Here is a 113848-nt window from a genome sequence, read left to right as displayed (position 1 = left end):
GGAGGAGGCGCCGCAATGTCCCCCGGGCCGTACACCGGCGCAAGTGGAATGCCGGATGGTGTCTGGGCAGCGTTATCCATCGATGAATAACGTACTTGCAAAAAAAGAGAATGCCAATACCGTATGCCTGACCTGGTCAAATACGTCCGGGCGGCTACGCCCGGCAGAGGATTTCGCCGTGCGGGAGGGCGATCCAGCCGTCGGGGGCGCCGGCCCAGGCGCGCCACGCCGCGGCGATCTCGTCGAGTTGCGCCGGCGTGGCCAAACCGAGGCTCAGCAGGTCGCTCGAGATCCGCGAGTGCAGTATCCGGTCCGCCCACATCCCGCCCCACCACTCACGGGTGCTGGGGGTCGCGTAGCACCACACACTGCCCGACGGCGTGACGTCGTCGAAGCCCGCCTGTTGGGCCCAGGACAGCAGCCGCCGTCCCGCATCGGGCTCGCCGCCGTTCGCACGGGCGGCCCGTTCGTAGAGATCGCGCCACAGATCGAGCGCCGGCAGTTGCGGAAACCAGATGAATCCCGCGTAGTCGGCGTCCCGCGCGGCCACCACGCCCCCGGGTGCGCATACCCGCCTCATCTCGCGCAGGGCCGTCACCGGATCGGCAACGTGTTGCAGCACCTGATGCGCGTGCACGACGTCGAATGTGCCGTCGGCAAAGTCGAGCCGGTGCACGTCGGCGGTCGCGAACGAAACGTTCGACAGGCCTCGTCGCTCGATCTCGCCGCGGGCCACGCCCAGGACGTCGGCCACCTGGTCGACGGCCGTGACGGGCCCGGGTGCGACGAGGGCGGCGAGGTCGGCGGTGATCGTCCCGGGACCGCACCCGATGTCCAGCACGGACAGGCCGGGCTTCAGGTGGGGCAGCAGGTAGGCGGCCGAGTCCTGCGCGGTGCGCCGCTGGTGGCTGCGGAGCACCGACTCGTGGTGGCCGTGGGTGTAGGTGGCTCCGCGCTCGTCGGTCATTCCTGAAAGCGTACCGGCTCATCCATAATATGAATCAGTTGTCTCGATATGTGAGATCAGTCCACGGGCACGTTGAGGATGGGCAAGTCGACCCCGGCGCCCGGGCCGTCAAAGTGCCACCACTCCCCCGAGTACGGCGCCAACCCGCCGTATTTCATTGCGTTCCGCAGCGCGGCCCGGTTCGCCTGGGCGTCGACGCTGACCCCCTGGGTGGCGAAAGCGTTTGCGCGGGAGGAAAAGTCGTCGAAGTCGGTGCCCATGTCGGCCAGGCATAGTCCGTCCGCGTGTTGCCCGGACGCGCACGGCTGCTGCGTCGTGGTGAACGTGACGTCCACCGAGCGCCCCGACTCATGACTGCGCGCGTACGGGCCGGGGCGCGCGACCCACGCGGGGTTGGGCACGGCGTTGAACATCTTGACCTGGACGTCATGCGGCCGGTAGCAGTCCCAGAACACCAGGACGTGCCCCTGCGGGCGCAGCGCCGACGCGGCCGCCGCCAGCCCCGGCGCCAAGGATTGATGCACCAGGCATCGCGCGTCGGAGGGGTACAGCTGCGTGTGGGTGAAGTTGTTGGTCGTCGCGTAGCGCAGGTCGATGATGGCGTCGGGAACGACGCCGCGGACGTCGACGAATCCGGCCGCGCGCGCCGCATCGCTCACGGGCGGAACGTCGGGACCCGCCTGGGCCGTAACCCCGGGGATCGCGGCCGTGGCGACCGCAAGCGCGAGAACCGCGGGTAAAACACGCATCCGGCCATTGTCCCCGGTCGGCCGGCCCGAATTGCGTTAGCTGCTACCCAATGTCGCCGTCGACGTAGCGCTGCAGGTTGGGCCCCACGGCGGCGACCACTTGGTCCTCGGGCATCGACGCGATCGGCTCGATCTTCCAGACGTAGCGCAGCAACGCGAAGCCGATAAGCTGGGTGGCGATCAGGCCGCTGCGCCGCAGCCGTTCGTCCTCGTCGGCGCCCAGGGTGGAACCGCCGACCAGGCCGCGCTCCACGATCAGCCGTAGCTTCTCGCGCGTTTTGTCTTCGTGCGCGGCGGTCAGCACCACCGCGCGCAGAATCGGACCCACCTCCTCATCGGTCCAGGTGTCCAGCACGGTGCGGATCAATTGCCGACCGAGCTCGGCTTTGGCCGTCGCCCACGTCGCGGCCACCGCGTCGAGCCACTGCTGCGGCGGCGTGGTGGCCGCGTCGAGCAGCCCCTCCTTGGAGCCGTAGTAGTGGTAGATCAGGGCCGGGTCGACGTCGGCGGTGCGGGCGACGGCGCGAATGGCCGTGCCGGCCCAGCCGTGTTCGGCGAATTCATCACGAGCCGCGGCCAGGATGCGCGCCGCCAAGACGCCGCGCTCGTCACGCGGGCCCGGGGTGATCGATCGCCGCGCCACCGTCCCACCATAGCCGAAATTTCATCTTGCGTTGAGACTAGTTTCAACGTAGCGTGAAAATATGGCTCCGCTCAACGGCCCACAGACCACCGGACGGGAATACCGCAACCTCAGCGAGCCGCAGTACGCGACGCGCACAGACATCAATGAAGCGATCGCGATGCGGGACGGCACAACGCTTTTGGCCGATGTCCACCGGCCGGACGCCGACGGCCGGTTCCCGGCGTTGCTGGCCGCCTCGCCGTACCCGCGGCAGATGCAAGACCTCGGCGCCCCGGCGGGATTCATCGAGGCCGGCAGGACCGACTTCTGGGTGCCCCGCGGCTACGTGCACGTCATCGCCAACCTCCGCGGCACCTGCGGCTCCGAGGGCACCTTCAACTTCTTCGACGCCCAGGAGCGCCGCGACGTGCACGACCTGGTGGAGTGGGTCGCGGCCCAGCCGTGGTGCGACGGCAACGTCGGCATGATCGGCATCAGCTATTTCGCGATGACCCAACTCGAGGCCGCCGTCGAGCGGCCGCCGCACCTCAAGGCGATCTTCCCCCTTGCCGTGACGGCCGACCTGTACGAGGGCGCCAACCACCACGGGCTGCTGAGTTCGTCGTTCGTCACCCCGTTCCTCGCCATGATGGGCCTGACCTCCGACCGCAGCGACAAGCTGTGGCGCAGCAAGCCAATCGGGTTGGCGCGCCGCGTGCTGAACAGCCCGGGCGTGCACAAGAAGTTCGAGACCAAGAACGGCGAGGCGGCGGTCACCATGCTGCGTCAGTTGCTTCGGCTGCCCCACAACCCGCACCCGTGGGACGAACTGTGGCAGGAGGCGGCGGTCAAGCACCCGACGCGCGACGCGTGGTGGGAAGAACGAAACGTGTTGCCACTGCTCAAGGAGATCGACATCCCGGTATACCTCGGCTGTGACTGGCAGAACGTGCCCTTACACCTGCCCTCGACGTTCGCCACGTGGAAAGGCCTGTCGGACAATGCATGTGTGCGGATGGGCATGCTCGGCGAGTTCGGACTGACCTGGCCGTGGGAAAGCATGCACACCGAAGCCCTGGCCTGGTACGACCATTGGCTGAAGGGGCGCGACACCGGGATCATCGACGGCCCGCCGATCCGCTACTTCTTGCCCGGCGCCGACGAGTGGCGAACCGCCGACGTGTGGCCGCCGTCGCAAGCTGCCCACCGCGAACTGGCCCTGCGCGCCGACGGCGGTCTGGATGACGACGAGGGCGAGCCGGGCGGACGCGAATTCATGACTGTCGGCACGGGTCTGGGCCGCGTCAAGCCCAGCGTTATCGATCCGCCACCGATGCTGGCCTGGACCGGCGCCCCGCTGGTTTCGGACCTGGACGTGGTGGGCGAAATCGAGCTGCGGCTGGTCGCTTCGGCAACCGCTCTCGACACGGCATGGATCGCGACGCTGCAGGACGTGGGGCCAAACGGGGAGTCGACCGACGTAACCGCGGGCTGGCTGCGCGCCAGCCTGCGCGAGGTCGACGAAGCGGCCAGTCGCCCCGGCGCGCCGGCGCTGCCCTGTCGCAACCCGCAGGCGGTCCCGCTGGGCGAGGACGTCGAGTACCGAATCCCGTTGGTTCCCAACGCCCGCCGGTTCAAGGCGGGCCACCGCATCCGCGTGACGCTCACCAGCGACGACCAGGACCCTTCGATGCCGGCGATCATGAACTTCCGGCATGCCAGCGTCGGCACCTCCAGCCTGAACACGGTGCGCTCCGCGTCCCGGCTGTTGCTTCCCGTGCTCGGGGGCCATTCGTGAAGCGTCACCGAACCGCCGAGGCCGCCTCGTCGAGAACGCGTTGCTTTTGCTCGGCGATGACCTGATTGAGGTAGGACGCCTTCGGCCATCCGTAGTACGCGGCGAAATGCAGGGCCAGCTCTTCCATCTCGTCAAACGAGACGTCACCGCTTTTCAGTGCGGCGTAGACGTGGGACATGATCGGATATTGGGCGTCCTGAAACCCCACGCACGCCAACGTGATCAGGCGCCGTTCCTTCATCCCCAGCCCCGGCCGCAACCACATCTCACCGAACACGAAGTTGAGGATGCCCGCACCGGAGTACGGGTTGTCTCGCGAAGGCGCGAACGGCAGGCAGTTGATGTCGCGGAACGCGGCCTCGCCGCCCGCTAGGCGCGCTTCGGGATCGCTGGGGGTGGGCAGCGGCAGCAACGCCGGAGCCGGCGGACCGCCGTCACCGCGCTGGCGCGCAATGCGCTCCCACTGCGCGTCGACGACCATGTTGAACTGCGAGGCTTTGGGCCACCCGGCGTAAACCGCGAAATGCAGGACGGCTTCCCGCATTTCGGAGATCGTGACGTCCCCGCTGTTCAGCGCGGCGTACACGTGTTGTTCGAGCGCGGGGGTGGCGTCGGCGCCGGCGACACACGCCAGCGTGACGAACCGCCGGTCGCGCCGGCTCAGGCCGGGGCGCGTCCACACCTCCGCGAACACGAAGTCGATGAGCCCATCGGCGATCGCCGGGCTGGTGTCCGTCGGCGCATCGACGGTCATCACCTCTGCGAACACCCGCAGGCCGCGCTCGCGTCGCTGATTCGGGCTGCTCGTCATCTGATGGTCACCCCCGCGTCGACGGTGAACTGCAAGCCCGTCACGTGCCGGGCCTCGTCGGAAACCAGGAACAGCACGGCGTTGCTCACGTCGATCGCCTCCGTCATCAGAACCGGCAGCGCGTTCATGAAGATGGGCCCCAGGTCGGGTCGCTTCTCCACGATCAGCTGGTGCATCGACGGCGGGGCCATGCCGGTGGCCACGCCCGTGGGATGCACGGTGTTCACCCGGATATTCTGTGCGGCAAGCTCATTGGCGAGCGCGAGACTCATGCCGACGATGCCGTGCTTGGCGGCCGTGTACGGCGTGTGCAGCGGGGTCCCCTTGATACCGGCCGACGAGCTGATGTTGACCAGGCTGCCGCCGCCCGCGGCCAGCAGGTGCGGTAATGCCGCGGCGCACGTGTTCCAGGCGCCGATCAGGTTGACGTCCACCACGAGCCGCCACTGCTCCGGAGTGGTGGTGTCCCAGGTGCCGACTGTCAGCACGCCCGCGTTGGCCACCGCGGCGTCCAGGCCCCCGAGTTCGTCGGCGCCCTCGTCGACGGCGGCCTTCAGCGCGGTCGCGTCCCGCACGTCGACCACCTTGCACACGGCCGACCGCCCAAGCTCACCAACGAGTTTGGCGGTCTGGCGCAGATCGTCCTCGGTCGCCAGCGCGTACTCCAAACCGTCGGGAGTGTCGCAGATGTCGACCAGCAGGCAGTCCGCGCCCTCTTCGGCCAACCGGACCGCGTGGCTGCGTCCCATCCCGCGAGCGGCGCCGGTGATGAGGACCCGTTTGCCGGCCACCCGGCCCGTCGCTCGAGGTTGCATCGCGGGGCTCACAGCTTGTTGCAGAAGCCGGCGTCCACGGGGAACGTCACCCCGGTGACGTACTTGGCCTCGTCGGAGACCAGATAGGCGATCGCCGCGCTGATGTCCTCGGGCTCCAGCATCTCCACCGGCATCGGATTCTGCAGGTGCGCCCCGCCTTCGGGAAAGCTCTCCAGAAACTCCGTCATCGCCGGATTGACGGCCATCATCGTGCGGACCGCGGTGGGATGCACGGTGTTGACCCGAATGTTGAACGGCGCCAACGAGTTCGCCAGGACCCGCATCAACCCGACCACCCCGTGCTTGGAGGCGGCATACCCCAGGCCGCCGCCTTGCAGACCACCAAACCCCCGCAGCCCGGCCGTCGAGCTGGTGAACACGATCGCACCGCCGCGCTGTCCGGAAAGCAGATGCGGCACGGCCGCCCACGCGGTGTGGTAGGCGCCGTCGAGATTGACCCCGATCGCGGCCCGCCACTGCGCCAGCTCCTCTTCGATGCTGAGCTGCCGGAAGGCCACGGGCGCGATTCCCGCGTTGGCACAGACGATGTCGAGCCGGCCGAAGTGTGCCACCCCGGCGTCCAGCGCGGCCTTCACCTGATCGAACTCGCGCACGTCGGCCACCGTTGCGAGCATCTTGCCGCCCTCGGCCTCCACCATGCCGATCGTTTCGTCGAGCTCGTCGCGTCGCGCCATCGCGTATCCGTTCGCCGGGATGTCGGCGCAGATATCGATGCCGATGATGTCGGCGCCCTCGCGGGCCAGCCGGATCGCGTGGCTGCGGCCCTGCCCACGCGCCACCCCGGTTATGAACGCCACCTTGCCGTCTAGACCACCCACCGCGCCCTCGCTCGCCTCGCCGCCTGCACTTTTTCTTGAGTAACTGCGTTACTCTGGCTGGGACAGTAACATCGTTATCGTGGTCGGTAAAGGCTCACCGCAGCGGCGGGACGTATCGGCGGCGCCCACACAGGCCGCCCCCGATCCCCTGATCGACATCGTCGTGGACCTCATCGACACCGAGGGCTACGACGCCGTCCAGCTGCGCGAGGTCGCCCGCCGGGCCCGCATGTCGCTCACCACGATCTACAAGCGCTACCCCACTCGGGACGACCTCATCGTCGCGGCCCTGCGGTGGTGGATGGACACCCACCGCTACGCCGCCGTCGCCTCGCACTCCGGGGCCAACGAGTCGCTCTACGACGGGCTCATGTGGATCTTTCGGGCGATCTTCGAACCGTGGGAGAAGCACCCGCGCATGCTGCAGGCGTACGTGCGGGCCAAGGACGGGCCGGGCGGCGACGGCCTCACCCAGCGCGGCTTCGACGTCGTCGCGCCCGCGGCGCGGTCGGTCATGCAGGACTGCGACGAGCGCTTCGCCGATGACCTGGGTGTCATCCTGGCCGGCGTGGTCTACGGGGCGTTGGGGCAGTTCGCGGCGGGCTCCATCGAGATCACCGACATCGTGCCGACGATCGAGCGTGCCGTGTACTGGCTGGCGAAGGCGCACGATGGCGTGTGCCGCCACGCGTAGGGCGAAACTTGTTGGGGCGCCGCAGCGTCAAGCGGCATGACTTTTCACCGAGCAGCGGACGACGCCAACCGTTTCGCCAAGTACGGCGCCGTCCGGCTGTGTTTCGCGCGCGCAACCTCATTCGGCGTGCCCGCCGCGACGACGCGACCACCGTCGTTGCCGGCCCCCGGCCCCAGGTCGATCACCCAGTCCGCGCCCGCGACCATCCGCATGTCATGCTCGGCCACCACCACGGTGTTGCCGGCGTCGACCAGGCGGTGCAGCTGACGATCGAGCAGATCCACATCGGCGGGGTGGAGCCCCGTGGTCGGCTCGTCGAGGACGTAGAGGGTATGCCCTCGGCGGGGCCTCTGGAGCTCGGAGGCGAGCTTGATCCGCTGCGCCTCGCCGCCTGACAGCTCGGTCGCGGGCTGTCCGAGGCGGAGGTATCCCAGTCCGACCTCTTGCAGCGTGGTCAGGCTCCGCGCTGCCTTCGTCACGTCGGCAAGAAAGTCCGAGGCCTCATCGACGGTCATCGCGAGCACGTCGGCGATCGTACGGTCGCGGTAACGCACCTCGAGTGTCTCGTCGGAGTAGCGCGCTCCGTGGCATGCCGGGCAGGTGGCGTATGTGCCTGGCAGAAACAACAATTCGACCGAGACGAACCCCTCGCCCTGACAGGTGGGGCAGCGACCTTCGGAGACGTTGAACGAAAACCTGCCCGCTGTCCAACCGCGGCGGCGGGCCTTTGGCGTCGCGGCGAATTCGTGGCGCACGGCGTCGAACAAGCCGGTGTAGGTCGCCAGTGTCGAGCGCGGAGTGCGCCCGATCGGACGCTGGTCGACTAATACCAGCCGATTGATCTCCTCGACGCCCTCCGCCGTCACGCCGGCGCTGGCGTCGCGATCCAGATCGACGACTTCGGTGTCCGTTTCGTCGTCGTCGGATGCGGCCGGCTCGGCGGCGCGCCCGGTGCCCAGATGGCTGTTCACGACGTCGCCGAGGACCTTCACGACCAGTGTCGACTTGCCCGAACCGGACACCCCGGTGACCGCGGTGTACACACCGAGTGGCAGGTCCACGTCGAGGTCTCGCAGGTTGTGAAAGCAGATCCCGCGCAACCGCAGCTGCCCGGACGGTGTGCGCGGTTGGCGAGGCGTCGGACCGGCCCCGTCGAAAAGGTAACTGCGAGTGACCGATTCCTCGATGTCTGCCAGGCCCGGCACCGGGCCGCTGTAGAGCACGTTCCCACCAAGCTCGCCCGCCCCGGGTCCGACGTCGACGACCCAATCGGCACGGCGTACCACGTCCATGTCGTGCTCGACCACGAATAACGAATTGCCCGCGCGCCGCAGGCGATCGAGCACGTCGAGTAGCGGTTCGGCGTCCGCGGGGTGCAGTCCGGCCGACGGCTCGTCGAGCACGTAAAGCACGCCGAACAAGCCGGCGCGCAATTGGGTGGCAAGTCGCAAGCGCTGCAATTCGCCGGGTGACACCGTCGGTGTTCGGCGACTAAGCGTGAGATAGCCGAGGCCGAGGTCGAGGAGCACCTGCAGGCGTGCGACGAGGTCGGCGGCGATCATCGTCGCCACCTCCGTCAACTCACCGGATTCCGTTGACTCGTACGCGGCGGCGGCGTCGGTCCGAGAAGCCGTGGGGCGCAACGCGTCAGCAAGGTCGGCCAACGGCATCCCCGCGTATTCGGCGATGGTGCGCCCGGCGAACGTCACCTTCAGCGCTTCCGGTCGCAACCCGGAACCCTCGCAGACCGGGCAGTCGACGGTGTCGACGAATTGCAGCACGCGGCGGCGCATCATCGCGCTATGCGAGTTGGCCAGCGTGTGGCGGACGTGGCGTTCGGCGCTGGAGAACGTGCCGTTGTAGTAGTAATCGGCCTGCACGGGGTGCTGGCGGGGGTCTATTTCGACCGTTGGCTGCTCGTCGGTGAACAGAATCCAATTGCGTTGACGCTTAGGGAGTTTCCGCCATGGCTTGTCGATGTCGTACCCCAGCGTGACCAAGATGTCGCGCAGGTTTTGGCCCTGCCACGCGCCCGGCCACGCGGCGACGGCGCCTTCGCGGATGCTCAGCGACGGGTCAGGCACCAGTGTCTCTTCGGTGACCCGATGGATTCGTCCCAACCCGTGGCATTCGGGGCACGCCCCGACGGCGGTGTTCGGGGAGAACGCGTCGGAGTCGAGTCTTTCAGTGGCCCCACGCGGGTAGGTTCCGGCGCGCGAGAACAGCATCCGCAGCAGGTTCGACAGGGTGGTGACGGTGCCGACCGTCGACCGCGACGTCGCCGAACCGCGGCGCTGCTGCAATGCGACGGCGGGCGGTAGACCCGTGATGTCATCCACCTTCGGCGCGCCGGCCGGCAGCAGCAGCCGACGGGCGTACGGGGCTACCGACTCGAAGTAGCGGCGCTGGGCCTCGGCATAGATGGTCCCGAAGGCCAACGACGATTTGCCGGATCCGGAGATCCCGGTGAATGCCACCAGCGCGTCGCGGGGCGCTGCGACGTCGACCCCCCGGAGGTTGTGGACCCGCGTCCCGTAAACGCGCACACAAGAGTCGAGTTCGTCCGTGGGCCGGTCAGACATTGCTGGCATCGTGGGAAGACGAATACCCCGGCTGCGGCCGCGCAAGCACGATGTTTTCTAGACCACGGACTGCGCTACTGCTGGTGGCCAGGGGCGGGATCGAACCGCCGACCTTCCGCTTTTCAGGCGGACGCTCGTACCGACTGAGCTACCTGGCCGGAAGGCATGAAGTGCCTCGCCGATTTGGCGACCCTGACGGGACTCGAACCCGCGACCTCCGCCGTGACAGGGCGGCGCGCTAACCAACTGCGCCACAGGGCCTTGCTGCTGCTTCGCGTCACCGCGTCGCGTACCCCCAACGGGATTCGAACCCGTGCTACCGCCGTGAAAGGGCGGCGTCCTAGGCCACTAGACGATGGGGGCCAGAACCGAATCACTCCGGGGTACTCACAACGAGGTTTCGTTAGGAGCCACGTCAGCTTAGGTCACCGCAGGCCCAATCCTCAAACGAGCCGCGTTTGGGGCCCAAGTATCCTGAATCTCCGCGGCCCCTATAGCTCAGTTGGTAGAGCTACGGACTTTTAATCCGCAGGTCCCAGGTTCGAGCCCTGGTGGGGGCACCAACGTGTTCGGCCCAGGCAGATCGATGATGCCCTCAAAGCGTGGCGCCGAACTGGCCGAATCGTCGTTCGAGATCATGGAGCGATGAGCACCGCATTCCGCATGCTGCTGTCTCCGCAGCGCCTCACGGACGTCGTGGACGTCGGTGCAAACCCTATCGACGGCGAACCGCCCTATGCAGCCATGCTCGCCGCGGGACTCTGCCGCGTGACGGGATTCGAACCCCAGCAGGAGGCGCTGCTTCAGCTGGAAACTCACAAAGGGCCCGACGAGACATATTTGCCGTATGCGATCGGTGATGGCGAGACACACACGCTCAAAATCTGTCGCTCCTCGGGTATGACAAGCCTTTACGAGCCGGACGCCACGGCGTTGCGTGTGTTTGGGGCCTTCGAGTATTTCGGCGAGGTAATCGAGCGCGTCGAGGTGCACACCCGCAGGCTCGATGAAGTGCCCGAGGTTGAGCACGTCGACTTCCTCAAGGTTGACGCCCAGGGAAGCGAGCTTGCGGTTTTGCGTGGGGCCAAAGCGAAGCTCGCCGAGGCGGTTGCGATCCAAACAGAGATTTCGTTCGTGACGCTGTACCAGGACCAACCAGGCCTCGGGGACGTCGATCTGGAGCTCCGCGGACAAGGTTTCATACCGCACTGCTTCACGGCGATCAAGCAATGGCCGATCGCTCCATGCGTGGTAAATAACGATCCGAGCCAGGCCCTCAATCAACTCCTCGAGGCAGACATCGTTTACGTTCGCGAATTCACTCGGGCCGAGGCGATGGACGACGAGCAACTCAAGCACCTGGCGCTCATCGCGCATCACTGCTACCGATCGGTGGATCTTGCCTTGCGCTGCGTGATGGTGCTGGAACAGCGCAACGCGGTAGAGGCCGGAGCCCAACAGCGCTACATGGAGATCTGCGCCGCCAGCGAATGAGCCTTGCTACCCGAGCACCGCGCTGCTGTAGGTCACATCGGCGAAGGCCTGGGCGACGTCGTCGTCGGCGTAGACAAAGCCGTTGGCCGCGTGCAGTTCCGCGACGGTCCGCGACGACGTCTCCCAGCCGCGCTGGCTCAGGTGGTCGACGATGTGGCTGCGCTCGCCGTGGTACACGAGGTCATTGAAGTCGACCGAGAACCCGAGTTCGCTCATCCGTTCGTAGTGCGTGCGCCAACGCGAGTCGGCGAAAACGGCGGTGTCGGGCACGAAGTCGAAGGCCAGCCGGCTGCCCGGCGCGCTCAAGGCGGTGATGTTGTCGAACAGCGCGTCCTGGGCCTCCTCCGGCAGGTACACCAGCAGGCCTTCGGCGCTCCATGCCGACGGGGCCTGCGCGTCGAATCCGGCTTCGCGCAGCGCGGAGGCCCAGTCGTCGCGCAGGTCGATGGCCACCGTGCGCCGCTCCGCCGTCGGCTCGGCTCCCAAATCCTCGAGGGTCAGGGTTTTGAACTCGATCACCTCGGGCATGTCGACCTCGTAAACGACGGTGCCCGCCGGCCACGGCAGGCGGTAGGCGCGCGCGTCGAGGCCCGACGCCAGGATCACCGCCTGGCCGATGCCACCCCGCGTCGCCTCCAGGAAGAAGTCGTCGTAAAACCTTGTGCGACAAGCCATACTCCGCGCCAGCCGGTGCGGGTTGAACTCGGCGGTCCCGCCGGCCGGGATCTCGCCGTTCACCATCCGGACGTAGACGTCGATCCCAACGGCGCGCACCAGCGGCGCCGCGTAGGGGTCGTCGATCAATTTCTCGTCGGTGGACAGGGCCCGTTGCGCGGCGACCATCGTCGCCGTCGCGCCCACGCTCGTCGCCAGATCCCAACGATCACGATCGGTGCGCGCCATGGTGCTCCCTCATCCCGACCCAAATTAAATAGGCAATCTATCAGTATCACCGGCCCGATTCCCAGCCCCGGCGCGACTACCCTGCGACGTGTGACCGACTTTGCGCAGCGGACGATCGACCTGGCTCGCCAAAACGTCGCCGAGGGTGGTCGCCCATTCGCGACGGTGATCGTCAAGGACGGCGAGGTCCTGGCCCAGAGCGCCAACAAGGTGGCCCAGACGAACGACCCGACCGCGCACGCGGAAATCCTGGCCATCCGCGAGGCGTGCACGAAGCTGGGCACCGAGCACCTCGTCGACGCCACGATCTACGTGATGGCGCATCCCTGCCCGATGTGCCTGGGCTCGCTGTACTACTGCTCACCCAAGGAAGTCATCTTCCTGATCGCGCGCGAGGACTACGAGCAGTACTACCTCGACGACCGCAAGTACTTCGAGGTGTCCACCTTCTACGACGAATTCGCCAAGAGCTGGGACCAGCGGCGGCTGCCCATGCGCTACCGGCCGCAGGACGGGGCGGTGGAGGTGTACCGGTTCTGGAACGAACGAAACGGCGGCCAGCGCCGGTCGACGGTCGTCCCAACCTGAGGAAGATCACCGCTGGCAAGCACCGGCCATCTTGACTACTATTTGCGTATGCATGCAGATAGTAGCGCAGGGCGGTTGCCGGACGACCAGGCCAGCCTGGTCGTCGAGGTCTTCCGGATGCTGGCCGACGCCACCCGCGTGCAGGTGCTGTGGTCGCTGACCGACCGGGAAATGTCGGTCAACGAGCTGGCCGAGCACGTCGGCAAGCCCGCGCCCTCGGTCTCCCAGCACCTGGCGAAGCTGCGAATGGCGCGCCTGGTCAGCACGCGCCGCGAGGGAACCACGATCTTCTACAGCCTGGAGAACGATCACGTCCGCCAGCTCGTCATCGACGCCGTCTTCAACGCCGAACACGCCGGACCGGGCGTGCCCGGTCATCACCGCGGGGATGCCGGGCTCAAGGCCGTCAGCGAATCGGCCCGCCCGGCCAACCGGCGGCGCACCGGCGCCAAGTGAATCCCGAAGCAGCACAGCACAGTTGACCCGAGGAGACTCAGCGGTGACCGAGCAACACACCCATGACACGCCCCATGAGCACGAACACGACCATGGCGACTTCATGCACGCGCACGCGCACACCACGCATGAGCACGAGCACGTGCAGCACGAGCACTCACACACCCACGGCGACGGGACCGAGCACACTCATCAGCACGTGCACCAGGCCGGCCTGGAAGACGTTCACGGTCACTCCCATCCCTAGCGCATGCGGCGCGGCTCAGGAGACCACGGGGCAGTAATGCTTCGGGTCGCCACGCTCGTCCACGGGCGGCAGGTTGCGCGCCGGCGTCTGGGGTAGGGGCGCGTCGGCCGGGATGCGCCCGGCCGCGCGGTCGAGGCCGGCGCGGGCCCTCGGGTGCTTGCGGTACCGGGGCGGCACGAACGCGAAGACCAGCCGCACCAGGTTGCCGAAGCGGCGGTGCAGCCACTCGTCGCGGTCGGACCACTGGAAGCCCAACCGTTCGCGCACTGCCGGGTGATACAGGCCGACCGTGAGCCAGACGAAGAACGGCCGCGACAGCCTGGTCAGGCCGCCCCACAACCAATCCGGGAGCCAGGGAGCGATGGGCAGCTTGTCATATAGGGTCAGGTCCAGCACGGCCCGCGTCGCGTAGTTGTCCTCTAATACGTTGCGGCACATGTGATCCCAGTAGGCCTGGAACTCTTCCCAGCTCTGGGGAACCGGCCGCATGCTCATGCCGTACATCCGGTACCACTGGATGTGTTCGTCGAAGAGCTGGCGTTTGTCGGCCTCGGTCAGACCTCCGCCGAACCGCTCGGCCACCAGGATCGTGCCCATGAAGAACGTCGAGTGCGCCCAATAAAAGACGTCGGGATTGAGTGCGTGATACCGGCGCCCTTGGTCATCCACGCCCTTGATGTCGGTGTGGTAGTCGCGGACCTCGGCACCCGTGATCGGAGCCCGGTCGCCGTCGAAGACCACGCCACCGATCGGGTACAGCGACCGCATCACCCGCGGCAAGGGTTCGCGGAAGAACGTCGAGTGTTGCTCCACCGCGGCGCCCAACTGCGGATGCATGTTCTGCATGGAGCCCGCGAACGGGCCCTGCAGCATCCCGCGCCAGTCGCCGAAGTACTTCCAGGTCAGCGAGTCGGGGCCCAGGGGTGTCGGGGGTGTCTCGTAGCCCATCGCCGACGCCGGGCAGCCTTGGGCTACGGCACCGGACGCGTCGGGCGCGTCGTGACCGCTGGTCGGTGGCACCGGTGCGGACGTATGTTGAGTCACTAGTGAATTCCTACAGGTGTCGGCAAACTGACTACATGCGTTGTCAGTTTCGAGCTTAGGAGCGATGTGCAGTCCGGTCAACGCCGGGGCCGCTGGACCGGCGTCCCCTTGGGGGATCGCCTCGCCCTGCGTCGCGACAACCTCATCGACGCCGGCGTGCAGTTGCTCGGCAGCGACGCTCGGCCGGCGCTGACCGTGCGCGCGGTGTGCCGCAAGGCCGCGCTGACCGAACGCTATTTCTACGAAAGCTTCTCGGACCGTGACGAATTCGTGCGCGCGGTGTACGACGACGTGTGCACGCGCGCGATGAGCGCGCTCACGTCGGCGAATACCCCGCGCGAAGCCGTCGAAAAGTTCGTCGAGCTGATGGTCGACGACCCGGTCCGCGGGCGGGTGCTGTTGCTGGCGCCGGCGTCCGAACCGATATTGACCCGCTCGGGCGCGGAGTGGATGCCCAATTTCATCGAACTGCTGCAGCGCAAGCTGTCGCGGATCGGCGATCCGGTACTGGAAAAGATGATCGCCACCAGCCTGATCGGCGGCCTGTCCAGCCTGTTCACCGCGTACCTGAACGGGCGGCTGGGCGCGACGCGCCAGCAGTTCATCGACTACTGCGTCAACATGCTGTACATCACGGCGGCCCCGTACGTGCCGGCACCCGAGCTCGGGTAGCGCGCGACCAGGTGTTTATCCGCCGCTGCCCGGCGGCAATCCTGAAGGCCTGCGGGGCCGATCGGGCGTTTCGCAAAGTGGAATTCAACCGTGACGCGACGCGCGGCCAGGCAGCTTGATGCTACTGAAGTACACAGATATATTGACTGCTACCCGCCGACACAGATAACTGGAGGCCCAATGTCAGCCGAGCTGACACACCTACAGCTGCTGCACGAGCTCGAGCCGTTCGTTGAGCAATACCTGAACCGCCACGAGAGCATGCACAAGGACTGGAACCCGCACGACTACATCCCGTGGTCGGACGGCAAGAACTTCTACGCGCTCGGTGGCCAGGACTGGGATCCCGAGCAGAGCAAGCTCTCCGACCTCGCCCAGGTGGCGATGGTGCAGAACCTGATGACCGAGGACAACCTGCCGTCATACCACCGCGAGATCGCGATGAACTTCGGCTTGGACGGCCCGTGGGGCCAGTGGGTCAACCGCTGGACCGCCGAGGAGAACCGGCACGGAATCGCGCTGCGCGACTACCTGGTGGTGACCCGCGCCGTCGACCCCGTCGAGCTGGAGAAGCTGCGCATCGAGGTGGTGAACCGCGGCTTCAGCCCGGGGCAGAACCAGCAGATTCGCGCCGACCTGTTCGCCGAGAGCCTGTTCGACTCGGTCATCTACGTGACGTTCCAGGAGCTGGCGACCCGGATTTCCCACCGCAACACGGGCAAGGCCTGCAATGAGACCATCGCCGACCAGTTGCTGGCCAAGATCTCGGCCGACGAGAACCTGCACATGATCTTCTACCGCGACGTCAGCGACGCCGGGTTCAGCGCGGCGCCCAACCAGGCGATGAAGTCGCTGCACAAGGTGCTGCGCAATTTCCAGATGCCGGGCTATCAGGTACCTGAGTTCCGCCGGAAGGCCGTCGCCATCGCCGTGGGTGGCGTGTACGACCCGCGCATTCACCTCGACGACGTGGTCATGCCGGTGCTGAAGAAATGGCGCATCTTCGAGCGCGAGGACTTCACCGGCGAGGCGGCCGCCATGCGCGACGACCTTGCGCTGCTGATCAAGGAACTCGAGCAAACCTGCGAGAAGTTCGAGATCTCGAAGCAACGCCAGCTCGAGCGGGAAGCCCGCACCGGCAAGAGGACGACCGCGTTCGAGCTGCACCAGACCGCGGGCACGCTGACCATGAGCCGGCGGTAACCAAGCGGTGCGGATCGGTCCCATCGCGCTCCCCAGCCCGGTGGTGCTGGCCCCGATGGCGGGCGTGACCAACGTCGCGTTCCGGACGCTGTGCCGGGAACTGGAACAGGCGAAGGTTGGCACCGTCAGCGGGCTGTACGTCTGCGAGATGGTGACGGCGCGCGCGCTCGTCGAGCGGCACCCGGCCACCATGCACATGACGACCTTCGCGCCCGACGAGTCGCCCCGCTCGTTGCAGCTCTACACGGTGGACCCGGCGACCACGTACGCGGCCGCCAAAATGATCGCGGACGAGGGACTGGCCGACCACATCGACATGAATTTCGGCTGTCCGGTGCCCAAGGTCACCAAGCGCGGCGGCGGCGCGGCGCTGCCCTACAAGCGCCGGCTGTTCGGGAAGATCGTCGCGGCGGCGGTGCGCGCCACGGAAGGCACCCGGATCCCGGTGACGGTCAAGTTCCGCGTCGGCATCGACGACGAGCATCGCACGCACCTCGACGCCGGCCGCATCGCCGAGGCCGAGGGCGCCGCCGCCGTCGCGCTGCACGCCCGCACCGCGGCGCAGCGCTACTCCGGCACCGCCGACTGGGAGCAGATCGCCCTGCTCAAGCAGCACGTGCGGACGATTCCGGTGCTGGGCAACGGCGACATCTACGACGCCAGCGACGCCCTGACCATGATGGCCACCACCGGGTGCGACGGCGTCGTGATCGGCCGCGGCTGCCTGGGCCGGCCCTGGCTGTTCGCCGAGCTCTCGGCCGCGTTCACCGATAGCCCGGCCCCCACCCCGCCCACGTTGGGCGAGGTCGCCGACATCGTCCGCCGACACGGGCGGCTGCTGGCCGCGCACTTCGGCGAGGACAAGGGCATGCGCGACATCCGCAAGCACATCGGCTGGTACCTGCACGGCTTTCCGGCCGGCTCGGAGCTGCGCCGGGCGCTGGCGATGGTCAAGACCCTCGACGAACTCGACTCGCTGCTAAGCCAATTGGACCCCACCGTGCCGTTCCCGGACGCGGCGAGCGGCCCGCGGGGCCGGCAGGGCTCACCGGCCCGGGTGGCGCTGCCCGAGGGCTGGCTGGCCGATCCCGACGATTGCACCGTCCCGGCCGGCGCCGACGTGATGCACTCCGGCGGCTGATCCACCGCTGGAAAATCGCGTCTCGACCGATTACTCAGTAGCATGTGGACCTTGCCGCATTGCGCGTTCCCGCGGACGGGTAACGCGCCGACGCCCGACCGCGACAAAGGAGTGCGGCCCACGGGTGGCACGACCCGCCGCGCTGACAACACCAAGCGCTGGCGGAATTGCACGGACACGCTGACATCTGCATCGGAGCTTCGGAGGCCGGTAGGACATGAGTGACGCCGAGGACGACGCCACTCCCGGCGCTCGGCGGGCAGCGCTGGGCGCCGCCCCATGGGAGCGGTTCTCGGAGCCCCCGTCCGACTACAGCCGCCATCTCTGGCAGGCCGAGACCGCGGTGGATGCCCTCCCCCCGGACCCCGCCGATGAGGACGTTGACGATTCCGGGTCCCACACCGGGGGCGGGCTCAGCGTCGCCGATCTGATCGCCAAACTCGGTGCGCCGCAGACGGGCCGGTCCACGCACCGCCGGGCCGAGCCCGAGGAAGAGCCCGCCGAGCCCGAACCGGGTGTGCCGGTAGAGCTGCAGCAGACGCAGGTGATCGAGGACCTCGCCTACTCGCTGGATGCGGTCTCCGAACTCCCCGACCTGTCCGACCATCGCAGCGACGACGAGCCCGCCTCGGATGTGGCGCCTGCCGCCGGCGAGGGGAAAGCGGGCCGACGCCACCGTCCGATGCTGCTGGCGGGGCGTTCGGTGGCCGCGCTGCTCGCCGTGCTCGCCGTGGCCATGACCGGCGGGGCGTGGCAATGGAGCACGTCGAAGAACGCGCGGCTCAACACCATCAGCGCCCTCGACCAGGGTTCGGATGACATTCGCGACCGCAACGGGCAATACGGTGACGAAGACTTCCTGATCGTCGGCATGGATTCGCGCGCCGGCGACAACGCCAACATGGGCGCCGGCGACACCGAGGACGCCGGCGGCGCGCGGTCGGACACGGTGATGCTGGTCAACATCCCGGCCAACCGCAAACGCGTGGTGGCGGTGTCGTTCCCCCGCGACCTGGCGATCACCCCGATGCAATGCGAGGCGTGGAACCCGGACACGGGCAAATACGGGCCCCTCTACGACGCGAAAACCAAGACCTGGGGCCCGAAGATGGTCTACACCGAGACCAAGCTGAACTCCGCATTCGCCTTCGGCGGGCCGAAATGTCTGGTGAAAGAAATCCAGAAACTGTCCGGGTTGAGCATCAACCGCTTCATCGCCGTCGACTTCTCCGGGTTCGCCAAGATGGTCGACGCCCTGGGCGGCGTCGAGGTGTGCTCGAAAACCGCGCTGCACGACTACGAGCTGGGCACCGTGCTCGAGCACGGCGGCCGCCAGGTCCTGGACGGCCCGACCGCCCTCAACTACGTGCGGGCCCGGCAGGTCACCACCGAAACCAACGGGGACTACGGCCGCATCAAACGCCAGCAGCTGTTCCTGTCGTCGCTGCTGCGTTCGCTGATCTCCGAGGACACGCTGCTGGACCTCAACAAGCTGAACAGCGTGGTCAACATGTTCATCAGCGACACCATCGTCGACAACGTGCAGTCGAAGGACCTGATCCAGCTCGGCCAGTCGTTGCAAGGCATGGCGGCCGGACACGTCACGTTCGTCACCGTGCCGACCGGCGTCACCGATCAGAACGGCGATGAGCCGCCGCGCATGGCGGACATGCGCGCGCTGTTCGACGCCATCATCAACGATGATCCGCTGCCCGAGGAAAACGACCAGAACGCAAAGAATCTCGGGACCTCCGACGAGAAATCGGGGCAGACGAAGGCGCCCGCCACCAAGAGGGCGCCGGCACCGACCGCGCCGCCCGAGCCGCGACAGGAACAGGTCACCACGACGACCCCGGGCGACGTCACCGTGCGGGTCTCCAACGCCACGACGCAGAGCGGGCTGGCGGCCACCGCGACCAGCCAGCTCAAGCGCAGCGGCTTCAACGTGATGACGCCGGACGACTACCCGAGCTCCGTCAACACCACGACCGTGTTGTTCTCGCCCGGCAACGAGCAGGCCGCGGCGACGGTTGCGTCCTCGTTCACCAACGCGAAGGTGCAGCGCGTTTCCGGCTACGGGCAGGTGGTGCAGGTGGTGCTCGGACCCGACTTCAAGTCGGTTGCCACTCCGCAACCGAGCGGCTCGTCGATCAGCCTGCAGATCGAACGCGGCTCCGGCAGCGCCCCGGCCAAACTCCCCGAGGACCTGACTGTCACCAACGCCGCCGACACCACCTGCGAATAAGCGCATTTGGCGGCGCTCCACCGCCCCTTTTCCGCGCCGAGAACGTAGGCTTGGCGACATGCGGACCGCCTACCACGAGCAGCTCGCGGAGTTATCCGAGCGACTGGGCGAGATGTGCGGGCTGGCGGGCATCGCGATGGAGCGGGCCACCCAAGCCCTGCTGCAGGCCGACCTGGTGCTGGCCGAACAGGTCATCAGCGACCACGAAAAGATCGCGGCGCTGAGCGCCCAAGCCGAGGAAAGCGCCTTCGTGCTGCTGGCCTTGCAGGCGCCGGTCGCCGGTGATCTGAGGTCGATCGTGAGCGCGATTCAGATGGTGGCCGACATCGACCGGATGGGTGCGCTGGCCCTGCACGTCGCGAAGATCGCTCGCCGCCGGCATCCGCAGCACGCGCTGCCCGAAGAGGTCAACGGGTACTTCGCCGAAATGGGCAGGGTGGCAGTCGAATTGGGCAACAGCGCGCAAGAGGTGGTGATGTCCCGCGATCCGGAGAAGGCCGCCCGGATCCGCGAAGAGGACGACGCCATGGACGATCTGCACCGCCATCTGTTCTCGGTGTTGATGGACCGCGAATGGAAGTACGGTGTGGCTGCCGCCGTCGACGTGACCCTGCTGGGCCGGTTCTACGAGCGCTTCGCCGACCACGCCGTCGAGGTGGCGCGGCGGGTCATCTTCCAGGCGACCGGCAGGCTGCCCGAAGAAGAAGCGAAACCCGCCTCGCAGTAAGCGAAAACGCGCCCGTCTCAGCCGAAGCGGCCGGAGATGTAATCCTCGGTGGCCTTCTGGCTGGGGTTGGAGAAGATCTTCTCGGTGTCGTCGACCTCGATCAACCGCCCCGGCTTGCCGACGGCTTCCAGGTTGAAGAACGCGGTGTAGTCACTGACTCGGGCCGCCTGCTGCATGTTGTGGGTGACGATGACGATGGTGTAGTCCTGCTTGAGCTCGCTGATCAATTCCTCGATGGCCATCGTCGAGATCGGATCCAGCGCGGAGCACGGCTCGTCCATCAGCAGCACGTCGGGCTGCACGGCGATCGCCCGCGCGATGCACAACCGCTGTTGCTGGCCTCCGGACAATCCGCCGCCCGGCCGGTCCAGCCGGTCCTTGACCTCATCCCACAGGTTCGCGCCGCGCAACGAGTATTCGGCGGTCTCGTCGAGCACCTTGCGGTTGCGCACCCCCTGCAGCTTCAGGCCGGCCACTACGTTGTCACGAATCGACATGGCGGGGAACGGATTCGGCCGCTGGAACACCATCCCGATTGCCCGGCGCACACCGACGGGGTCGACGCCGGCGCCGTAGATGTCCTCGTCGTCGAGGAGCACGTTGCCGTCCACCCGTCCGCCGGGGACCACCTCGTGCATCCGGTTGAGCGTGCGCAGCACCGTCGTCTTGCCGCAACCCGACGGGCCGATGAATGCCGTGACGCTGCGCGGCAGGATGGACAGCGTCACATCCGCGACCGCGTGGAACGCACCGTAGTAGATGTTGACGGCCTTGAGGTCCAACCGTTTGGCCACTCTTACTGCTCCTGCCTATGCCTTCTTCGTGCCACGGAATCCACTCCGACCCGGGCCCCGCTGTTGATGGTGGCGAACACCAGGATGAGGGTTGGGGCCGCACCCCACAACCGCTCCGCGGGGAGCGGGTTCACACCGGCGTTGGCGCCGGTCCCGGATGTACATCATGCCCGGTAACGCCCCCTCGCGCCGCAAGGCCTGGTCCACGCCGTCATTGCAGGGCGTTGATCGTGGCAACCAGTCGCTCTTTGACCTTGTCGGGCAGCGGCACATAACCGGCCGATGGCAGATCGGCCTGGCCGCTGCCGGCGGCCACCGTGAGGAACGACTTGATGGCCCCGGTGGTGTCGGGGTCGGAGCCCTTCGAGCACACAATCTCGTACGTCGCCATGAGCAACGGGTAGACGCCCGGCTCCTGAGAGGCGTACATCGGATTGAGATCGAGCACCAGGTCGTTGCCGTCGGCCACGAAATTGGCCGCGCGGACGGCATTACCGGCCGTCTCGGTGGTGAGCGGGATGACGGCACCCTTGTTGGTGCCGATCTGGGCATAGGGCATGCCGGCCTGGTCGGCGAAGCCCTTCTCGACGTACCCGATGGCGCCCGGCATGCCCCGCACGGCCTGAACGACACCGGCAGACTTCGTGGCCCCCTCGCCCACGCCGCCCTGAAACTCGTTGCCGACGCCCTTGGTCCAGCTCTGCGGCGCGGCGGCCGTCAGATATTTCTGCAGGTTGTCCGTGGTTCCCGACGAATCCATCCGGTAGATCGGGGTGATCTTGGTGTTGGGCAGCGGGACGCCGGGGTTGAGAGCCACCAGGATCGGGTCGTTCCAGGCGGTGATCCGCCCACTGAAGATCTTGGCCAGCGCGTCACTGCTGACCACCAGCGGCGGGATCCCGGCGAGGTTGTAGACCAACGCGATCGGTCCAAACACCAGCGGAAGGTCCCACGCCGGGTTCCCGTCGCAGCGGGCGGCGGCCGGGCCGATCTGGCCGGCGGCCAGCGGGGAGTCGGCGCCCGCCAAGTCCACATGGCCGGCGATGAACTGCTCGCGCCCGGCCCCGGAACCGGTGGGGTTGTATGACACGCTCTTGCCCGGGCAGTACTGGCCCCAGACCTGGTTGAACAGCGCCATCGCGTTCTGCTGTGCCGTCGAGCCCTCCGCCGTCAGGTTGTTCTTGCCGCTACAGCCGGCCGTGCCGGTCGGCCCGGAGGCCGCCGCGGGCGACGCGGCGTGGCGGTTCTGGTCACCCCCACAGCCGGTCAATGCGCCACCACCGATCGCCGCCACCGCGGCGAGCGCGGTCAGCGCTTTGCCTCCCCTGTCGAGCCTCACCGAACCCGCTTCCTGACGCACCCGCCGACCCAACCCCCCAACAGGTTGCCAGGTCGCGACGAAATATGCTTCGCCGCCGGTCTCACTACCAAAAGCAGGTGAACAACCGGGGTGCGGGACCGCGCTCGGTCAGTCGGCGGCGACCGCGTAGGCGGTGTCCACGCTGTAGGTGCTGAAGCCCAGGCGCTGATAGGTGCGCACCGCGGCGACGTTGTCCGACTCCACGTACAGCAGGACGGTCGGCTCGGCCGCGTCGGCCAGCCGGTCCGCCAACGACGCGATACCGACGGCCGTCAGCATCTGCCCCAGGCCCCGGCCCTGCGCCGAGGGATCGACGCCGACGACGTAGACCTCCCCCAGGCCGCCTTCATCGGTGTGCACCTTGGTCCAGTGGAAGCCCAGCAATTTGCCCGCCTCGTCGCCGCCGATGTCGTCGAACGCGAGGAACAACCCGGCCGGGTCGAACCACGGCTCGTTGCGCCGCTCGGCCAGCTGGACTTCGGTCCAGCCGCCCTGCTCGGGGTGGTCGGCGAAGGCGGCGTTGTTGACGCGCAACAGTTCGGCGTCATCGCCGCTGCCGGCGTACGTGCGGACCCGCACGCCGGGCACGGGGCGAATCAGGTCGTGCGTGTCCCGCAGCGTGCGCCGCATCTGCAGCAGTTCGCGCACCGGCACCAGCCCGAGCGCGGAGGCGGTGGCCCGCGCCGGTTCGAGGGTGCCGTGCGCCCAGAACCGGTTGCGCCCGGCGGTCTTGGCCAACGCCGACCGCGCCAGTGCCGTCCCGAAGCCACGCCGGCGCAGCCGCGGCTGCACCACGAGTTCGGCCATGGCGGCATCGGGCGAAAGATTGAGGTAGCCGACGATCTCGTCGGTCTCGGTGATGAGCAGATGCCCGCTGCGGTCGTGCGCGAGCTCGCGCAGCACCTGTTCGCCGACCGGCGCCACCCCATCGAATCCCGTTGCGGCCGTGACGAGTTCGCGCACTTGCCGCTGCTCGTCCGCGGTCAGCGTCGAGCGCCAGACGGGTGCGGTCACTGACTGCGCAACGGGTCGCCCAGCGGCTCTGGCAGTTCTTCCGGTTCGGACTCGACGTCGTCGACGCCTTCATCCTCAGCGGGGCCCGCGATCGGCGCGCGACCGCGGGCGGGCCGGACGGCCTTGTACCCGACGTTGCGGACGGTGCCGATCAACGCCTCGTATTCGGGGCCGAGTTTGGCGCGGAGTCGGCGCACGTGCACGTCGACGGTGCGGGTGCCGCCGAAGAAGTCGTATCCCCACACCTCATGCAGCAGCTGCGCGCGGGTGAACACCCGCCCCGCATGCTGGGCCAGGTACTTGAGCAGCTCGAACTCTTTGTAGGTCAGGTCGAGCGGGCGCCCCCGCAGCCTCGCGGTGTAGGTGCCCTCGTCGATCACCAGCTCACCCAGGCTCACCTTGCCGGCGCTCTCGTGGTCGGCCAGACCGCCGCGGCGCCCGATCACCAGCCGCAACCGGGCGTCGATCTCGGCGGGGCCCGTGCTCGGCAGCAAGATCTCGTCCAGGCCCCAGTCCGCGCTGACCGCGACCAGGCCACCCTCGCTGACGACCGCCAGGACGGGCACGGATCGGCCCGCCGTGCTCAGCAGCCGGCAAAGCCCTCGCGCGGATGACAGGTCGGTGCGCGCGTCCACGAGCACGGCGTCCGCCGTCCCGGCCTCGAGCAACGAGGACGGTTCCGCCGGCGCCGTACGGACGGTGTGGGGCAGCAGCGACAACGACGGCAGGACCGGGTCGGGATGCAGCTCCGAGGTCAGCAGTAATAGCTCCAACTAGCCCCTCCAACTCGGGGGAACGGCATCTTCCACAATTCGGAACGCAACGACGCGTTAGTTGCCAGGTCACCTAACGATAACTTGCCACCTGCCATTTCTGCGTGGCGACGACCGCAGTGTGAGCCCCGCCACCCGGGCGGCCCGTCATCGTCCCGGGAACAGGGTTACGCCACAATATGCGGGTGCGCAAGGTCCTGATCGGGCTGGCGGCGGTGGCGATCGCCGTGGCCGTGGTCGTCCTCGGCGCCTTCGGCGTCGACTACGGGAGCAGCATCTACGCCGAATACCGGCTGTCGTGCAGCGTGCGCAAAGCGGCCGGCCTGAGGTCCGACCCGTTCGTGGCCATCGTGGCGTTCCCCTTCATCCCGCAGGCGATGCGCCACCACTACAACCAGCTGGAGATCAAGGCCAACGCCGTCGACCACGCCACGGTCGGTAAGGCCACCCTCGAGGCCACGATGTACTCGGTCGACCTGACCCACACCTCCTGGCTGATCGGGCCCGAAGCGAGGCTGCCCGTCGGCAAACTCGAGAGCCGCATCATCATCGACTCGACACACCTGGGCCGGTACATGGGCATCAGCGACCTGATGGTCGAAGCGCCGCCAAAGGAAACCAACACCGCAACCGGCGGGGTCACCGCGTCGGGCATCTCCGACAGCCACGGCCTGGTGTTCAGCGGCACGCCGCACTCGGTCGGCTTCGAGCACCGGGTGAGCGTCTCGGTGGACCTCTCCATCGCCCCCGACGATCCGACGACGCTGGTGATCACGCCGACCGGCGTCCTGACCGGGGCCGATACAGCGGACCAAGCCGTTCCGGACGAGAAGCGGGATGCGGTGCTACGGGCCTTCAGCACCCGGGTGCCCAACCAGCGGCTTCCGTTCGGGGTGGCGCCGAAGACCGAGGGGGCGCGTGGCTCCGACGTCATCATCGAGGGCATCAGCTCCGGGGTGACCGTCAATCTGGACGGCTTCAAGCAGTCGTGACCCCGTACCTGCGTCTGCGGCCGCCGCCGCGGATTTGATCGCCGTCGGTCATTCGGTAAGCTTGCCGACGTGCAAGCCCGCATTGAGCCCATGCTCACCCAACGCCGCGCAGTCGATCTGTGCCGCACCGCGGGCTGTTGCTGTCGCTGTAGCTGCTGAGTCGCCGCGCGCTTTCGCGTAAGCACTCAGGGCAGCCCCGGAACGTCACCGAGGCCCCTCTCCCGTCGTTCGTTCCCATAAGCAACAGGCGTATCCAGGAGTAGTACCGTGCCGAGCAACACCGCCACCCAGCAAGACGTCGTCGACGTGCGCGGCCCAAGGTTCGCCGCCTGGGTCACCACCGTGGTCTTGGTGATCACCCTCGCCGTATCCGCCGTCAGCCCGCTGGCGGCGGCGGTCATTCTGGGGGTGCAGGCCGTCATCTTCGCCGTCGGGGCCGTCGGTGGCCCCCGCAAGCACCCGTACGGGCGCGTCTTCGCGGGCTTCGTCGCGCCCCGCATCGGGCCCGTCCGGGAGCGCGAACCGGTCGCCCCGCTGAAGTTCGCGCAGCTCGTCGGCCTGCTCTTCGCCGTCACGGGCGTCGCCGCTTTCGCCGCGGGGGCTTTCCTGGTCGGCGTGATCGCCACCGCCGCCGCGCTCATCGCGGCATTCCTCAATGCCGCCTTCGGCATCTGCCTCGGCTGCCAGCTCTACCCCCTGGTCGCGCGTTTGCGAGGCGCCGCGCGCACCGCCTGAACTGTTCATTTCAAAGCGATCGAAAGGATCCCCCGCATGGCACGCTCCGACGTCCTGGTCTCCGCGGACTGGGCCGAGAGCAATCTCGACGCCGCCGGTGTCGTCTTCGTCGAGGTCGACGAGGACACCAGCGCATACGACACCGGCCACATCCCCGGCGCGATCAGGCTGGACTGGCGCTCCGATCTGCAGGACCCGGTCAAGCGTGACTTCGTCGACGCGCAGCAATTCTCGAAGCTGCTCAGCGAACGCGGCGTCGCCAACGACGACACCGTGATCCTCTACGGCGGCAACAACAACTGGTTCGCCGCCTACGCCTACTGGTATTTCAAGCTGTACGGCCACGTCGACGTCAAGCTGCTCGACGGCGGACGCAAGAAGTGGGAACTCGACGGACGCGCGCTGTCCCGCGACGCCGTGAGCAGGCCGGCCACCTCGTACACCGCCGCGGCCCCGGACAACAGCATCCGGGCGTTCCGCGACGAAGTGATCGCGGCGATCAACGAAAAGAACCTGGTCGACGTGCGTTCGCCGGACGAGTTCTCGGGCAAGATCCTGGCGCCGGCGCACCTCCCGCAGGAGCAGAGCCAGCGGCCCGGCCACATTCCCGGGGCGATCAACGTGCCGTGGAGCAAGGCCGCCAACGAGGACGGCACCTTCAAGTCCGACGAGGAGTTGGCCAAGCTCTACGCCGACGCCGGGCTGGACGGAACCAAGGAAACGATCGCGTATTGCCGGATCGGCGAGCGGTCGTCGCACACCTGGTTCGTGCTCCGGGAATTACTCGGCCACAAAAACGTCAAGAACTACGACGGAAGTTGGACGGAATACGGCTCCCTGGTGGGTGCCCCGATCGAGTTGGGAAGCTGATATGTGCTCTGCCCCGAAACAAGGAGTGACGCTGCCCGCCAGCGTCGACTTGGAAAAGGAAACCGTGATCACCGGCCGCGTCGTGGACAGCGACGGCCAGGCGGTGGGCGGCGCGTTCGTCCGCTTGCTCGACTCGTCGGACGAGTTCACGGCCGAGGTCGTCGCGTCCGCCACGGGTGACTTCCGGTTCTTCGCCGCGCCGGGATCCTGGACGCTGCGCGCGCTGTCGGCGGCCGGCAACGGCAACGCCGTGGTCAGCCCGTCGGGTGCCGGCATCCACGAGGTCGACGTCAAGATCGCCTGAGACCCCGGCTACCCTGACCGGGATCTCCCGGGGCGAATAGACTTGTCCCCGTGGTGCTTTTCTTCGAGATCATGCTGGTCGTGGCGGTCGTGGTGATCTCATGGTTCGCGCTGTACGTGCTGTACCGGCTGATCACCGACGAATCGTGACCACCCCCGGCGACGAGCCACTGAGTTCCGCGGGTTCCGGCGATCGTGCTGTGGCCGCCGCCGCTGAGCGCGCCAAGCTGACCGCCGGCCGCAACATCCCCGCCTTCGACGATCTGCCCGTTCCCGCCGACACCGCCAACCTGCGCGAAGGCGCCAATCTGAACGACGCCTTGCTAGCCCTGCTGCCGCTGGTCGGTGTGTGGCGCGGGGAGGGCGAGGGCCGCGGACACGACGGGGACTACCGGTTCGGTCAGCAGATCGTGGTCTCGCACGACGGCGGCGACTACCTCAACTGGGAAGCCCGCTCCTGGCGGCTCAGCGAAACGGGCGACTACCAGGAACACGGCTTGCGCGAGACGGGCTTCTGGCGCTTTGTCAGCGACCCCGACGACCCCAGCGAATCTCAGGCGATCGAGTTGCTGTTGGCGCATTCGGCCGGCTACGTCGAGCTGTTCTACGGGCGGCCGCGCACCCAGTCGTCGTGGGAACTGGTGACCGATGCGCTGGCCCGCAGCCGATCGGGCGTGCTCGTCGGCGGTGCCAAGCGGCTCTACGGCATCGTCGAGGGCGGCGACCTGGCCTACGTCGAGGAGCGGGTGGACGCCGACGGCGGCCTGGTACCCCATCTTTCGGCGCGGCTCTCCCGGTACGCCGGATAGCCGACCAGCCGTTGCCCGCCGGGGCAACCGGGCGCCGCGCACCGGCCCGAAATCGTTGCCTTCGGTCGATCTTTTGCGTGTACTGTTCGACGTCCGGGCAGCCCCGCGAAGGGAGATCGGCGGATGCGTCCCAGGAGGGCACCCTCGCCCATTTTGCGCTGGGGCGTCACCGCGGTCGGCCTGCTGCTCATCGGCTATCTCGCTGTGCTGGACCTGCAGCCCTCCCTGATCGACAGGCTGCCGCCGGGCCTCTCGTGGTTCGGGCGGCCCGGGTCGATGCCCACCCTCGCGATCGTCGTGACCGTGCTGATCTGGGCGTCGGTTCTGACCGTCCGCTCGGGCAGCAGCCATCGGGTGGTGGGCGTGTCGTTCACCCTGATCGCCGCCCTCGTCCCGCTGACGGCGCTGCTGGGCCTCACCTCGTACTGGGGGTGTCACGATGCGAACCATCCGGCCCTGTTCACTCCGCTGATGGCCACGGCCAGCCTGGTCAAGGGCGGCACCGGCGACTTCTCGGTGAGCGGGCGGACCTGCCCGAACCCCACGCCGGTCGGCCTGGAGCTGGCCCGTATCGCCGCCCTGTCGGCGATCTTCACCGGGTTGGGCGGCGTCGTGGTCGGCGTCTTCCGGTCCCAGGTGGACCGGCTGCGGGCCAACCTGGCCGACTCCGTCACGGCCATCGTCGGGGTCGACGCCGACAGCCAATCGATGATCAGCGCCGTCGCGCGGACACTGGACCGGCGCAGCACGCTGGTCGTCATCACGGGCGCCAGCGACGACCGGGTGCAGCGGGCCCGCAGGCAGGGCGCCCGGGTGGTCCTGGTCGACTTCAACAACCCGTCCACCCTGGTCTCGCTGCGGTTGTGGCGCCACCTGTCCCGGCTTTACCTGATGGCGCCCGACCCGGCGATCAACCTGTTGTGGCTGGACCTGATCAGCCGCCGGCTCGACGAGGTCGCTCGCAAGCGGCGGTTGCCGCTCATCGTGCGGATGGACGACCCGTGGCTGGCCCAGGCCTGGCGCGCCCAGCAGTTCGGCGGATCGGACACCCGGTGGGCGGCCGACGTGGTCGGCAAGTACGAGGTGACCGCGGACAGGCTGCTCGACAGCATCATCGCGACGGGCCGAACCAAGCGCGTATTCGTCTGTGGCACTTCACAATTGACCCTGGCCCTGTGCGCCGACCTGACGCAGCGCGCCCTGGAACGCGAGTTCTACACGCCTTCCGGCGCGGTCCCGTTGCCCGCCCTCACGCTGGTCGAAAGGGATGCCGCGGAATACCTGGCCGATCACGAGTTCTACCGGCGGCAGGCGGGATTCGCCTCGGAGGGGCCGGCGATCGATGCGACGGCGGAGGCGCCGACGGTTCCGACCATGCTGAAGCTGATCGGCGACGCCGACCCGGCGGCCAGCGCGGTGATCTTCGTGGACTCCCATGCGGCGACCACCGCGGCGAGGCTGGCGGCCCGCTTCCCCGACATGCCCATCTACGCCTCCGACCTCAACACCAGCATCAGTGACGACTCGATCCAGGTTGTCGGGCGGTTGCAGTCCTACTCGCTGGTGCTGGACACCCAAGAGGGCCAGGTGCAGGACGCCTGGGAGCGCGCGGCCAGGCTGATCCACGAGCGATATGTCTCGACGATCGACCCGGACGCGCCGCGGTCCCCGGCCGCGATGCCGTGGTCCGAACTCAACGAGTTCTACCGCGGGTCCAACCGGCGGCAGGTGCGCAACGCGCTGTGGATGGTGGAGCAGATCGCCGGGCACACCTGGAACACGTGGGGCAGCCCGCCGGCGCAGCTGTCGGGCAACGAAATGGTGGGGCTGCCGCCGTTGGAGCAGCTCGCGCTGATGGGCTTCGACCAGGACGCGGCGTTGAGCATGGCCAGGGCGGAGCACGAGGACTGGTGCCGCTACTACCGCCGCAACGGGTGGAAATACGGTTCGCCGCGCGACGATTCGCGCAAGATTCACGACAAGCTGGTCGACTGGTCGGCGGTCGAGAGCGACCCTGGCCTGCTCAACGCCGCGGTGCGCAGCCTGGCGGGCACGCTGTGGAGCCTGCGCCAGCTGGGCTTCCGGTCGCGCCCGCTCTGGCAGTCGTTCACGCGGGTGGGGACGGTGACCGCCGAACAGCGCAGCGCCCCATGGACGTGGACGTCGGATTCGGGGCAGACCATGAGCGCCGACGCCGGCGACTGGGCGATCCAGGAAGACGGCAAGGTGTGGTCGGTCCGCGACGACATCTTCCGGGACACCTACGAGCCCGCCGGCGACGGCCGCTGGCAGCGCAAAGGGCGGGTCCAAGCCCGCCCCGCCCATGCGGGCGAGACCGTGAACACCCTGGAGGGGCCCACGACCGCGGCGGAAGGTGACTGGGTGGTGCGCGGAACCACGGGTGAACAGTGGCCGGTTCCCGGTGCCGAATTCGCGCGTCGCTACGCCGAATTTCACCCGCCCGAGGAAGCTTCCGCGGTCGACGGGGGCCGTGAATGACTTTTAGCCGTCGCCGCCCCGAATAGCAGTAGATTTGCGCCGTCCGAGGGGGCCCGACACTGATACGGTATCGGCGCATGCCCAATAGCCGCGTGCGCCGATTCCGCCCGTTCGTTTGCTACGCCTCCCCGTAGGAGACCGCGATGCCGCTGTTCATCAGCTATTCGAGCCAGGACAGGGCGACCGTCGACGCCCTGACTTCCGCGCTTCGGCGCGCACAGCAACAGGTTTGGTTCGACCAGGAGCTCGGCGGTGGCGATTCGTGGTGGAACAAGCTCCTCGAGCAGATCCGCTCGTGTGACGTGTTCATCGTCGCGCTGTCCAACAACTGGCTGCAGTCCAAGCCGAGTCAGGCCGAATTGCGTTATGCGCGGGCGCTGAACCGGCCGATCCTTCCCGTACGGATCGGCGACATCGACAGCATGCGCGTGAATCCCCTTGCCACGCTGCAGATCATCGATTACCGCGAACCGACGGTCGACGCCGGCATCCAGCTGGTGACGGCCGTGCACGCCCTGCAGGGCAAGCCGGTGCCGTTGCCGGACCCGCTGCCCGAAGAGCCGCCGGTGCCGTTCGGCTACATCACCCGGCTGGGCAACACCCTCGCCGAAAAGGAGCTCAGCCCGCAGCAGCAGACCCAACTCCTCATCGAACTGCGCCAGGGATTCGACGAGGACGGCGACGACCCCAGCGCGCGGGGCGACATCGCCCAGCTGCTGCGCATGCTGCGCCTGCGCCACGACGTCACCTACCGCACCCGGACCGAAATCGACAATGTGCTGGCCGAGATCGAGGCCAAGGGCGGTTCGTCGGCGGGCAAACCGGCCGGTGACGCGGAGGGGGAAGCACCCACCGCCGTCGCACCCCGGCCCGACGCGACCCCCGAGCCCGGCGGCCCGACGGCCAAGGCCGCGCCCACCGCGGTCGGTGGTGCCGCGGCGGGCGGATCCAACAAGCGGCTGCTCATCATCGGGGGCGTTGCCGTCGCGGTGATCGCGGCAATCGCGGTCGTCGTCGTCCTCACCATGCAGGGCGGCAAGACCAAGCCCGCCAGCAGGGCGGGCAACGGCCCGAATCAGGTTCAGACGGGCTCGAACCCAGCCCCGAATGTCGGGAACGTTCCGACTCCCGGGGACGGCTCCAAGCTCGACTCGTATCTCCTCGGCCCCGCCGATGTCGGCGCCGTGGTGGGCGACCCGAACCTGGTGGTCTCCGAGAAAGCCGCGCAACTGCGCAACTTGAGGGCAACGGTGTCCAACCCCGACTGCAAGGGCCCGTTCGAACCCATCGAGGAAGCGGCCTACAAGGGCGCGGACGGTTACACCGCGGTGAGCGGGCAGGCCGTGCACACCGCCGGCGAAAACCCGCCGCACCGGCTCTACGAAGCGGTCGTGGAGTTCGCGTCGCCGGAGAAGGCCGCCGCGTTCGTGCAGCTGTCGGCGGACAAGTGGAGGGCGTGCGCCGGGCAATCGGTCACGGTGAGCTTCAACGGCAAGAGCAGCGGGTGGACGTTCGGCGACGTCACCGGGGCGCCGCCGAAGATTTTCCAGCAGCGGACCCAAGCGGACGGAACCCGGATCTGCCACCACGCGCTGCACGCGGCGTCCAGTGTGGTCGTCGACCTGCTGCTGTGCGGGCCCGACGCCGAAACGGGCCAGGCGGGCAAACTCGCCGGGCAGATCGCGGCGAAGGTGAACCAGTAACGGCCGCAGACATGGCGCGGCCCCCGAGCAAGGTTCCAGGTTGGACAGACCGGAAGCTCGGGGGCCGGGTGACTGCGTGGAATTCGCTAGCGCGCGTAAATCGCCAGCTATTCGAGAGCCACTGCTGCTAGCGCGCAGCCACCTCACATGTCCATGAAGCTATCAATTTCCCGGACCACCTCCCTTCTTGTGTACGGCCGACCGTACCCGCGATTCCGCGAGCCGACAACACAATTCAGCGCTCAGCGATCGCTGACGATCGCCGAGTCGACCAGCGCGGCGAATTCGGCGGCCAACGGCGAGCGGGGCAGCGGACGGCCGTCGAGGGTGTGCACCCGGGCGGCCAGCGTCATACTTGAGACCAGCCAGATCCCTTGCGCGGCAACCAGATCGGCGGGCCGCAACGCGCGATAGTCGCAGTCGTAGCCCTTGGCCCTGGCCACCTCGAACAGCGCCTGCTGCGTGGTGCCCCGCAGAATCGGATACCACGGCGGCGGCGTCAGCAGGCACGGGTTGCCGTCGGAGCCGTCGGTCGCGATCACCACCGTCGAGCGCGGGCCTTCCAGGATGTAGCCGTCCGAGCTGACGAAGATCACGTCTCCCGCTCCTTGCCGGGCCGCGTGCCGCAGGGCGGCCATGTTGACCGCGTAGGACAGCGTCTTGGCGCCGGCCAGCAGCCACGGCATCGCGTCTGTGCCCACCGCGGGTAGCCCGCGTGCCAACGTCACCGCGGCGAGCCCCTCGCGCCGAACCGCCGTCACGCGTTCGGGTACGGCGTTGACCATCACATAGGCGGTGGGGGTCGATCCGCCCTCCCGGCCGCGGCTGTAGATCAGCCGCATCGCGCCTTCGTCGTCGGTGCCCGCGACCCATTGCCGGGTGGCCATCTCGATCGCGCCGCGCCAGGCGGGCAAGTCCGGCTCCGCCAGGTCGGTCAGCCGTGCCGAGTGGGTCAGCCGCTGCAAGTGGGACTCGATAAGGCAGGGTCGGCCGTCGCGGACCAGCAGCGTCTCGAAGACGCCGTCGCCGCGCACCGCCGCCAGGTCGTCGGCGTGCAGCAGCGGGGCATCCGACGGGTGGATCTCGCCGTCCAGCGTGACGATCACACCCTTCTGGCCTGCCATGGGGGTAAAGCCTAGCCGCGAGCGTGCGGCTGGCCGCACCCTCGGCGGCGGCTGTGCGGCTGGCCGCACGTTGGGCGACGAAGCGCCCGAGGGTCCGTAGAGTTGACGTGTGTCTTCTGCAGTGCCCTCGCCCGAGGCCGGCCCCGACGCGGGGGCCGTCTGGCATTACGGCGATCCCCTCGGTGAGCAGCGCGCGGCCGAAACCGACGCGGTAGTGATCGACCGATCACACCGCGCGGTGCTCACGCTGACCGGTGGCGATCGGCGGAAGTGGTTGCACAACATCTCCACCCAGCACGTCAGCGATCTCCCCGACGGGGCCAGCACGCAAAACCTCAGCCTCGACGGCCAGGGCCGCGTCGAAGACCATTGGATCCAAACGGAACTCGGCGGCACGACCTACCTCGACACCGAGCCGTGGCGCGGCGAACCGCTGCTGGACTACCTGCGCAAGATGGTCTTCTGGTCCGATGCCGCGCCCGCGGCCGCCGACCTGGCGGTGCTCTCGCTGTTGGGGCCGCGGCTGGCCGACGGGGCGGTGCTCGACGCGCTCGGCCTGGACGACCTGCCCGCCGAGCTGACCGCGGCCCCGCTCGCCGGCGGTGGCTTCGTGCGGCGGATGCCCGGCGCCCCCGCCGACCAGATCGAACTGGATCTGCTGGTCCCGCGCGCCGACTCCGCCGCCTGGCAGGACCGATTGGTGCAGGCCGGGCTGCGGCGCGCCGGGGTCTGGGCGTACGAGGCGCACCGGGTGGCGGCGCTGCGCCCGCGACTGGGCGTCGACACCGACGAGCGCACGATTCCGCACGAGGTCGGCTGGATCGGTGCCGCCGTCCACCTGGACAAGGGGTGCTATCGCGGGCAGGAGACCGTGGCGCGGGTCCACAACCTCGGCAGACCGCCCCGGATGCTGGTGTTGTTGCACCTGGACGGCTCGGTGGAGCGGCCCGCGACGGGCGACCCCGTCCTCGCCGGCGGGCGCGCCGTCGGGCGACTCGGCACGGTGGTGGATCACGTGGATTTCGGGCCGGTGGCCCTGGCGCTGCTCAAGCGTGGGGTGCCGGGCGACACCGAACTGGCGACCGGCCCGCAGGCGTCGGTCGCTGCGGTGATCGACGCCGATTCGCTGCCGCCGGCGGAACAGATCGGCGCGGGCAGACTGGCCGTTGAACGGTTGCGGGGCGGTGCGAGATAATCCTCGATGACGTCCGCCACAGCGGCGGGGGGCACCGACGCCCAACCGCAAGGCACGGTAAACTGTCAACAGGACAATAACGACACCAAGAGATCGGAGCCGCCTGATTCGGGCCGCTCCGTTATTGCGCGAGGGGGTTCCCCCATGGGCCGCGGCCGGGCTAAGGCAAAGCAGACCAAGGTTGCTCGTGAACTCAAATACAGTTCCCCGCAAACCGACTTCACGCGGCTTCAGCGCGAGTTGTCAGGAACGGGCGACGACTCCACCGAACTCGAGGACGACGGCGCCGGCGACTCTTGGGAAGACAGCGACGACTGGCGTCGCTGAACCCCGGCGCTAGCTTCGCTCCAGCTTTCTAAAATCTGGGGTGCTGCCCCACGAGCTTTGCCCGCGGGCCCGCTTTGCCGCCTTTGCCGACGGTCCCCAGCACCCAGCAGTCCAAATGCCGGGCCGTCAGGATGGCCAGGGCACGGTCGGTGTCCTCGGGCGCGACGATGGCGACCATACCCACGCCCATGTTGAAGGTCTTCTCCATCTCCTCGCGCGTCACCCGGCCGCGCTGGGCGATCATCGGGAACACCGGGGCGGGCGTCCAGGTCCCGCGGTCGATTTCGGCGACCAGGCCGTGCGGGATGACCCGTTGCAGGTTGCCCGCCAGGCCGCCGCCGGTGACATGGCAGAACGTGCGGACATGGGTTTCGGCGGTCAACGCCAGGCAGTCCTTGGCGTAGATCCGGGTGGGTTCGAGCAGCTCCTCACCGAGCGTGCGGCCGAACTCCTCGACATAGCCGGCGAGGTTCATCCGGTCGATTTCGAGCAGCACCGTGCGGGCCAACGAGTAGCCGTTGGAGTGCAGGCCCGAGGATCCCATCGCGATGATGGTGTCGCCGGGCTTGACGCGGTCGGGGCCCAGCACGTCGTCGGCCTCGACGACGCCGACGCCGGTGGCCGAGATGTCGTAGTGGTCCGGTTCCATCAGCCCCGGGTGTTCGGCGGTTTCGCCGCCGAGCAACGCGCAGCCGGCCCGCACGCACCCCTCGGCGATGCCCGCGACGATCGCGCTGAGGCGCTCGGGCACCGTCCGGCCCACCGCGATGTAGTCCTGCAGGAACAGCGGCTCCGCACCGCAGACCACGAGGTCGTCGACGACCATCGCCACCAGGTCCAGGCCGACGGTGTCGTGCTTGTCCATCGCTTGGGCGACAGCAAGTTTGGTCCCCACACCGTCGGTGGACGCCGCGAGCAGCGGTTCGCGGTAGTCGTTGCGCAAGGCGAACAGCCCTGCGAACCCGCCGAGGCCGCCCCGCACCTCGGGCCTGGTGGCCTTCGTCGCCAGCGGCTTGAACATTTCAACGGCGCGGTCGCCGGCCTCAATGTCCACCCCGGCCGACGCGTAGGTGATGCCGTGGCTGCCCGGGTTTCGTCCGGGGCTTTTTCCGGGATCCGTCATCGCGATAAAGGCTACCGGGCGCCGCCGACCGCCGTTATCAAACGTCTTGGAAGGGGCGGATCCGGCGTCCGTCAGTGGACGATCGGCACTTCGTCGGGCGCCAAATCGTCCAGCCCGGCTCCCCGCGCGGCGTTGGCGAGCATGTGCTCGATGACGTTCTTGCCCAAGGCCGTCTCCTCGGGCAGTTCGATCGGATACTTGCCGTCGAAGCACGCGGTGCAGAGTCGCGAGGCCGGTTGCTCGGACGCCGCGACCAGCCCGCGCAGCGAGATGTAGCCGAGGGTGTCCGCCCCGATGGCGTGCCGCACCGCTTCGAGCATTTCCTCTTTGTCTTGCACGGCATTGGCGATCAACTCCGCCGGCGACGGGAAGTCGATGCCGTAGAAGCAGGGCCACTTCACGGGCGGCGACGCGATGCGCACGTGGACTTCGAGGGCGCCGGCCTCGCGCAGCATGCGCAGCAGCGCGCGCTGGGTGTTGCCGCGCACGATCGAGTCGTCGACGACGATCAGCCGCTTGCCGCGGATGACCTCGCGAAGTGGGTTGAGCTTCAGCCGGATACCGAGCTGGCGGATGGTCTGGGACGGCTGGATGAAGGTTCGCCCGACGTACGCGTTCTTCATCAGGCCTTGCCCGTACGGAATGCCGGATTCCTGCGCGTACCCGACCGCGGCGGGCGTGCCCGACTCGGGCACCCCGATCACCAAGTCGGCTTCGACGGGGCATTCACGGGCCAGCCGGCGGCCGATCTCCACCCGGGTCGCGTGCACGGACCGTCCGGCGATCGTGCTGTCCGGGCGGGCCAGGTAGACGTACTCGAAGACGCAGCCCTTGGGCGTGGGGTTGGCGAAACGCGTGGAGCGCACCCCGTCCGCGTCGATCGCCAGCAGCTCGCCCGGCTCGATATCGCGCACGAACGATGCGCCGACGATGTCGAGCGCGGCCGTTTCGGAGGCCACCACCCAGCCGCGGTCCAGGCGTCCGAGCGAAAGTGGCCGCACCCCATGCGGATCGCGGCACGCATACAGCGTGTTCTCGTCCATGAACGTCAGGCAGAACGCGCCGCGCACGGTCGGCAGCAGGTCCAGCGCCGCCTGCTCCAGGGTGGAATCCGCGGCGCCATGGGCCAGCAGCGCGCCCAAGATGTCGGAGTCCGTCGTCGCGGGGGCGGGGCAGCGACGGGCGATCAGCCCCGCGTCGCGGGCGCGGGCGGCGAGCTCGGCGGTGTTGACCAGATTTCCGTTGTGGCCCAGCGCGACGCCGGTGCCGGCGGCGGTGTTTCGGAACACCGGCTGCGCGTTCTCCCACGTGGTGTCGCCCGTGGTGGAGTAGCGGCAATGCCCGATGGCAACGTGTCCCTGCATGGCCGCGAGCGTCTGCTCGTCGAACACCTGGCTGACCAAGCCCAAGTCTTTGAAGACGAGAACCTGGGATCCGTCGGCGACGGCGATACCCGCGGCTTCCTGCCCGCGATGCTGCAGCGCGTACAAGCCGTAATAGGTGAGCTTTGCGACATCCTCGCCTGGGGCCCAGACCCCGAATACACCACACTCTTCACGGGGCGAGTTCAGGTCCTGCTCGGGTTCCTGGACGGTCACGATTGGGCGGCTCCCCGGGGAACGGTTGGTGACGTAACGGAGTCTACGGGTCCGACACCCGCGACCGCGAATTTGCAGCGCGTGTTGAGCGCCAAAAATTCCCTCGCCCGACCCTAAACCTGCAGTTCAGGGTTATCTTCAGCCGACATCGAACAGCGGCAGGCAGTGTTCGATCTCACCCGCTCGAGACCCGGAAAGGCGCAGCGCGCCGGCGGCCTTCGCCGCCGAAAACGACAGCTTTCCGGCCACCAGCAGCAGCCAGGTGCGCGCATCGGTCTCCACCACGTTGGGCGGGGTGCCGCGGGTATGCCGGGGCCCGGCGATGCACTGCACCGCGGCGAACGGCGGGATCCGCACCTCGACGCTGGCGCCGGGCGCCACGGCGGCCAGGGTGCGGGCGGTGAGCCGGACGGCGGCGGCGAGGCTCTCGCGGTCGGGGGCGGGCCGGGATTCGTCGCGCAGCCAGTCCGCGACGGCCAACACGGCCTGCCGGGTCTTTGCCGGATCGGCCTTTTGACGAGCGGCCATACCCTAGGGTCTCAAACTCATGGAGCGTCGTCGCTTGCGGCGCGGGCCACCGTACAAGTCCGTCGGCCTCGTGACGCTCGTAATCATGGGCGTGGTCGGGTCGCTCCTGTACCTGCAGTTCCGGGGGGACCTCACGCGGACCACGAGGCTGACGATGGTGGCCGCCCGGGCGGGCCTGGTGATGGATCCCGGCTCCAAGGTCACCTACAACGGGGTCCAGATCGGCCGGGTGGCCGGCATTTCCGAGATCACCCGCGACGGCAAGCCGGCCGCCAAGGTGGCGCTGGACATCACCCCCCGATACGTCGAGATGATCCCGGCCAATGTCGCGGCCACCATCAAGGCGACCACGGTGTTCGGCAACAAATACGTCGCGCTGAGTTCGCCTCCGCACCCAGCGGCGCGGTCGATCACGCCGTCGACCGTGATCGAGGCGACCTCGGTGACCACGGAATTCAACACCGTGTTCCAGACGCTCCTGTCGATCGCGGAAAAGGTGGATCCGGTCAAGGTGAACCTCACGCTCGCCGGCGCCGCACAAGCCCTGACCGGACTGGGCGAAAAGTTCGGCGCCTCTTTGATCAACGGCAACACGATCCTCGACGACGTGAATCCCCGGATGCCCGAGATCCGCGCCGACCTCGCGCGGCTGGCCGCCCTCGGCGACACCTACGCCGACGCCTCGCCGGACCTGTGGGAGGCGCTCGACCACGCGGTGACCACTGCGCGCACGCTCGACCGCCAGCAATCCGATCTGGACGCGGCGCTGCTGGCGGCGGCCGGGCTGGGCGGTGCGGGCGCCGACGTCTTCGAACGCGGCGGACCGTACCTGACGCGCGGGGCCGCGGATCTGGTTGGCTCCAGCCAGCTGCTCGACGAGTACAGTCCCGAAATCTTTTGCACCATCCGCAATTTCAACGACGTCGCGCCCAAGATCCACAACGCCCTTGGCGACAACGGTTATTCGCTGGGCGCCCACGCGGCCGGCGCGATCACCGGCGCGCCCAGTCCGTATATCTGGCCGGAGAATCTGCCGCGGACCAATGCGAGGGGCGGCCCCGGCGGGCGGCCGGGCTGTTGGCAGACGATCACCCGGCAGTTGTGGCCGGCGCCCTTCCTGGTGATGGACACCGGCGCGAGCATGGCTCCCTACAACCACTTCGAACTGGGCTCACCGCTTTTCACCGAGCACGTGTGGGGCCGCCAGTTGGGCGACTACACCATCAACCCGTGACGCCCGACGCTCAGCGCCGCGATCGCGCCGGCCTCGTTGATGGCCAAGTGCACCAACATCGGCGCGGCGAGGCTGCCGGAACGGTCCGCCAGCCAACCGAACAGCCAGCCCGCGATGCCCGTCACCAGCACGGTGCCCACCACCGGGTCGCCCGCTGCGCGCGCGTCGGCGATGTGGGAGAGCCCAAAGCTGGCCGCCTGCAACAACCTTCCGCGGGTCCGGCCGAACGCCCCGGAGGCAACGGCGGTGAGCGCCGCACGGAACGCCGCCTCCTCGGCCCAAACCGTGCCGACGGGAATCCGCAGCAGCAGCCAGCCGGGCACCGACCCGGCCGGATCCCGGCCGGCCATGGACGCCCGCACCGAGGGCACGGCCGTCGTCGCGGCGACCGCGCTCGCCACGGCCGCACCGGCCGCGGATCCCAAACGCAGCCCGGCCCATAGCCGCGGCGGCTCCAGGCCCAGCGGCGCGCGCGTCGCCAGCACCAGCAGGCCGGCCGCACCGGCCTGCAGGGTGACCCGCCATGGGGTGGGCAGTCGCGGGCCGATGAAGCTCCAGCCGACCAGGGCGGCGGCCAGGGAGAACGCGCGGGCCCGACGGAAACGGCTCTCGCCCATCAGGATTCGTCGCTAAGGCTCATCCGAAGAGGCGGGGCAGCACCGCCTCCGACGTCTCGCGCAGTTCGGCCAGCGACACGGTGAACAGCCCCTGCACCTCCACCGCGTCCGAGGCCTGGTCGACGACGCCGATGCGCTCCGCGGGCAACACCCGCGCCTCGCACATCGCCCGGAACCGGCTCTCCTCGGTGCGCGGCACCGCCACCAAAACCCGGCCCGCCGACTCGGAGAACAACGTCACGAACGGATCGGCGCCCTCGGGAAGCACGATGCGGCAACCGGTTTCGCCCGCCAGAGCCGCTTCCACGATCGCCTGCGCGAGGCCGCCTTCGGACAGGTCGTGCGCCGCCGACACCAGCCCGTCGCGGGACGCCGCGGTCAGCACCTCGGCCAGCAGCTTCTCGCGCGCCAGGTCGACCGCGGGCGGCAAGCCACCCAGATGGTCGGCGGTCACCTGCGCCCAGACGGAACCGTCGAATTCGTCGCGCGTGTCGCCCAGCAGCATCAGGGTCTCGCCCGGTTCGCGACCGAGGCCGGTGGGGATGCGCCGGCCGACATCGTCGATGACGCCGAGCACACCGACGACCGGCGTGGGCAGAATCGCCGCCGACCCGGTTTGGTTGTAGAAGCTGACGTTGCCGCCGGTCACCGGGATGCCAAGGGCCGCACAGCCGTCGGCCAGCCCCCGGACCGCCTGCGAGAACTGCCACATCACCCCGGGGTCTTCCGGAGAACCGAAATTGAGGCAGTTGGTGACCGCGACCGGGGTCGCGCCGGTGACGGCTACATTGCGGTAGGCCTCGGCCAGCGCGAGTTGCGCTCCCGCGTAGGGGTCGAGCAGCGTGTAACGCCCCGACGCGTCGGTGGAGAGGGCGATGCCGCGGCCGGTGGTTTCGTCGACGCGCAGCACGCCGCCGTCGGCGTGCTCGGCCAGCACGGTGTTGCCGCGCACGTAGCGGTCGTACTGTTCGGTGATGAAGGCGCGGCTGCACAGGTGCGGGCTGCCCAGCAGCGCAAGCAAAGTCGCGCGCAGCTCGTCCCCCGTCGTCGGCCGCGGCAGGCGGGTGGACCGGTCGGCGTTCAGGGCGTCCTGCGATTCGGGCCGCGCGACCGGTCGCTGATACACCGGCCCCTCGTGCGCGACGGTGCGCGGCGGCACGTCGACGACCGTCTCGCCGCGCCAGGTGATCCGCAACCGGTCCCCGTCGGTGACCTCGCCGATCACCGTGGCCAGCACCTCCCATTTGCGGCACACCGCCAGGAAGGCGTCCACGTTCTCCGGCGCGACCACCGCGCACATCCGCTCCTGCGACTCGCTGCAGAGCACCTCCGCGGGCGTCATGTCCTTGGCCCGCAACGGGACGGTGTCGAGTTCGATCGCCATCCCGCCGTCCCCGGCCGACGCCAGTTCGGATGTGGCGCAAGACAATCCAGCTCCCCCGAGGTCCTGGATGCCGATCACCAGGCCGCCCGCGTAGAGCTCGAGACAGCACTCGATGAGGACCTTCTCCATGAAGGGGTCGCCGACTTGCACCGAGGGCAGCTTCTTGCGGGAGTTCTCGGCCCCCCCATCAGCGCTGAAGGTGTCCGACGCCAGCACCGACACCCCGCCGATGCCGTCGAGCCCGGTGCGCGCGCCGAACAGGATGATCTTGTTTCCGCGGCCCGACGCGAAGGCCAAATGCAGGTCCTCCTGGCGCAGCACGCCCACGCACATCGCGTTGACCAACGGATTGCCGGCGTAGCACGCGTCGAAGACGGTCTCGCCGCCGATGTTGGGCAGTCCCAGCGAGTTGCCGTAGCCGCCGATGCCGCGGACCACCCCATCGACCACGCGGCGCGTGTCGGGCGCGTCGGCGGCTCCGAACCGAAGCTGGTCCATCACGGCGACCGGTCGGGCGCCCATGGCCATGATGTCGCGGACGATGCCACCGACGCCCGTCGCCGCGCCCTGGTACGGCTCGACGTAGGACGGGTGGTTGTGGGATTCCACTTTGAAGGTGACGGCCCAGCCGTCGCCGATGTCGACCACGCCGGCGTTCTCGCCGATGCCGGCGAGCATGCCGGCGCGCATCTCGTCGGTGGTGGTCTCGCCGAAGTAGCGCAAGTGAACCTTGGAGGACTTGTACGAGCAGTGCTCGCTCCACATCACCGAGTACATGGCCAGCTCGGTGTCGGTGGGCCTGCGGCCCAGGATCTCGCGAATGCGCTGGTACTCGTCGTCTTTGAGCCCCAGCTCGGCGAACGGCTGCGGCTGGTCGGGGCTGGCAGCGGCATGCTCGACGGTGTCGATCGCCTGGGTGCGGGCGCTCGTCCCGGAGACAGTCACGCCAGACAGTCTAGGGTGACGCCGCTATCGCCGTCGGCTCGCCGCGGCGGCTATTGACCGACCACGCAGAAGACGTTGCCCTCGGGGTCGGCCAGCACCACCCAGCGGAAATTGGCGCCGAATGAGTGCCGGCCTACCTCGGTGGCCCCGGCGGCCGTCAGTCGAGACACCTCGCCGTCGACGTCGGCGGCGCTGAAGTCGAGGTGCAACCGGTTCTTCCCCGGCGTGGGGTCGGGCACCTTCTGGAATCCGAGCCGGGGACCGTCGGCCAGACTCACCACGGTGAACTCGTCGGCGAGCAGCTCCTGCGTCGTCCCGCCGAACTGCTCGGCCCACCAGCCACTCAGTTGCGCGGGATTGCTGCAGTCGAAGGTGATCATCTCCACGGTGAGCGCCATACCGCCGACCCTAGGCCTCGGAATGGCGCAGTTGAAGGGATCGGCGCCGGTTCAGCGGTGCAGGGTCAGTCGACGGTGCGGAAGTCGGCCATCATGGCCATGTCCTCGTGCTCGAGGTTGTGGCAGTGCAGCAGGTACGAGCCGGTGTAGTCGGTGAACCGGGTGAGGACTTCGACCGCTTCGGCAGGGCGGACATCGACGGTGTCCTTCCAGCCCCCGTCGAACCGTCCGGGCGCGCGGTCGTTGCGGGAGATCACCCGGAACGGGTTCAGGTGCACGTGGACGGGATGGTGGAACTCGGTGATGAACCGCCAGACTTCGGTGGTGCCGAGCTTGGGGCGAGCCAGCGGCCGGCCCGGTTGATACGACAGGTCGTTGATGGTCCACACGCCGCCTCTGTTCGGGCGGAAGAGGAACGTTCGGGTGGCGACGGCGGCGTGTCGGTCGAGACCCCCAAGCCCGCTGCTGAGCCGTTCGGGGATGGTGGCGTCGTCGGACAGGTCGGTGCCGACGACGTCGAATCGCATGACCTCGCTTGTGCTTTCGGCACCCAACCGATTGAGCAGCCGTACCCGGGTGCCGCGCCGGTAGCGGCTGAAATCAACCACAACATCAAAGCGTTCGGCCGGAGCGATGTCGATGTAGTCGTGGCCTACCGGCCGCGCCAGCAGCCCACCGTCACTGCCGATCTGCACCAGCCCCGAACCGCCGGGGGGCTGCGGGTCCAGCTGCAGCCGGTAGCGGCGGGCGTTGGATGCGTTCAGTAGCCGCAGGCGGTAATGGGCGGGATCGGTCTGCAGCACCGGCCACGGCGCACCGTTGACCAGGATGACGTCACCGAGCACGCCGTTCATGTAGTCGGCGATGACCCCGCCGCCACCGGCGGCCGGGTATCGGAAGGAGCCATCGGCGGCGAAGGCACGATCGGTGATCATCAGCGGGATATCCCGCCCGCCGCGAGGCAACGGCAACGCGTCTTCCTCGTCGTCACGGACCAGGTGGAATCCGGCCAGGCCGCGCCACACAGCGGCGCCGGTATAGCCCATGCGGTGGTCGTGATACCACAACGTCGCGGCGCGCTGGTTCATCGGATAGACGTATTCACGCTGTCCGACGACGCTGTTGCGGGCCATGTCCTCGGCGGCGGTTTGACCGGACTGCGGAAGGATGAAATCGGTCGGGTACCCGTCGTGGTCTTCGGGGGTGTGCCCGCCGTGCAGGTGCACCACGACCGGTGTCGGCAGGGCGTTGCGGTGCCGCACGACGGTGCGCCGCCCGGATCGTGAAGTGATGGTGGGGCCGGGAAAGCTCGCGTTGTAAGTCCATGCGGCAGTGGTTAACTCGGGCAGGATACGCAATTGCGTGACCTGCTGGGTGATCTCGTAGTAGTCGGTGAGGGCATCGGTGCTCACCGGCAACAACTCCTCCGGGATCGGCAAGGGGACTTGATAGCGGTCGGGCACTCTGGCCTGACTGCGCAGGAGCCGCCCCGGCTCCGCGGAGCCCAGCAGCGCGCCGGCCAACGGCCAACTGGTCGCGACGAATCCGATCCCCGTCGCGGCGGCGCCCAGCCGCAACGCGCTACGACGATTCACGAATCACATCCGGGCGTGGTGACGCCGAGGGTGCGGTCAGCGGCAAGCGCCACACCGCTGCGGTCAGCCGAAGGATTCCCACGATCAACAGCACCCCGAGCGGAACGTGTAGGCCCGTAAGCCGCAATTCCCCCGAGGCGAACTCGGCGACGAAGAGGATGGTCACCAGCGCCCCTACCGCTATCGGCCATCGCGGCCCGCCCGTCCTGTTCAGGATCACCAGCACCGCCACCTGAACGACGGAAAGCACTGTGGTCACTTTCGCGCCGGCCGAGTGCAGCAGCAACGCGTTGTACTGACCGCCGAGGAAACTGCCGGCGAACACGGCTTGGGCCAACGCGAGGATTGCCAGCGTCGCGCTGGTGACACGGGCGATCACGCGGGGCCAGCGTCGGCCGCGCCCTTTTGCGTCTGTCATGGTCTTCCTCCGGAGGTCGGCGTCGGACTACTCAGGAATTGACGACGAGACAGGGCGGCAAAAAGTTACGCCCGCGTGTGTAACTTCCGGCGCCGTTGACCCGTCCTTGTATGCGGGTTGCTGGTGATCGGTTCAACCCATTCCGGTCCCACCGCAACGGGATACGCAGAAGGAGAAGTGATGTCGAACCCGACGCCCCCGCGCTGGCTGAAGCCGATGAACAAGTTCATGATCGCGATGCAAAAACTCGGCATACCTACCGGGCCACCCATGGTTTTGACCGTGCCGGGACGCAAAACGGGCCGACCGCGCAGCACCCCGATGACACCGTTCACGCTCGACGGCCAGCTCTATGCCGTGGCGGGATTCCCCGGCGCCGATTGGGCGCGCAACGCCCGCGCCGCCGGGACGGGAACGCTCGGCAAGGGCCGAAAGACGCGGCGCGTCGCCATAACCGAGCTGACCGCCGAGCAAGCCCGCCCGGTGTTACGCCAATATCCGATCGAGGTGCCGATCGGCGTCGGGTTCCTGAAACGTTCCGGCCTGGTGCATCAAGGCAATCCGGAAGAGGTCGAAGCGCTGGCCGGCCGCATCGCGGTGTTCCGGCTAGACCCGATCCCCGCGAACTGACGCCGGGCGATGCCCCGGTTGATCGACCACAAAAGGAAGCAACATGCACACCGCATACCTCGTCGTGACGATCTTCGCCATCGGTCTCAACGGATTCTCCGGCGTGAGCGCGCTGGTCCACTTCGCACCGATCATCCCGCCCATGCAGCGCGCCGGGGTGCCGGTGTCGTGGCTGACGTTTCCCATCGGCACCATGAAAACCCTGGGCGCCCTTGGGCTTATCGCCGGACTATGGATTCCGCCCATCGGCATCGCCGCGGCGGCCGGACTGATCATCTTCTTCGTCTGCGCGATGTACACCCACGTGCTCGCCAACGACATGTCCGGCCAGTTCGCATTCGCCGGATTCCTGCTCGCCCTCAACGCCGCGACCTTCGCGCTCACCGCGATCGCCCACCCGGTGGTCATCTAGAACCGCTGGGCTCTATCGGCTCACGAAGGCTCAGGCGAAAGAAACGCCCGCATCGCCGCCGCGTACGCGGCCACGTCCTCGGCGCCCATCAACTCCCGCGCCGAGTGCATCGCCAGCTGCGCGGCACCCACGTCGACGGTGGGGATGCCGGTCCGCGCCGAGGCGAGCGGCCCGATCGTCGACCCGCACGGCAGGTCGGCGCGATGCTCGTAACGCTGCAGCGCGACCCCCGCCTGCTGGCAGGCCAGCGCGAACGCCGCGGCGGTCCGTCCGTCGGTGGCGTAACGCAGGTTCGGGTGAACCTTGAGCACCGGTCCGGCGTTGGCCTCGATCAGGTGGCCGGGCTCGTGCCGCTCGGGGTAGTTGGGGTGCGTGGCGTGCGCCATGTCCGCCGACGCCAGCAACGAGTCGGGCAGCCGGCGCAGGAAGTCCTCGCGAGTGCCGCCGGCCGCGAGCACGATCCGCTCCAGAACCGTGCCGAGCAGGTCTGACTGGGCGCCATGGTCGGAGGAGGACCCGACCTCCTCGTGGTCGAAAAGCACCAACACGGGCAGGAAACCCCGCGGCCCGGCGGCCAACAGCGCCTCCATCCCCGCATAACAACTGGCCTGGTTGTCCAGCCGGGGCGCGCTGAGCAGGTCGGCGCCGGCGCCGACAACGGTCGACGGGGTCAGGTCGTGGGTCATCAAATCGGCGGCCAGCACGCCGGTCGGGTCCACCCCGGCGCGTTCGGCGACGTAGTCGACGAACGACTTGGCGTCCGCACCGACGCCCCAGACCGCGTTGACGTGCCGCTGCGGATCCAGCGTCAGCGATTTGCGGTCCTCCGCCAGATGAATGGCCAGCTGCGGCACCCGCAGGATCGGCTCGTCGATCCGGACCAGCCGGTGCTCGATTCCGGCGCCGGCGCGCAGCGACAACCGTCCGCTGATGCCCAGGTCGCGATCGAGCCAGGAGTTCAGCCACGCCCCGCCGTAGGGCTCGAGCGCCACCACGCGCCAACCGGCGACCACCCGGTCCGGGTGCTGCTTGACCCGCAGATTCGGGCTGTCGGTGTGCGCGCCGACGATGCGGAACGGACCGTCGGCCCCCTCGGAATTCCAGGCGACCAGCGAGCCGGCCCGCACCGTGAAGTAGCGGCCCGGTTCCTCCGGCCAGCGTTTAGCCTCGCTCAGTTCGGTGTACCCGGCAGCGGTCAGCCGCGCGGCCACCGTGGCGCAGACGTGAAACGGCGACGGAGAAGCGTCGATGAAATCGCAGAGGCCTGCGGCGCTGGCCGACATGATGATCATCATGGCTTCCGGCGCTCACCGTCGCCACGCTAGGTCCCATTGCGCGGCTCCTTACTCGCGCCCTTCCGGCGCTCGCCGTCGCCACGCTAGGGTCGCCCATGTGCCTCCCGTCCAGCCGCAGCCGATCCTCGAGCCGTTGACGCCTGCGGCGGTCTTCCTCGTGGTGACCATCGACGACGGCGGAGAAGCCACGGTGCATGACGCGCTGCCCGACATTTCCGGGCTGGTGCGCGCAATCGGGTTTCGCGAGCCGCCGAAACGGTTGTCGGCCATCGCCTCCATCGGCTCGCACGCCTGGGATCGTTTGTTCTCGGGGCCGCGTCCCGCCGAGTTGCACCCGTTCGTCGAACTGACGGGCCCGCAACACACCGCCCCGGCCACGCCGGGGGACCTACTGTTTCACATTCGGGCCGAGAGCCTGGACGTCTGCTTCGAGTTGGCCGACCGCATCCTGCGGTCGATGGCGGGCGCCGTCACCGTCGTCGACGAGGTGCACGGATTCCGCTATTTCGACAACCGCGACCTGTTGGGCTTCGTCGACGGCACCGAAAACCCGGACGGACCGCTGGCCGTCAGCGCCACCGCCATCGGCGCCGAGGATCCCGAATTCGAAGGCTCGTGCTACGTGCACGTGCAGAAGTATCTGCACGAGATGTCTTCGTGGAACTCGTTATCCGTCAACGAGCAGGAATTGGTGATCGGCCGCACCAAGCTGGAAAACCTCGAACTCGACGACGACGAGAAGCCGGCCAACTCCCACATCGCCCTCAACGTCATCACCGACGAGGACGGCACCGAGTTGAAGATCGTGCGGCACAACATGCCGTTCGGTGAACTCGGCAAGGGCGAGTACGGCACCTACTTCATCGGGTATTCCCGTACGCCTCAGGTCACCGAACGGCTGCTGCGCAACATGTTTCTGGGCGACCCGCCCGGCAACACCGACCGCATCCTGGAATTTTCCACCGCGGTCACCGGCGGCCTGTTCTTCTCCCCCACCGTCGACTTCCTCGACGATCCACCGCCACTTCCGGCAGCGCCGGTGGCGGAAACACCTGCGGCACAAAACGGCTCACTTGCGATCGGCAGCCTGAAAGGAACAGCTTCATGAACAACCTCTACCGTGACCTGGCACCGGTCACCGACGCGGCTTGGGAGGAAATCGAGACCGAGGCGGCCCGGACCTTCAAACGCCATGTCGCCGGGCGGCGGGTGGTCGACGTCAGCGAGCCGGGCGGGCCGGTCACCGCCGGCGTCAGCACCGGCCGATTGATCGACATCGCTTCGCCCTCCGAAGGAGTCGAGGCTCACGTGCGAGCGAGTAAACCCCTTGTCCGGCTTCGCGTTCCGTTCACCCTATCGCGTTACGAGATCGACAATGTCGAACGGGGCGCCCAGGACTCCGACTGGGACCCGGTCAAGGAGGCCGCCAAGAAGCTGGCGTTCGCCGAAGACCGCGCCATCTTCGAGGGATACGCCGCCGCCTCGATCGAGGGCATCCGCTCCGCCAGCTCGAACAAGCCGCTGACCCTGCCGGCCGATCCACGCGAGATTCCCGACGTCATCACCCAGGCCATTTCCGAGTTGCGGCTGGCCGGCGTCGACGGCCCGTATTCGGTGCTGCTGTCCGCCGACGTCTACACGAAGGTCAGCGAGACCACCGAACACGGCTATCCGATCCTCGAGCACATCGACCGGCTGGTTCCCGGGGACATCATCTGGGCGCCGGCCATCGACGGCGCCTTCGTGCTGACCACCCGCGGTGGCGACTTCGATCTGCAACTCGGGACGGACGTCTCGATCGGATACACCAGCCATGATGCGGACACCGTTGCGCTGTATCTGCAGGAGACGCTGACGTTCCTGTGCTACACCGCGGAGGCGTCGGTCCCGCTGACGTCGTAAGGAATAAATGCCGCCGAGCCGCTGCTGACGGAAAAGCAAGTGAACTTCTTCCGAAGGCAGGGTTCGATGGCAGCAACAATGGCCGGGTCCACCGCATTGGTGACTGGAGCGACCTCCGGGATCGGCCGCGAAATCGCCATACAACTGGCCGAACGCGGGGTCGAGGTGATTGTGCACGGGCGCAGCGCCGAACGCGGCGCAAAGACGGTGCGCGATATCGAAAACATGGGCGGCAAAGCACGTTTCGTCGCAGCCGATCTCAACGACGGCGACGATGTGCGCCGGCTGGCCGCCGAGGCGGGAGCAGTCGACATTCTGATCAACAACGCCGGCATCTACCGGCTCGGCGCCACCGCGGACACCGACGACGCGGCGTTCGACGAACACGTGAACGTGAACCTGCGCGCCCCTTACATTTTGGTCCAGCAACTGGTCCCGGGCATGGTCGAGCGCGGCGGGGGCGCGGTGGTCAACGTGAGCACCGTCGCGGCCTCGGTGCCGGCCAGCGGCGCGGGCATCTATGGCGCCACCAAGGCCGGCTTGGAGCAGTTGACGCGGGTCTGGGCGGACGAGTTCGGCCGGTCAGGAGTCCGGGTGAACGCGGTGGCCGCGGGGCCGACTGATACCCCCGGAGTCGCCGGCCTACCGGGCCTACTGGAAACCATTGGCGCCACCACCGCGCTGAACCGGCCCGCCGAGGCTAGCGAAATCGCAAGTGCAGTACTGTTTCTCGCCTCCACTGCCGCCAGTTACGTCAACGGTGCGGTGCTGCAGGCAAGCGGCGGTCAGCGAGCCATTGCCGCCTGACGCAACCGCTTTTCGTTACAGGTCGAGCACCAAGTCGCTGTCCGGCGCGGCCGAGCAGACGAGCACCGAACCCTGCTCGGGCGGCTCCAGCGGCTGCTGGCAGTAGATGGTGCTGCCGGCGACCACTCCGGTTACACACACGTGACAGACCCCGCTCCGGCAGGAGAACCGGGTGGGCACGTCGCAGGCTTCGGCCAACTCGAGGATGCTTCCGTACTGCGATGACCAGGGGACCGTCAAACCGCTGCGGGCGAACGTGATCGACGGTCCCGGTCCCGGCGGTCCCGGCGGGGAATGTGGCGGCTGGCGGGCGGCGTCGTCGATGATGCCCGGGTTGATCGGTGGCAGGGCGCCGAAGAGTTCGCTGTGGATGCGCCCGGGGTCAAGACCGCCGGCCGCCAAAGCCTCGCGCATGTCGGTCATGAATTGGGTTGGGCCGCAGAGGTATGCCGTGGCATCGGCCGGAATGCCGAGCGTCGCAATGGCCGATCGGTCCAGCCGCCCCTGTGATTGCGTGTAGAAGACCGTCTGTCGCGAACCCGGCAGCGATTCGATCAGGCCGGCGACTTCGGCCGCGAATGCTTGCGTTTCCTGATTGCGGGTGGTGTGCAACCACCAGATGTCGCGGTCACTGCTTGTCGCCGCGAGCGCATGCAGCATCGCCAAGACCGGAGTGATCCCGATTCCCGCCGACATCAGCAACACCGGACCGGCGGCATCGGTGAGGTAGAAGTCGCCGCGCGGGGCGGCGGCCTCGATGACGAAACCAGGCTCGATGTGCTCGTGCAGCCATCGGCTCACCAGACCGTGCTCTTCGCGTTTGACGCTGATGCGGTACTGCCCCGCGCCGGGATCTCCGGAGAGGGAGTAACTCCGCAATGGCGCCGGTGCGCCGGCGGGAACCCGCACGGTGAGGTATTGCCCGGGCAGCGGCGGTGGCAATGCGACATGGTCGTCGCTCTCCAGTTGGATGGACACCACCTGCGGGCTTTCCCGGTTTATCGCGCTGACGCGCAGGGCGCGAAAACCATCCCACGCCGGTGGGGTTGCCGGGATCTGAGCCGGCGATTCCTGGTCCAGCATGTCCCGGAACGATTGCTGCCAGCCGGGGCTGAGCGCGGGGACGTCGACAGCCTTGGGCAGCAGGGCGAGGTCCCGGTTCGGCAGGTACAACAATGCGTCGACGTCGGCGACGCTGAGCTCGTGGCGACCACGTCGGGTCCGCACGATGTCATCACCCGCGCGGACCCGTCCCTCGGTGATCACCCGGAAGTAGAATCCTGGGCGGTGTTGGGAGACAAGCAGGTTCGGCATTCTGGGTTCGTTCATCCGCAGACCGACGCGGAAGCAGGTGACGCGGGGCTGGGTGACCTCGAACTCGGCTTCGCCGATCTGGTAGCGGTCGCCGATGCACACGTCGGTGTCGGCCAGTCCGGTGATGGTGAAGTTCTCCCCGAAGTGGCCTGGCACGAGGTCGTCTCGACCCAGGTATTTCTTCCAGAAGTCGTAGGACTCGGTCTGATACACCATGACGGCGCGCTGCTCGCCGCCGTGGCCGCCGAGGTCGCCCTGCCCGTCGCCGTCGATGTTCAGGCGGCGCACCATGACCGGCCCTTCGACAGGGCGTTTCCAGATCCCGGTGTAGACGGTCTTGTCGTGCCACCGCACGTCCTTGGGCATGCCGACGTTTACCGAAACCAGCTTGCCCACGATGTCACCTCACAGCCCTGAATTGAGAGGGCTGGCTGAGAATATGCCCGCCCGCCACGTGGGGCAACACGTAGCCCCTGTTGCGCCGGGACTACGCTGATGCATACTGGGTTAGCTAACCCACAATGGTTCGGCACCGTGAATTCCGTGATGTACGCCGAATGTCGCAGGGCTTTCGGCGGCGAAATCTCAGGAGAAAGTCATGCCGGCTGTCCATCACCGCTACGCCACCGTCGAGGGCCACCGGCTCTTTTTCCGCGAAGCGGGTGACCCGGACGCCCCCGCGCTGGTGCTGCTGCACGGGTTTCCGACCAGCTCCTATATGTTTCGCCACCTGATCCCGGCCCTCGCCGAGCGCTACCGCGTCATCGCGCCGGACCACCTGGGTTTCGGCCTCTCCGATGCGCCGTCAGTGGACGAGTTCGATTACACCTTCGACGCGTTGACCGACCTCACCGCCGGGTTGCTACGCAAGCTTCACATCGCCAGATACGCCATGTACGTCCAGGACTACGGCGCGCCGATCGGCTGGCGGCTGGCGCTGCGCGACCCGTCGACGATCAGCGCGATCATCACCCAAAACGGCAATGGGTACGAGGCGGGATTCGTGGAAAGCTTCTGGAAGGTCGTCCGCGCGTACCAACGCGACCAAACACCCGACACCGAAGCGGCTGTGCGCCAGTTCCTCACGCTTGACGCCACCCGGTGGCAGTACGTCACGGGGGTTGCCGACGAGACCCTGATCGACCCCGAATCCTGGTGCCACGACTATGCGCTTATATCGCGGCCGGGCAACGACCTTGTGCAGCTCAAACTGTTCCGGGACTATGCCACAAATGCGCCGCTCTACCCGTACCTGCACGAATACTTGCGCGCCACGCAGGTTCCGCTGCTGGCGGTGTGGGGTCGTGGTGACGAGATCTTCGGTCCAGCGGGAGCCGAGGCGTTCGCGGACGACCTCCCCAACGCCACAATCCGCTTGCTCGATGGCGGGCACTTCCTGCTGGAGTCCGCATTGGAGGAGGTGGCAATGCTGATCCACGGCTTCCTCGCCGAGGTTCACGTGGCTGCCTGACCGCCCCCGGCGCGGCCTCAATGGGTTGGATATCCCATAGTTCAGGGCGACCGCGGGTTAACCTGACGCGATGGCTCATCCCGATGTTCAAGACGGACAACGGTTGACCCCCAAGGGGCGTGCCACCCGGGATCGCATCGTCGAAGCGGCGGCCCGTTTGATCGTCACCGAGGGCCTATCTGCCTCGAACATGGAGAACGTCCGCAAGGCGGCATCGGTCAGCGGTTCCCAACTCGGTCATTATTTCGCCGACAAAGCCGCACTGCTTCGCGCGGTCATCGCACGTCAGATCGCTGTGGTCCTCGCCTTCCACCGGCAGCCAAAACTTGGAGGTTTGGCTTCGTTCGACGACTTCGAGCGCTGGATCGACCTGAACATGAAATATCTCAGGAGCATCGGCTATTTCGGCACCCCCACCTACCACGCGCTGGCCGCGCAATTAGCGAAGTCAGACGCCGCAACGCGTCAGGCGCTGGCGACCGGCTACTGGCAGTGGATCGACCTGCTCCAGGCGGGGCTCCAGCAGATGAAACATGACGGGACCCTCACCGCGGACGCCAACCCCCGACGACTGGCCATGATCATGGTCTCCGCTCACCAGGGCGGAGGCACCTTGTCCTTCACCTACCGGGCGGCGTGGCCGCACGCCGACGCGATCCGTTTCGCGATCAACTACCTACGCGGCTTCGCTACCGATCCCGCCGAGCGGGTTGCCCACCCCGCTCGGCGCATCCGCGGCCGCAGCAGGGTCCGCCACGTGAGTGACGACAGTTCAGCGAGATTCACCCGCAAGGGACTAGCGACTCGCGCGCGCATCGTCGACGTAGCCGCCCGATTGATGTTTGAGCGCGGCGTCGCCAACACGAGCATCGAGCAGGTACGGCGCGCGGCGGGGGTAGGCGGCTCACAGATTTCGCACTACTTCCGGGACAAACGCGAACTGACCCGCCAGGTCGTTGCCGCCCGCCGGGAGGATGTGCAAGCTTTCCACACACAACCGCTGTTGGGCGCCCTGGACGATCTTGATGCCCTGCAGGCGTGGGCCGACGCCTGTATCGCAGCCACAAAGGCCGTTTACCGCGTGGGCGGTTGTGTTTACGGGTCATTGGCGGGTGAGCTGATCGACGCCGACGATCAAATTCACGACGACCTCTCGGCCGGTTATGACCAGTGGATCGAGTTGTTCGAGGCGGGCCTTTCGGCGATGCGCAGGCGTGGCGAGCTGCGCCCCGACACCGATCCGCGGCACCTGGCGGTATCGCTGGTGGTCGCGCACCAGGGTGGCGCGATGTTGACGCACGCGACCAATGATCCGGAACCGCTGCGCGCCGCCGTCAACGCCGCCGTCGAATACGTCCGATCCTTTGCGCCCCAAACGCGCAAGGGACCCCCCGTTACGACGCGGCGAGGCTCCTCCCGGCGAGGCAGATGAAGGCAGTCTGGACAGATTGGGACAGCTAGCCCATAATAAGTGGGTCAACTGGCCCATTCAGTTGCGGGGTGCAGCGGCTGGCTCGCGGCCAAGCCGTCTGGCGTCCACGAGGCGCACCAAGCGGTGGAAGCCGGAGTTCCGGAGGCCAGGCGATCGTCGTGATCCGGCGCGATCAGTTGTTGCACAAGGGATCGACATAAGGGGGATGGTCATGGGGCTGGCATGGCAGCAGGGCCCGCTGGCCACGGGATCGGTGGGACACTTTCTGACTGCACAGCCGTTGCCAGGGCGACTGTTGTACGCCGAGCCGCTGAGGAGGCGCATGCGAGTTCGCCTCGCTGAGACATGGGTTGCCGACAGCCAAGACGTGATCCTGTTACACGAGCCAGGGCGTTATCCCGTCGCCTACTTCCCGCGCTGCGATATCGAGGCCGGAGTCCTTTCGGCGGAGGACAGGCTCACACAGCATCAGGAACTGGGCGACACGCAGTGGTTCACCATCAAAGCCACCGAGCGGGAGGCCAGGCATGCCGCCTGGCAGCACACGGCCCTGCCACCGTATGCATCGATCCTCGACGGGCGCCTCGCGTTCGCCTGGCGCGCCATGGACGCTTTCTACGAAGAGGACGAACGGATCGCCGGGCATGCTGCCGATGCCTATCATCGGATCGATACCCGTTCCACTTCAAGACATCTCATCGCTCGTGACGGCGATCGGGTGATTGCCGACACCAAGCACCCGCTGGCTTTGTACGAATCCGGATTCGCGCCGCGGTGGTACGTGCCACGCGAGGACATTGACGAATCTGCCCTCGAACTGGTTGACACGCAGACCTTTTGCCCATACAAGGGGATCTGCTCCTACTACGACATCGGCGACCGCAAGCGCGCGGCGTGGTCGTATCGGAACGCATGGCGCGAAGTGATAAGAGTCAGCGACTTGGTGTCCTTCGAACCGGACAAGATTGACGTCTACCTCGACGGCAAGCAGCTGCGGCTGGAGCCTGGCCAGACCGTCATTCCCCACGGCGTCGACCGGGGGCTCGATCCCGATGAGGTCTCGGAATTTCGCGACTCCGGGGGCAATGCCGGAGTGCTGCGAGAACGGAACCACCGATCGCACGGAGAGGCGTAATGGTCGGGCGGAAAACCAGTCCCGACCGGATAGGAGCGTTCTCCGACGGCGTCTTCGCGGTGCTGATCACGATCTTGGTGCTCGAACTCAAGCCTCCGACCGCCCCCAGCCTCAGCGCGCTCGTCCCGCTTTGGCCCACCGGACTGAGCTATGTGGTCAGCTACCTGTTCATCGCGATCGTGTGGGTCAACCATCACCACCTGTTCAGCTACGCAGAGTTGGCGACGCCGCGGTTGGTGTGGTCGAACTTCGCGCACTTGTTCTCGGTCTCGCTCATCCCGATAACCACCGAGTGGATCGCAGACAGTAGGCTTGCCGCCGCGCCCGTGGCCTTATATGCGTTCGTGTTTGTGCTGGTGAATATCACCTATCTCGCGCTGTGCTGGGAAGTGGTCGACCGACCCGCCCCAGCAGACCTCACAGATCGAATGCGCAGGTTGTTGCGGATGAGGTCGTTCATCACGATCGGCGTCTTCACAGCCGCCGGCGTGGCCGCGCTTTGGTGGCCGTTCGTCGGCATGGCTTTGATCTGTTTGTGCTTGATCGGGTACCTCCGGCCGGACGTTCCCACCCTGAAGAAGACTGAGGCTTAGGCATGCTCGTACCGTCCGTCCTGGTTTTCGATGTCAACGAGACATTGGTCGACATCGAGTCGCTCTCACCGCTTTTCGGCGAAGTGTTCGGCGATCAGCGGGTGCTTCGCGAGTGGTTCGCCCAGCTGGTCATGTACTCGATGTCTGTGACATTGGCGAACAGTTATGTGGACTTCTCCACGCTGGCCCAAGGGGTGTTCCGCATGGTTGGCGATGTCCACCGCGTGGACGTCTCCGACGATGACGTGCACCGCCTGAGGACAGGCTTGCTCACCATGCCGGCTCACCCGGATGCGGCGGATGGGCTTGCCAGGCTGAGAGACAACGGTTTTCGGCTGGTCACGTTGACCAATTCCCCGCCGAACCCGGACGGACCGACGGCGCTGCAGAGCTCGGGTCTGGCCGAATTCTTCGAACACCAATTAAGCGTCGACGCTTGCCTCGCCTTCAAGCCGTCGCCCGCCGTGTACCGGTACACCTGCGAGACGCTCGAAGTGGCCCCGGCCGACTGCATGATGGTGGCGGCCCACGTGTGGGACATCCTCGGCGCCCAGAATGTCGGCTTCAGCGGGGCGCTCATCGCACGGCCCGGCAATCCACCGCTGCCCGTCCACGGGCTGCCCCAACCGAATCTCGTGGCGAGTGACCTGCGCCAACTGGCCGTCAAGCTCATCGACAACTGAAGACAACCGGGGAGGACCAGGGAACGATGGCAGCAGACGAAGAACTCGGTTACGACGTCATTGTGCTCGGGGCCGGGCCGATCGGGCAGAACGCCGCAGAGCGCGCCCGGGCCGCGGGCCTAAGTGTCGCCATGGTCGAACGCGAACTCGTCGGGGGCGAGTGTTCCTACTGGGCCTGCGTGCCCAGTAAAGCCTTGCTGCGTCCGGTCATTGCCATCTCGGAGGCCCGCCAAGTCGACGGCGCACGGGAGGCGGTCACCGGCCCCATCAACGTTGCGGGGGTTTTCGGCCGCCGCAACCGATACGTCACCAACTGGGACGACACCGGCCAGGCCGACTGGGTGGGTGGAATCGGTGCCACCTTGGTACGTGGGCATGGCCGCTTGGACGGCGCCCGGCGAGTCACGGTCACCGCCTGCGATGGAGCCACGTCCGTACTGACCGCGCGGCACGCAGTCGTGATCTGCACGGGAAGCCGGCCAATCCTGCCCGACGTTCCCGGCATCGACGAAGCCAGGCCGTGGACCAATCGCCAAGCCACAGACAGCAGCTACGTTCCCGAGCGGCTCGCCGTGGTGGGCGCGGGCGGCGTAGGAGTCGAAATGGCAACTGCATGGCGGGGATTGGGTGCCCAGGTGACCCTGCTCGCGCGGGGATCGGGCCTGCTACCTCGGATGGAGCCCTTCGTCGGTGAGTTCATCGGCCAGGGCCTCGCCGACGCGGGCGTGGACGTGCGCGTCGGTGTATCGGTCCGCGCGCTGCGCCGGCCCGACGGCGGAGAGGTGAACGTCGAATTGGACGACGGCTCCGAATTGCAGACGAGTGAAGTGCTTTTCGCGACGGGCCGCGCACCACTCACCGATGACATCGGCCTGCACACCGTCGGGTTGACACCCGGCGACTGGCTCGACGTCGACGACACCTGCCAGGTGCGTGCCATCGAGGACGGGTGGCTCTACGCGGCGGGCGACGTCAATCACCGGGCCCTGCTGACACATCAGGGCAAGTACCAGGGCCGCATTGCCGGCGCGGTGATCGGAGCGCGCGCGGCGGGAACCGAGTTGGACACCGCACCGTGGGGAAGGCATGCCACCACCGCCGACCATTACGCCGTACCGCAGGCGTTCTTTACCGATCCCGAAGCTGCCGCGGTCGGCCTGACCGCCCAGCAGGCCGAGCGGGCCGGACACCGGGTGCGCACTGTGGACGTCGAAGTCGGCGAGACGGTGACGGGTGCGAAGCTCTATGCGGACGGGTACGCCGGGCGGGCACGGATGGTGGTGGACCTCGACCGCGGGTGCTTGCTCGGGGTCACGTTGGTCGGGCCGGGAGTCACCGAAATGCTCCATTCCGCCACCATCGCCGTCGCGGGCGAGGTGCCCATTGACCGGTTGTGGCACGCCGTGCCGTGCTTCCCCACGGTCAGCGAGCTGTGGCTGCGGCTCCTCGAAGCGTATCGGGATGCGTCGGACCATAATTGACCCCATGGCCACCGCGGACGGATTCCATCCAGATTTCGACGAGACGACGACTGCGGCCGTCAACAACCGGGTGCACCACGTCAGGGCGTCGGACATCAGCTCCGACACCGCGCAGTCGGAGGGACTCCGCCGCTTCGCCGCCCTGAGCGGTGCGTCGGTGGGCGCCGAGAAGCTCTGGATGGGCGAGACCCACGCGATGCCGTCGACCGTTTCGTCCAACCATCACCACGGCGACTCGGAAACCGCGATCTTCGTCCGCAGCGGTCACCCGGAATTCGTCTTCCACGACGGCACCCGTGAGGTGCGCATCGCGACGTCGCCCGGCGACTACGTCTTCATCCCGCCGTACCTGCCGCACCGCGAGGAGAACCCGGACCCGAACACACCGGCGGAGGTGGTCATCGCGCGCAGCACCCAGGAGGCCGTCGTGGTGAATCTGCCGGCGCTGTATCCCCTGTAGAACCGTTCAATAGACGGCGATCTCGACCAGATTCCCGTCGACGTCGCGGCAGTAGTGCGAGGTCATCGGGCCGAGGGCGCCCGTTCTGGTCACGGGCCCAGCGACGATGCGGACGCCGCACTCGAGCAGGTGGGCGCGCACCTCGTCGGGGTTGCTTGCGGTGATGAAGCACAAGTCCTCGGAACCGGCCGCTTCGACGGATCCGGTGGCCCAGTCGGGGTCGTCGGTCAGGGCACCGACCGGGCGCAGATTGAGTTTTTGGTCCCCGAACCGCAGAGCGACACGGCCGGACGAGCCGAAGGTTTCTCGCCGCATGCCGAGCACCCGTTCGTACCAGGCAGCGGTCTGCTCGACGTCGTTGCAGTTCAGCACGACGTGATCGATGCGGTCCACCGCGAATCCCATCCTCGGCTCCCCTGTGGCTGCGCGAAAATCGTTCGCCACCAGGGTAATCCGACCAACCCCCCCGGCGACCTTCACCGCGGGGCGAGCCGACGGCTGAACCGCGCGGCATCCGTCCGCTCAGCAAATTCTCAACTGATTCTTCGGTGGCTCATGGCCTGTCTCCCAGCATCCGCAAAGCCACTGGCCGCAGCATGTTTTCATGGCGAAAGAGCTCACCTGCGCGGACCTGGTCGAGCGTTACCTGCGCAGCCGCGGGCGACGCTACTTCCGTGGCCACCACGACGGTGAATACTTCTTCGTCGCCAACGCCCACTCGTCCGCCTCGAGGCGCCTGCACGTGCATCTCGAGATCTCACCCGAGCACGGCGACGTGCTGATCATTCGGGTGATGCCGGCCTGCTTTTTCCCTGCCGCCGAGCGCCCCTGGCTGACGCATTTCTCGGATACGTGGAACCGCCAGGAGCGCGAGGTGACCGCGATCGTGCACGGCTCCTCCGACCCGCAGCGGATCGGCGTGGTGGCGCGCAGGTCGCACTGGATCCGCGACACCGTTTCCTACGAAGATTTCAGCGCCTTCGTCGACCACACCATCGCGGACGCGACCGACCTCTTCGGCGACTTGAGCCCCGCCGCCGAGCTGCCGACGGCGCACCCCCTGGTGCGCGACGCCGGTTGACCCAGCGTCCCAGCAAACGGATATGACATTCTCCTTTTTGGAGAGTAACCTATGTCGTGCAGGCGCCGGGTTTGAGATCCGCGTCACATCGGCAATCCATGGCAAATGGCAGGAACACGACAGCGGGGAGCCATGAAGGGCAACGGGGCTGAGACGGCCGATAACCACGAGACCACCAAGTGGGATCCGGCCTTCACCGAGCAGGTCGTCAGGGCCATCGGGCCGGTCATCAAACGGTGGTACCGGGCCGAGGTGCGCAACATCGACAACGTCCCCTCCTCCGGTGGAGCGCTGGTCGTGTCCAACCACTCCGGCGGCATGCTGACCCCGGACGTGTTGATCTTCTCCCCGGCGTTCTACGAGAGATTCGGTTACGACCGCCCCGTCTACACGCTGGGCCACTACGGCTTGTTCCTGGGTCCCCTGGACGGCTGGCTGCGCCGCGTCGGGGTCATCGAGGCCAGTCGCGAAAACGCCGCCGCCGCCCTGCATTCCGGCGCGGTGGTGCTGGTCTTTCCGGGCGGTGACTACGACTCCTACCGACCCACCTTCAGCGCCAACGCCATCGACTTCAACGGCCGCACCGGCTACGTGCGGACGGCCATCGAGGCCGGGGTGCCGATCGTGCCCACGGTTTCGATCGGTGCCCAGGAAACCCAGCTCTTCTTGACCCGCGGCAACTGGGTGGCGCGCAAGTTGGGCCTGACCAAGGCGCGCATCGACATCCTGCCGGTCAGCTTCGGTTTGCCCTTCGGCCTCAGCGTGATCTTCCCGCCCAACCTGCCGCTGCCCGCCAAGATCGTCACCGAGGTGCTCGAACCGATCGACGTCGCCGCCCAGTTCGGCGACAACCCCGACGTCGACGAGGTGGACGCGCACGTGCGCGCCGTCATGGAGGCGGCGCTGAAGCGACTCGCCGCTGCGCGCCGGCTCCCCATCCTCGGCTGACCGACACCACCGATGGCCCGGGCCTGCACGCCATGCGAAAGCCTCTACACCACAAGCTGATTCCAGCGCCGGCGCGGAGAGGTGGCGCGTGAAAAGACTCAATGGCATGGACGCCATGCTGCTCTACAGCGAGACGCCCAACCTGCACACGCACACATTGAAAGTGGCCGTCATCGACCCCGGTGATTCGCAGTTCGGTTTCGAGGAGTTTCGCCGTCACGTGCGCCGCCGGCTGCACCTGCTGGAGCCGTTGCGCTACAAGCTCGTTGACATTCCCTGGCAGCTGCATCACCCGATGTGGCAGGAGGACTGCGAGGTCGACCTCGACTACCACCTGCGCCGGGTGCAGGTGCCCGCGCCGGGCGGCCGTCGAGAACTCGACGAGGTGATCGGCCGGATCGCCTCGACGCCGCTCAACCGCGGCCGCCCGCTCTGGGAGTTTCACTTCGCCGAGGGACTGGCCGGCGGGCGGTTCGCCTTGGTGGGCAAGGTTCATCACGCGCTGGCCGACGGGGTGGCATCGGTCAACCTGCTGGCGCGCGCGATGGATCTCGAGGACGCCCCGACCGACGAACGCGAGAACGACGAAGCGGGTGTCACCGCCTCGCGGGCCGACCTGCTGCGGGCCGCCGCGCGGGACCATGTTCGGCAGATCACCGAGCTGCCGGGTCTTATTCGGGACGCAACGGTCGGAATGGCGCGGGTGCGCCGGCGCTCCAAAGAACGCGGGACCCACCCGGACCTGGCCGACGCGTTCGACGCCCCACCGACGTTCCTGAACCACGTGGTGTCGCCCCAGCGGCGATTCGCCAGCGCCACACTGCCGCTCGCCGACGTGAAAGCCACGGCCAAGGCGCTGGCAATCACCGTCAACGACGCAATTCTGACGATGGCGGCCGGCGGCCTGCGGACGTTGTTGCTGGCCTACGACGGCGCCGCGGACCGGCCGCTCATCGCCTCGGTGCCGACGGCCACGGACAAGTCGGACCGGATCACCGGCAACGAGATCAGCGGTCTGATGATCTCGTTGCCGGTGCACGTCGATGATCCCGCCGAGCGGGCCCGGCTGGTGGCGCTGGCGACCCGAATTGCCAAGGAAGACCACGAGATCATGGGCCCGCAGCTCTACGGCCGGATGATGGGTTACCTGCCGACCGCGGTCGCCCCGGCGGCCTTCCGCTGGCTGGGCCGTCGCGACGCCCCGAACAAGTTGATGAACGTCGCGGTCTCCAGCGTGGTCGGGCCGCGAGAGCGGGGTCATTTCGGCGGCGCGGCGGTCAGCGAGATCTACTCGACCGGCGTGCTCTCACCGGGCGCCCCGGTCAATATCACCGTATGGAGCTACGTCGACCAGTTGGGCGTCGCCGTGCTCACCGACGACCAGACGTTCAACGACGCGCACGAGGCGACGGACGCCATCAGCGCGGCGTTCGCCGAGTTGCGGGCCGCCGCGGGAATCCGCGCCTAGACCGAAAGGGCGGCGTCCAGCACCGAATAGAACAGCCCCAGGCCGTCGTCGGAGGGCCCTGTCAACGCCTCGATGGCGTGCTCGGGATGGGGCATCAGCCCGACGACGCGGCCGTTGGCGGAACTGACGCCCGCGATGTCGTGTAGCGAGCCGTTGATGTTCTCGTGGTAGCGGAACACCACCCGGCCTTCGCCCTGAAGTTCCTCGACCACGTCGGCGGGGGCGACGTAGCGGCCCTCGCCGGACTTCAGCGGCACCAGCAGGTCCGCGTCGGGTTCGAAGCGCGACGTCCATGCCGTCGAGGTGGACGCCACCCGCAGCCACACGTCACGGCAGACGAAGTGCAAACCCACGTTGCGGGTCAGGGCGCCGGGCAGCAATCCCGCCTCGCAGAGCACCTGAAATCCGTTGCAAATGCCCAACACTGGCATGCCCCGATGCGCGGCGGCCACCACCTCGCCCATCACGGGCGCGAACCGGGCGATCGCGCCGGCCCGCAGGTAATCGCCATAGGAGAAGCCGCCGGGCACCACCACGGCGTCGACGCCCTTGAGATCGGCGTCGGCGTGCCAGAGGCTCACCGCCTCGGCGCCGACGCGCCGCGCCGCGCGGGCGGCGTCGACGTCGTCCAGGGTCCCGGGGAAGGTGATGATGCCGATCCGTGCCGTCACTGCTTCTCCCGGCTGATCGTCCAGTCTTCGATCACGGTGTTCGCCAACAGCGATTCCGCTATCTCGGCCAGCGCCGTGTCGTCAACCGTGTCGTCCACCTCTAGTTCGAATCTCTTGCCCTGCCTGACATCTGAGATCCCGGGATGACCGAGTCGGCCCAGGGCGCCGACAATCGCCTGACCCTGCGGGTCGAGAATCTCCGCTTTGGGCATCACGTGAACGACTACCCGGCCCACCGGCGCTCCTCCTCAGGTTTGTTTCCGGGCCAACTCTACCGGCGAAACCGCAGCTCGGCCGTTACGGGCACGAGGCAATGTAGGCGTCGCACAGCGGTGCGATCATGGCGTTCAGCACCGAGTCGTCCGCCATCGCCGGCCACGGGACCTGCGGCGGACCCGACGACCAGAGGGTCAGTTCGCTGATCGTGCTGCTCGCCGGGTGGGCGACCAGGTAGGTGTGCATGACCACGGGACCGCTGATCACGGCCGCCATCCGATTCGCGTCGTCCCCCGTGATCGACGGTGACTGCAGCGGCGCCCGTTGCTGGCAGGTGCGCAACCCGGCGACGGCATTGCCGAATACCGACGCCGCGATGGCGCCGCCGTTGGCCGTGTCGCCGCGCCAGTGCAGGATTTGAGCCTGCAGTTGCCACTGACCGTCCGGGTGGGCGACCGTGGCGCGGGCGACCACCGCCGAGTCGCGGGGGTCGCGCGGCACCGGGGGTGCGGAACAGAGCTCCTCAAACCGGAATCGCGGGCCGGGCGTCGCCCCGGTCACCTGCACCGCGACGTTCGCCAGCGCGGGCCAGCCGTAGGCCGCGTCCAGCGGAATGGCGCGTCGCGGGATCCACGCGGAGTCGGGGATCTGGTCGCACACGGGTGGGCAGGCCTGGGGCTCGGCATGCGCGGGCACTACGACGATGAAAGCGAACGCGAGGCCGCCGACCACCACCATGGTCGCCAGGATCACCCGCATCGGCATCACTCTCCCGTCAGGGCACAATCGTAGACATGCAACTGACGCATTTCGGCCACTCCTGTCTACTTGCAGAATTTGACCACACGCGGGTGCTCTTCGATCCCGGAACCTTCGCGCACGGCTTCGAGGGCATAACGGGGTTGTCGGCCATCCTGATCACCCATCAGCACCCCGACCACGTCGATGTCGCCCGCCTGCCGGCCCTGCTCGAGGGCAATCCGGGCGCCGCCCTGTACGCCGATCCGCAAACCACGTCCCAGCTGGGCGCGCCGTGCCAGGCGGTGCACGTGGGTGACGAGCTGCAAATCGGCGAGCTGACCGTGCGCGCCGTCGGCGGCAAACACGCCGTCATCCACCCGGAAATCCCTGTGATAGAGAACATTTCGTTTCTCGTGGGCGACGGCGGCCACCGCGCCCGGCTGATGCATCCCGGCGACGCGCTGTTCGTGCCCGACGAGCCGGTGGACGTTTTGGCTACGCCGGCGGCCGCCCCGTGGATGAAGATCTCCGAGGCCGTCGACTACCTGCGAGCGGTGGCACCCGAGCGCGCCGTGCCGATTCACCAAGGGATCATCGCCCCGGACGCGCGCGGCATCTACTACGGCCGGCTGACCGAGATGACCACCACCGACTTTCAGGTACTGCCCGAAGAGGACGCGATCACCTTCTAGCGCGCCACGCACGCCGAGGGCCGCGCTAGGCGATGTCGTCGGCAACACCGCGACCGGCGGCCCGCCCGGAGAAGATGCACCCGCCCAGAAAGGTGCCCTCCAGGGCGCGGTAGCCATGCACGCCGCCGCCGCCGAACCCGGCCACCTCGCCGGCGGCGTACAGCCCGGCCAGCGGCGTGCCGTCGGCCTTCAGCACGCGGGCGGCCAGGTCGGTTTCTATGCCGCCCAAGGTCTTTCGGGTCAGGATGTGCAACTTGACCGCGATCATCGGCCCCGCCTTCGGATCGGTCAGCCGGTGCGGTGCCACGACCCGGCCCAGCCGGTCCCCCAGATACCCGCGCGCGGCGCGGATCGCGGTGATCTGGCCGTCCTTGCTGTACCTGTTGGCCACCTCGCGGTCGCGGGCCGTCACCTCCCCCTCGACGGTGGCGTAGTCCAGCGGCGACACGCCCGGCAGCTTGTTCATCGCGGTCACCAACTCCCGCAACGATTTTGCGCTGACGAAGTCCGCCCCACGGTCGACGAACGCCTGCACCGGCCCCGGGGGCCCGGAGCGGGCACGGTTGCGCAGCAACTCGAGCACGCTGCGCCCGGTCAGATCGGGGTTCTGCTCCTGCCCGGAGAGCGCGAACTCCTTCTCGATGATCTTGGCGTTCAGCACAAACCACGTGTAGTCGAACCCGGATTTGGTGATGTGTTCCAGTGTGCCGAGGGTGTCGAAACCGGGGTACAACGGCACCGGCAACCGCTTGCCGGTCGCGTCGAGCCACAGCGACGACGGCCCGGGAATGATGCGAATTCCATGCAGCGGCCAGATCGGGTCGTAGTTCGTGATGCCCTCGGTGTAATGCCACATCCGGTCGGGATTGATCACCCGCGCGCCGGCCTGCTGGGAGATGCCGATCATCCTGCCGTCGACGTGCGCGGGCACGCCACTGAGCAACTGCTCGGGAATGCGGCCCATCCGCTTGGGCCAATTCTTGCGCACCAGCTCGTGGTTGCCGCCGATGCCGCCGCTGGTGACGATCACCGCGGGCGCACGAAACTCGAACTGCCCCATGACCGTTCGTGAGGACGGCACCCCCCGGGGGGCGGCCGAGGGCTCCAACACGGTGCCCCGAACGCCGGTCACCGCGCCGCCCTCGACGATCAGCTCGTCGACCTGGTGGCGGTGCGCGAAGCGCACCGTCGAGCGGTCCCGCAACTGACGGGCGAAGATCTCGACCAGCGCGGGGCCGGTCCCCCAGGTGATGTGGAAGCGTGGCACCGAATTGCCATGCCCCTGCGCGTCGTAACCGCCGCGCTCGGCCCAGCCCACCAGCGGAAAAATCTTGAGCCCCCGGTCGCTCAGCCAACGGCGCTTCTCGCCCGCCGCGAAATCGACGTAGGCGTGCGCCCATTGGCGCGGCCAATAGTCCTCCGGCCGATCGAACGCCGCGGTGCCCAGCCAGTCCTGCAGGGCGAGTTCGTGGCTGTCCCGGATGCCCAGCCGGCGCTGCTCGGGGCTGTCGACGAAGAACAGGCCGCCGAACGACCAAAAGGCCTGCCCGCCCAAGTTCGCGCTGTTCTCCTGGTCGAGAATCAGCACCCGGAGCCCGCGGTCCACCAGTTCACACGCGGCCACCAACCCCGCGAGTCCGGCTCCGACGATGATGGCGTCGGCGCCGAACACCGCGGCCGAAGAATCGCTCATGTCGGACCAGGGTAGTGCCCGAGCTGCGGGGGTCGAGGGGACGCTTGGTCAGGCCGCGTCGAGGATCGCCTTGTCGCGTACCCAGCGGTACACCGTCGGTGCGCAGCCGTGCATCAACGACAGATCGACGGCGTCCACCATCGCCTGCAGCGGGCCCGGTTTGCGCAGGTGGCGGGCGGCGACGGCGACCCGCACCACGCCGCCGCGGCGGGCGATCCGCTCGGCGGACAGCACCACCATGCGGCACCACCACGGTTCGGTGAGAAAGCCCTCCCCGATGCCGAGCACGCGGGAGCGCACGGTGCTGTGCCGAACCAGGTCGGTGATCCCGTGCAGGTCGGCGAGAAGCCGAAAGCCGTTGTCCGGCAACGCCTTGACGACGCCGGGGGACACCACCCAACCGGGCGCCGCGAACAGCCGCGTGCGCAGCCCGAGGTGCTCGAGCACCCGGTCGGCGGCCATCAGCCGCAGGTTGGCCTCGTGGGCCCGGAGGATGGCGAATTCACCGCGGCGCTTCTTGGTGGCCGCGTCGTCGTAGCCGTGCAGCACGATGGCGTCGCCCGCGGACCGCCGGTTGGTCAGCCATTCGACGGTGCTCGGGTCGCGATCGAGGCGGTAGTCACCGCTGAGCCGGGGAGCCACCAGCAGCGACACCGGGACGTTGCGGGCATCCATTTGTGCGCAGAACGCCTCGACGTCGCCGAGGGTGCGTTCGCCTATCCCCGAGACCGAGACGATCAATTTTCCAGCCACACCCGCAGTTTGACGATCTCAGGTGTCGGAATGGTGAAGGACACGCAGACGGCAGGCGTATATCGGTACCCGCCCGAAGGCGCAGCAAACGGTTCCCAGAGGTCGGGGAATGCGATCGGTTCGATATGCTAAGCAACGCCATGGATCAGGCCCCGTACGCAGCGGCCGACACCCCGCTGCCCTACGTCCCCGCCCCGCAGCTGGGCGCGGGCGAGCGGGACTATCCCGACAAGCTCGACGCCGGCCTGTTGCGGATATCCGGCGTGTGCATCCTGGCCACCGTCATGGCGATCATCGACGTCACCGTCGTCAGCGTCGCGCAGCGCACCTTCATCGACCAGTTCGCCTCCTCGCAGGCCGTCGTCGCCTGGACCATGACCGGCTACACCCTGGCGTTGGCCACGGTCATCCCGGTCACCGGGTGGGCGGCCGACCGCTTCGGCACCAAACGGCTCTTCATGGGCTCCGTGCTGGCCTTCGCCCTGGGCTCCCTGTTGTGCGCGCTGGCCTCGAACATCCTGCAACTCATCGTCTTTCGGGCAGTGCAGGGCATCGGTGGCGGCATGCTGCTGCCGCTGGGTTTCATGATCATGACCCGCGAAGCGGGTCCCCGGCGCCTCGGCCGCCTCATGTCGATCCTGAGCATCCCGATGCTGCTGGCACCGATAGGTGGCCCCATCCTGGGCGGCTGGCTCATCGGCACATCGAGCTGGCGGTGGATCTTTCTGATCAACCTGCCGATCGGGTTACTCACCATCGTCCTCGCGGCGGTCATCTTTCCCCGGGATCATCCGGCACGGTCGGAGACGTTCGATCTGGTCGGTGTCCTGCTGCTGTCCCCGGGCCTGGCCACCTTCCTGTTCGCGGTGTCGTCCGTCCCCTACCGCGGCACCGTCGCCGACCGCCACGTGTTGGTACCAGCGGCCGTCGGCCTGGCGCTGATCGCCGCCTTCGTCGCGCACGCGTGGCGTCGCGCCGATCACCCCCTCATCGACCTGCGGCTGTTCCGCAACCCGGTGCTCACCCACGCCAACATCACGATGGTGGTGTTCGCGACCGCTTTCTTCGGTGCCGCCCTGCTGCTGCCCAGCTACTTCCAACAGGCGCTGCACCAGACGCCGATGCAGGCGGGCTTGCACATGATTCCCCAGGGGCTCGGCGCCATGCTGACCATGCGGCTGACCGGACCGTTGGTCGATCGGCAGGGGCCCGGCAAGATCCTGCTGGTCGGCATCGTGCTGATCACCGCCGGCTTGGGCACCTTCGCCGTCGGCGTCGCCAAGCAGGCCAACTACGCGCCCACGCTGCTCGTCGCGCTGACGATCATGGGCCTCGGCATGGGCTGCACCATGATGCCACTGTCCGTCGCGGCGGTTCAGGCGCTCGCCCCGCACCAGATCGCCCGGGGGACGACGCTGATGAGCGTCAGCCATCAGGTGGGTGGATCGATGGGCACCGCGCTGATGTCGATGATCCTGACCAACCAGTTCAACCGGAGTGACAACATCGTCGCCGCGAACAAACTCGCGGCGCTGCAGCAGAGTGCGGCCCGCCTCAACCTCCCGCTGGATACCGCGGCCGTTCCGCGGCAGACGCTGGCCCCCGACTTCTCGGCCCACCTGCTGCACGACCTCGCCCACGCGTACACGGCGGTATTCGTGGTGGCGGTCGTTTTGGTGTTGACCACATTTATCCCGGCGTCGTTTCTTCCGAAGCAGCCGGCAACCCAGACAGTGGCGGGATAGGTCGCCAACTTCCGATCGCGCCGGCGAACTCACCGGCGCGGGCACTCGAATCGAGTATGGTGAAGCACGCGCAAACATCAAGCGGGTAGCGCGGGCCGTTGCTTCGGGGGGCGCCGCCGCCGATCGCTACGACGATCGGTGCAAGGGTCTCGGGTCGTTTTCCAAAGAGCTCATCGGGTATGGATTCGTCGGTCGAGCTGAGAACCTGAGCCGGCGCTGTTGGCGAAAGTGTAAAAGGAGCCGAAAAGCGAATAAGCATAAAAGCCGGTGGCGGCGGGAACAATCTCGATATGGTACCGACATGTTGAGCGACGCCACGGAGAAGCCACTTAGCGCGGCTTCCCGTGTGCCTTTGCCCGGTGTCCCGGTGCAACCGGGCTCGGACGCACGCGAATACCCCGACAAGCTCGACGCGAAGTTGCTCAAGATCGCCGGCGTGTGCGGCCTGGCCTGCGTGATGGCGATCATGGACAACACCGCCGTGGCCGTCGCGCAACGCACGTTCATCGCGCAGTTCAACTCCACCCAGGCCATCGTGTCCTGGACGATCGCCGGGTACATGCTGGCTTTCGCCACGGTGATCCCCTTGATGGGGTGGGCGGCCGACCGGTTCGGCACCAAACGGCTCTTCATGGGGTCGGTTCTGGCGTTCACCGCCGGCTCACTGCTCTGCGCGCTGGCGCCAAACATCTTGCTGCTCATCATCTTCAGGGTGCTGCAGGGCATCGGGGGCGGCATGGTGGTGCCCCTGAGCTTCGTCATCTTGACCCACGAGGCGGGCCCGAAACGCGTCGGCCGGCTGATGGCGGTAGGGGGAATTCCCATCCTGCTCGGCCCCATCGGCGGGCCGGTCTTGGGCGGCTGGCTGGTGGGCGCTTACGGCTGGAAGTCGATCTTTTTGATCAACATTCCGGTCGGGCTGGTAGCGGTGGCCCTCGCTGCGGTGATGTTCCCGAAGGATCGCCCCGCTCGGTCGGAAACCCTCGACGTCGTCGGGCTCTTGCTGCTGTCGCCCGGCGCGGCAATCTTCCTGGCCGGGGTGTCGTCGATCCCCGGGCGGCGCACGATCGCCGACAGCTATGTCCTAGGGCCGATGATCCTCGGCTTGGCGCTGATGGTCGCGTTCGCCTTCCACGCCTGGTATCGCGCCGACCATCCGCTCATCGACTTGAGGTTGTTCAAGAACCGCGTGGTCACCCACGCCAACATCACCTTGCTGGTGTTCTCCGTCGCCTTCGTCGGCACCGGGGTGCTTCTTCCCAGCTATTTCCAGCTCGTCCTGCACGAGACGCCGATGCAGTCGGGAATGCGCATGGTCCCGGTGGGGATCGGCGCCGTATTGACGCTGCCCTTTGCCGGCGCGTTCACGGACAAACACGGGTCCGGCAAGGTGGTGCTGCTTGGGCTGCCGCTGATGGCGCTGGGCCTGGGGATCTTCACCTTCGGCGTCTCACGACAGGCCGACTACACCCCGATGCTGTTCGCCGGGCTGTTGATCATGGGCATGGGTATCGGTTGCACCACGACGCCGATCTCCTCGACGGTCCTGCAGGCGCTGAAGCCCAGCCAGGTCGCCCGCGGTACGACGCTGATCACCGTCAATCAGCAGGTCGGCGGCTCGATCGGAGCCTCGCTGATGGCGGTGATCCTCACCAACGAGTTCAACCGCAACGACCACATCCTCGCGGCCAACAAGCTGGCGGCGATGCAGCAGGACGCCAGCCACCGCGGGGTGCCGGTCGACCCGTCGGCGATTCCGCGGCAAAGCCTCAACCCCGATTTCGCGAGCGTCGTCAGCCACGGTCTTTCGCACGCCTACACGGTGGTGTTCGTGCTGGCCGTCGTGTTGATCGTGTCGACCATCATCCCGGCGGCGTTCCTGCCCAAGAAGGCCACGATCCAGGCCCTCGACGCGTAACGCGCATCTATGCCTTGAACACCATCGCGGTGATCCGCCGCACCGCGTCCGCCGGGTCGGCCGCACGTACCTGATCGCTGACGGCACCGTTGATCCAGAGCGTCGCGAAGCCGTGCACCAGCGACCATGCCGCCAACTGGGCGCCCGTGGGATCGGCTCGGGCGTTGGGATCCTCCAGCGTCGCCACCCCGCGGGCTAGTTCGGCCCCGGCGCCGGCCTCGGCGGCGATCAGTTCGGCATTCGACGCGTCGAGCAGCGACTTGTCGAACATGACCTCGTAATGCCCGGGGTGATCGATGGCGAAGCGCACGTAGGCGAGGGCCGCATCGGCGAAGTCGCCTCGCGCCTCGATCAGGGCGGCCGCCAGCAGTTGGAAACCCTCGATCGCCAGCGCGGTGAACAGGCCCCGCCGGTCGGTGAAGTGGTGCGCGGGCGCGGCGTGGGACACCCCCGCGCCCCGGGCCAGTTCGCGCAGCGACAGGCCGTCCGCGCCCCGCTCGGCAACCAGCCGGGCGGCCTCCGCCAGGATCACGGCGCGCAGGTCCCCGTGATGGTAGGTCGAACGTGGCATGTCGCCAGCATAGCGGTCGATCTTGACAGTGGCTAGATAGGGGCGGTACCTTGGCGCCACCAGAACTTGTCACTGCCTAGATTAGGAGGGTGTGATGGCACCCTTGATCGTGCTGTTAGCAGCCAGCCTCGTCGCTCGACTTGTCGGCTGGGCCGGCCTTACCTATGTCAACAGCTGGACCGCTGCGATAGCCGTCGGCCTGGCCGTGATGTTCGTGTTGACCGGGATCGCGCACTTCGCCCCACCGATGCGGGCGGACCTGGTGGCCATCGTGCCGCCCCGCTTGCCGGCGCCGGGCCTGTTGGTCACCGTCACCGGCGTGCTGGAGCTGCTCGGGGCGGTGGGCCTGTTGCTGCCGGCCACCCGCGTCGTCGCGGCGCTTTGCCTGCTGGCGTTGATGCTGGCCATGTTTCCGGCCAACCTCTACGCGGCCGGAATGCCCGACCCACCCAAGTCGATGACGACGCGGCTACCCTTGCGGATCGCCGCCGAGATCGTCTTCCTGGCCGCCGCCACCGTGGTGGCCGTCGGCGGCAGCTAGTAACCAGGCGTATTGGAACGCGGTCTCCTGCCACGCCTTATAGCGTCCGCTGACTCCGCCGTGCCCGGCGTTCATCTGGGTCTTCAGCAGGATCGGACTGCCGTCTGCGTTGGCATGCCGCAGGGCCGCCACCCACTTCGCGGGTTCCACGTAGTAGACCCTGGTGTCGTTCAGGGAGGTCATCGCCAGGATGGCCGGATACCGCTTGGCCTCGACGTTCTCGTAGGGCGAATATGACTTCATGTAGGCGTAGACGTCCTTGTCCTGCAATGGGTTTCCCCATTCGTCCCATTCGGTGACGGTCAGCGGCAAAGAAGGGTCCAGGATGGTGGTCAGCGGGTCGACGAACGGGACCTGGGCGAGGATTCCCGCGAAGAGGTCCGGCGCCAGGTTGGCGACCGCCCCCATCAGTAAGCCCCCCGCGCTACCACCCAGCGCGACCAGCTGATGCGGCCGGGTGACTCCGGTGTCCACCAAATGCCTTGCCACCGCGACGAAGTCGGTGAAGGTGTTCTTCTTCTCCAACAGCTTGCCGTGCTCGTACCACGGCCGCCCCATCTCACCGCCGCCGCGGACGTGGGCGATGGCGAACACCATGCCGCGGTCCAGCAGCGACAGCCGCGCAATGGAGAAGCTCGGATCGGTGCAGATTTCGTAGGCTCCGTACCCGTAAAGCAGTGCAGGAGACGGGAATTCGATGCCGGCACGGTACACGATGGACACTGGGACTAGGGTGCCGTCGTCCGCGGTCGCCCAATCGCGCCGCTCCACGTAATCGGCGGTGCTGTAACCGCCGAGCACGGGTTGCTCGCGCAGCAACGTCCGTTCGCCGGTGGCAAAGTCGATGTCGTATACCCGGGCCGGGACGACTAGCGACCCCGCCCTGATCCGCAGCTTGGGCGCATCCCAGTTCGGGTTGCCGGCGAGGCCGGCCGACATCAGCTCGGAGTCGAACGTAATCTCCTCGGGCTCCGAGTATTCGCCGTCGGAGTCGATGTCCCACACCTGGAGCCGCGGCAACGCCTCGCGCCGGTAGCTGACCACCAGATGGCCGGCGAAGGCGTCCACGCCGTCGAGCCGGACGTCGTCGCGGTGACCGATGAGCGTGCGCTGCCGGGTGGGGTCGCTGACGGGCGCCTCGGTCAACGTGAAGTTCACCGCGTCCTCGTTGTGCAGGATCAAGAACCGGTCCTGGCCGCCGACCACGGCGTGCTCGACCGCGTACTCGATGCCTTCCCGCCGGGGTAGCACGACGGTGAACGCCGCATGCGGATCCGCGGCTTCGGCGTACCGGAATTCCGAGGTGATGGAGGAACCCGACGCGATGAACACGTAGGCCTCACTCCGGGTCAGCCCCACGCCGAGCCAAAACCGTTCGTCCGCCTCGTGATACACCAGTTCTGACGGTTCACCCGAACCCACGCGGTAGCGCCAGACCTTGTCCGGTCGGTGGGCCGCATCCAGGGTCAGGTAGTAGACGGTCCGATTGTCGGCCGCCCAAGTCGCACCCGCCCCGATGTCGGCGATCTCGTCCGGATACACGTCGCCGGTGCGCAAGTCCTTGAAGCGCAGCGTATAGCGTTCGTCGCCGAGGGTGTCGACGGAATACGCCAACAGATTCCCGTCCAGGCTCACGGTGGCGGCACCGAGCGCGAAGAATTCGTGGCCGTGCGCCTCGGCGTTGGAATCCAGCAGGATCTGCTCGCCGGGAATTTCGGTGTCCTCTTCCAAAGCCGGCGGATCCCAGTCATCGGGATCGCTTACCGGGCAACGGCACTGAACCCGGTACTGCTTCCCCTCGAACGTGCGGGCGTAGTACCACCAGTCGCCCTGCCGCGTCGGAACCGAAAGATCGGTCTCCTTGGTACGCGCCTTGATCTCATCAAAGATCTTCTGCCGCAGCGGTTCCAGATCCGCCGTCATCTGGTCGACGTAGTCGTTCTCCGCCTCGAGGTAGGCGATGACGTCGGGGCTGGACTTGTCGCGCAACCATTCATAGGGATCGATGAAGACGTCCCCATGGTGCTGGCGGCGGGTCTCCTGCCGCTTGGCGACCGGCGGCACGGGTGTTTGCGTCATGCGCCGATCCAGTCGCCGAAGCGCAGACCCGAAATGCGTTCGTAGGCATCGATATAACGGTCCCGTGTGGCGTCGATGATGTCTTCGGGCAACGGCGGTGGTGGTTGCGAGCCGTGGCGGTCCCAGCCGGACTCGGGGCTGGTGAGCCAGTTGCGGACGAACTGCTTGTCGAAACTCGTCTGCACCACCCCGACCCGGTAGTCCTCGGCGGGCCAGTATCGCGAGGAATCCGGGGTGAAGATCTCGTCGGCCAGCAACAGGTTGCCGCGTGCGTCGGTGCCGAATTCAAACTTGGTGTCGGCGATGATGATTCCCTTCGTCAGCGCGTGATCGGCGGCCTGAACGTAAGTCTGCAGCGTGCGGTCGCGCAGCTGGTTGGCGCGCACGCCACCCACCAACTCGATCACCCTGTCGAACGAGATGTTCTCGTCGTGGTCGCCCAGCGCGGCTTTGGTTGCCGGCGTGAACAGCGGTTCGGAAAACTTGCTGGCCTCTACCAGGCCGGGCGGCAGGGTGATGCCGCAGACCTTGCCCGTCGCCTGATAGTCGAGCAAACCCGACCCGGTCAGGTAACCGCGCGCCACGCACTCCACGGGCAGCATGTCCAGCCGCCGCACCACCAGGCCGCGCCCCAGCGCCTCCTCCGGGATGCGCGGGTCGTCCGGCGGCCCGGCCAAGTGATTGGGGGCGTCGACCAGACCGAAGAAGAAGACGCTCATCGCGGTCAGGATGCGGCCCTTGTCCGGGATCGTGCTGTCCAGGACGTAGTCGTACGCCGAGATCCGGTCGGTCGCGACCAGCAGCAGGTGATCGTCGTCGACGCGATAAATCTCGCGGACCTTGCCGCTGGCCAGGTGCTGGTAGTCGGACAGTGCAGGGCGCATCGGGCCAGCCTATCGGTCACCTGGACACGGGACTTGTGGCGGGAGCTGTGCTGGGATCGAAAACATGACACCGCGGTTCTTGCCCTACTCCACCCGGCCGGGCCGGCTGATGGCCCAGCTGCTCAGCGACTTCGCCATCACCTTGTGGACGGCGCTCTGGTTGCTCGTCGGCCTGGCCGTCTACGACGCCGTCTCGACGATCGCCGAGGCGGGCCGGCAGGTGGAGAGCGGCGCGCACGGCATCGCCGGCAATCTGGCCTCCGCCGGGCACGGCGCCCAGCACATTCCCGTGGTGGGCGACGCCGTCAGCAAGCCACTGAACTCCGCCAGCCAGGCCGCTCTCGACCTGGCGGGCGCGGGCCACGACCTTGACTCGACCGCCAGCTGGTTGGCGATCCTGCTGGCGATGGCCATCGCCGCCGTCCCGATCCTCGTGGCGGATGTGCCGTGGCTTCTGCTGCGGCTGCGGTTCTTTCGGCGCAAGTTGACGGTTACCGCGCTGGCCGCCACCCCGGCCGGCGAGCAGCTGCTTGCCCTGCGGGCGTTGACGAACCGGCCGCCGGGACAACTCGCCGCCGTCGGCGCGGACCCGGTCGGTGGGTGGCGGCGCGAAGATCCGGTCACCATCCGGGCGCTGGCCGCGCTCGAGCTACGGGCGGCCGGCATCTCGATCGGCGGACGGTAAGACCGCGCGCCCGAGCAGCAGCAGCCCGGCGACGGCGACAACCAGCCACGCCGCCAACGCATCCCAGAAGAAAACCAGCGAGACCGTGAGCAACGACCGCTGGCAGATTTCGACGGCCATGGCGTAACTGGCGGCGGAATACATGCCCAACGGGAACACGAACGCCCACCAGACGCCGGCGAAGTGCAACATGCTGGGGCGCCGGCTGATCCGGTGCAGGCCGAAGTAGATCAGCGGCGGTATCCACAGGGTGGCCACCACCCACGTCACGATCGTGGCCGCCCGCACCGGCCCGGCAAGCCACGCGGGGGCCAGCGACCCGACGTTGTCACCGGCCAGGGTCGCAATCGCCATGCCGCCCATCAGGATCCAGCTGTCGGGCTCGAACCCGTCGCGGTCCTGCCGCTCGTTGACGACCCGCCAGAGCATCAGCCAGGTAATCAATGCGTAGATGCCGATCGCCGCCACCCAGAGCAGCACGGCAACGGCCAGCCACCAGCGATGGCCGGTGTGAGCTGCCGCCCGCGCTATCACGATGGCCAACCCGGACGTTCCCACGCTGGCCAGTTCCCACGCCCCATGTGCTTGGTCACGCAGCGCCGTGAACCGACACGCCAGCATGTTTCGCGCGCTGAGCCCGATTAACACCAGCCATGAGCACAGGCCCACCGCGCCGAGCACCCGCACCACCCACACGTTCGACGACAAACGGGTGTCGATCACCGCGCACGCGGCGACGAAGGTGAACAACCGAAGGGTGACGTCGGGGTCCTTCAGATCCCAGCGCACCCCGCGGCGCCCAACGAAAACGGCCACCACGGCCGCCAGCAAGACCAGGCCGACGGTGGCGAGCACGCCCAGCGCGTCGCTGATCCAGCTGTAGCGGTGGTTGCGCGCGGCGATCGACAAGATCCCGGTCGCCATCACCGCGGCGAAGATGTCCGGTGTCGGCGCGACATCGGCGCGTCGGATCGTCACCGCCCCTCGACGAGCTCCACCACCAGGTGCCGAATTCCGGTATGCCGATTGCTGCGGGCCCATTCGACGGGCCGGACAACCCGCACCGCACCAAAGCGGGAGAACAACTCCTCGTAGAGCACACGCAGTTCCAGTCGCGCCAGGTTGGCACCCAGGCAATAGTGCACGCCCTGCCCAAAACCCAGATGCGGGTTGGGCTTTCGGGTGATGTCGAACTCGTCGGCGCGCTCGAACACGCCGGCGTCGCGATTCGCGGAGCCCTCCCAGACCTGAACCTTCTGTCCCGCCTCGATGGTCTGCCCGCCCAGAGCGGAGTCACGCGTGGCGGTGCGTCGCTTGGACGGCGACGGCGACGTCCACCGCACGATCTCCTCGACGGCCGTCGGCAGCGAGTCGAGATCGGCACGCAGCGCCCGAAGTTGCTCCGGATGGCCGGCCAGCGCCAGCAGCCCCCCGGCGACCGCGTTGCGCGTCGTCTCCGCGCCCGCGCTGAACAGCAGGCTGAAGAACAGGTAGAGCTCGAGATCCGAAAGCGATGGCGCATCCGGATCGTCGACCATCGCGTTGGCCACGACCGACAGCATGTCGTCGGTCGGCTCCGCCCGCTTCGCCGCGATCAACTGCTGGCCGTAAGCGTACATCCGCGATCCGGCCTCTTCGACCGATAGCTGAGAAAGGGACGCCTTGCGTGAACCACCGAAATCAAACTGGGGCTCGATGGCCTCGAACAGCCAATGGCGTTCGGACTCAGGCACTCCCAGCAGGATGCAGATCATCTGCATCGGCAGCTCGGCGGCGATGTCGACCAGGAAGTCGAACGGCTCGCCGGGCACCACCGCATCCAGCAGTCGACGCGCCCGCGCCCGCAGATCGTCTTCCACCAGCCGGATCATTCGCGGCGTCAGGCCGGAGCTGACCAGCCGGCGGATCTGCGAGTGACGCGGGTCGTCCATCATGTTGAGCACCTGGCCCGCGATGGCCAGATCCTGCAGCAGCGTGCCACCGTACGGCCGGGCCCCGCCGGTGACCGAGGAGTACGTCGCCGGATCCTTCAGTACCTCAAGCGTTTCCGCGTACGTGGCGACGGACCAGAAGCCCTCGACGTCCGGTGTGTTGTCGGTGGGCTCGTGCCAGTACACGGGCGCCTCGCGGCGGTGGATGGCGAACAGGTCGTGCGGAAAGCCGTTGGCGAAGTTGTCCAGATCGGTGAAGTCGATCCCCGCGAGTGCGCCGGCGAGGGTCACAGGATCGCACCCGGGGCGTACTTGGCGGCGTCCGGGTAACGGCTCACCAGCGCGTCGACCATGGCGGCCACCTCGTCCACCTGGTCGCCGGCGGCGCCGATGAACGCCTTCTTGTCGGCCAGCGCGGCATCCAGGGCGGCCCGGTCCAGCGGCAGCCGCTCGTCGGCGGCCAACCGGTCCAGGAGATCGGGTTCCGCGCCGTGTTCCCGCATGGCGAGGGCGGTCGCGACCGCGTGTTCGCGGATCACGTGGTGCGCCGCCTCGCGCCCGACGCCCGCACGCACCGCGGCCATGAGCACCTTGGTGGTGGCCAAAAACGGCAGGTAGCGGTCCAGCTCGCGGGTGATCACCGCGGGGTAGGCGCCGAATTCGTCGAGCACCGTCAGGAACGTCTCGATCTGACCGTCGATGGCAAAGAAGCTGTCCGGCAAGGCGACTCGGCGCACCACCGAGCAGAACACGTCGCCCTCGTTCCACTGGGCGCCGGCCAGCTCGGCGGCCATCGAGGCGTAGCCGCGCAGCACCACTTGCAGCCCGTTGACGCGCTCGCAGCTGCGCGTGTTCATCTTGTGCGGCATCGCCGACGACCCGACCTGGCCCTCCGCGAATCCCTCGGTGACCAGTTCATGCCCGGCCATCAGCCGGATGGTGTGGGCCATCGACGACGGCCCGGCACCGAGCTGCACCAGGGCGGAGAGCACGTCGTGGTCCAGCGAACGCGGATAGACCTGCCCGACGCTGGTCAAAACCGTTGCGAAACCGAGGAATTGGGCGACCCGTCGCTCGAGTTCGGCCAGTTTGGCCGCGTCGCCGTCCAGCAGGTCCAGCATGTCCTGCGCGGTGCCCATCGGGCCCTTGATGCCGCGCAGCGGGTAGCGGTCGATCAACTCCCGCAGCCGGGTGAGGGCGACAAGCGTCTCTTGCGCGGCCGACGCGAACCGCTTGCCCAACGTGGTGGCCTGCGCGGCGACGTTGTGGCTGCGTCCGGCCATCACCAGGTCGCGGTAGGCGACCGCGCGCTCGGCGAGCCGCGCCACCACCGCAATGCCATGGGAGAACACCAATTCCATGGACCGCCGGATCTGCAGCTGCTCCACGTTCTCGGTGAGGTCGCGGCTGGTCATCCCCTTGTGCACGTGTTCGTGACCGGCCAGGGCGTTGAACTCTTCGATGCGGGCCTTGACGTCGTGGCGCAGCACCCGTTCGCGGCCGGCGATCGAGGCGAGATCGACGTCCTCGAGCACCCGCTCGTAGTCGGCGATGGCCTCCGACGGCACATCGATCCCGAGTTCCGCCTGGGCCCGCAACACCGCGAGCCACAGCCGGCGCTCCGCGACCACCTTGGCCTCCGGCGACCAGATCGCGACCATCTCCGCGCTGGCGTACCGGGCGGCCAGGACGTTCGGAATGCTCACAGACATAGAGCTTACGATCGGCCTCCCCCGCTGACCGGCTTGCGGTCACATTGGTGCCATCGGCCCGCACACCCGTCGGCCCACCTCGTCGCCGAATTGCCGCTGTGAGGCGGGCACTTCACCGATCCCGCCGGAAATTGGGGCCAATGGGACCGATGTGACTCAAAGCGGCGCCATATCCTGTGCGGGATGTACTTCGCGGGCGTCGATCTGGCCTGGGCCGGGCGCAACCCCACCGGGGTGGCGGTCGTCGACGACGTTGGCCGCCTCGTGCACGTCGGTGCCGCCGGCGACGACGCCGCGGTGCTGGCCGCGTTGTCGCCCTATGTGCAGGGAAGTTGCCTCGTTGGCTTCGACGCGCCGCTGGTGGTGACCAACCCGACCGGCCAGCGTCCCGCGGAAGCGGCGCTAAACCGCGACTTTCGCAGGTTCCAAGCCGGGGCGCACCCGGCCAACACCGCAAAGCCCGAGTTCGCCGACGGGCCGCGCGCGGCGCGCCTGGCGCACGCGATGGGGCTCGACATGGATCCCCGGTCAGCGGCCCCGCGGCGCGCCATCGAGGTCTACCCCCATCCGGCGACCGTGGTGCTGTTTCGGCTGGAGCGAACACTGAAGTACAAGGCGAAGCCGGGCCGGGGCCTCGAGCAGCTCAAATCCGAGCTGCTCTTGCTGATGGACGGCATCGAGAAACTCGCGCACGCCGCGGTGCCCCTACACGTGTCGGGCCATGACGATTGGCTTCGGTTGCGCAACCGCGTAACCACAGCTGAGCGCAAAAGCGAGCTGCGCCGCGCCGAGGATCCGGTCGACGCGGTCGTCTGCGCCTATGTGGCGCTCTACGCGCAGCGTCGCCCGGCGGAGGTGACGATTTACGGCGACTTCGCCACGGGATACATCGTGACGCCATCGCTGCCCGCGGACCGCACGGGCCGCTGATCGATGGGTGCAAGCACGTCGATGAGGTCGACCACCGTTCCCAGTGCCGCGGCGCGGGGGTCGCGTCCCTCGACCAAGGCGGACACCACCGAGCCGTCGACCGCGCAGATCAGCGTGCATACCAGCTCGATGTGCACCGTCCGGCCCGAGCGCTCGATGGCTTCGGCCACGGCCTCGGCGCGCTGTCGCAGGCTGCGACGCATGGTTTCGCGCAACGCGGGCAACCGCGTGCACGCGATGTGTCGCTCGTAGCGCGAGATCAATTGGTCGCTCAGTCCGGGACTGGACACGTCCCCAACGAGCAGGTCGACCAACACCTCGGCGATGGTCTCGGGTCCGCGGCGGCGGCGGGACAACGCGGTGACCCGCGACCGCAACTGCGCCACTTCGATCATCGCGATGTGTTCGACGGCGCGTGCGATCAAATCGTCAAGGGACGAGAAGTAATACGTCGTAGACGCCAACGGCAGTCCGGCCCGCCGGGCGACCGCGCGGTGCCGCACCGCCTCGAAGCCGCCTTCGGCAAGCAGCTCGGCGGCGGCGCTCACGAGCGCATACCGTCGACGTTCTCCCTTGGGAGTGACTGCTGCCGTCACGAGTAGCCATCGTGCCAGCCAAAGTGGTACTGCATTGCCATTTCCGCCAAACGCTTCGCCAAACCAACGTGGCATGATGGCCGGCATGCCCGACTTGAGCCGCCGTGCCCTGATGGGCCTCGGCGCCGGTGCGGCGGGCGCGTATGCGCTCGACATCCTGCTCAAGCCGCGACCGTCTCAGGCCATGCCGTCGCCGGCCGGCACCCGGGCGCCGCTGGCGCCACCGCCACCGGCGCCCCTCGAACCCGCTCCGCCGGGTCAGCCGGCGCCCACGATGGTGACGGGCTCCTTCGTCTCGGCGGCGCGCGGCGGAATCAACACCAACTGGGCCATCGCCCGGCCACCCGGTCAGACCAAGCCGCTGCGGCCGGTGATCGCGCTGCACGGCAAGGGCAGTGACGCGTCGACGGTGATGGCCGGCGGGGTCGAACAGGGCCTGGCGCAGGCCGTCAACGCGGGGCTGCCGCCGTTCGCGGTGGTCGCCGTCGACGGTGGCGGCAGCTATTGGCACAAGAGGGCGTCCGGCGAGGACAGCGGGGCCATGGTGCTCGACGAGCTGATCCCGATGTTGAGCACCCAGGGCCTGGACACCTCCCGGCTGGCGTTTTTGGGCTGGTCGATGGGCGGCTACGGCGCGCTGCTGCTCGGCGGGCGGCTGGGCCCGGCGCGCACCGCGGCGATCTGCGCGGTCAGTCCCGCCCTGTGGCTCTCCTCGGGCGCGGCGGCACCCGGGGCGTTCGACGGGCCCGACGACTTCGCGGCGAACTCGGTGTTCGGGATGCCGGCGCTGGGCTCCATTCCCATTCGCGTCGATTGCGGCGACAGCGATCCGTTCTTCGCCGCAACCAAGCAGTTCATCGCGCAACTGCCCCATCCGCCGGCGGGCGGCTTCTCGCCCGGCGGTCACAACGGCGAGTTCTGGAGTTCCCAACTGCCGGCCGAGCTGACGTGGATGGCGCCGCTGTTGGCGGCGTGATTTCGGACCCGCGGGTGTGGCGTTACGCTCGCGAAGGTGACCGCACCGTTCGACTGGGATTTCCCCTACGCGTGGCCGCGAAAGCCCATCCTGGCGGAAAACGTTGTGTGCACGTCACAGCCGCTGGCCGCCCAGGCCGGCCTGCGGGTGCTCGCCGAGGGCGGCAGCGCGGTGGACGCGGCCATCGCCACCGCCATCACCCTCACCGTGGTGGAGCCGGTGTCCAACGGCATCGGTTCGGACGCCTTCGCCATCGTGTGGGACGGCCGTCAGCTGCACGGCCTGAACGCGTCCGGCCGCTCGCCCGTGGCCTGGACACCGGAATACTTCGGCGGCAATGCCGTTCCGGCGGTCGGCTGGAACGCGGTGACCGTGCCCGGCGCGGTGTCGGCATGGACCGAGTTGCATGCCAAGTTCGGCAAGCTCCCGTTCGAAAGGCTCTTCGAACCCGCAATCCACTACGCCCGCAACGGTTTCCTGGTCTCGCCGATCGTCGCGCAGCAATGGGCAGCGCAAGTGCCGCTCTTCGAGAAGCAGCCGGGATTCGCCCCGGCGTTCATGCCCGCCGGCCGGGCGCCGAAACCCGGTGAACGGTTTCGCTTCCCCGAGCAGGCGACCACGCTCGAAAAGATCGCGGCGAGCAACGGCGAGGCGTTCTACCGCGGCGAGCTGGCCGCCCAACTCGAAGCGCACGCCAGCGCTAACGACGGCGCGATGCGGGCGGACGACCTCGCCGCTCACCGTGCCGACTGGGTGGGGACCATCAGCGCCACCTACCGCGGGTACACCGTGCACGAGATTCCGCCCAACGGCCACGGCATCGTGGCCCTGATCGCCCTGGGAATCCTGCAACACTTCGACATGGCCTCGCTCCCAGTCGATTCCGCCGACAGCGTGCACCTGCAGATCGAGGCGGTGAAGCTGGCCTTCGCCGACGCGCAGGCCTACGTCGCCGACATCGAATACATGCCGGTGCGACCCGAGCGCCTGCTGGACGACGAATACCTGAGGCGGCGCGCGGCGCTGATCGATCGCGCGCGGGCGATGCCGGCGTCCGCGGGCGCCCCGAGCGGGGGAACCGTGTATCTGACCGCGGCCGACGCCGCGGGGACGATGGTGTCGATGATCCAGTCGAACTACATGGGGTTCGGATCCGGCGTCGTGGTGCCCGGCACCGGCATATCGTTGCAGAACCGCGGTGCGAATTTCGCTGCGGCCGAAGGCCATCCGAACCGGGTGGGGCCGGCAAAACGGCCCTACCACACCATCATCCCGGGTTTCGTCACCAAGGATGGCGCCGCGGTGATGAGCTTCGGAGTGATGGGTGGAACGATGCAACCGCAGGGGCACACGCAGGTGATGGTGCGCATCGCCGATCACGGCCAGAATCCGCAGGCCGCGTGCGACGGACCACGGTTCCGGTGGGTCCAGGGCTTGCAGGTCGCTTGCGAGAAGGGCTTCCCGCGGGCGACGCTCGACGAGCTTCGGCTGCGCGGACACGACCTGGTCGCCGTCGACGACTACAACCAGTTCGGCAGCTGCCAGGCGATCTGGCGCCTGGACGGCGGGTATCTTGCGGCGAGCGACCCTCGCCGCGACGGCCAGGCCGCGGGCTGCTAGACGCTGATCTTGCCCTCCGCGGCCGCCAGCGCGATGTCGCCGCGAAAGTGGCTGCCCGGCAATCGGATCGAACGCATCAGCTCGTATGCTCGTTCCCGCGCCGCGGCGAGGTCGGCGCCGGTACCCACCACCGACAGCACCCGGCCGCCCGACGACACGACCTCGCCGTCGTCGCGCCGCGCCGTGCCCGCGTGCAGCACCCCCTCGACTTCGGAGCCGGCGACCACATCCCCGACCCGGGGACGGCCGGGATAGTTCTCCGCCGCCAGCACTACCGTCACGGCCGCTCCCTCGTGCCAGCGCAGCTCACCGAAGTCGGCCAGCTTGCCGGTACCGGCCGCGTACAGCAGCTGCCCGAGCGGCGATTCCAGCAGCGCCAGCACGGCCTGGGTCTCGGGATCGCCGAAGCGGCAATTGAATTCGACCACGGCCGGCCCGTTGCCGGTGATCGCCAGCCCGACGTACAGCAGCCCGCTGAACGGGCTGCCGCGCCGAACCATCTCGGCCGCAACGGGTTCGACGATATTACCGACGATGTCCCGGTACACCTCGTCGGGAAGCCACGCGACGGGCGCGTAAGCGCCCATGCCGCCGGTGTTGGGCCCGGTATCGCCGTCGCCGACACGCTTGAAATCCTGCGCCGGCAGCAACGGCACCACGGTTTCGCCGTCGACCACGCAGAACAGCGACACCTCGGGTCCGTCCAGAAACGACTCCAACAGCACCGGGTGGCCCGCCTCGAGCAGCCCGGCGGCGTGCGCTCGTGCGACACCGCGATCCGCGGTCACCACCACGCCCTTGCCGGCGGCAAGCCGGTCGTCTTTGACCACCCAGGCCGGGTCGCCGACCGGCGGCCCGAACCGGTCCAGCGCGGCGTCCAAATGGGCGGGGCTGTCGACGGTTTCGCTGTCCGCCGTGCGCACGCCCGCGGCGGCCATCACCTCTTTGGCGAAGGCCTTGGAACCCTCGATGCGCGCGGCGTCCTTGCCGGGCCCGAAGCAGACGACACCGGCGGCTCGCAGGGCGTCGGCCACGCCCAGCACCAGCGGCACCTCGGGACCGATGACCACCAGGTCGGCCCGGACGTCGCGCGCCAGGGCGACGACGTCCTCGCTCGAGGTGATGTCGACGTCGTGCTGCTCGGCCACCCGGGCGGTGCCGGCGTTGCCGGGAGCAATGGATAGCGCCGTGACCTGCGGGTCTTTCCGAAGCGCCAGCAGCAGCGCATGTTCTCGGGCACCCGAACCGATCACCAGGACTCGCACGACACGTCAGACTAGCCCGGGCAAACGCCAAACGCCTACAGGATCTTTTCGAGGAGATTCTTCAGGTCTTTTCGCTGCGCGACAGTGAGGCGGCCGAGACGCTTGTCGAACTCGGCGGACAGCAACGCCAGGCCGTCGGTGGCGGCTTTGCGCCCGGCCGGCGTGAGCAGCAGTCGATGACGCCGCAGATCGGTGGCGTCGATCTCGCGACGCACGAAGCCGGCGGCCTCGAGCCGTTTGAGGTAAACCGTGACCGTCGCCTTGGGCATGCTCAACGTTGCCGCGAGTTCGGCCGGGTAGGGGTGCTCGTCGATTTCCGCGAGCAGGAACAACTCCTTGGACTCGAGTCCCAGTGCGCAGATGTCAGCCTCGGCGCACGAGATGACCGACAGCAGCACCCGGTAGTTCAGCGACCAGATTCTGGCGGCGTCGACCGCCGCCGACTTGCCAGATCGTTCAGACATGAACTAGTTTAGAGATGTACAAAAACATAATCGAACAAGTTACCAGAAAGCGGCCTCTATGCCCCTGGATCAGTACGTGACACTCGGACGCTCTGGCCTACGCGTCAGCCCGTTGTGCCTGGGCGCCATGACGTTCGGCGAGGACCTCGGCTGGGGCACCAGTGTGGAAGAGTCCCAACAGATCATCGATCGATACACCGACCTCGGCGGTAACTTCATCGACACCGCCAATTTCTACACCCGAAGCCACTCCGAGAAGATCATCGGCGATCACATCGGGCGCGACGCCGGCCGCCGGGATCGGCTGGTCATCGCCACCAAGTTCAGCGGCAACTTGTACCCGGGCGATCCCAACGGTGGCGGCTCCGGCCGCAAGTCGCTGATCAACGCGTGCGAAAACTCGCTGCGGCGTCTGCAAACCGACTACATCGACCTGTACTGGCTACACATCTGGGACGCGAACACGCCAATCGACGAAACGATGGCGGCGCTCGACGACCTGGTTCGCGCGGGCAAGGTGCGCTACATCGGCGTCTCGGACACCCCGGCGTGGAAGATCGCCCAGGCCAACCTGATTGCTAAGTTCCGCGGCTGGTCGAGTTTCGTCGGCCTGCAGGTCGAGTACTCGCTGCTGGAACGCTCGATCGAACAGGAACTGGTTCCGATGGCGTCCGAATTCGGCCTCGGCATCACACCGTGGTCGCCGCTCAAGGGTGGCGTGCTCAGCGGCAAGTACACCCGGGCCAATGCCGGCGGGCGGGACGCCGACCGTGGCGCGATGGTCAACGCCTTCCTGAACGAGAATACCTACGCGCTGATCGACGAACTCGAGACCATCGCGAAGGCCCATCAAACGACCGTCGCCAGTGTGGCGCTGGCTTGGGTGCACGCGCAGGCAGCGGTCTCGTCCGTGATCATCGGGGCGCGCAGGCTCTCCCAACTGGACGACAACCTCCGCGCCGTCGACGTGAGCCTGAGCGCCGACGAACTAACCCGGCTCGATGAGCTGACCAGGCCGAAGTTCGGTTTTCCGAACAACATGCTGGAGATGGCGCCGGGCATTCTCAACGGCGGGACGTCGGTCAACGGTGTATCCGCACCGATCTCCGAGTACGTGATGCCCGAAGGTGGGCGGCCTTACTGATTACCCGTCAGCCGAGTCCCTCGTAGATCAGCCGCGCGTATCTGCGCGTCCGATCGGTGCCGGCCGACGTGACTTGCCCCATCTTGTTCATGACATACGCGAACGTCGTGCGGCGGTCGGGGTTCATGACCGCCATTGACCCGCCCCAACCGCCCCAGTAACAGACTCTTTCGTTGGGGATGTCGGGCACGGCCTCGGCGTGGGGCAGGGCGAAGCCGATGCCCCACCGCGCAGGCATGCCCAGCACCAGATCGGTGCCGTTGGCCTGCTCCTGGAAGATCAGGTCTATGGCGTCGGACCCTAGGATCCGTACGCTATTGGCTCTGCCGCCCAAAGCAATTGGCGATAGGGCGCGAACCAGTGAGCGCGCGTTGGTGTGCCCGTTGGCCGAGCCGATCTCCGCGCGGCGCCACGCGGTCGTCTCCGCCGCCAGCGCGGCCTCCGGCGTGGGGGGAATTGCGGCGAACGTCTTGTACATGGGGTGATCGTGGGGGACCGCGTCCAGCGGCACGTCCAGCGGCGGGGGCGGCACCAGCTCGGCGATTCGGTGATCGTCCTCCGGCCGGGCGCCGATCTGCAGGTCGGCGCCCAGCGGCTCGGCGATCTGCTCTCGCACAAACTGTTTCAGAGTCGTGCCGGTGATCCGCCGGACGAGTTCACCGACCAGGTGGCCGATGGTCACGGCGTGGTAGCCGGACGCGGTGCCGGGTGCCCACCACGGTGTCTGGGCGGCCAGCTGCGAAGTGGATTTGTCCCAGTCGTAGACGTCTTCGAGGGAAAAGGGCATCTCCCAGCCGGACACCCCGGAGGTGTGGCTCAGGATGTGGCGCACCTCGATGTCCTGCTTGCCGTTGGCGGCGAACTCGGGCCAGTACCTGGCGACGGGAGCGAACGGGTCCAGTAGGCCACGGTCGACGAGCATCAATGCCGCCAGGGCGGTCACGTTCTTCGTGCTGGAGAAGACGTTGACGATGGTGTCTTGCGACCATTCGCGGGTTCTCGCCCTGTCGGCGTGCCCGCCCCAGATGTCCACGACGAGCTCGCCGTCGACGTCGATGGCGATCGCGGCACCGAGCTCGCCGCCGGTCGTGACCTCGTCGGCGAGGGCCGCGACCAGATCCTCGAAGCGACTGTCGTAGTGGCCGTGCAGAACCCCCGTCGTGAAGTGGGCATCGATCGAGGTGGTTGTGTTCATCCCTATCTCCTTTGACTCCGACCAGGTCACTATGGGGCCTCCCGACGGCCTAACGCATCGGCCAATTGGCCTAGACCAACCGAATGCATGCGGGCGGGCATCTAGGCGGTTCGGCTGATGATTGGGCCGTGCAGACGACGCATGCTGGCTAACATGACTGAGACCGACCGGCGCACCGAAACGCCGCTATCGAACTGGAGCGACTTGGGCCTGAGCGAGCTCCCGACTGGAACGGTGACGTTGCTGCTCGCAGACGTCGAGGGTTCGACGCGGCTCTGGCAGACCCAGCCCGACGAAATGAGCGCCGCTGTCGCGCGCTTGGACCGCGCGGTGTCGGACCTGGTGGACGAGTACAGGGGGGTGCGCCCGGTGGAGCAAGGCGAGGGTGACAGCTTCGTCGTAGCCTTCGCCCGTGCCAGCGACGCGGTCGCGTTTGCGCTGCGGCTGCAGCTCACGCCGCTCGCGCCAATCAGCCTTCGGATCGGGCTCCATACCGGCGAAGTGCGACTGCGGGACGAAGCAAACTATGTCGGGCCGACCATCAACCGGACCGCGCGGCTGCGCGATCTGGCTCACGGGGGCCAGACGGTCCTGTCAGCTACGACAAGTGATCTGATCGCCGACGCGCTCCCTGCCGAAACATGGCTGCTTGATATGGGCACCCACCCGTTGCGGGACCTGCCGCGGCCCGAGCGGGTAACGCAGTTGTGTCACGCCGGCCTCCGCAATGACTTCCCACCCCTGCGCGCATCGAAAACGACTGGAAAACAACATCTTCCGCCTCAACTTTCGAGCTTCGTCGGCCGCGGCGCCGAAATGAAGACCGTGCGGCAGATCGTCGGCGAGAACCGGCTCGTGACATTGACCGGGGCGGGTGGCGTCGGCAAGACACGTTTGGCAGTGCAGGTCGCGGACGAGATGGAGAGCGATTTCGCCGACGGAGTGTGGTACGTGGATCTGGCGCCGATCGCCGAAGCCGACACCGTACCGGTTGCGGCGACTCGCGCGCTTGGGTTGCCCGACCAGGCCGGCCGCTCGACGATGGACACGCTCACCCGGGTGATCGCCGGTCGGCACATGCTCATCGTCTTGGACAACTGCGAGCACCTGATCGACGCGTGTGCCTCGCTAACCGCTGCGCTGCTGGCGACTTGCCCGGCGGTGACAATCCTCGCCACCAGCCGTGAGCCGATCCGAGTGGCGGGCGAAGTCGCGTGGGCGGTGCCCTCCCTGTCGCTGGCCGGTGAGGCTGTCGCGCTGTTCACCGACCGCGCGCGCCGGGTGCGGGCTGACTTTGTTGTGAACGAGGAGAACTCGGAAACGGTGTCCGAGATCTGCCGGCGCCTCGACGGCATACCGCTGGCGATAGAGCTTGCTGCCGCAAGGGTTAGGGCGCTCTCGTTAGTGCAGATTCTCGACAGCCTGCACAACCGTTTCCGGCTGCTGACCGGCGGAGCGCGAACGGCCGTGCGCCGACAACAGACACTCCGGGCTTCGGTCGATTGGTCACATGCGCTGTTGACCGAGCCCGAACGTGTCCTGTTCCGCCGGGCCGCGGTTTTCATGGGTGGATTCGACCTTGATGCGGCGCAGGCCGTGTGCGCCGACAGCGACATCGAGCGCTACCAGACCCTCGATCAGCTGACATTGCTCATCGACAAGTCGCTCGTCGTGGCCGACGACAGCGACTTCGGGACGCGCTACCGAATGCTGGAGACGGTCCGCCAATACGCTCTTGAGAAGCTGAGCGAATCCGGCGAAGCCGACGCGGTTCGCACCCGCCACCGCGATCACTACACCAAGGCGGCGACCCTGCTGGACACTCCCGGCCGCTCGGGCCATCAACGGCGCGTCGAGCTTGCCGAAACCGAGATCGACAACCTGCGGTCTGCATTCGCGTGGTGTCGAGAAAATGCAGAAATCGCAACGGCGTTGCAGCTCGCGTCGGCATTGCACCCGCTATGGGTCACCCGGGGGCGCGTCCAGGAGGGGATGGCGTGGTTCGACGCTGCACTCGGCGACGCGACTTCGCACCGTATCGATCTGCCACCCGCAGTTCGCGCTCGAGCGCTCGCCGACAAAGCCACACTCGGTGCCGCCCAGAGTATTTACGACGACGTCGAGGCGTTGGAGGCTCTCGCGATCGCGCGTGAGGTCGGTGACCCGGCCTTGCTTGTGCGGGCGCTTGCCGGTTGCGGGCTCATCGCTGCCTACGACCCCGAGGCCGCGGGCCCATACTTTGACGAGGCGCTCGGCCTCGCCCGCGCATTGGGCGACGACTGGAGCCTCAGCCAGATCCTGGCTTACCAGGCGTTTGCGGCGGTAACCGGAAAGGGTGACGCGATCGCGGCGCGCGCGGCAGGCGAAGAAGGCCGTCATGTCGCCGACGCCATCGGTGACGGGTACAGCTCACGTGGGTGCCGCTGGTGCGTTGCCCTGGCACGGCAGTGGGAGGGGGATCTCGCCGGAGCCGTCGCTGAATTCCGTTCCCTGGCCGTCGAATCGGAAGCCGCGAACGACCAGATGTGGAGGATGTGCAGCCTGATCAGTTTGGGACACCTGCTCGCCTGGTCGGGTGACACGAGCGCGGCCCAAAACGCCGCGACCGCCGGCGTGGAGGCGGCGGCCGACCTCGGCGCCTTCAACCAGGGCTTTGCGTACGCCGCCTTGGCCGTCGCGACGCTAGCCGCGGGTGATCTAGAGGCGGCGGCCGGTGCCGTTGAGAGAGCGCGGCAACTGATGGACATCCAGCCTCGACTGGCGGTTGTCAATGTCGTCCCAATCGCGGAACTTGCGCTCGCGCAGGGCGATCTGGAAGCGGCACGGCGCTTCGCCGACGAAGTCGTCGCCGTAGCCACTGGTTTGCATCTAGTTCAAGCGCACGTGACTCGTGCGCGCGTCGCGATCGCGCAGCGCGATCGCAACCTGGCCGAGCGTGACGCCTGCGAGGCCCTGACGGGCTCGGTCAGTGGCAACGGTCGATGGCTACTTCCTGAGGTGCTCGAGTGCCTCGCGACCCTTGCCGCCGACGCTGGCAACCACCAAGAAGCCGCTCGCCTGTTCGGAGCGGCGCAGGCAGATCGCCTTCGCCGCGGGTACGTGCGCTTCAAAATCTACGAAGCGTCGCATGACGCGTCGGTGGCTGAGCTGCGTGCGGCTATGGGCGACAACGCATTCGAGGAAGCATGGGCCGAAGGTGAAGCCATGTCCATCGACGAAGCGATCGCCTATGCGAGACGCGGACGCGGCGAGCGCAAACGGCCGGCAGCCGGCTGGGATTCATTGACCCCCGCGGAGATCAACGTGGTGCGGCTCGTCAGCGAGGGACTCCCGAACAAGGATATTGCCGCGCGGTTATTCGTCTCCGCGCGCACCGTGCAAGCCCACCTCGGCCACGTCTACTCCAAGCTAGGCCTCAGCTCGAGAGTGCAACTCGCCCAGGAAGCCTCGCGCCACCCCTAGTCGCGAGCGTTGCCCCGGTGCATCTTCACTGCATCTTCCACATTGGCCTTCTTGTCCTCTGCCGCCCCTTTGGCCGCGGCCTTCTTGCGCTTGGCCACCACGGCATCGACGGCGCCGTTCAGCGCGGAACCCAGCGGGAACCCGAGGTAGTGGGTGAGGAAGACGGCCATCTCCTTCAGCTCGGTCTCGGTGAGCTCCCCGTTCAGCAGCGCGGCGTTGATCTGGATCTCGGCCAGGTCGCGATTTCCGACCGCGGTTACCGCCGTGAGCGTCATGATGCGTTTGTCGCGCATCGACAATCCCGGTCGCGTCCAGATGCTGCCGAACAGATGGTCGACGGTCAGATCGAAGTACGCGTCGCCCTCGATGTTGGGCATTTCCCAGCCGTAGACCTCGTTCATCTTTTCCAGGCCCTTGCGGCGAAGCTCGTCCATCACGCCTCTTTCTCTGTGTGCGGCACGCCGAGGCCGGCAGCCAGGCCCGCATATGCCAACTGCGCCAGCGGCAAATCGACCGAAATCGCCTCACCCAACGCCAACGCCAGGCTCAGATCCTTCTCCCCCAGGCCGCGAGTGTGCAAGAACGGCTGATACAGAAAGTTCTCCGGGTCAAGGTCTTTCATGTTCTCGCGCACCATGATGGCGCCAGGACCACCGGTGAGCGCGTCGGTGTGGCGCACCACCCGGCCCAGCGCCTGCAGGTCAAGGCCGGCCGCCTCGGCCAGCTTCATCGCCTCGCACGCAGCGACGTAGGAGGTGAACGTCAACATGTTGCGGGCCAGCTTCATTCGCGTACCCGCACCGGGTTCCCCGGCGTGGACGACCATCGCCGCCCAGTGCTTGAACGCCGGCTTGATTCGTTCGTAGACCTCGCGCTCGGCCCCCACCATGGTGGCCAGCTCGCCCTTCGCGGCGGCCGCCGCGCCTCCGCTGACCGGGGCGTCCACGATGTGTATGCCCCGAGGCTTCAACTCGCGGGCCAAGTCGACGGCGGTGGTGTCGCTGATCGTCGAGTGGATCGCGATGACGGTGTCGGGCTTGGCGTGCGCGGCCAGCTCACCGATGACCTCGCGCACCTGCGCATCGTCCAGGACGGTGATGTGAACGATGTCCGCGGCGGCAACGTCGGCCACGCCGTCGGCCAGGCGGGCACCCTTTTCGGCAAGCGGGGTCATCGCCTCGGTCCGGATGTCGTACACCGTTACGCCACCCGGCCATTCGGTCATTTTCGTGGCCATCGGTGCGCCCATGTTGCCCAGGCCGATGTACCCGAGCTTCAAGTCGTTCGTCATGACCGGATTATCTGCCCGCCGTCAACGTTGAAGATCTGCCCGGTGATCCACGAAGCCTCGTCGGAAAGCAGGAACAGGCACATCCCGACCAAGTCCTCGGGGGTTCCCATGCGTGACAGGGGAAGACCCTTGACGATGTCGGCGACCATCTCCTGTGGGGTGGTGGTCCGATTGGCTTCGGTGTCGATGGGCCCTGGCGCGATCGCGTTGATCCGGATGTTCTGGCCACCCAGCTCACGCGAAAGCTGTTGGGTCAGACCGTTCACGCCCGCCTTGGCCAGGCCGTAGTAGTTCGAGTACAACCACGCCGCGGTGGACGACTGGTTCACTATCGCCCCACCGCCCCGCTTGGCCATCTTCTTGTAGACGGCGCGGGTGCACCACAGCGCCCCGTCGAGATTGACGCTCATGAACTTTTTGTAGTACTCGGGGTCGATGGTGAGCAGAAAGTCCAGCTTCATACCCCCGAAGATCGCCGCGTTGTTGACGAGGTAGTCGATGCCGCCGAACTCGGCCAGCGTGCGATCGGCCATCGCCTTGGCAGAGGCCGGGTCGGACACGTCGACCGGGATGCTGATGGCCGCGCCGCCGTCGGCGGAGATCTGCTTGGCCACCCCCTCGGCCGCCTCCGCATTGATATCGGCTACCACCACCGCCGCGCCCTCGCGGGCCAGCGCCTCGGCGTAGGCCTGGCCGATACCGCCGCCCGAGCCGGTGACAATGGCGACCTTGTTTTCAAACCGCATGCTCTCGAGCTCCTCTAGTTCACCGCTGTGGCAATGGTCTTGATTTCCAGGTACTCCTCGAAGCCGGCCAGACCCATCTCTCGGCCGTTTCCGGACTGCTTGTAGCCGCCGAACGGTGCGTCGGCCGAATACCACACGCCGCCATTGACATTGATCGTGCCCGCGCGGACCCGCGCGGCCACCCTGGCCGCCCTGTCCGGGTCGGTGCCGAACACGGTGCCCGACAACCCGTATGGTGAATCGTTGGCGATGCGCACCGCGTCGTCGTCGCCGTCATGCGGAATCACCGTCAGGACCGGGCCGAAGATCTCCTCGCGCGCACACCGTGCGTCGTTGCCCAGACCCGCGATCACGGTGGGCTCGATGAAGAAACCGACCTCACGGTCGGTCGGCCGCCCGCCCCCACACGCGAAAGTCCCGCCCTCGGCGATGGCTGAGTCGAGATAGCCTTGGATCCGATCGCGCTGCCGCGCCGAAATCACTGGGCCACAGATGGTTCCGGGATCGGTCGGGTCGCCGGCCTTGATGCCGCCCATCGTGGCGGCCGCGATGGAGACGGCTTCGTCATAGCGCGCCCGCGGCACCACCAACCGGGTGGTGATCGCGCACCCTTGCCCGGCGTGCATGCACACCGAGAACCCCGCCACGCCCACCGCTCCGCTCAAGTCGGCGTCGTCGAGGACGATGAACGCCGACTTGCCACCCAGCTCGAGAAAGACCTTCTTGATCGTGGCGGCACCGTCGGCCATCACGCTGCGGCCGGTGGCGGTCGAACCGGTGAACGAAACCATGTCAACCCGAGGGTCTTTCGCCAACAGCGCGCCGACGCCGTGGTCGCTGGACGTGACGATGTTGATGACACCGGGCGGAAAGTCGGTGTGCTCGGCGATCAACTCCCCCAGCACGGCCGCGCACCACGGTGTGTCGGGGGCGGGTTTGAGGACGACGGTGTTGCCGGCGGCCAGCGCGGGCCCAATCTTCGCGAGGTTGATCTGGTGGGGAAAGTTCCACGGAGTGATCGCGCCGACGACACCGACGGCCTCGCGGGCAATCGTGCGACGGGTGGGAATGCCCATCGGCGACGCCAGGCCGAGATCCTGGTTGTACTCGTAGGATTCGGCGGTATCGGCCGCGAACGCGAGGTCGTTGACCGGAACTTCGAGCTGGGCGATGCTGGTGAGCATTCGCGGCGCGCCGACTTCGGCGATGGTGAGGTCGCGCAACTCTTCGAGGTGCTGCTGCATCGCCTCGCGCAGCTGCCGCACGCATCGCACGCGCAGCTCGGTGTCGCGCGACCAGTCCGTCTCGTCGAAGGCGCGCCGGGCGGCATCGATGGCGCGGTCCATGTCCGCGGCGTCGGCATCGGCCGCGGCCCCGAGGACTTCCTCGGTCGCCGGGTTGATCGTCGGAAAGGTGCCGGCGCTGCCGGGCGACATCTTGCCGTCGATGAACAGTGAGCTCACGCCTTCGGCCAACAAGGCCATCTCGCGCTCCCGTCTGTGCGGACCAAATCGTGTGGGCGGTCGGTGGACAGTTGTCCGATATTTTCGAATCGAACCATAGCCGCCCAGCCGTCGGCGGTGCAAGGCCCGATCCCGCCGCCCGCTGCTTATGGCCGAGAAATTGCACTTTAACGAGCATCTTCCCCGGCCGGGCTTGCTTCCGGTCTCGTCAGTCCGATAGCTTGGACATGTGTCCAGCGATGCACTGGTGACGATCACGTCGCAGGCCGAAGACCAGGCCGGCCGGCCGGCGCGCAACCGCCGCCAGGAGGAGACCTTCCGCAAGGTGCTTGCGGCCGGCATCGAGACGCTGCGCGAAAAGTCCTACGCCGACCTGACGGTGCGCGCGGTGGCGGCCCGCGCCAAAGTCGCCCCGGCGACCGCGTACACCTACTTCTCCTCGAAGAACCACCTGATCGCCGAGGTCTATCTCGACCTGGTGCGGCAGGTCCCCTACTTCACCGATGTCAACGACCCGATGCCCAACCGGGTGGAACAGGCGTTGCGCCACCTGGCGCTGGTGGTCGCCGACGAGCCCGAGGTCAGCGCCGCCTGCACGACCGCGCTACTCAGCGGCGGAGCGGAGCCGGCGGTGGCCGCCGCGCGCGACCGGATCGGTGCCGAGATTCACCGCCGCATCACCTCCGCCATGGGTCCGGACGCCGACCCCACCGCCGTCTCGGCGCTGGAAATGTCGTTCTTCGGGGCGCTCGTTCAGGCCGGTAGCGGCGAATTCACCTACCGCGAAATCGCCGACAGGCTGGCCTATGTCGTGCGGTTGATCCTGACCGGCGCGGGAGAGACTAGCCAGGAGAACAAAACCGGATGACCGTTCACGTTGGCGACCACGACCTGGTCCTCGATCCCTACGACTACGACTTCCATGAGGATCCGTATCCGTACTACAAGCGCCTTCGCGACGAGGCTCCGCTATATCGCAATGAGGACCTGAAGTTTTGGGCGCTGTCCCGTCACCAGGATGTGCTGCAAGGGTTCCGCAACAGCACGACGCTGTCCAACAAGTACGGCGTCTCACTGGATCCGGCGTCGCGCGGCCCGCACGCGTCCAAGACGATGTCGTTCCTGGCGATGGACGATCCCGCCCATCTGCGGCTGCGGACGCTGGTGTCGAAGGGGTTCACGCCCAGGAGGATTCGTGAGCTGGAGCCCCGTGTCACCGAGATCGCGACACGACACCTCGACACCATGTTGCAGAACGCGAGAGTTGGCGCGGTCGACTACATCGACGAGTTCGCCGGAAAACTCCCCATGGATGTGATCTCGGAGCTGATGGGTGTGCCCGAGCCGGATCGAGACCAGGTCCGCGCCTGGGCCGACGGCGTGATGCACCGCGAGGAAGGCGTCACCGACGTGCCGCCGGAAGCCGTCGAGGCGTCGCTCAACCTGATCGTGTACTACCAGCAGATGGTGGCCGAGCGGCGCACCAAGCCCACCGACGACCTGACCACCGCACTGCTTGAGGCCGAGATCGACGGCGACCGGCTCACCGACGACGAAGTGCTCGGCTTCATGTTCCTGATGGTGATCGCCGGCAACGAGACAACCACCAAACTCCTTGCCAACGCGGCGTTTTGGGGGCACAAGAATCCGGATCAACTCACCGGGGTCTACGCCGACCTTTCGCTGGTGCCGCTCTGGGTCGAGGAAACCCTGCGCTATGACACGTCCAGCCAGATCCTGGCCCGCACCGTCTCCGGGGAGCTCACCCTCTACGACACCACCATCCCGGACGGCGACGTCGTGTTGCTGTTGCCCGGTTCGGGCCATCGCGACGAACGGGTCTTCGACAACCCCGACGACTATCTGATCGGGCGCGAAATCGGGCCCAAGTTACTGAGTTTCGGTAGTGGCGCACACTTCTGCCTGGGCGCGCATCTGGCACGCATGGAAGCCCGGGTCGCGCTCACCGAGTTGTTCAAGCGAATCCGCGGATACGAGGTGGACGAGGCCAACGCCGTCCGCGTCCACTCCAGCAATGTCCGCGGATTCGCTCACCTACCAATGACCGTGGAGGTCCGCTGAATGCCCCGCTTTGACCCCCTGCCCGAGCGCAGGCCGGCGATCGTCGCCGGCGCCTCGTCCGGCATCGGAGAGGCCACCGCCATCGAGCTGGCGGCGCACGGTTTCCCGGTCGCCCTGGGTGCCCGCCGGGTGGAGAAGCTCAACGACATCGTCGGCAAGATCAACGCCGAAGGCGGCGAGGCGGTCGGCTTCCACCTGGACGTCACCGACCCCAACTCGGTGAAATCCTTTGTCGCGCAGGCGGTCGACGCCCTGGGCGACATCGAGGTGCTGGTGGCCGGCGCCGGCGACACCTACTTCGGCAAGCTCGCCGAGATCACGACCGACGAATTCGAATCGCAGCTGCAGATTCACCTCGTCGGCGCCAACCGCCTGGCCGCGGCGGTGCTGCCCGGCATGCTGGAGCGGCAGCGCGGTGACCTGATTTTCGTCGGGTCCGACGTGGCCCTGCGCCAGCGACCGCACATGGGGGCCTACGGCGCCGCCAAGGCCGCCCTGGTCGCGATGGTCACCAACTTCCAGATGGAGCTCGAGGGCACCGGCGTGCGGGCCTCGATCGTGCATCCCGGCCCGACGAAAACCTCGATGGGCTGGAGCCTGCCGGCCGAGAAGATCGGCCCCGCACTCGAAGACTGGGCCAAATGGGGCCAGGCCCGCCACGACTACTTCCTGCGCGCGGCGGACCTGGCGCGCGCCATCACGTTCGTCGCCGAGACGCCCCGCGGTGGCTTCATCGCGAACATGGAGCTTCAGCCCGAAGCCCCGTTGGCCGACAAGAAGGATCGCCAGAAACTCGCACTCGGCGAAGAGGGGATGCCATGACCACAGCGATTGTGCCGCGGGTTTCCGGCGGCGAGGAAGAGCACGGCCACCTCGAGGAATTCCGCACCGACCCAATCGGTTTGATGAAGCGCGTCCGCGACGAGTGTGGCGACGTCGGTTGGTTCCAGCTGGTGGACAAGCATGTCATCCTGCTCTCCGGCGCGGGGGCCAACGAGTTCTTCTTCCGCTCGGCGGACGAGGAGCTGGACCAGGCCGAGGCCTACCCGTTCATGACGCCGATCTTCGGCAAGGGCGTGGTGTTCGACGCCAGCCCCGAGCGGCGCAAGGAGATGCTGCACAATTCGGCGCTGCGCGGTGAGCAGATGAAGGGGCACGCCGCGACCATCGAGGCTCAGGTCAAGGGGATGATCGCCGACTGGGGCGACGAGGGCGAGATCGAACTGCTCGACTTCTTTTCCGAGTTGACCATCTACACCTCGACCGCCTGCCTGATCGGCGTGAAATTCCGCAACCAGCTCGACCACCGGTTCGCGGAGTACTACCACGAGCTGGAACGCGGCACCGACCCGCTGTGTTACGTCGACCCCTACCTGCCGATCGAAAGCTTTAAACGGCGCGACGAGGCCCGCGTCAAACTCGTTGCGCTGGTGCAGGAGATCATGGACCAGCGGGTGGCCAATCCACCCAAGGACAAGACCGACCGCGACATGCTCGACGTGCTGGTGTCGATCAAGGATGAGGACGGCAACCCCCGGTTCACCGCGGACGAGGTCACCGGGATGTTCATCTCGCTGATGTTCGCCGGCCACCACACCAGCTCGGGAACCTCGGCGTGGACGCTGATCGAGCTGATCCGCCACCCCGACATCTACGCCGAGGTGCTCACCGAGCTCGAGGAGCTCTACGCCGACGGCCAGGAGGTGAGTTTCCATGCACTGCGGTCGATTCCGAAGCTCGACAACGTGGTCAAGGAGACGCTGCGGCTGCACCCGCCGCTCATCATCCTGATGCGGGTCGCCAAGGGCGAGTTCGAGGTCGAGGGCTTTCCGATTCACGCCGGCGACTTCGTCGCCGCCTCCCCGGCGATCAGCAACCGGATTCCCGAGGACTTCCCGGACCCGGATGCGTTCAAGCCCGATCGCTACAACAAGCCCGAGCAGGCCGACATCGTCAATCGGTGGACCTGGATTCCGTTCGGCGCCGGGCGACACCGCTGCGTCGGTGCCGCGTTCGCCCAGATGCAGATCAAGGCGATCTTCTCGGTCCTGTTGCGCGAGTACGAGTTCGAGATGGCCCAGCCGGCCGACAGCTACCACAACGACCACTCCAAGATGGTCGTCCAGCTTGCCCGGCCGGCCAAGGTGCGCTACCGCAAGCGGAAAGCCTGACCAATCATGGGTTTTCGAATCGAAGCCGATCTGGATCTGTGCCAGGGCCACGCCATGTGCGAACTTGAGGCGCCGGACTACTTTCGGGTGCCCAAGCGCGGCAAGGTCGAGATCCTCGACCCCGAACCGCCCGAAGACGCCCGCGACGAAGTCGAGCGCGCGGTCGACATGTGCCCAACGCATGCACTGTTCATCAAAGAGAAGGAAGATCAATAATGGCGTCACGCGAGGAACTCGAGGCATGGGTCGACCGCTGGCTGCAGGCCAACAAGGACTGCGAGAAGGCCGGTGACTGGCGGCCGTTGGCGGACTTCTACACGCACGACGCCACCTACGGCTGGAACATCGGCCCCAAGGAAGACGTCATGTGCGTCGGCGTCGACGAGATCCGCGACATCGCCCTCGGCTTGGAAATGGAGGGCCTGGAGAACTGGGTGTACGAGTACCAGAAGGTACTCATCGACGAGAAGCAGGGCGAGATCGTCGGCTTCTGGAAGCAGATCGTCAACAAGGCCGACGGCACCCAGGACGAGATCTACGGCATCGGCGGCAGCTGGTTCCGCCTCAACGCCGAGAACCTCATCGAGTGGCAGCGCGACTTCTTCGACTTCGGTCACGTGGCGAAGATGTTCGCGACGCTGATCGAGTCCGGCGACCTCAGTGCCGGCATGCAGAAGCGGATCGAGCGCAGCCTCGCCGGCGAAAAGCTGCCGGGCTACTACCCGCTTGGCCAGGCACCCGTCCCGATTTGGTGACCGCGGACCGATGACGGACCAACCAAGCATTTGATTTGTTGCACGCGCTATGCTGACGCGACAAGGGTGCCTGTGGCGCCCGTCACCAAGTTGTCCGGCATGAAGGAGCCGGGCAGCTCTGATCGATTCAAAGGCGAAATGGGGTCAGGACCATCGTGAAGACAAAAGGCGCACTGATCTGGGAGTTCAACCAGCCCTGGTCTATCGAGGAAATCGAGATCGGCGACCCGCAAGCGCACGAGGTCAAGATCCAGATGGAAGCGGCGGGCATGTGCCACTCCGACCATCACCTCGTCACCGGCGGCATCCCGATGGCCGGCTTCCCGGTGCTCGGCGGCCACGAGGGGGCCGGCATCGTCACCGACGTCGGCCCGGGCGTGGAGGACATCGCCCCGGGCGACCATGTCGTGCTGTCGTTCATCCCGTCCTGCGGCCAATGCCCGACCTGTCAGGCCGGCATGCGTAACCTGTGCGACCTGGGGGCCGGCCTGCTCGGCGGCGCCGCGGTCTCCGACGGCACTTTCCGCATCCAGGCCCGCGGCCAGAACGTCTTCCCCATGACGCTGCTGGGCACGTTCTCGCCCTACATGGTGGTGCACCGCAGCTCGGTGGTGAAGATCGACCCGTCCGTCCCGTTCGAGGTGGCGGCTCTGGTGGGTTGCGGCGTCACCACCGGCTACGGCTCGGCGGTCCGCACCGCCGACATCCGGCCGGGTCAGGACGTCGCGATCGTCGGCGCCGGCGGCGCCGGCATGGCGGCGCTGCAGGGCGCCGTCAACGCCGGCGCGCGCTACATCTTCGCGATCGACCCCGTCGAGTGGAAACGCGACCAGGCGCTGAAATTCGGTGCGACGCATGTCTATCCCGACATCAACGCGGCGCTGATGGGCATCATGGAGGTCACCTACGGCCTGATGGCCCACAAGGTTGTCGTCACCGTGGGCGAACTTCAGGGTTCCGACATCGACAACTACCTGAACATCACCCAGAAGGGCGGCACCTGCGTGGTGACCGCCATCGGCAGCCTGCTGGACACCAACGTCAACCTGAACCTGGCGATGCTCACCCTGATGCAGAAAAACCTGCAGGGCACCATCTTCGGCGGCGGCAACCCCCAGTACGACATCCCGCAGCTGCTGTCGATGTACAAGGCCGGCAAGCTGAACCTGGACGACATGGTCACCACCCAGTACCGCCTCGAGCAGATCAACGAGGGCTACCAGGACATGCTGGACGGCAAGAACATTCGCGGCGTCATCCGGTACACGGACGCCGACCGGTAACTCCCCCACCCACTGGTCCTTCAGTGACCGGGTTCGGTCACCTGATGGCGCCGGGACGGATCGGCGCCATGACGGTGCGCAACCGCATGGTCATGTCTCCGATGGAGACCATGTACGGCACACCGGACGGGCTGCCGTCCCAGCGCACCCGTGACTACTTCGCCGCCCGTGCCAGAGGCGGGGTGGGGTTGATCACGCTGGGCGCCACGGGAATTGACCATCAACACCCCGAGACGCCCGGCGGTCTGCACCTGGCCACCGACGAGGCCGTCGGCGCGCATCGGGCGCTGGTGGAGGTCGTGCACGAGCACGGCGCCAAGATCCAGCCGCAGATCGTGCACGCAGGACCGGACGGTCTGGGGCCCGAGATCTTCGGTGTCACATCGTTGGGGCCGTCGGTGATCCCCTCCTACCTCACGGGGCGCCCGTCGGCCGAGATAACGAAGCACCAGTTGTGCGGGGTGTTCGATCTGTTCAAGGCCGCGGCGCGGCGTGCCGTCGAGGCGGGCTACGACGGCATCGAGTTGCACGCCGCGCACGGCTACATGATGTTGGGCTCCTTCCTTGCGCCCCAACGCAATCGCCGCACCGACGAGTACCGCGGCGATTCGGCGCGCGGCCGGGCACGGGTGGTGCTGGATGCGCTCGCCGCGATCCGCTCCGAGATTGGTGACGCCCTCCCGATCACGCTGCGCATCTCGGGCTACGAACGGGTCGCCGGTGGCCGCCCGATCTTCGAGACCGCGCAGCTGGCAACGGAATTCGTCGCGGCCGGTGTCGACGCCTTCCATGTCAGCGGCGGGGTGATCGACCGGCTGGTGACCGGAATGGTCAACGGCGCCGACGACGGGGAGGAGCTCAACGTCGGCGCCGCGGCCGCGGTCAAGCAGGCGGTCGACGTGCCGGTGATCGCCGTGGGCCGCATTCACGATCCGGTCCGCGCCGAGCGGATCCTGGCCGACGGGCGTGCCGATTTCATCGCGATGGGCCGTCCCCTGCTGGCCGACCCCGACCTGCCGCGCAAACTCCGCGAGGGGCGGCCGCACCGGATCCGTCGATGCATCTCTTGCGAAAACTGCATCGATGCAATGGAACAGCGTTTCTCCGTCGACTGCGCCGTCAATCCCCGCACCGGCAAGGAGCGCGAACTGTCGCCGGCCCGCGCCACGCGCGCGAAGAGGGTCGTGGTGGTCGGCGGCGGGCCCGCCGGCCTGGAGGCGGCGCGGGTCGCCGCCGAACGCGGCCACCGCGTCACGCTGTTCGAACGCAGCGCCGCGCTGGGCGGGGCGCTGCGCTGGGCGTCGGTGCTGCATCCCGAGAACCAGCCGTTCCTGCGCTACCTGCGCGACGAGATCAGGCTCAGCGGCGCGCAAGTACGGCTGGGCCAGGAGATTTCGGCTCGGGACATCGTCGACGCCGGCCCGGACGCTGTGGTCGTGGCGACCGGGGGCCGTCTCGCGGTGCCGACGATCCCCGGCTCCGACCTGCCGCACGTGCATACGGGGCCCGGATTGCGTGAATTGCTGGGCGGCCGAGCGGAATTCGGCGCCCCGGCATGGCAGCGGCTCGGGGCGTCCGCGCTGGGCGGCTGGCGGCAGCGCCTGGTGCGGCCCGCCGCCGTCCGGCTGGCCAGTCGCGCATGGATGCCCGTCGGGCGCCGGGTCACGATCGTCGGCGGAGACCTGGTCGCCCTGGAATTGGCCGAGTTTCTGGCGAGCCGGGGTCGGCTGGTGTCGATTGTGGAATCCGGCAAGGACATCGCGCCCGAAGTGGGCAACAAGCGCAAGACTGAGCACATGGATCGACTCGACCGGCTGGGCGTCGCCGTGCACGTGCGGGCACGCGTGGAACGGATCACCCCGGAAGCGGTGATGTTCACCCCCGCCGGCGGCACCACCCGGCGGTTGCGGGCCGACAGCGTCGTGCTGGCCGGCGCGGTCGAGGCCGACACCACGCTGTTCGACGCGCTGATCGCCGCGTTGCCCGGCGCCGACGTGCACGCGGCGGGCGACTGCACCGGACTGGGGCTGATCCGAAAGGCCACCGAGGAAGGCGCACGCGCCGCGTGCGCAATCTAGTGACAGGAGAAACAACGATGACCCAAACCGCCCAATCCCCGGCGCTGACCGCGTCGCAGTCCTCGTGGCGCTGCGCTCAGGGCAAAGACCGGGACGGCTGGCTGGCGTTGATGACCGACGACGTCGTCATCGAGGACCCGATCGGCAAGTCGGTCACCAATCCCGACGGCACGGGGATCCGCGGAAAGGCGGCCGTCGGCGAGTTCTTCGACAACAACATCGCCAAGAATCAGCTGACCATCACCTGCGAGGAGACTTTCCCGTCGAGCTCGCCCAACGAGATCGCTCATATCCTGGTGCTGCAGAGCAAGTTTGAGGGCGGGATGACCAGCAAGGTGCGCGGCGTGTTCACCTACAAGGTCGACGACGCCGGGCTGATCACCAACATGCGCGGCTACTGGAACCTCGACGTGATGGAGTTCGGCCAGGAGTGACGCCGCGGTGAGGTCAGCGGCGCGTGAAGATCAGATGCGTGACGCCGCTGGGACTGCTCACCGACTCAGGCGTGAACCGCTGCTGGAAGTCCTCGAGCCCCTCCCACAACGACTCCCCCCGCCCCAGGACGATGGGCACCACCACGACGTGCAGGTGGTCGACCAGGTCGGCGGCGATGAATTGCCGGACGGTCGAAGGCCCGCCGCCGAGGCGAATGTCGCGATCCCCCGCCGCCTCTCGGGCCAGCTGGATGGCTTGCTCCGGGCGAGCGTCGATGAAGTGAAAGGTGGTGCCGCCTTCCATCTCGATCGGCGGTCGCGGGTGGTGGGTGAGCACGAAGACCGGCGTGTGAAAGGGCGGCTCGGCACCCCACCACCCTTTCCACTCGTCACCGCTTGTCCATGGGCCGCGCTGCGGCCCGAACTTGTTGCGGCCCATGATCTCGGCGCCGATGCCCGGCTCCCACTGGCTGGCCAGCGCGTCGTCGATGCCGGTCGACCCGCCCGACTCGCCGTGCATCGCTCGGAAGGTGCGCGTCTTGAAGAACCACTCGTGCAGCCGGCCGCCGGCGTGCCCGAAAGGCGCATCCAGGCTTTGGCCAGTACCGGTGGCGAATCCGTCGAGGGAAACCGAGAAGTTGTGCACACGCACGTGTGACATGAAGCTCCTAATTGTGGGTCCGTGCCTGGACTGACCGTCGGCGCCCGCAAAACTCATCGCCGAGATTGCCGTCACGGTCGTCACGCGACGCCGACCGCGACCATGGCGGCAATTTCGCCGCCCCTATGCTGGGGCCATGGCGTCGATCTTCACCAAGATCATCAACCGTGAACTTCCGGGCCGCTTCGTCTACGAGGACGACGACGTCGTCGCGTTCTTGACGATCGAGCCCATGACCCAGGGGCACACGCTGATCGTGCCGCGCGCCGAAATCGATCAGTGGCAGGACGTCGACGGCGCGACGTTCGCGCGGATCATGGCCGTGAGTCAGCTGATCGGCAAGGCCGTGTGCAAGGCCTTCCGGACCGAGCGGGCGGGGGTGATCATCGCCGGGCTGGAGGTGCCCCACCTGCACGTGCACGTGTTTCCCACCCGCCGCCTGAGCGACTTCGGCTTCGCCAACGTCGACCGCAACCCGTCGGCGGAATCCCTGGACGAGGCGCAGGCCAAGATCAAGGCGGCCCTGGCTCAGTTGGCGTGAACCGGCTCCTGCGCCGGCACCTCGCTGACCCGCGGCAGCGTGACGCGGAAGCAGCAGCCCTGCCCGGGCGCGGTCGTCACCGTGACGGCGCCGCCGTGCGCCCGCACCAGCGAGTCGACGATCGATAGACCCAAGCCGGTGCCGCCGCTGGCGCGCGCCCGCGACGAGTCGGTGCGATAGAACCGCTCGAACACCCGTGACGCGTCCTGCTCGGTCATGCCGGGACCCTGGTCGGCCACCTCGAGCACCGCGTCGTCCCCGTGGGTGCCGACCCGCACGGTGACGTCGGCGTTCGCGGGCGTGTGCTGCAACGCGTTGGCGACCAGGTTGGACAGCACCTGCCGGATCCGCGGTTCGTCGCCGAGCACCTCCGGGGTGCCGGGTCCGTCGAGGACCTCCATGGCGATGGTGCGCTTCGGATCGATCGCCTGTGCGTCGTGCACGGCGTCGCTGGCCAGCGCCAGCAGGTCGACCCGGTTGTGCTCCAGTGGCCGCTGCACATCGAGGCGGGCCAACAGCAACAGGTCGTCGACCAGCAGCCCCATCCGGCTGGCTTCGCTCTCGATCCGCGACAGCAGCATGGCGACGTCGCGCGCGGCGCCCTGGCGATACAACTCGGCGAAGCCGCGGATCGTGGTCAGCGGGGTGCGCAGTTCGTGGCTGGCGTCGGTGATGAACCGCCGCATCCGCTCCTCGGAGCCGCGGGCCTTCGCGGCCGAGGACTCCGAGGACGCGAGCGCTTCCTGGATCTGAGAAAGCATGCCGTTGAGCGCGAGCGATAGCCGACCCACCTCGGTGCGCGGATCACGTTCCGGCACACGGCGATCCAGCTGACCGGAGGCGATCGCCGCAGCGGTCTGCTCGACCTCGGACAACGGCCGCAGGCTGCGCTGCACCACCGCGAAGCCGGCGATGCCGACCACCACCAGCACCGCCACCCCGATGCCGATCTGCAGCCACACCAGGGAGCTGACCGTGTGCTGGACGTCGGAGAGGTCGATCGCGACGGTCGTCAGGCCGTGCGGGCCGCGCACCGACACCGCGCGCCACTGGATGTCCGACCCGTTCACCGACGGCAGCGTCGTCGGATTGGGGCCCACGTCGTTGTTGGGCGGCAAGGCCGGTTCGGCGTTGCGGTCGTTGATGGCGGTGAACGGCGTGCCGTCGATGCCGATGCCCCGCACGTAGAACTTCGACGGTGGCCGGCCGGGGTCGGGCCCCTCGTAGGGCGGCGGCGACTGCCGGCGGGGTGCCTGCGCCCACCCGCGGGACGCGTCCAGCAGCGTCTGGTCGATCCGCGTGACGAGGCTGTGCCGCAGGATCGACGTGACCGCGATGCCCGAGACCGCCAGCCCGCACGCCACCAACACCAGGGTGGCGGCGACCAGCCCTACCCGGAGCGGCAATCCACGTCGATGCGGTGTGGCCATGATTGTTAACGCTGATGACCGGGCGCGCGCTCAGCGCGGTTCCCGCAACACGTAACCGACGCCGCGCAGGGTGTGCAGCAGGCGCTTCTCCCCGGTGTCGATCTTGCGCCGCAGGTACGAAACATAGGACTCCACGACATTGACGTCACCTCCGAAGTCGTATCGCCAGACGTGGTCGAGGATCTTGGGCTTGCTCAACACCGTGCCCGCGTTGATCACAAAGTAACGCAGCAGCGTGAATTCGGTCGGCGACAGCGAGACCGGTTCGCCGGCCTTCCACACCTCGTGCGTTTCCTCGTCGAGTTCGATGTCGGCGAAAGTCAGTCGGGCACTGCGCGGTTCGGCTCCGCCCTTGCCCGCGCGGCGCAGGATGACCCGCAGCCGGGCGACCACCTCTTCGAGGCTGAACGGTTTGGTGACGTAGTCGTCGCCGCCCAGGGTCAGGCCGGCGATCTTGTCCTGCAGAGAATCTCGGGCCGTCAGGAACAGCGCGGGCGCGTCGATACCGTCGGCGCGTAGGCGACGCAAAACCCCGAACCCGTCCATGCCGGGCATCATCACGTCGAGGATCACCGCGTCGGGACGTGCCTCCCGCGCACGATCCAGGGCCTGGGCTCCGTTCGTCGCGGTGTAGACCTCGAAACCCTGAAATTTGAGGCTCACTGAGAGCAGTTCGACGATGTTGGCCTCGTCGTCGACTACGAGGACGCGAGCCTCCGGTTTCGATTCGGTTGGGGTTGCCGCGGTCATCAGGTTCTTCTGCCTCTTGTTGAACGTTAGCTATGTGAAGGTTGTGTGATTGCTGAAAGCTCAGTGCCAACACTCTGATAGTAGTCTGCCAGGAATCCTCGCATCGGCTTGGACCTGCGCAAGTCGGTGCGTCCGCGTCGCGAATAAACTCGTGGAATGAACTTCGCCGCACGGATCGTCTCGGCCGCGACCGCCCCGGCACGGGTCGGGCTCGCCGCCGCGGATGCCAGCCTGACCGTCGCGAGCACGGCGGTGGGGGTGGCGAAACGAGCTCTGGGTGACGGCGGGACCGCCGGCACCACCGCCATGACGTCCATGCTCGGAATCGACGACGCGATCGTGCGCGCCAACCGGCTCGCCCGACTGCTGGACGACGACGCGCCGCTGGGACGGGCGGTCGCGCCGGACGGGCCGATCGACCGGCTGCTGCGCCCGGGCGGTGTCGTCGACATGCTGACGTCGGAGGGTGGCCTGCTGGACCGCCTCACCGCGGAGGGCGGCGGCCTGCACCGCACGCTGCAGCCAGGCGGGCTGGCGGACCAGCTGGTCGCCGAGGACGGGTTGATCGAGCGGTTGCTGGCCGAGGACGGGCTGGCCGACCGGCTGCTCAGCGAGGGCGGGCTGGTCGACAAGTTGACGGCGAAGCGCGGTCCGCTGGATCAGCTCGCCGACGTCGCCGACGCCCTGGCGCGGCTGACGCCCGGGATGGAAGCGCTGGAACCGGCGATCGCCACGCTGCAGGACGCCGTCGTCGCGCTCACCATGGTGGTCAACCCCCTGAGCAACATCACCGACCGCATTCCGCTGCCGGGCCGACGGCGCCCGTCGTCGCGTCCGGTGCGCTCAACGCGCGTGATCGACAGCGGCGAGTGACCGATTACGCTTGACCCGGCTTGATCCCGCCTCCTTAGCTCAGTGGTAGAGCACTCGCCTTGTAAGCGAGCGGTCGTCAGTTCAATCCTGACAGGGGGCTCGATACGGTGACTGCCGATGGATGACGCGCGTTTTCGCGGCAGCGTTGCGGTAACGTCCTGTGGGTGCGCGCGGAAACTGTAGGTGCCGCGGCCGCGGTCGCCGTGGTCTTTGCCGCGTGCTCGTGTGCCACCGGTTCGGCTGAGCCCACGTCCGAAAATCCACCGTTCCCGATCGGCGAGATGGGTGTGCCTCTGCACGTGCGGGCGGCCGGCGGCGCAACCGCCGACATCACCGTCAACAGTGCGACGTGGTTGCCGCCGGGCTGCGCCTCCCATTTCGCGAATGCGTCGGGTGACCCCGGCTGCAACGTGGTGGAGCTGACCATCACCGGGACGTCCCACCGGTTCTTCCAGTTCGACCAGGCCTACATGTTTGCCGGATACGGCGGGGGCAATGAGCCATGGACCCGCCCCGGCGATGCTCCCCGGCCGGCATCAATGGCGGTCGACTTCAGGCGGCTCGACAAGATGCCCCCGCTGCAGCAGGGCGGCCTACACGACGGCCAGACCGCGCATGGGTTCGTCGGCTTCGTTATGCCGGCGGGGGGTGAGCTCTACCTCACGATCAACGATCCCGCCCAGGCCGCTCCATACACCGAAGCGGGTTTGATCGTCCACACCTGACGGCCACCGCCCAGCGGCCCGCGGTGTCATCGCTTGCGTCCAAGCGCGATGCTCGCCAGTACCGTTTCATGCGATTGGCCCGGGGGTGCGCTGCTGGGATGCGCGCCGCCCTACATGCGATCGAGCGTCTGGAACTCAGCGGTCCCCATCCAGTGGGCGTCGAGTTCTGCCCTGGCCTTCGCGACATCGGCCGGCAGGGAGCCGTCGCGCGTCGCGATCTCCCACAGCCCGTAATAGGCCCAGCCGTTTCCGGGATACTTCCCAGTCGGGATCTGGGTCGGATCGTCGGTGGCTGCCTTATTCAGGCTCTCCAGCAGACGCAGCTTGGCCTCCGCGAGATCGCCTCGGCCCGCTGGCGTCGTCGTGTTATCGGCATCCGCCTTGCGGATCAGAATCGAGGCCTCCGTCTGGCGCACGGGGTAGGGCCACAGGGAAGGCTCGTCATAGCGCAGGGTGTCCTGGATCTTCCGAGCGCTTTCCGCTGCGGCCAGCGCTTCACTCCAATTCTTGGTTGCGGCGGCTGTACGCGCACGTCTCAGGTTGTCGAGGATCGCGGCCAGACACAGATCGGGAGGACGTTGGGGGGCGTAAATGTTGCAGGTCGGGTTCGATCTGTCCGTTGCTTTGCGGTACGCGGCGAGGTCGGTGTCGAATTTGCCGGCCGACTGCTTGAAATCTTGCCCCTCCCATATATCCGCCATCAGTTGCGCAAAGTCGTAGGCAACGTTGGCGAGCGGTTGTGCCTCAAAAGGATTGGGTTCGACGAATTTACGGATATCCGCCGTGCTGGAAAAATTCAACCTGGTGAGATAGTAGACGGCCCGGTATAGGTCCGCGCGGAGCCCGTTCGCTTTGTCGGGAGCCGCCTCGAGCAGCTTGTCCGCATAACGGTTGACGTCATCCTTATCGCCGGTCAACGCTGCGGCGTCGATGACGAAATGAATATTGTGGGGATAGTACCCATACTTATAGCGGTCGCCGTCGGGACGATACAGAGTCGGCTCCTGGGCGAAATACCTTTCGTCCGCATCGACCGCCCGTTTGTTCGCCGTGATCGCGGCCTGCATGTCGCCCATGCGGTAGTAGATGTGCGACGGCATGTGGACGAGATGACCCGAATTCGGCGCGAGCGGTCCCAGCCAGTCGGCGTATTGCTTGGCCGCGTCCGGCCACGGCGACTGCTCCATCAAGTGGATATACCAATGGATGGGTCCTTCATTTCGCGGGCGTTGGACGAATTTCAGCGCCCTCTCCAGTTCGTCCCTCGCCTCGGTGATCTGCGCGGAGAACGTAACGACCGGCTTCCCGTCTTGATACCAGTAGCCCCATGGTGTGAGGTTCATCGCGGCGTCGGCGAACAGCGTGACGACGTTGGGGTCATCTCGGCCGAACCTTTCCAGCACGGATTTCATGCCGTCGTAATAGGTCCGGTTACGAATCTTCTGACATTTCCTCTCTTCGGCATCGTCCTGCTCGTTGGGATTGCAGTTCTGATAGCGTTCGAACAAGGCGTAAGTGATCGCCCGGTCTTCCGGACTTGGACTGGCATCCAGGGCGCGGTGCAGCGCCTCATTCGCAGTCTTGCGGTCGAGCGGCAACTCCTTCGACATATTGAGGTCGACTCCAAGCACGAGCGCCTGGGCCCAATAGCATGCCGCGCAACTGATTCCCTTGTCCTCGGCCTCGGCGGCCGCTTTGCGAAATGCACGATAGGCTTCGCGGTTGTTGAATCCGAAGTAGAATCTCAAGCCTTGGTCAAAATAATCTTGGCCCACCGGCACGTACCAATGCGCGCTTCCGATGGCGGAATAGAGCGGCGGTGCTGGATCATTCTCGGTCAGGACAGACAAGGGACAGGCTTTGGTCTCCGGGCTCAGCATCCCCACGCCGTCCATGGCGTCCATACCCATGTCCATATCCGCGCTGGCAGCGGGCTGCGACATCTCTTCAGACAGGGCCGCGCAAGCGTCCGGTGGCCGGGAAGGCGAGCAGCATGCGGCAACGGTTAAAGCGAAAATGACCGCTGCGACCGAGAATCTGCTCCGGAAGAGATAGGACATGATTTCCCTCGCACCATATCGGCGACCGGTGGGACGAACGGGATCCTATTCTTCAACGGGTCACGGCGCCGCGATATAGCGAAACCTCTTCGCGGCCAATTCCGACGGGCGAGTTCAATCCCCGGGCCGTCGAGATGAATGGCGTCAGATTCCCGCGCAGATGTTCACGAACGGGATGGGCGCGCAGACGCTGACCCAGACATGCGGCCTGGGGCCGCCCCACGCCGGTGGCGGAGGCGGCGGGGGTGGCGGGGGTGGCGCTTCCGGAGGCGGTGGCGGAGCCACTGGTTCGGGTGCCTGCGCCAGCACGACACACGTATTGGACGGTGCGTCGTAGACCGTGCCTTGGCCACATTCGGCGGCTCTACTCACCGCCGGCGAGAGGGACGTGGTCGCGATGGCCAGACCGATTACGGCTGGGCCGATGAGTGCGAAATGATTAGCCATGATGAGCACCGCCAATCTCCGTGCAGGGAGATCGTATCCCCGTCAGCGTTGCTGCGAAAGTGCTATTTGACGCGCGTTTGGCGAGCCGCCGGGACCAAGAACCGCATGCGTAGGGCCGGCCGCAGTGGGTAGCCGATATCAAAGACTTGCCGTTCACTCTGGAGGTCCGCGATGCCGGTTACGGCGGGGCCCGTTCCCGGGCTGACGTCGGGATTGCACAGGGTCCCGACGGACCCGGGACGTTTCCGCACCGGGCGTTGGTGGCTGCTCGCCGAGGGCGTGTTGGTGAGCGCGTTCGGCGTCGCCGGGCTGCTTTCGGCTGCCTTGCATCCGCACGCCGGCCCGACCGGCGTCCCAGTTCTCGGCCTGGCGTCGGCTCCGGCGCATAGCGCGACACTGCTGGCGCTCGGAGTGCTGGCCATCGCGGCCGTCGCCAAACGCCGTGCGGCCGTGGCGGTTACGGCGTTGAGTGCCGTGGGTTACACGCTGTTGTTGTTTTTCAGCAGCGTCGCCACCGCGCGTACGACGCCGACGCCGCTGGGGTTCCACGCAGCCGACATCGTCCTGCACGGCGTCCTGGCGGTGGTCAACCTGGCCCTGCTGTTATGGCTGATTCCCGACGAGTTGGGGGACGAGGCCTGGGTGCCGCGGCGGGGAAGCGACCGCGACCAGCAGCAGTCCGCGGCCTCCGGAGCGGTTTTCGAGCGCGAGGCCGCATCGCCGGGCGCGGTGCCGCCCGAGCCGGAGATGGGAACCCTCGACAGCCACCCCGGGCCAAGCATCCCGCCGCCCGAAGTTGCCTCCCCACCCCAGAAGGTCAGCGAGCCAACAGCATTGGGGCATTCCGCGGCGCGGCGTTCGAGCGGCGTCGCGCCTGCGGTCTTGGTGATCGTGGTGCTTGTCGTCGGCATCATCATCTGGATGCGCCGCCGCTGAAACTACTGATCGGCTGGCGGTGGAGCGGGGTTGGGCGGGGGCCCGTCCGGCGGCGGCGGTGGAGCGGGCGACCGATGCGTGCAGTCCGGCACGTAAATCAGCACGCCGCCGACCATCGTCCAACCGATCGCGCACCCGGGTGGCAACTGCGGGCGAGTATCCGGTGCGCCGAAAAGCGCCGTGACCATCGCCGCGATCATCACCGGACCGATTAGGCGACGGGCGAAATTCGAGTCCGCGCGGTCGGAAGCTCGACGAATCACGGTTCGTTTGGCGGTGCGTTCGCGGTCGGGCATGTAACTGTTCCACTCTGCTGGGAAGCCGATCCTCCAGTGTGAAATAGCCTGCGGCCGCCCGCAACTCGAAACGGCATTCGCCAGGGGCCGTTACGGCATTGCTGTCAAGGCCCTCGATGCGAAAGACTGTTCACGGCAACTCGACGAAAGAGAACCCTAGTGAGCCGTAACCGTGCCGTCGCGGCGCCGCTCGTCGGCGCGGTCGTGTTCGCGGCCGTCGCCTGCTCGGCGTCGACCGCCAAGCCCGCGACGACCGGTTCAACCGCAGTCACCGCGCCCGCCACCCCCGCCGCGTCGAGAACCCTTGCGGCAGCGCCGAATCCACCCCTCGGCGCGCAGCCCCAGCTGGCGTCGGACCCGGCGCAGGTATCCGACGACCTCGTCGCCGACGAACGCGCGCTGCGTGACCCGTCGACCCCGGAACCTGCCCTGTCGGCGGCGGCGCACCGCGAGCAGGCCGCCTACCGGGCCATCGGGCGGCACCCCGAATGGGACTCCATCACCCGGCCGCGGATCCCGTCGGAACTCGTGGACGTCTACGACCGCAACCTCGATGCCCGACGACAACTGCAGTCGATGACCCCTGCGAAAAGCGCGCTGCCCCCGTGGCGGATCGACCCCCCCATTCCCGCCGACGAGCTGATGAGCGACTACCACGCGGCGGAAGCGGAGACCGGTGTCGGCTGGAACTACCTGGCCGCGATCAACCTCGTCGAGACCCGATTCGGCAGCATCAACGGCGTGAGCACGGCCGGGGCGCAGGGGCCCATGCAGTTCCTGCCGTCGACGTTCGCCACCTACGGCCAAGGCGGCGACGTCAACTCCCCGCGCGACAGCATCATGGCCGCGGGCCGATTCCTCGCCGCCAACGGCTTTGCCAATGACCACGATCGCGCCATCTACGGGTACAACCACGCCCACGCCTACGTCCAGGCGGTCGACCAGTACGCCGCACTGATTGGGAGCGATCCCGCCGCTTTCCCCACCTACTACCGGTGGGATGTCTATTACGTCACCACTGCCGGCGATGTGTTGCTGCCGGTCGGCTACGCCGCATCGTCACCGATCCCGGTCGAGGACTACCTGGCGACCCATCCGCAGTAGCCCACCCGGGTCACAGGTACTTCAGGGCGATGTCCTGCAGGTGCGATCGCACGTCTTGACCGGTGGCCCTCTCCAGCTTGATACCGAGCTCACCGGCAAGGTTGACGAAGCCCATCAACAGCATGATCTCGCCATCGGGCTCGTCGATCACGTTCTCGACGAGCCGGGTCCACGCGAATTCGTTGCCGCTGTCGGACGTCCAAGCCGTCATCACGTCGATGGCTCGGCGGACGTTCTCTCGCACATCCATGCCCGGAGCCTGCCACGGCCGCGGGCTCGCCGCCCGGCAACGGGCGCAACCGGCTACGGCGGCCGCGCCCGTCGGCGGCTCGGTTCGGGCCGGCCCGTCAGTACAGCGGAACCCAAACCCCCATGTACCAGAAGCCCCAACCGCCGAACTGCCAGTTGAAAACCGGTATGGCGGTGTAGGTCTCGTACTGGAACGGCCCGAAATCGGCCTGCGCGAGAACGACGTCACGCTGCGGCCCGGACCACGGGCGGTTCCATCCGCCGGGAGGCGGCGGGCCGTCCCAGCCCCCCGGAGGCGGTGCGCCCACCCAGTGTGGCGGCGGGTGGCCGGGGGCCGGGCCGTCGTTCCAGCCATGGCCTCGCGGCGGCGGCGGTGGGGGCGCCCCGTGGTCCACGACGCTGAAGCCCGCCCGCGCATCGCCGGGCCCGCCTATTTGGGCGTTCCCACTGACGTACGTCCCGCGCGGAATGTAGGGCGGGTGCGCCGGCTGCGTGCTCGGTGGGTTGAGCGCTTGCCGGCCCTGCGGCGGCGGGTTTTGCCCGTTCGCCGGCGCGTTGGTCTGCCCGCCCGGCGGGTTCTGCCCGTGCTCACCCGGCGGCTGGTTGTTCGGGCCGCCCTGCTGGGGGCCCTGGTCGTTCGGTGCCGGCGAGTTCTGCGGGCCCTGTTGGGGGTTGTTCTGGCCGCCCTGCTGCGGGTTGTTCTGCCCACCAGGTCCGCCCTGCTGCCCACCGGGTCCGCCCTGCTGGCCACCCGGTCCGCCCTGCTGGCCACCCGGTCCGCCCTGCTGCCCGCCGGGTCCGCCCTGCTGCCCGCCGGGTCCGCCCTGCTGCCCGCCCGGTCCGCCCTGCTGGCCACCCGGTCCGCCCTGCTGGCCGCCGGGTCCGCTGTGCGTGCCGCCGGGCCCACCGGGGTTCCCCGCGCAGCCGCCGCCGCCGGGG

Annotated in this window: 110 protein-coding genes, 5 tRNA genes and 3 pseudogenes (1 of these 118 cut by a window edge); 63 read left to right on the top strand and 55 right to left on the bottom strand. The window is 67.5% G+C overall.

Going from position 1 to position 113848, the window contains the following annotated elements; genetic code table 11:
• From A5730_RS19100 to A5730_RS19085, 4 genes are all read right to left on the bottom strand, one after another.
• Positions 1 to 80 carry the start of a methylmalonyl-CoA mutase family protein gene (locus A5730_RS19100; RefSeq protein WP_067903768.1) on the bottom strand. The gene continues 1498 nt to the left of window position 1, outside the view, so only the first 80 of its 1578 coding nucleotides appear in the window; its start codon is at positions 78 to 80; its stop codon lies off the left edge, out of view.
• 74 nt (positions 81 to 154) lie between these two features.
• A complete protein-coding gene (locus tag A5730_RS19095) occupies positions 155 to 967 on the bottom strand; it encodes a class I SAM-dependent methyltransferase (RefSeq protein ID WP_067903765.1) in 813 nt (270 codons plus the stop codon).
• 56 nt (positions 968 to 1023) lie between these two features.
• Positions 1024 to 1716 carry a M15 family metallopeptidase gene (locus A5730_RS19090; RefSeq protein ID WP_067903761.1) on the bottom strand — a complete coding sequence of 231 codons (693 nt, stop codon included), beginning with the start codon at positions 1714 to 1716 and terminating at the stop codon, positions 1024 to 1026.
• 43 nt (positions 1717 to 1759) lie between these two features.
• Entirely contained in the window at positions 1760 to 2359 is a 600-nt protein-coding gene (locus tag A5730_RS19085) for a TetR family transcriptional regulator (protein WP_067903758.1), read from the bottom strand.
• Positions 2360 to 2420: 61 nt separating this feature from the next.
• On the opposite strand from A5730_RS19085, the gene A5730_RS19080 reads away from it, so the two are divergent.
• The gene (locus A5730_RS19080) at positions 2421 to 4139 is read left to right on the top strand and encodes a CocE/NonD family hydrolase (protein WP_067903756.1); all 1719 of its coding nucleotides are present in this window, start codon (positions 2421 to 2423) and stop codon (positions 4137 to 4139) included.
• 4 nt (positions 4140 to 4143) lie between these two features.
• Here A5730_RS19080 and A5730_RS19075 read toward each other — a convergent pair whose 3' ends face one another.
• Genes A5730_RS19075 through A5730_RS19065 form a run of 3 tightly spaced genes read right to left on the bottom strand, consistent with a single transcriptional unit; the run spans position 4144 to position 6604 of the window.
• Positions 4144 to 4950, bottom strand: a complete 807-nt coding sequence (locus tag A5730_RS19075; protein ID WP_067903753.1) for a carboxymuconolactone decarboxylase family protein — start codon at positions 4948 to 4950, stop codon at positions 4144 to 4146.
• A complete protein-coding gene (locus A5730_RS19070; protein WP_067903751.1) occupies positions 4947 to 5765 on the bottom strand; it encodes a mycofactocin-coupled SDR family oxidoreductase in 819 nt (272 codons plus the stop codon). The genes A5730_RS19075 and A5730_RS19070 overlap by 4 nt, the downstream gene beginning before the upstream one ends.
• A gap of 8 nt (positions 5766 to 5773) precedes the next feature.
• Positions 5774 to 6604, bottom strand: a complete 831-nt coding sequence (locus A5730_RS19065; RefSeq protein WP_067903748.1) for a mycofactocin-coupled SDR family oxidoreductase — start codon at positions 6602 to 6604, stop codon at positions 5774 to 5776.
• Positions 6605 to 6683: 79 nt separating this feature from the next.
• Between A5730_RS19065 and A5730_RS19060 the strand changes: the two genes are divergently transcribed.
• Positions 6684 to 7298 carry a TetR family transcriptional regulator gene (locus A5730_RS19060; RefSeq protein ID WP_082946901.1) on the top strand — a complete coding sequence of 205 codons (615 nt, stop codon included), beginning with the start codon at positions 6684 to 6686 and terminating at the stop codon, positions 7296 to 7298.
• Positions 7299 to 7342: 44 nt separating this feature from the next.
• On the opposite strand, the gene A5730_RS19055 is transcribed toward A5730_RS19060, so the two are convergent.
• The 4 genes from A5730_RS19055 to A5730_RS19040 all read right to left on the bottom strand — a co-directional run bounded on the left by A5730_RS19055 (position 7343) and on the right by A5730_RS19040 (position 10243).
• The gene (locus tag A5730_RS19055) at positions 7343 to 9889 is read right to left on the bottom strand and encodes an excinuclease ABC subunit UvrA (protein WP_067903745.1); all 2547 of its coding nucleotides are present in this window, start codon (positions 9887 to 9889) and stop codon (positions 7343 to 7345) included.
• A 72-nt stretch (positions 9890 to 9961) separates the two neighbouring features.
• A tRNA-Phe gene (locus A5730_RS19050) sits at positions 9962 to 10038 on the bottom strand.
• Positions 10039 to 10064: 26 nt separating this feature from the next.
• A tRNA-Asp gene (locus A5730_RS19045) sits at positions 10065 to 10141 on the bottom strand.
• A 29-nt stretch (positions 10142 to 10170) separates the two neighbouring features.
• Positions 10171 to 10243 (bottom strand) — tRNA-Glu (locus tag A5730_RS19040).
• Between the two features lie 124 nt (positions 10244 to 10367).
• On the opposite strand from A5730_RS19040, the gene A5730_RS19035 reads away from it, so the two are divergent.
• Together A5730_RS19035 and A5730_RS19030 are read left to right on the top strand one after the other, a co-directional pair.
• Positions 10368 to 10443 (top strand) — tRNA-Lys (locus A5730_RS19035).
• A gap of 82 nt (positions 10444 to 10525) precedes the next feature.
• On the top strand, positions 10526 to 11374 hold the full coding sequence (locus A5730_RS19030) for an FkbM family methyltransferase (RefSeq protein WP_067903742.1): 849 nt from the start codon (positions 10526 to 10528) through the stop codon (positions 11372 to 11374).
• 6 nt (positions 11375 to 11380) lie between these two features.
• On the opposite strand, the gene A5730_RS19025 is transcribed toward A5730_RS19030, so the two are convergent.
• Positions 11381 to 12277 carry a class I SAM-dependent methyltransferase gene (locus A5730_RS19025; RefSeq protein ID WP_067903739.1) on the bottom strand — a complete coding sequence of 299 codons (897 nt, stop codon included), beginning with the start codon at positions 12275 to 12277 and terminating at the stop codon, positions 11381 to 11383.
• 90 nt (positions 12278 to 12367) lie between these two features.
• On the opposite strand from A5730_RS19025, the gene A5730_RS19020 reads away from it, so the two are divergent.
• From A5730_RS19020 to A5730_RS24480, 3 genes are read left to right on the top strand one after another with little or no spacing between them, the layout of a single operon-like run.
• Positions 12368 to 12865 carry a nucleoside deaminase gene (locus tag A5730_RS19020; RefSeq protein ID WP_067903736.1) on the top strand — a complete coding sequence of 166 codons (498 nt, stop codon included), beginning with the start codon at positions 12368 to 12370 and terminating at the stop codon, positions 12863 to 12865.
• A 48-nt stretch (positions 12866 to 12913) separates the two neighbouring features.
• Positions 12914 to 13321, top strand: a complete 408-nt coding sequence (locus A5730_RS19015; RefSeq protein ID WP_067903732.1) for a metalloregulator ArsR/SmtB family transcription factor — start codon at positions 12914 to 12916, stop codon at positions 13319 to 13321.
• Positions 13322 to 13364: 43 nt separating this feature from the next.
• A complete protein-coding gene (locus A5730_RS24480; RefSeq protein ID WP_082946900.1) occupies positions 13365 to 13568 on the top strand; it encodes a zinc transporter Slc39a7 in 204 nt (67 codons plus the stop codon).
• 15 nt (positions 13569 to 13583) lie between these two features.
• Here A5730_RS24480 and A5730_RS19010 read toward each other — a convergent pair whose 3' ends face one another.
• Positions 13584 to 14516, bottom strand: a complete 933-nt coding sequence (locus tag A5730_RS19010; protein ID WP_369829900.1) for an oxygenase MpaB family protein — start codon at positions 14514 to 14516, stop codon at positions 13584 to 13586.
• A gap of 162 nt (positions 14517 to 14678) precedes the next feature.
• On the opposite strand from A5730_RS19010, the gene A5730_RS19005 reads away from it, so the two are divergent.
• The 5 genes from A5730_RS19005 to phoU all read left to right on the top strand — a co-directional run bounded on the left by A5730_RS19005 (position 14679) and on the right by phoU (position 20600).
• Positions 14679 to 15284, top strand: a complete 606-nt coding sequence (locus A5730_RS19005; RefSeq protein ID WP_055403494.1) for a TetR/AcrR family transcriptional regulator — start codon at positions 14679 to 14681, stop codon at positions 15282 to 15284.
• A gap of 180 nt (positions 15285 to 15464) precedes the next feature.
• On the top strand, positions 15465 to 16487 hold the full coding sequence (locus A5730_RS19000) for an acyl-ACP desaturase (protein WP_067903726.1): 1023 nt from the start codon (positions 15465 to 15467) through the stop codon (positions 16485 to 16487).
• Positions 16488 to 16494: 7 nt separating this feature from the next.
• Entirely contained in the window at positions 16495 to 17628 is a 1134-nt protein-coding gene (gene dusB, locus A5730_RS18995; RefSeq protein ID WP_067903724.1) for a tRNA dihydrouridine synthase DusB, read from the top strand.
• Positions 17629 to 17845: 217 nt separating this feature from the next.
• Positions 17846 to 19873 carry an LCP family protein gene (locus A5730_RS18990; RefSeq protein WP_067903721.1) on the top strand — a complete coding sequence of 676 codons (2028 nt, stop codon included), beginning with the start codon at positions 17846 to 17848 and terminating at the stop codon, positions 19871 to 19873.
• A gap of 58 nt (positions 19874 to 19931) precedes the next feature.
• Positions 19932 to 20600 carry a phosphate signaling complex protein PhoU gene (gene phoU / locus A5730_RS18985; protein ID WP_055403498.1) on the top strand — a complete coding sequence of 223 codons (669 nt, stop codon included), beginning with the start codon at positions 19932 to 19934 and terminating at the stop codon, positions 20598 to 20600.
• Positions 20601 to 20617: 17 nt separating this feature from the next.
• Here phoU and pstB read toward each other — a convergent pair whose 3' ends face one another.
• From pstB to A5730_RS18965, 5 genes and pseudogenes are all read right to left on the bottom strand, one after another.
• On the bottom strand, positions 20618 to 21394 hold the full coding sequence (pstB, locus tag A5730_RS18980) for a phosphate ABC transporter ATP-binding protein PstB (RefSeq protein ID WP_055403499.1): 777 nt from the start codon (positions 21392 to 21394) through the stop codon (positions 20618 to 20620).
• Between the two features lie 2 nt (positions 21395 to 21396).
• Positions 21397 to 21577, bottom strand: a pseudogene (locus A5730_RS25245) (hypothetical protein); the annotation flags it as partial.
• Positions 21578 to 21605: 28 nt separating this feature from the next.
• Positions 21606 to 22733 carry a phosphate ABC transporter substrate-binding protein PstS gene (gene pstS / locus A5730_RS18975; protein WP_067904448.1) on the bottom strand — a complete coding sequence of 376 codons (1128 nt, stop codon included), beginning with the start codon at positions 22731 to 22733 and terminating at the stop codon, positions 21606 to 21608.
• A gap of 129 nt (positions 22734 to 22862) precedes the next feature.
• A complete protein-coding gene (gene mshD, locus A5730_RS18970; RefSeq protein ID WP_067903718.1) occupies positions 22863 to 23768 on the bottom strand; it encodes a mycothiol synthase in 906 nt (301 codons plus the stop codon).
• A complete protein-coding gene (locus A5730_RS18965; protein WP_067903715.1) occupies positions 23765 to 24541 on the bottom strand; it encodes a response regulator transcription factor in 777 nt (258 codons plus the stop codon). The genes mshD and A5730_RS18965 overlap by 4 nt, the downstream gene beginning before the upstream one ends.
• Before the next feature lie 179 nt (positions 24542 to 24720).
• Between A5730_RS18965 and lmeA the strand changes: the two genes are divergently transcribed.
• From lmeA to A5730_RS18930, 8 genes are all read left to right on the top strand, one after another.
• Positions 24721 to 25533, top strand: coding sequence for a mannan chain length control protein LmeA (gene lmeA, locus A5730_RS18960; protein ID WP_067903713.1), 813 nt, complete (start codon positions 24721 to 24723; stop codon positions 25531 to 25533).
• A gap of 69 nt (positions 25534 to 25602) precedes the next feature.
• Positions 25603 to 25692, top strand: a complete 90-nt coding sequence (locus A5730_RS25445) for an Ms5788A family Cys-rich leader peptide (RefSeq protein WP_369808509.1) — start codon at positions 25603 to 25605, stop codon at positions 25690 to 25692.
• A gap of 108 nt (positions 25693 to 25800) precedes the next feature.
• Positions 25801 to 26268 carry a DUF4395 domain-containing protein gene (locus A5730_RS18955; RefSeq protein WP_067903710.1) on the top strand — a complete coding sequence of 156 codons (468 nt, stop codon included), beginning with the start codon at positions 25801 to 25803 and terminating at the stop codon, positions 26266 to 26268.
• A 36-nt stretch (positions 26269 to 26304) separates the two neighbouring features.
• On the top strand, positions 26305 to 27138 hold the full coding sequence (locus tag A5730_RS18950) for a sulfurtransferase (protein ID WP_067818765.1): 834 nt from the start codon (positions 26305 to 26307) through the stop codon (positions 27136 to 27138).
• 1 nt (position 27139) lies between these two features.
• Entirely contained in the window at positions 27140 to 27442 is a 303-nt protein-coding gene (locus A5730_RS18945) for a DUF1416 domain-containing protein (protein ID WP_055403506.1), read from the top strand.
• A gap of 145 nt (positions 27443 to 27587) precedes the next feature.
• Complete coding sequence (locus A5730_RS18940) at positions 27588 to 28250, top strand: FABP family protein (protein WP_067903707.1); 663 nt, start codon at positions 27588 to 27590, stop codon at positions 28248 to 28250.
• Between the two features lie 123 nt (positions 28251 to 28373).
• Positions 28374 to 30749 carry a hypothetical protein gene (locus A5730_RS18935; protein WP_067903704.1) on the top strand — a complete coding sequence of 792 codons (2376 nt, stop codon included), beginning with the start codon at positions 28374 to 28376 and terminating at the stop codon, positions 30747 to 30749.
• Between the two features lie 143 nt (positions 30750 to 30892).
• Positions 30893 to 32452 carry a sensor domain-containing protein gene (locus A5730_RS18930; RefSeq protein WP_067903701.1) on the top strand — a complete coding sequence of 520 codons (1560 nt, stop codon included), beginning with the start codon at positions 30893 to 30895 and terminating at the stop codon, positions 32450 to 32452.
• Positions 32453 to 32694: 242 nt separating this feature from the next.
• Here A5730_RS18930 and A5730_RS18925 read toward each other — a convergent pair whose 3' ends face one another.
• Positions 32695 to 33558: an aminodeoxychorismate lyase gene (locus A5730_RS18925; RefSeq protein ID WP_156745870.1), complete on the bottom strand. Its 864-nt coding sequence runs from the start codon at positions 33556 to 33558 to the stop codon at positions 32695 to 32697.
• Between the two features lie 127 nt (positions 33559 to 33685).
• Between A5730_RS18925 and A5730_RS18920 the strand changes: the two genes are divergently transcribed.
• Together A5730_RS18920 and A5730_RS18915 are read left to right on the top strand one after the other, a co-directional pair.
• Complete coding sequence (locus A5730_RS18920; protein ID WP_067903696.1) at positions 33686 to 34771, top strand: folate-binding protein YgfZ; 1086 nt, start codon at positions 33686 to 33688, stop codon at positions 34769 to 34771.
• 144 nt (positions 34772 to 34915) lie between these two features.
• A complete protein-coding gene (locus tag A5730_RS18915; RefSeq protein ID WP_067903693.1) occupies positions 34916 to 35098 on the top strand; it encodes a DUF3073 domain-containing protein in 183 nt (60 codons plus the stop codon).
• A gap of 28 nt (positions 35099 to 35126) precedes the next feature.
• Here the strand turns inward: A5730_RS18915 and purM are convergent, their stop codons facing one another.
• From purM to A5730_RS18900, 3 genes are all read right to left on the bottom strand, one after another.
• Complete coding sequence (purM, locus tag A5730_RS18910; protein WP_067903690.1) at positions 35127 to 36221, bottom strand: phosphoribosylformylglycinamidine cyclo-ligase; 1095 nt, start codon at positions 36219 to 36221, stop codon at positions 35127 to 35129.
• 71 nt (positions 36222 to 36292) lie between these two features.
• Complete coding sequence (purF, locus tag A5730_RS18905) at positions 36293 to 37819, bottom strand: amidophosphoribosyltransferase (RefSeq protein ID WP_067903687.1); 1527 nt, start codon at positions 37817 to 37819, stop codon at positions 36293 to 36295.
• Between the two features lie 138 nt (positions 37820 to 37957).
• Entirely contained in the window at positions 37958 to 38347 is a 390-nt protein-coding gene (locus A5730_RS18900) for a sterol carrier family protein (protein WP_067903684.1), read from the bottom strand.
• 19 nt (positions 38348 to 38366) lie between these two features.
• On the opposite strand from A5730_RS18900, the gene A5730_RS18895 reads away from it, so the two are divergent.
• Positions 38367 to 39581: an MCE family protein gene (locus A5730_RS18895; RefSeq protein ID WP_067903681.1), complete on the top strand. Its 1215-nt coding sequence runs from the start codon at positions 38367 to 38369 to the stop codon at positions 39579 to 39581.
• Here the strand turns inward: A5730_RS18895 and A5730_RS18890 are convergent.
• The 5 genes from A5730_RS18890 to A5730_RS18870 form a co-directional block, all read right to left on the bottom strand.
• A complete protein-coding gene (locus A5730_RS18890; protein WP_067903678.1) occupies positions 39563 to 40198 on the bottom strand; it encodes a CPBP family intramembrane glutamic endopeptidase in 636 nt (211 codons plus the stop codon). The genes A5730_RS18895 and A5730_RS18890 overlap by 19 nt on opposite strands.
• 19 nt (positions 40199 to 40217) lie before the next feature.
• Positions 40218 to 42527: a phosphoribosylformylglycinamidine synthase subunit PurL gene (gene purL, locus A5730_RS18885; RefSeq protein ID WP_067903675.1), complete on the bottom strand. Its 2310-nt coding sequence runs from the start codon at positions 42525 to 42527 to the stop codon at positions 40218 to 40220.
• A gap of 50 nt (positions 42528 to 42577) precedes the next feature.
• Positions 42578 to 42925 (bottom strand): VOC family protein, encoded by a 348-nt coding sequence (locus A5730_RS18880; protein ID WP_067903672.1) that lies wholly within the window; start codon positions 42923 to 42925, stop codon positions 42578 to 42580.
• Positions 42926 to 42990: 65 nt separating this feature from the next.
• Positions 42991 to 44520 (bottom strand): multicopper oxidase family protein, encoded by a 1530-nt coding sequence (locus A5730_RS18875; protein ID WP_067903669.1) that lies wholly within the window; start codon positions 44518 to 44520, stop codon positions 42991 to 42993.
• Positions 44507 to 44938, bottom strand: a complete 432-nt coding sequence (locus tag A5730_RS18870) for a hypothetical protein (RefSeq protein WP_197506295.1) — start codon at positions 44936 to 44938, stop codon at positions 44507 to 44509. The genes A5730_RS18875 and A5730_RS18870 overlap by 14 nt, the downstream gene beginning before the upstream one ends.
• A gap of 180 nt (positions 44939 to 45118) precedes the next feature.
• Between A5730_RS18870 and A5730_RS18865 the strand changes: the two genes are divergently transcribed.
• Both A5730_RS18865 and A5730_RS18860 read left to right on the top strand, forming a co-directional pair.
• Positions 45119 to 45568 carry a nitroreductase family deazaflavin-dependent oxidoreductase gene (locus A5730_RS18865; RefSeq protein WP_067903667.1) on the top strand — a complete coding sequence of 150 codons (450 nt, stop codon included), beginning with the start codon at positions 45119 to 45121 and terminating at the stop codon, positions 45566 to 45568.
• A gap of 43 nt (positions 45569 to 45611) precedes the next feature.
• Positions 45612 to 45980, top strand: a complete 369-nt coding sequence (locus A5730_RS18860) for a DoxX family protein (RefSeq protein ID WP_067903664.1) — start codon at positions 45612 to 45614, stop codon at positions 45978 to 45980.
• A 20-nt stretch (positions 45981 to 46000) separates the two neighbouring features.
• Here A5730_RS18860 and A5730_RS18855 read toward each other — a convergent pair whose 3' ends face one another.
• Positions 46001 to 47263 (bottom strand): M18 family aminopeptidase, encoded by a 1263-nt coding sequence (locus tag A5730_RS18855; RefSeq protein ID WP_067904444.1) that lies wholly within the window; start codon positions 47261 to 47263, stop codon positions 46001 to 46003.
• A 109-nt stretch (positions 47264 to 47372) separates the two neighbouring features.
• Here A5730_RS18855 and A5730_RS18850 point away from each other — a divergent pair, with 109 nt between their 5' ends.
• The 3 genes from A5730_RS18850 to A5730_RS18840 are packed head-to-tail and all read left to right on the top strand — an operon-like array spanning position 47373 to position 49984.
• The gene (locus A5730_RS18850; protein ID WP_067903661.1) at positions 47373 to 48383 is read left to right on the top strand and encodes a Dyp-type peroxidase; all 1011 of its coding nucleotides are present in this window, start codon (positions 47373 to 47375) and stop codon (positions 48381 to 48383) included.
• Positions 48380 to 49177 carry a family 1 encapsulin nanocompartment shell protein gene (locus A5730_RS18845; protein ID WP_067903659.1) on the top strand — a complete coding sequence of 266 codons (798 nt, stop codon included), beginning with the start codon at positions 48380 to 48382 and terminating at the stop codon, positions 49175 to 49177. Before A5730_RS18850 ends, A5730_RS18845 begins: the two co-directional genes overlap by 4 nt.
• Positions 49178 to 49216: 39 nt before the next feature.
• The gene (locus tag A5730_RS18840) at positions 49217 to 49984 is read left to right on the top strand and encodes an SDR family NAD(P)-dependent oxidoreductase (RefSeq protein WP_369829897.1); all 768 of its coding nucleotides are present in this window, start codon (positions 49217 to 49219) and stop codon (positions 49982 to 49984) included.
• A 15-nt stretch (positions 49985 to 49999) separates the two neighbouring features.
• Here the strand turns inward: A5730_RS18840 and A5730_RS18835 are convergent, their stop codons facing one another.
• On the bottom strand, positions 50000 to 51694 hold the full coding sequence (locus tag A5730_RS18835; protein ID WP_067903653.1) for an MOSC and FAD-binding oxidoreductase domain-containing protein: 1695 nt from the start codon (positions 51692 to 51694) through the stop codon (positions 50000 to 50002).
• A 202-nt stretch (positions 51695 to 51896) separates the two neighbouring features.
• On the opposite strand from A5730_RS18835, the gene A5730_RS18830 reads away from it, so the two are divergent.
• The 7 genes from A5730_RS18830 (at position 51897) to A5730_RS18800 (ending at position 58553) form a co-directional block, all read left to right on the top strand.
• On the top strand, positions 51897 to 52769 hold the full coding sequence (locus A5730_RS18830) for an alpha/beta fold hydrolase (protein ID WP_067903650.1): 873 nt from the start codon (positions 51897 to 51899) through the stop codon (positions 52767 to 52769).
• Positions 52770 to 52839: 70 nt separating this feature from the next.
• Positions 52840 to 54201 carry a TetR/AcrR family transcriptional regulator gene (locus A5730_RS18825; RefSeq protein ID WP_067903647.1) on the top strand — a complete coding sequence of 454 codons (1362 nt, stop codon included), beginning with the start codon at positions 52840 to 52842 and terminating at the stop codon, positions 54199 to 54201.
• A gap of 211 nt (positions 54202 to 54412) precedes the next feature.
• On the top strand, positions 54413 to 55336 hold the full coding sequence (locus tag A5730_RS18820) for a DUF427 domain-containing protein (RefSeq protein ID WP_067904442.1): 924 nt from the start codon (positions 54413 to 54415) through the stop codon (positions 55334 to 55336).
• The gene (locus tag A5730_RS18815; RefSeq protein WP_067903643.1) at positions 55336 to 55929 is read left to right on the top strand and encodes a TMEM175 family protein; all 594 of its coding nucleotides are present in this window, start codon (positions 55336 to 55338) and stop codon (positions 55927 to 55929) included. Before A5730_RS18820 ends, A5730_RS18815 begins: the two co-directional genes overlap by 1 nt.
• Positions 55930 to 55931: 2 nt before the next feature.
• Positions 55932 to 56612 (top strand): haloacid dehalogenase type II, encoded by a 681-nt coding sequence (locus tag A5730_RS18810; protein ID WP_067903640.1) that lies wholly within the window; start codon positions 55932 to 55934, stop codon positions 56610 to 56612.
• Positions 56613 to 56638: 26 nt separating this feature from the next.
• Positions 56639 to 58093: an NAD(P)/FAD-dependent oxidoreductase gene (locus A5730_RS18805; protein WP_067903635.1), complete on the top strand. Its 1455-nt coding sequence runs from the start codon at positions 56639 to 56641 to the stop codon at positions 58091 to 58093.
• A gap of 4 nt (positions 58094 to 58097) precedes the next feature.
• Positions 58098 to 58553 carry a cupin domain-containing protein gene (locus A5730_RS18800; RefSeq protein WP_067903632.1) on the top strand — a complete coding sequence of 152 codons (456 nt, stop codon included), beginning with the start codon at positions 58098 to 58100 and terminating at the stop codon, positions 58551 to 58553.
• A gap of 6 nt (positions 58554 to 58559) precedes the next feature.
• Here the strand turns inward: A5730_RS18800 and A5730_RS18795 are convergent, their stop codons facing one another.
• Positions 58560 to 58958: a VOC family protein gene (locus A5730_RS18795; RefSeq protein WP_067903629.1), complete on the bottom strand. Its 399-nt coding sequence runs from the start codon at positions 58956 to 58958 to the stop codon at positions 58560 to 58562.
• Between the two features lie 199 nt (positions 58959 to 59157).
• Between A5730_RS18795 and A5730_RS18790 the strand changes: the two genes are divergently transcribed.
• The 3 genes from A5730_RS18790 to A5730_RS18780 all read left to right on the top strand — a co-directional run bounded on the left by A5730_RS18790 (position 59158) and on the right by A5730_RS18780 (position 62050).
• The gene (locus A5730_RS18790; protein ID WP_067903625.1) at positions 59158 to 59634 is read left to right on the top strand and encodes a hypothetical protein; all 477 of its coding nucleotides are present in this window, start codon (positions 59158 to 59160) and stop codon (positions 59632 to 59634) included.
• A 132-nt stretch (positions 59635 to 59766) separates the two neighbouring features.
• Complete coding sequence (locus A5730_RS18785) at positions 59767 to 60582, top strand: lysophospholipid acyltransferase family protein (protein ID WP_067903621.1); 816 nt, start codon at positions 59767 to 59769, stop codon at positions 60580 to 60582.
• 88 nt (positions 60583 to 60670) lie between these two features.
• Entirely contained in the window at positions 60671 to 62050 is a 1380-nt protein-coding gene (locus A5730_RS18780) for a wax ester/triacylglycerol synthase family O-acyltransferase (protein ID WP_197506294.1), read from the top strand.
• Here the strand turns inward: A5730_RS18780 and purQ are convergent.
• The 3 genes and pseudogenes from purQ to A5730_RS18765 all read right to left on the bottom strand — a co-directional run bounded on the left by purQ (position 62047) and on the right by A5730_RS18765 (position 63755).
• Complete coding sequence (purQ, locus tag A5730_RS18775; RefSeq protein WP_067903615.1) at positions 62047 to 62721, bottom strand: phosphoribosylformylglycinamidine synthase subunit PurQ; 675 nt, start codon at positions 62719 to 62721, stop codon at positions 62047 to 62049. The genes A5730_RS18780 and purQ overlap by 4 nt on opposite strands.
• Positions 62718 to 62957, bottom strand: a complete 240-nt coding sequence (purS, locus tag A5730_RS18770) for a phosphoribosylformylglycinamidine synthase subunit PurS (protein WP_067903611.1) — start codon at positions 62955 to 62957, stop codon at positions 62718 to 62720. The genes purQ and purS overlap by 4 nt, the downstream gene beginning before the upstream one ends.
• 61 nt (positions 62958 to 63018) lie before the next feature.
• Positions 63019 to 63755: pseudogene (locus A5730_RS18765) on the bottom strand (ATPase).
• Here A5730_RS18765 and A5730_RS18760 point away from each other — a divergent pair.
• Positions 63732 to 64370, top strand: coding sequence for an MBL fold metallo-hydrolase (locus A5730_RS18760; RefSeq protein WP_067903606.1), 639 nt, complete (start codon positions 63732 to 63734; stop codon positions 64368 to 64370). The pseudogene A5730_RS18765 and the gene A5730_RS18760 overlap by 24 nt on opposite strands.
• Before the next feature lie 25 nt (positions 64371 to 64395).
• Here A5730_RS18760 and A5730_RS18755 read toward each other — a convergent pair whose 3' ends face one another.
• Both A5730_RS18755 and A5730_RS18750 read right to left on the bottom strand, forming a co-directional pair.
• Positions 64396 to 66063: an FAD-binding dehydrogenase gene (locus A5730_RS18755; protein ID WP_067903603.1), complete on the bottom strand. Its 1668-nt coding sequence runs from the start codon at positions 66061 to 66063 to the stop codon at positions 64396 to 64398.
• Positions 66064 to 66111: 48 nt separating this feature from the next.
• A complete protein-coding gene (locus A5730_RS18750) occupies positions 66112 to 66816 on the bottom strand; it encodes a DUF2334 domain-containing protein (protein WP_067903601.1) in 705 nt (234 codons plus the stop codon).
• 125 nt (positions 66817 to 66941) lie between these two features.
• Between A5730_RS18750 and A5730_RS18745 the strand changes: the two genes are divergently transcribed.
• Positions 66942 to 68561, top strand: a complete 1620-nt coding sequence (locus A5730_RS18745; protein ID WP_067903598.1) for a DHA2 family efflux MFS transporter permease subunit — start codon at positions 66942 to 66944, stop codon at positions 68559 to 68561.
• Positions 68562 to 68862: 301 nt separating this feature from the next.
• Positions 68863 to 70479, top strand: coding sequence for a DHA2 family efflux MFS transporter permease subunit (locus A5730_RS18740; protein ID WP_067903596.1), 1617 nt, complete (start codon positions 68863 to 68865; stop codon positions 70477 to 70479).
• Between the two features lie 7 nt (positions 70480 to 70486).
• Here the strand turns inward: A5730_RS18740 and A5730_RS18735 are convergent, their stop codons facing one another.
• Positions 70487 to 71050, bottom strand: a complete 564-nt coding sequence (locus A5730_RS18735; RefSeq protein WP_067903593.1) for a TetR/AcrR family transcriptional regulator — start codon at positions 71048 to 71050, stop codon at positions 70487 to 70489.
• A 94-nt stretch (positions 71051 to 71144) separates the two neighbouring features.
• Here A5730_RS18735 and A5730_RS18730 point away from each other — a divergent pair, with 94 nt between their 5' ends.
• A complete protein-coding gene (locus A5730_RS18730; RefSeq protein ID WP_067903591.1) occupies positions 71145 to 71591 on the top strand; it encodes a DoxX family protein in 447 nt (148 codons plus the stop codon).
• Here A5730_RS18730 and A5730_RS18725 read toward each other — a convergent pair.
• Both A5730_RS18725 and A5730_RS18720 read right to left on the bottom strand, forming a co-directional pair.
• Positions 71520 to 73670, bottom strand: coding sequence for a S9 family peptidase (locus A5730_RS18725; protein ID WP_067903589.1), 2151 nt, complete (start codon positions 73668 to 73670; stop codon positions 71520 to 71522). The two genes, A5730_RS18730 and A5730_RS18725, sit on opposite strands and share 72 nt — an antisense overlap.
• The gene (locus A5730_RS18720) at positions 73667 to 74554 is read right to left on the bottom strand and encodes a phosphoribosylaminoimidazolesuccinocarboxamide synthase (protein ID WP_067903586.1); all 888 of its coding nucleotides are present in this window, start codon (positions 74552 to 74554) and stop codon (positions 73667 to 73669) included. The genes A5730_RS18725 and A5730_RS18720 overlap by 4 nt, the downstream gene beginning before the upstream one ends.
• A 64-nt stretch (positions 74555 to 74618) precedes the next feature.
• On the opposite strand from A5730_RS18720, the gene A5730_RS18715 reads away from it, so the two are divergent.
• Positions 74619 to 75239, top strand: coding sequence for a hypothetical protein (locus A5730_RS18715; protein ID WP_067903584.1), 621 nt, complete (start codon positions 74619 to 74621; stop codon positions 75237 to 75239).
• On the opposite strand, the gene A5730_RS18710 is transcribed toward A5730_RS18715, so the two are convergent.
• From A5730_RS18710 to purB, 3 genes are read right to left on the bottom strand one after another with little or no spacing between them, the layout of a single operon-like run.
• Positions 75204 to 76217, bottom strand: a complete 1014-nt coding sequence (locus A5730_RS18710; protein ID WP_067903581.1) for a tellurite resistance/C4-dicarboxylate transporter family protein — start codon at positions 76215 to 76217, stop codon at positions 75204 to 75206. The genes A5730_RS18715 and A5730_RS18710 overlap by 36 nt on opposite strands.
• Positions 76214 to 77461, bottom strand: coding sequence for a cytochrome P450 (locus A5730_RS18705; protein ID WP_067903579.1), 1248 nt, complete (start codon positions 77459 to 77461; stop codon positions 76214 to 76216). Before A5730_RS18705 ends, A5730_RS18710 begins: the two co-directional genes overlap by 4 nt.
• Complete coding sequence (gene purB / locus A5730_RS18700; protein ID WP_067903576.1) at positions 77458 to 78876, bottom strand: adenylosuccinate lyase; 1419 nt, start codon at positions 78874 to 78876, stop codon at positions 77458 to 77460. The genes A5730_RS18705 and purB overlap by 4 nt, the downstream gene beginning before the upstream one ends.
• 189 nt (positions 78877 to 79065) lie before the next feature.
• On the opposite strand from purB, the gene A5730_RS18695 reads away from it, so the two are divergent.
• Positions 79066 to 79812 carry a DUF429 domain-containing protein gene (locus A5730_RS18695; RefSeq protein WP_067903573.1) on the top strand — a complete coding sequence of 249 codons (747 nt, stop codon included), beginning with the start codon at positions 79066 to 79068 and terminating at the stop codon, positions 79810 to 79812.
• Here A5730_RS18695 and A5730_RS18690 read toward each other — a convergent pair.
• A complete protein-coding gene (locus tag A5730_RS18690) occupies positions 79746 to 80408 on the bottom strand; it encodes a TetR/AcrR family transcriptional regulator (RefSeq protein WP_055401730.1) in 663 nt (220 codons plus the stop codon). The two genes, A5730_RS18695 and A5730_RS18690, sit on opposite strands and share 67 nt — an antisense overlap.
• Positions 80409 to 80481: 73 nt before the next feature.
• Between A5730_RS18690 and A5730_RS18685 the strand changes: the two genes are divergently transcribed.
• Positions 80482 to 81384, top strand: a complete 903-nt coding sequence (locus A5730_RS18685) for an alpha/beta hydrolase-fold protein (protein WP_067903570.1) — start codon at positions 80482 to 80484, stop codon at positions 81382 to 81384.
• A gap of 36 nt (positions 81385 to 81420) precedes the next feature.
• Positions 81421 to 83004, top strand: coding sequence for a gamma-glutamyltransferase family protein (locus tag A5730_RS18680; RefSeq protein WP_067903567.1), 1584 nt, complete (start codon positions 81421 to 81423; stop codon positions 83002 to 83004).
• On the opposite strand, the gene purD is transcribed toward A5730_RS18680, so the two are convergent.
• Both purD and A5730_RS18670 read right to left on the bottom strand, forming a co-directional pair.
• Positions 83001 to 84269, bottom strand: coding sequence for a phosphoribosylamine--glycine ligase (gene purD, locus A5730_RS18675; protein ID WP_067903564.1), 1269 nt, complete (start codon positions 84267 to 84269; stop codon positions 83001 to 83003). The genes A5730_RS18680 and purD overlap by 4 nt on opposite strands.
• Positions 84270 to 84304: 35 nt before the next feature.
• Positions 84305 to 84733 (bottom strand): MarR family winged helix-turn-helix transcriptional regulator, encoded by a 429-nt coding sequence (locus A5730_RS18670; protein WP_067903561.1) that lies wholly within the window; start codon positions 84731 to 84733, stop codon positions 84305 to 84307.
• A 58-nt stretch (positions 84734 to 84791) separates the two neighbouring features.
• Here A5730_RS18670 and A5730_RS18665 point away from each other — a divergent pair, with 58 nt between their 5' ends.
• The gene (locus tag A5730_RS18665; protein WP_067903557.1) at positions 84792 to 85877 is read left to right on the top strand and encodes an aldo/keto reductase; all 1086 of its coding nucleotides are present in this window, start codon (positions 84792 to 84794) and stop codon (positions 85875 to 85877) included.
• Positions 85878 to 85884: 7 nt separating this feature from the next.
• On the opposite strand, the gene A5730_RS18660 is transcribed toward A5730_RS18665, so the two are convergent.
• Positions 85885 to 87072, bottom strand: a complete 1188-nt coding sequence (locus A5730_RS18660) for a serine hydrolase domain-containing protein (RefSeq protein WP_067903555.1) — start codon at positions 87070 to 87072, stop codon at positions 85885 to 85887.
• A 141-nt stretch (positions 87073 to 87213) separates the two neighbouring features.
• On the opposite strand from A5730_RS18660, the gene A5730_RS18655 reads away from it, so the two are divergent.
• Positions 87214 to 90534: a LuxR C-terminal-related transcriptional regulator gene (locus A5730_RS18655; protein ID WP_082946897.1), complete on the top strand. Its 3321-nt coding sequence runs from the start codon at positions 87214 to 87216 to the stop codon at positions 90532 to 90534.
• Here A5730_RS18655 and A5730_RS18650 read toward each other — a convergent pair.
• Genes A5730_RS18650 through A5730_RS18635 form a run of 4 tightly spaced genes read right to left on the bottom strand, consistent with a single transcriptional unit; the run spans position 90531 to position 94055 of the window.
• Positions 90531 to 90968, bottom strand: a complete 438-nt coding sequence (locus A5730_RS18650; RefSeq protein ID WP_067903552.1) for a carboxymuconolactone decarboxylase family protein — start codon at positions 90966 to 90968, stop codon at positions 90531 to 90533. The genes A5730_RS18655 and A5730_RS18650 overlap by 4 nt on opposite strands.
• On the bottom strand, positions 90968 to 91825 hold the full coding sequence (locus tag A5730_RS18645) for an NAD(P)-dependent oxidoreductase (RefSeq protein WP_067903549.1): 858 nt from the start codon (positions 91823 to 91825) through the stop codon (positions 90968 to 90970). The genes A5730_RS18650 and A5730_RS18645 overlap by 1 nt, the downstream gene beginning before the upstream one ends.
• On the bottom strand, positions 91822 to 92571 hold the full coding sequence (locus A5730_RS18640) for an SDR family oxidoreductase (RefSeq protein WP_067903546.1): 750 nt from the start codon (positions 92569 to 92571) through the stop codon (positions 91822 to 91824). Before A5730_RS18640 ends, A5730_RS18645 begins: the two co-directional genes overlap by 4 nt.
• A 14-nt stretch (positions 92572 to 92585) precedes the next feature.
• Positions 92586 to 94055: an aldehyde dehydrogenase gene (locus A5730_RS18635; RefSeq protein WP_067903543.1), complete on the bottom strand. Its 1470-nt coding sequence runs from the start codon at positions 94053 to 94055 to the stop codon at positions 92586 to 92588.
• A gap of 208 nt (positions 94056 to 94263) precedes the next feature.
• On the opposite strand from A5730_RS18635, the gene A5730_RS18630 reads away from it, so the two are divergent.
• From A5730_RS18630 to A5730_RS18590, 9 genes are all read left to right on the top strand, one after another.
• Positions 94264 to 94902, top strand: a complete 639-nt coding sequence (locus A5730_RS18630; RefSeq protein WP_067903539.1) for a TetR family transcriptional regulator — start codon at positions 94264 to 94266, stop codon at positions 94900 to 94902.
• A complete protein-coding gene (locus tag A5730_RS18625; protein WP_067903536.1) occupies positions 94899 to 96116 on the top strand; it encodes a cytochrome P450 in 1218 nt (405 codons plus the stop codon). The genes A5730_RS18630 and A5730_RS18625 overlap by 4 nt, the downstream gene beginning before the upstream one ends.
• The gene (locus tag A5730_RS18620; protein WP_067903533.1) at positions 96117 to 96938 is read left to right on the top strand and encodes an SDR family oxidoreductase; all 822 of its coding nucleotides are present in this window, start codon (positions 96117 to 96119) and stop codon (positions 96936 to 96938) included.
• Positions 96935 to 98287, top strand: a complete 1353-nt coding sequence (locus tag A5730_RS18615; RefSeq protein WP_067903530.1) for a cytochrome P450 — start codon at positions 96935 to 96937, stop codon at positions 98285 to 98287. The genes A5730_RS18620 and A5730_RS18615 overlap by 4 nt, the downstream gene beginning before the upstream one ends.
• Before the next feature lie 6 nt (positions 98288 to 98293).
• Entirely contained in the window at positions 98294 to 98503 is a 210-nt protein-coding gene (locus A5730_RS18610) for a ferredoxin (RefSeq protein ID WP_067903526.1), read from the top strand.
• Positions 98503 to 99042, top strand: a complete 540-nt coding sequence (locus tag A5730_RS18605) for a hypothetical protein (RefSeq protein WP_067903523.1) — start codon at positions 98503 to 98505, stop codon at positions 99040 to 99042. The genes A5730_RS18610 and A5730_RS18605 overlap by 1 nt, the downstream gene beginning before the upstream one ends.
• 155 nt (positions 99043 to 99197) lie before the next feature.
• Positions 99198 to 100325 carry an NDMA-dependent alcohol dehydrogenase gene (locus A5730_RS18600; protein WP_067903519.1) on the top strand — a complete coding sequence of 376 codons (1128 nt, stop codon included), beginning with the start codon at positions 99198 to 99200 and terminating at the stop codon, positions 100323 to 100325.
• A 44-nt stretch (positions 100326 to 100369) separates the two neighbouring features.
• A complete protein-coding gene (locus A5730_RS18595) occupies positions 100370 to 102403 on the top strand; it encodes an FAD-dependent oxidoreductase (protein ID WP_231994720.1) in 2034 nt (677 codons plus the stop codon).
• Positions 102404 to 102420: 17 nt separating this feature from the next.
• Positions 102421 to 102837, top strand: a complete 417-nt coding sequence (locus tag A5730_RS18590; protein WP_067903513.1) for a ketosteroid isomerase family protein — start codon at positions 102421 to 102423, stop codon at positions 102835 to 102837.
• 13 nt (positions 102838 to 102850) lie between these two features.
• Here the strand turns inward: A5730_RS18590 and A5730_RS18585 are convergent, their stop codons facing one another.
• The gene (locus A5730_RS18585) at positions 102851 to 103498 is read right to left on the bottom strand and encodes a dihydrofolate reductase family protein (protein WP_067903510.1); all 648 of its coding nucleotides are present in this window, start codon (positions 103496 to 103498) and stop codon (positions 102851 to 102853) included.
• A 136-nt stretch (positions 103499 to 103634) separates the two neighbouring features.
• On the opposite strand from A5730_RS18585, the gene A5730_RS18580 reads away from it, so the two are divergent.
• Positions 103635 to 104039, top strand: a complete 405-nt coding sequence (locus tag A5730_RS18580; protein WP_067903508.1) for an HIT family protein — start codon at positions 103635 to 103637, stop codon at positions 104037 to 104039.
• Here A5730_RS18580 and A5730_RS18575 read toward each other — a convergent pair.
• Together A5730_RS18575 and phoP are read right to left on the bottom strand one after the other, a co-directional pair.
• Positions 104011 to 105469 (bottom strand): annotated as a pseudogene (locus tag A5730_RS18575) (sensor histidine kinase). The gene A5730_RS18580 and the pseudogene A5730_RS18575 overlap by 29 nt on opposite strands.
• Before the next feature lie 30 nt (positions 105470 to 105499).
• Positions 105500 to 106219, bottom strand: coding sequence for a two-component system response regulator PhoP (gene phoP / locus A5730_RS18570; RefSeq protein WP_055403270.1), 720 nt, complete (start codon positions 106217 to 106219; stop codon positions 105500 to 105502).
• A gap of 156 nt (positions 106220 to 106375) precedes the next feature.
• On the opposite strand from phoP, the gene A5730_RS18565 reads away from it, so the two are divergent.
• From A5730_RS18565 to A5730_RS25005, 3 genes are all read left to right on the top strand, one after another.
• Positions 106376 to 107092, top strand: coding sequence for a hypothetical protein (locus A5730_RS18565; RefSeq protein ID WP_067903501.1), 717 nt, complete (start codon positions 106376 to 106378; stop codon positions 107090 to 107092).
• Between the two features lie 28 nt (positions 107093 to 107120).
• Positions 107121 to 107192 (top strand) — tRNA-Thr (locus A5730_RS18560).
• 181 nt (positions 107193 to 107373) lie between these two features.
• Positions 107374 to 107817 (top strand): hypothetical protein, encoded by a 444-nt coding sequence (locus A5730_RS25005; protein ID WP_231994719.1) that lies wholly within the window; start codon positions 107374 to 107376, stop codon positions 107815 to 107817.
• Between the two features lie 110 nt (positions 107818 to 107927).
• Here the strand turns inward: A5730_RS25005 and A5730_RS18550 are convergent, their stop codons facing one another.
• Positions 107928 to 109721 carry a hypothetical protein gene (locus tag A5730_RS18550; protein WP_231994718.1) on the bottom strand — a complete coding sequence of 598 codons (1794 nt, stop codon included), beginning with the start codon at positions 109719 to 109721 and terminating at the stop codon, positions 107928 to 107930.
• Positions 109722 to 110495: 774 nt separating this feature from the next.
• On the opposite strand from A5730_RS18550, the gene A5730_RS18545 reads away from it, so the two are divergent.
• Together A5730_RS18545 and A5730_RS18535 are read left to right on the top strand one after the other, a co-directional pair.
• Positions 110496 to 111260, top strand: a complete 765-nt coding sequence (locus A5730_RS18545; RefSeq protein WP_067903492.1) for a DUF4383 domain-containing protein — start codon at positions 110496 to 110498, stop codon at positions 111258 to 111260.
• Between the two features lie 455 nt (positions 111261 to 111715).
• Entirely contained in the window at positions 111716 to 112660 is a 945-nt protein-coding gene (locus A5730_RS18535) for a transglycosylase SLT domain-containing protein (RefSeq protein WP_067903486.1), read from the top strand.
• A gap of 10 nt (positions 112661 to 112670) precedes the next feature.
• Here A5730_RS18535 and A5730_RS18530 read toward each other — a convergent pair whose 3' ends face one another.
• Positions 112671 to 112910, bottom strand: a complete 240-nt coding sequence (locus A5730_RS18530; protein WP_055403276.1) for a hypothetical protein — start codon at positions 112908 to 112910, stop codon at positions 112671 to 112673.
• A gap of 97 nt (positions 112911 to 113007) precedes the next feature.
• A partial coding sequence (locus A5730_RS25240) for an MAP_0585 family protein (protein ID WP_231994717.1) occupies positions 113008 to 113848 on the bottom strand: 841 nt, incomplete at its 5' end.

Origin of the sequence: Mycobacterium sp. ACS4054 (assembly GCF_001667275.1) — a bacterium.
In the GTDB taxonomy this organism is placed as follows: Bacteria; Actinomycetota; Actinomycetes; order Mycobacteriales; family Mycobacteriaceae; genus Mycobacterium.
The sequence above is the reverse complement of the archived record's forward strand: the minus strand, read 5'-3'. Positions and strand labels throughout refer to the sequence as shown.

Bases quoted from the DNA above. Each gene is read 5' to 3' on its own strand.
- A5730_RS18665 (WP_067903557.1), top strand. From the start codon at position 84,792: ATGCCCCTGGATCAGTACGTGACACTCGGACGCTCTGGCCTACGCGTC.
- A5730_RS18720 (WP_067903586.1), bottom strand. From the start codon at position 74,554: ATGCGCCCTGCACTGTCCGACTACCAGCACCTGGCCAGCGGCAAGGTC.
- A5730_RS18585 (WP_067903510.1), bottom strand. From the start codon at position 103,498: ATGTCACACGTGCGTGTGCACAACTTCTCGGTTTCCCTCGACGGATTC.
- A5730_RS18900 (WP_067903684.1), bottom strand. From the start codon at position 38,347: ATGGCCGCTCGTCAAAAGGCCGATCCGGCAAAGACCCGGCAGGCCGTG.
- A5730_RS18820 (WP_067904442.1), top strand. From the start codon at position 54,413: ATGGGGCTGGCATGGCAGCAGGGCCCGCTGGCCACGGGATCGGTGGGA.
- A5730_RS19030 (WP_067903742.1), top strand. From the start codon at position 10,526: ATGAGCACCGCATTCCGCATGCTGCTGTCTCCGCAGCGCCTCACGGAC.
- A5730_RS18635 (WP_067903543.1), bottom strand. From the start codon at position 94,055: ATGGCCTTGTTGGCCGAAGGCGTGAGCTCACTGTTCATCGACGGCAAG.
- A5730_RS19010 (WP_369829900.1), bottom strand. From the start codon at position 14,516: ATGGGCTACGAGACACCCCCGACACCCCTGGGCCCCGACTCGCTGACC.
- A5730_RS18915 (WP_067903693.1), top strand. From the start codon at position 34,916: ATGGGCCGCGGCCGGGCTAAGGCAAAGCAGACCAAGGTTGCTCGTGAA.
- A5730_RS18615 (WP_067903530.1), top strand. From the start codon at position 96,935: ATGACCACAGCGATTGTGCCGCGGGTTTCCGGCGGCGAGGAAGAGCAC.
- A5730_RS18865 (WP_067903667.1), top strand. From the start codon at position 45,119: ATGTCGAACCCGACGCCCCCGCGCTGGCTGAAGCCGATGAACAAGTTC.
- A5730_RS18755 (WP_067903603.1), bottom strand. From the start codon at position 66,063: ATGAGCGATTCTTCGGCCGCGGTGTTCGGCGCCGACGCCATCATCGTC.
- A5730_RS19080 (WP_067903756.1), top strand. From the start codon at position 2,421: ATGGCTCCGCTCAACGGCCCACAGACCACCGGACGGGAATACCGCAAC.
- A5730_RS25005 (WP_231994719.1), top strand. From the start codon at position 107,374: ATGGGTGTGCCTCTGCACGTGCGGGCGGCCGGCGGCGCAACCGCCGAC.
- A5730_RS18870 (WP_197506295.1), bottom strand. From the start codon at position 44,938: ATGACAGACGCAAAAGGGCGCGGCCGACGCTGGCCCCGCGTGATCGCC.
- A5730_RS18950 (WP_067818765.1), top strand. From the start codon at position 26,305: ATGGCACGCTCCGACGTCCTGGTCTCCGCGGACTGGGCCGAGAGCAAT.
- A5730_RS18550 (WP_231994718.1), bottom strand. From the start codon at position 109,721: ATGGACGCCATGGACGGCGTGGGGATGCTGAGCCCGGAGACCAAAGCC.
- A5730_RS18805 (WP_067903635.1), top strand. From the start codon at position 56,639: ATGGCAGCAGACGAAGAACTCGGTTACGACGTCATTGTGCTCGGGGCC.
- A5730_RS19000 (WP_067903726.1), top strand. From the start codon at position 15,465: ATGTCAGCCGAGCTGACACACCTACAGCTGCTGCACGAGCTCGAGCCG.
- A5730_RS19090 (WP_067903761.1), bottom strand. From the start codon at position 1,716: ATGCGTGTTTTACCCGCGGTTCTCGCGCTTGCGGTCGCCACGGCCGCG.
- A5730_RS19095 (WP_067903765.1), bottom strand. From the start codon at position 967: ATGACCGACGAGCGCGGAGCCACCTACACCCACGGCCACCACGAGTCG.
- A5730_RS19070 (WP_067903751.1), bottom strand. From the start codon at position 5,765: ATGCAACCTCGAGCGACGGGCCGGGTGGCCGGCAAACGGGTCCTCATC.
- A5730_RS18785 (WP_067903621.1), top strand. From the start codon at position 59,767: ATGAAGGGCAACGGGGCTGAGACGGCCGATAACCACGAGACCACCAAG.
- A5730_RS18595 (WP_231994720.1), top strand. From the start codon at position 100,370: ATGGCGCCGGGACGGATCGGCGCCATGACGGTGCGCAACCGCATGGTC.
- A5730_RS18620 (WP_067903533.1), top strand. From the start codon at position 96,117: ATGCCCCGCTTTGACCCCCTGCCCGAGCGCAGGCCGGCGATCGTCGCC.
- phoP (WP_055403270.1), bottom strand. From the start codon at position 106,219: ATGACCGCGGCAACCCCAACCGAATCGAAACCGGAGGCTCGCGTCCTC.
- A5730_RS18660 (WP_067903555.1), bottom strand. From the start codon at position 87,072: ATGAACACAACCACCTCGATCGATGCCCACTTCACGACGGGGGTTCTG.
- A5730_RS18735 (WP_067903593.1), bottom strand. From the start codon at position 71,050: ATGCCACGTTCGACCTACCATCACGGGGACCTGCGCGCCGTGATCCTG.
- A5730_RS18590 (WP_067903513.1), top strand. From the start codon at position 102,421: ATGACCCAAACCGCCCAATCCCCGGCGCTGACCGCGTCGCAGTCCTCG.
- A5730_RS18825 (WP_067903647.1), top strand. From the start codon at position 52,840: ATGGCTCATCCCGATGTTCAAGACGGACAACGGTTGACCCCCAAGGGG.
- A5730_RS18625 (WP_067903536.1), top strand. From the start codon at position 94,899: ATGACCGTTCACGTTGGCGACCACGACCTGGTCCTCGATCCCTACGAC.
- A5730_RS18530 (WP_055403276.1), bottom strand. From the start codon at position 112,910: ATGGATGTGCGAGAGAACGTCCGCCGAGCCATCGACGTGATGACGGCT.
- A5730_RS18935 (WP_067903704.1), top strand. From the start codon at position 28,374: ATGCGTCCCAGGAGGGCACCCTCGCCCATTTTGCGCTGGGGCGTCACC.
- A5730_RS18740 (WP_067903596.1), top strand. From the start codon at position 68,863: ATGTTGAGCGACGCCACGGAGAAGCCACTTAGCGCGGCTTCCCGTGTG.
- A5730_RS18795 (WP_067903629.1), bottom strand. From the start codon at position 58,958: ATGGGATTCGCGGTGGACCGCATCGATCACGTCGTGCTGAACTGCAAC.
- A5730_RS18760 (WP_067903606.1), top strand. From the start codon at position 63,732: ATGCAACTGACGCATTTCGGCCACTCCTGTCTACTTGCAGAATTTGAC.
- A5730_RS18645 (WP_067903549.1), bottom strand. From the start codon at position 91,825: ATGACGAACGACTTGAAGCTCGGGTACATCGGCCTGGGCAACATGGGC.
- A5730_RS19075 (WP_067903753.1), bottom strand. From the start codon at position 4,950: ATGACGAGCAGCCCGAATCAGCGACGCGAGCGCGGCCTGCGGGTGTTC.
- A5730_RS18800 (WP_067903632.1), top strand. From the start codon at position 58,098: ATGGCCACCGCGGACGGATTCCATCCAGATTTCGACGAGACGACGACT.
- A5730_RS18725 (WP_067903589.1), bottom strand. From the start codon at position 73,670: ATGACGCAAACACCCGTGCCGCCGGTCGCCAAGCGGCAGGAGACCCGC.
- A5730_RS18810 (WP_067903640.1), top strand. From the start codon at position 55,932: ATGCTCGTACCGTCCGTCCTGGTTTTCGATGTCAACGAGACATTGGTC.
- A5730_RS18730 (WP_067903591.1), top strand. From the start codon at position 71,145: ATGGCACCCTTGATCGTGCTGTTAGCAGCCAGCCTCGTCGCTCGACTT.
- lmeA (WP_067903713.1), top strand. From the start codon at position 24,721: ATGCGGGTGCGCAAGGTCCTGATCGGGCTGGCGGCGGTGGCGATCGCC.
- A5730_RS18695 (WP_067903573.1), top strand. From the start codon at position 79,066: ATGTACTTCGCGGGCGTCGATCTGGCCTGGGCCGGGCGCAACCCCACC.
- A5730_RS19055 (WP_067903745.1), bottom strand. From the start codon at position 9,889: ATGCCAGCAATGTCTGACCGGCCCACGGACGAACTCGACTCTTGTGTG.
- A5730_RS18685 (WP_067903570.1), top strand. From the start codon at position 80,482: ATGATGGCCGGCATGCCCGACTTGAGCCGCCGTGCCCTGATGGGCCTC.
- A5730_RS18895 (WP_067903681.1), top strand. From the start codon at position 38,367: ATGGAGCGTCGTCGCTTGCGGCGCGGGCCACCGTACAAGTCCGTCGGC.
- A5730_RS18655 (WP_082946897.1), top strand. From the start codon at position 87,214: ATGCTGGCTAACATGACTGAGACCGACCGGCGCACCGAAACGCCGCTA.
- A5730_RS18610 (WP_067903526.1), top strand. From the start codon at position 98,294: ATGGGTTTTCGAATCGAAGCCGATCTGGATCTGTGCCAGGGCCACGCC.
- purM (WP_067903690.1), bottom strand. From the start codon at position 36,221: ATGACGGATCCCGGAAAAAGCCCCGGACGAAACCCGGGCAGCCACGGC.
- A5730_RS18565 (WP_067903501.1), top strand. From the start codon at position 106,376: ATGAACTTCGCCGCACGGATCGTCTCGGCCGCGACCGCCCCGGCACGG.
- A5730_RS18845 (WP_067903659.1), top strand. From the start codon at position 48,380: ATGAACAACCTCTACCGTGACCTGGCACCGGTCACCGACGCGGCTTGG.
- A5730_RS18880 (WP_067903672.1), bottom strand. From the start codon at position 42,925: ATGGCGCTCACCGTGGAGATGATCACCTTCGACTGCAGCAATCCCGCG.
- A5730_RS18990 (WP_067903721.1), top strand. From the start codon at position 17,846: ATGAGTGACGCCGAGGACGACGCCACTCCCGGCGCTCGGCGGGCAGCG.
- A5730_RS18605 (WP_067903523.1), top strand. From the start codon at position 98,503: ATGGCGTCACGCGAGGAACTCGAGGCATGGGTCGACCGCTGGCTGCAG.
- A5730_RS18830 (WP_067903650.1), top strand. From the start codon at position 51,897: ATGCCGGCTGTCCATCACCGCTACGCCACCGTCGAGGGCCACCGGCTC.
- A5730_RS18860 (WP_067903664.1), top strand. From the start codon at position 45,612: ATGCACACCGCATACCTCGTCGTGACGATCTTCGCCATCGGTCTCAAC.
- A5730_RS18790 (WP_067903625.1), top strand. From the start codon at position 59,158: ATGGCGAAAGAGCTCACCTGCGCGGACCTGGTCGAGCGTTACCTGCGC.
- phoU (WP_055403498.1), top strand. From the start codon at position 19,932: ATGCGGACCGCCTACCACGAGCAGCTCGCGGAGTTATCCGAGCGACTG.
- A5730_RS18855 (WP_067904444.1), bottom strand. From the start codon at position 47,263: ATGTCGGCCAGCGCCGCAGGCCTCTGCGATTTCATCGACGCTTCTCCG.
- A5730_RS18890 (WP_067903678.1), bottom strand. From the start codon at position 40,198: ATGGGCGAGAGCCGTTTCCGTCGGGCCCGCGCGTTCTCCCTGGCCGCC.
- A5730_RS18580 (WP_067903508.1), top strand. From the start codon at position 103,635: ATGGCGTCGATCTTCACCAAGATCATCAACCGTGAACTTCCGGGCCGC.
- A5730_RS18815 (WP_067903643.1), top strand. From the start codon at position 55,336: ATGGTCGGGCGGAAAACCAGTCCCGACCGGATAGGAGCGTTCTCCGAC.
- A5730_RS18640 (WP_067903546.1), bottom strand. From the start codon at position 92,571: ATGCGGTTTGAAAACAAGGTCGCCATTGTCACCGGCTCGGGCGGCGGT.
- A5730_RS18545 (WP_067903492.1), top strand. From the start codon at position 110,496: ATGCCGGTTACGGCGGGGCCCGTTCCCGGGCTGACGTCGGGATTGCAC.
- A5730_RS18650 (WP_067903552.1), bottom strand. From the start codon at position 90,968: ATGGACGAGCTTCGCCGCAAGGGCCTGGAAAAGATGAACGAGGTCTAC.
- A5730_RS18715 (WP_067903584.1), top strand. From the start codon at position 74,619: ATGACACCGCGGTTCTTGCCCTACTCCACCCGGCCGGGCCGGCTGATG.
- A5730_RS18745 (WP_067903598.1), top strand. From the start codon at position 66,942: ATGCTAAGCAACGCCATGGATCAGGCCCCGTACGCAGCGGCCGACACC.
- A5730_RS18945 (WP_055403506.1), top strand. From the start codon at position 27,140: ATGTGCTCTGCCCCGAAACAAGGAGTGACGCTGCCCGCCAGCGTCGAC.
- A5730_RS19025 (WP_067903739.1), bottom strand. From the start codon at position 12,277: ATGGCGCGCACCGATCGTGATCGTTGGGATCTGGCGACGAGCGTGGGC.
- A5730_RS19015 (WP_067903732.1), top strand. From the start codon at position 12,914: ATGCATGCAGATAGTAGCGCAGGGCGGTTGCCGGACGACCAGGCCAGC.
- A5730_RS18670 (WP_067903561.1), bottom strand. From the start codon at position 84,733: ATGTCTGAACGATCTGGCAAGTCGGCGGCGGTCGACGCCGCCAGAATC.
- A5730_RS18930 (WP_067903701.1), top strand. From the start codon at position 30,893: ATGCCGCTGTTCATCAGCTATTCGAGCCAGGACAGGGCGACCGTCGAC.